Annotated in this window: 83 protein-coding genes; 71 read left to right on the top strand and 12 right to left on the bottom strand. The window is 58.5% G+C overall.

Translation table 11 applies throughout. From position 1 onward, the window contains the following. Positions 1–141 precede the first annotated feature (141 nt). The 4 genes from PHQ58_RS14315 to PHQ58_RS14300 are packed head-to-tail and all read right to left on the bottom strand — an operon-like array spanning position 142 to position 3,648. The gene (locus tag PHQ58_RS14315) at positions 142–915 is read right to left on the bottom strand and encodes a hypothetical protein (RefSeq protein WP_300112032.1); all 774 of its coding nucleotides are present in this window, start codon (positions 913–915) and stop codon (positions 142–144) included. A 23-nt stretch (positions 916–938) separates the two neighbouring features. Next, positions 939–1,601, bottom strand: coding sequence for a TetR/AcrR family transcriptional regulator (locus PHQ58_RS14310; protein ID WP_300112030.1), 663 nt, complete (start codon positions 1,599–1,601; stop codon positions 939–941). After that, positions 1,595–2,860 carry a patatin-like phospholipase family protein gene (locus PHQ58_RS14305; RefSeq protein ID WP_300112028.1) on the bottom strand — a complete coding sequence of 422 codons (1,266 nt, stop codon included), beginning with the start codon at positions 2,858–2,860 and terminating at the stop codon, positions 1,595–1,597. Before PHQ58_RS14305 ends, PHQ58_RS14310 begins: the two co-directional genes overlap by 7 nt. A 32-nt stretch (positions 2,861–2,892) precedes the next feature. Continuing rightward, positions 2,893–3,648 (bottom strand): phasin family protein, encoded by a 756-nt coding sequence (locus PHQ58_RS14300; RefSeq protein WP_300112026.1) that lies wholly within the window; start codon positions 3,646–3,648, stop codon positions 2,893–2,895. Positions 3,649–3,892: 244 nt separating this feature from the next. Here PHQ58_RS14300 and PHQ58_RS14295 point away from each other — a divergent pair, with 244 nt between their 5' ends. The 24 genes from PHQ58_RS14295 to PHQ58_RS14180 all read left to right on the top strand — a co-directional run bounded on the left by PHQ58_RS14295 (position 3,893) and on the right by PHQ58_RS14180 (position 29,714). After that, positions 3,893–5,890 (top strand): SDR family oxidoreductase, encoded by a 1,998-nt coding sequence (locus PHQ58_RS14295; RefSeq protein WP_300112024.1) that lies wholly within the window; start codon positions 3,893–3,895, stop codon positions 5,888–5,890. Positions 5,891–5,955: 65 nt separating this feature from the next. Next, a complete protein-coding gene (locus tag PHQ58_RS14290) occupies positions 5,956–6,312 on the top strand; it encodes a MarR family EPS-associated transcriptional regulator (protein WP_300112022.1) in 357 nt (118 codons plus the stop codon). Between the two features lie 100 nt (positions 6,313–6,412). Beyond that, complete coding sequence (gene rfbF / locus PHQ58_RS14285) at positions 6,413–7,186, top strand: glucose-1-phosphate cytidylyltransferase (protein ID WP_300112020.1); 774 nt, start codon at positions 6,413–6,415, stop codon at positions 7,184–7,186. After that, entirely contained in the window at positions 7,183–8,256 is a 1,074-nt protein-coding gene (rfbG, locus tag PHQ58_RS14280) for a CDP-glucose 4,6-dehydratase (protein WP_300112018.1), read from the top strand. Before rfbF ends, rfbG begins: the two co-directional genes overlap by 4 nt. 20 nt (positions 8,257–8,276) lie before the next feature. Beyond that, a complete protein-coding gene (gene rfbH / locus PHQ58_RS14275) occupies positions 8,277–9,596 on the top strand; it encodes a lipopolysaccharide biosynthesis protein RfbH (RefSeq protein WP_300112015.1) in 1,320 nt (439 codons plus the stop codon). Positions 9,597–9,703: 107 nt separating this feature from the next. Continuing rightward, a complete protein-coding gene (locus PHQ58_RS14270; protein ID WP_300112013.1) occupies positions 9,704–10,585 on the top strand; it encodes an NAD(P)-dependent oxidoreductase in 882 nt (293 codons plus the stop codon). After that, positions 10,582–11,601 (top strand): GDP-mannose 4,6-dehydratase, encoded by a 1,020-nt coding sequence (locus PHQ58_RS14265; protein ID WP_300112011.1) that lies wholly within the window; start codon positions 10,582–10,584, stop codon positions 11,599–11,601. Before PHQ58_RS14270 ends, PHQ58_RS14265 begins: the two co-directional genes overlap by 4 nt. Beyond that, complete coding sequence (locus PHQ58_RS14260) at positions 11,601–12,944, top strand: oligosaccharide flippase family protein (protein ID WP_300112009.1); 1,344 nt, start codon at positions 11,601–11,603, stop codon at positions 12,942–12,944. The genes PHQ58_RS14265 and PHQ58_RS14260 overlap by 1 nt, the downstream gene beginning before the upstream one ends. Further along, positions 12,944–13,906, top strand: coding sequence for a glycosyltransferase family 2 protein (locus PHQ58_RS14255; protein ID WP_300112007.1), 963 nt, complete (start codon positions 12,944–12,946; stop codon positions 13,904–13,906). The genes PHQ58_RS14260 and PHQ58_RS14255 overlap by 1 nt, the downstream gene beginning before the upstream one ends. Before the next feature lie 67 nt (positions 13,907–13,973). Next, complete coding sequence (locus tag PHQ58_RS14250) at positions 13,974–14,789, top strand: glycosyltransferase family 2 protein (protein ID WP_300112005.1); 816 nt, start codon at positions 13,974–13,976, stop codon at positions 14,787–14,789. Then, positions 14,789–15,607, top strand: coding sequence for a glycosyltransferase family 2 protein (locus PHQ58_RS14245; RefSeq protein WP_300112003.1), 819 nt, complete (start codon positions 14,789–14,791; stop codon positions 15,605–15,607). Before PHQ58_RS14250 ends, PHQ58_RS14245 begins: the two co-directional genes overlap by 1 nt. After that, the gene (locus tag PHQ58_RS14240; RefSeq protein WP_367187327.1) at positions 15,595–16,371 is read left to right on the top strand and encodes a glycosyltransferase; all 777 of its coding nucleotides are present in this window, start codon (positions 15,595–15,597) and stop codon (positions 16,369–16,371) included. Before PHQ58_RS14245 ends, PHQ58_RS14240 begins: the two co-directional genes overlap by 13 nt. Next, positions 16,368–17,315: an SDR family oxidoreductase gene (locus PHQ58_RS14235; protein WP_300112002.1), complete on the top strand. Its 948-nt coding sequence runs from the start codon at positions 16,368–16,370 to the stop codon at positions 17,313–17,315. Before PHQ58_RS14240 ends, PHQ58_RS14235 begins: the two co-directional genes overlap by 4 nt. Then, on the top strand, positions 17,312–17,872 hold the full coding sequence (locus PHQ58_RS14230) for a sugar transferase (RefSeq protein WP_300112000.1): 561 nt from the start codon (positions 17,312–17,314) through the stop codon (positions 17,870–17,872). Before PHQ58_RS14235 ends, PHQ58_RS14230 begins: the two co-directional genes overlap by 4 nt. A 56-nt stretch (positions 17,873–17,928) precedes the next feature. Then, the gene (locus PHQ58_RS14225; RefSeq protein WP_300111998.1) at positions 17,929–18,240 is read left to right on the top strand and encodes an H-NS histone family protein; all 312 of its coding nucleotides are present in this window, start codon (positions 17,929–17,931) and stop codon (positions 18,238–18,240) included. 64 nt (positions 18,241–18,304) lie between these two features. Then, entirely contained in the window at positions 18,305–20,173 is a 1,869-nt protein-coding gene (locus tag PHQ58_RS14220; protein ID WP_300111996.1) for a nucleoside-diphosphate sugar epimerase/dehydratase, read from the top strand. Positions 20,174–20,336: 163 nt separating this feature from the next. Further along, positions 20,337–21,227, top strand: a complete 891-nt coding sequence (gene argB / locus PHQ58_RS14215) for an acetylglutamate kinase (protein WP_300111995.1) — start codon at positions 20,337–20,339, stop codon at positions 21,225–21,227. A gap of 97 nt (positions 21,228–21,324) precedes the next feature. Further along, positions 21,325–21,987, top strand: a complete 663-nt coding sequence (gene slmA / locus PHQ58_RS14210; protein ID WP_300111993.1) for a nucleoid occlusion factor SlmA — start codon at positions 21,325–21,327, stop codon at positions 21,985–21,987. 105 nt (positions 21,988–22,092) lie between these two features. Then, positions 22,093–22,788, top strand: a complete 696-nt coding sequence (locus PHQ58_RS14205; RefSeq protein WP_300111991.1) for a TetR/AcrR family transcriptional regulator — start codon at positions 22,093–22,095, stop codon at positions 22,786–22,788. Between the two features lie 33 nt (positions 22,789–22,821). Further along, positions 22,822–24,618 (top strand): acyl-CoA dehydrogenase C-terminal domain-containing protein, encoded by a 1,797-nt coding sequence (locus PHQ58_RS14200; protein WP_300111989.1) that lies wholly within the window; start codon positions 22,822–22,824, stop codon positions 24,616–24,618. A 196-nt stretch (positions 24,619–24,814) separates the two neighbouring features. Further along, positions 24,815–25,189: a DUF2147 domain-containing protein gene (locus PHQ58_RS14195; RefSeq protein ID WP_300112041.1), complete on the top strand. Its 375-nt coding sequence runs from the start codon at positions 24,815–24,817 to the stop codon at positions 25,187–25,189. Between the two features lie 22 nt (positions 25,190–25,211). After that, positions 25,212–27,632: a 3-hydroxyacyl-CoA dehydrogenase/enoyl-CoA hydratase family protein gene (locus PHQ58_RS14190; RefSeq protein ID WP_300111988.1), complete on the top strand. Its 2,421-nt coding sequence runs from the start codon at positions 25,212–25,214 to the stop codon at positions 27,630–27,632. A 20-nt stretch (positions 27,633–27,652) separates the two neighbouring features. Continuing rightward, positions 27,653–28,849, top strand: coding sequence for an acetyl-CoA C-acyltransferase (locus PHQ58_RS14185; protein ID WP_300111987.1), 1,197 nt, complete (start codon positions 27,653–27,655; stop codon positions 28,847–28,849). Between the two features lie 100 nt (positions 28,850–28,949). After that, the gene (locus tag PHQ58_RS14180; protein ID WP_300111985.1) at positions 28,950–29,714 is read left to right on the top strand and encodes an enoyl-CoA hydratase; all 765 of its coding nucleotides are present in this window, start codon (positions 28,950–28,952) and stop codon (positions 29,712–29,714) included. Between the two features lie 96 nt (positions 29,715–29,810). On the opposite strand, the gene PHQ58_RS14175 is transcribed toward PHQ58_RS14180, so the two are convergent. After that, complete coding sequence (locus PHQ58_RS14175; protein ID WP_300111983.1) at positions 29,811–30,782, bottom strand: cobalamin-dependent protein; 972 nt, start codon at positions 30,780–30,782, stop codon at positions 29,811–29,813. Between the two features lie 115 nt (positions 30,783–30,897). On the opposite strand from PHQ58_RS14175, the gene PHQ58_RS14170 reads away from it, so the two are divergent. Together PHQ58_RS14170 and PHQ58_RS14165 are read left to right on the top strand one after the other, a co-directional pair. Next, entirely contained in the window at positions 30,898–33,846 is a 2,949-nt protein-coding gene (locus tag PHQ58_RS14170) for a chemotaxis protein CheB (RefSeq protein ID WP_300111981.1), read from the top strand. Next, positions 33,843–36,479 carry an EAL domain-containing protein gene (locus PHQ58_RS14165; protein ID WP_300111979.1) on the top strand — a complete coding sequence of 879 codons (2,637 nt, stop codon included), beginning with the start codon at positions 33,843–33,845 and terminating at the stop codon, positions 36,477–36,479. Before PHQ58_RS14170 ends, PHQ58_RS14165 begins: the two co-directional genes overlap by 4 nt. An 18-nt stretch (positions 36,480–36,497) precedes the next feature. Here PHQ58_RS14165 and PHQ58_RS14160 read toward each other — a convergent pair whose 3' ends face one another. Together PHQ58_RS14160 and glnE are read right to left on the bottom strand one after the other, a co-directional pair. Continuing rightward, positions 36,498–36,968, bottom strand: a complete 471-nt coding sequence (locus PHQ58_RS14160; protein WP_300111977.1) for a cytochrome c — start codon at positions 36,966–36,968, stop codon at positions 36,498–36,500. A 28-nt stretch (positions 36,969–36,996) separates the two neighbouring features. Further along, complete coding sequence (gene glnE, locus PHQ58_RS14155; RefSeq protein ID WP_300111975.1) at positions 36,997–39,750, bottom strand: bifunctional [glutamate--ammonia ligase]-adenylyl-L-tyrosine phosphorylase/[glutamate--ammonia-ligase] adenylyltransferase; 2,754 nt, start codon at positions 39,748–39,750, stop codon at positions 36,997–36,999. A 32-nt stretch (positions 39,751–39,782) separates the two neighbouring features. On the opposite strand from glnE, the gene PHQ58_RS14150 reads away from it, so the two are divergent. The 9 genes from PHQ58_RS14150 (at position 39,783) to PHQ58_RS14110 (ending at position 56,574) form a co-directional block, all read left to right on the top strand. Further along, positions 39,783–43,889: a YhdP family protein gene (locus tag PHQ58_RS14150; protein WP_300111973.1), complete on the top strand. Its 4,107-nt coding sequence runs from the start codon at positions 39,783–39,785 to the stop codon at positions 43,887–43,889. Then, complete coding sequence (locus PHQ58_RS14145; RefSeq protein ID WP_300111971.1) at positions 43,886–44,725, top strand: carbon-nitrogen hydrolase family protein; 840 nt, start codon at positions 43,886–43,888, stop codon at positions 44,723–44,725. The genes PHQ58_RS14150 and PHQ58_RS14145 overlap by 4 nt, the downstream gene beginning before the upstream one ends. Positions 44,726–44,841: 116 nt before the next feature. Continuing rightward, the gene (locus PHQ58_RS14140; protein WP_300112040.1) at positions 44,842–45,894 is read left to right on the top strand and encodes an MltA domain-containing protein; all 1,053 of its coding nucleotides are present in this window, start codon (positions 44,842–44,844) and stop codon (positions 45,892–45,894) included. Between the two features lie 53 nt (positions 45,895–45,947). Then, a complete protein-coding gene (locus tag PHQ58_RS14135; RefSeq protein ID WP_300111969.1) occupies positions 45,948–46,916 on the top strand; it encodes a chemotaxis protein in 969 nt (322 codons plus the stop codon). Between the two features lie 180 nt (positions 46,917–47,096). Next, entirely contained in the window at positions 47,097–50,657 is a 3,561-nt protein-coding gene (locus PHQ58_RS14130) for an indolepyruvate ferredoxin oxidoreductase family protein (RefSeq protein ID WP_300111967.1), read from the top strand. 146 nt (positions 50,658–50,803) lie between these two features. After that, the gene (gene yajC / locus PHQ58_RS14125; RefSeq protein ID WP_300111965.1) at positions 50,804–51,136 is read left to right on the top strand and encodes a preprotein translocase subunit YajC; all 333 of its coding nucleotides are present in this window, start codon (positions 50,804–50,806) and stop codon (positions 51,134–51,136) included. Between the two features lie 72 nt (positions 51,137–51,208). Further along, a complete protein-coding gene (gene secD, locus PHQ58_RS14120) occupies positions 51,209–53,092 on the top strand; it encodes a protein translocase subunit SecD (protein ID WP_300111963.1) in 1,884 nt (627 codons plus the stop codon). Positions 53,093–53,161: 69 nt separating this feature from the next. Next, positions 53,162–54,118 carry a protein translocase subunit SecF gene (gene secF / locus PHQ58_RS14115; RefSeq protein ID WP_300111962.1) on the top strand — a complete coding sequence of 319 codons (957 nt, stop codon included), beginning with the start codon at positions 53,162–53,164 and terminating at the stop codon, positions 54,116–54,118. An 11-nt stretch (positions 54,119–54,129) separates the two neighbouring features. Then, positions 54,130–56,574 (top strand): DUF1631 domain-containing protein, encoded by a 2,445-nt coding sequence (locus PHQ58_RS14110; RefSeq protein WP_300111960.1) that lies wholly within the window; start codon positions 54,130–54,132, stop codon positions 56,572–56,574. 13 nt (positions 56,575–56,587) lie between these two features. On the opposite strand, the gene PHQ58_RS14105 is transcribed toward PHQ58_RS14110, so the two are convergent. From PHQ58_RS14105 to PHQ58_RS14095, 3 genes are all read right to left on the bottom strand, one after another. Further along, positions 56,588–57,103: a DUF494 family protein gene (locus PHQ58_RS14105; RefSeq protein ID WP_300111958.1), complete on the bottom strand. Its 516-nt coding sequence runs from the start codon at positions 57,101–57,103 to the stop codon at positions 56,588–56,590. A 102-nt stretch (positions 57,104–57,205) separates the two neighbouring features. Then, complete coding sequence (dprA, locus tag PHQ58_RS14100; RefSeq protein WP_300111956.1) at positions 57,206–58,435, bottom strand: DNA-processing protein DprA; 1,230 nt, start codon at positions 58,433–58,435, stop codon at positions 57,206–57,208. 45 nt (positions 58,436–58,480) lie between these two features. After that, positions 58,481–59,689 carry a LysM peptidoglycan-binding domain-containing protein gene (locus PHQ58_RS14095; RefSeq protein WP_300111954.1) on the bottom strand — a complete coding sequence of 403 codons (1,209 nt, stop codon included), beginning with the start codon at positions 59,687–59,689 and terminating at the stop codon, positions 58,481–58,483. Positions 59,690–59,819: 130 nt separating this feature from the next. Here PHQ58_RS14095 and def point away from each other — a divergent pair, with 130 nt between their 5' ends. From def to PHQ58_RS13960, 26 genes are all read left to right on the top strand, one after another. Further along, on the top strand, positions 59,820–60,329 hold the full coding sequence (def, locus tag PHQ58_RS14090) for a peptide deformylase (RefSeq protein WP_300111952.1): 510 nt from the start codon (positions 59,820–59,822) through the stop codon (positions 60,327–60,329). Beyond that, positions 60,326–61,285, top strand: a complete 960-nt coding sequence (gene fmt / locus PHQ58_RS14085) for a methionyl-tRNA formyltransferase (RefSeq protein WP_300111951.1) — start codon at positions 60,326–60,328, stop codon at positions 61,283–61,285. Before def ends, fmt begins: the two co-directional genes overlap by 4 nt. After that, positions 61,285–62,031 (top strand): AzlC family ABC transporter permease, encoded by a 747-nt coding sequence (locus PHQ58_RS14080; RefSeq protein WP_300111949.1) that lies wholly within the window; start codon positions 61,285–61,287, stop codon positions 62,029–62,031. The genes fmt and PHQ58_RS14080 overlap by 1 nt, the downstream gene beginning before the upstream one ends. Continuing rightward, positions 62,028–62,390 carry an AzlD domain-containing protein gene (locus tag PHQ58_RS14075; RefSeq protein ID WP_300111948.1) on the top strand — a complete coding sequence of 121 codons (363 nt, stop codon included), beginning with the start codon at positions 62,028–62,030 and terminating at the stop codon, positions 62,388–62,390. The genes PHQ58_RS14080 and PHQ58_RS14075 overlap by 4 nt, the downstream gene beginning before the upstream one ends. A gap of 100 nt (positions 62,391–62,490) precedes the next feature. Further along, complete coding sequence (locus tag PHQ58_RS14070) at positions 62,491–62,844, top strand: hypothetical protein (RefSeq protein WP_300111947.1); 354 nt, start codon at positions 62,491–62,493, stop codon at positions 62,842–62,844. Between the two features lie 109 nt (positions 62,845–62,953). Further along, positions 62,954–63,337 (top strand): response regulator, encoded by a 384-nt coding sequence (locus tag PHQ58_RS14065; protein WP_300111945.1) that lies wholly within the window; start codon positions 62,954–62,956, stop codon positions 63,335–63,337. 42 nt (positions 63,338–63,379) lie between these two features. Then, positions 63,380–64,906, top strand: coding sequence for a methyl-accepting chemotaxis protein (locus PHQ58_RS14060; protein WP_300111943.1), 1,527 nt, complete (start codon positions 63,380–63,382; stop codon positions 64,904–64,906). Positions 64,907–64,955: 49 nt separating this feature from the next. Beyond that, positions 64,956–65,627: a hypothetical protein gene (locus PHQ58_RS14055; protein ID WP_300111941.1), complete on the top strand. Its 672-nt coding sequence runs from the start codon at positions 64,956–64,958 to the stop codon at positions 65,625–65,627. Between the two features lie 14 nt (positions 65,628–65,641). After that, on the top strand, positions 65,642–66,010 hold the full coding sequence (locus PHQ58_RS14050; protein ID WP_300111939.1) for a response regulator: 369 nt from the start codon (positions 65,642–65,644) through the stop codon (positions 66,008–66,010). Positions 66,011–66,107: 97 nt separating this feature from the next. Beyond that, positions 66,108–66,395, top strand: a complete 288-nt coding sequence (locus PHQ58_RS14045) for an STAS domain-containing protein (RefSeq protein ID WP_300111938.1) — start codon at positions 66,108–66,110, stop codon at positions 66,393–66,395. A 12-nt stretch (positions 66,396–66,407) separates the two neighbouring features. Further along, positions 66,408–68,630 carry a chemotaxis protein CheA gene (locus PHQ58_RS14040; RefSeq protein ID WP_300111937.1) on the top strand — a complete coding sequence of 741 codons (2,223 nt, stop codon included), beginning with the start codon at positions 66,408–66,410 and terminating at the stop codon, positions 68,628–68,630. Further along, on the top strand, positions 68,627–69,166 hold the full coding sequence (locus PHQ58_RS14035) for a chemotaxis protein CheW (RefSeq protein WP_300111935.1): 540 nt from the start codon (positions 68,627–68,629) through the stop codon (positions 69,164–69,166). The genes PHQ58_RS14040 and PHQ58_RS14035 overlap by 4 nt, the downstream gene beginning before the upstream one ends. A gap of 18 nt (positions 69,167–69,184) precedes the next feature. Beyond that, a complete protein-coding gene (locus PHQ58_RS14030; RefSeq protein ID WP_300111933.1) occupies positions 69,185–71,740 on the top strand; it encodes a methyl-accepting chemotaxis protein in 2,556 nt (851 codons plus the stop codon). A gap of 45 nt (positions 71,741–71,785) precedes the next feature. Continuing rightward, a complete protein-coding gene (locus PHQ58_RS14025; RefSeq protein WP_300111932.1) occupies positions 71,786–72,304 on the top strand; it encodes a PAS domain-containing protein in 519 nt (172 codons plus the stop codon). Beyond that, positions 72,279–74,645 (top strand): methyl-accepting chemotaxis protein, encoded by a 2,367-nt coding sequence (locus PHQ58_RS14020; protein WP_300111930.1) that lies wholly within the window; start codon positions 72,279–72,281, stop codon positions 74,643–74,645. Before PHQ58_RS14025 ends, PHQ58_RS14020 begins: the two co-directional genes overlap by 26 nt. A 56-nt stretch (positions 74,646–74,701) precedes the next feature. Further along, entirely contained in the window at positions 74,702–75,655 is a 954-nt protein-coding gene (locus tag PHQ58_RS14015) for a chemotaxis protein (protein ID WP_300111928.1), read from the top strand. Positions 75,656–75,701: 46 nt separating this feature from the next. Then, entirely contained in the window at positions 75,702–77,954 is a 2,253-nt protein-coding gene (locus PHQ58_RS14010; RefSeq protein ID WP_300111926.1) for a methyl-accepting chemotaxis protein, read from the top strand. Between the two features lie 26 nt (positions 77,955–77,980). Then, on the top strand, positions 77,981–80,944 hold the full coding sequence (locus PHQ58_RS23650) for a methyl-accepting chemotaxis protein (RefSeq protein ID WP_367187325.1): 2,964 nt from the start codon (positions 77,981–77,983) through the stop codon (positions 80,942–80,944). 15 nt (positions 80,945–80,959) lie between these two features. Further along, positions 80,960–81,778: a CheR family methyltransferase gene (locus PHQ58_RS13995; RefSeq protein ID WP_300111924.1), complete on the top strand. Its 819-nt coding sequence runs from the start codon at positions 80,960–80,962 to the stop codon at positions 81,776–81,778. After that, positions 81,779–82,237 (top strand): chemotaxis protein CheD, encoded by a 459-nt coding sequence (locus PHQ58_RS13990; protein ID WP_300111923.1) that lies wholly within the window; start codon positions 81,779–81,781, stop codon positions 82,235–82,237. It begins immediately after the preceding gene. A 9-nt stretch (positions 82,238–82,246) separates the two neighbouring features. Continuing rightward, entirely contained in the window at positions 82,247–83,335 is a 1,089-nt protein-coding gene (locus PHQ58_RS13985) for a chemotaxis response regulator protein-glutamate methylesterase (protein ID WP_300111921.1), read from the top strand. Positions 83,336–83,379: 44 nt separating this feature from the next. Next, positions 83,380–84,510 (top strand): acyl-CoA dehydrogenase family protein, encoded by a 1,131-nt coding sequence (locus PHQ58_RS13980; RefSeq protein WP_300111919.1) that lies wholly within the window; start codon positions 83,380–83,382, stop codon positions 84,508–84,510. Between the two features lie 253 nt (positions 84,511–84,763). After that, a complete protein-coding gene (trkA, locus tag PHQ58_RS13975) occupies positions 84,764–86,152 on the top strand; it encodes a Trk system potassium transporter TrkA (RefSeq protein ID WP_300111917.1) in 1,389 nt (462 codons plus the stop codon). 8 nt (positions 86,153–86,160) lie between these two features. Continuing rightward, positions 86,161–87,621, top strand: a complete 1,461-nt coding sequence (locus PHQ58_RS13970; RefSeq protein WP_300111914.1) for a TrkH family potassium uptake protein — start codon at positions 86,161–86,163, stop codon at positions 87,619–87,621. A gap of 45 nt (positions 87,622–87,666) precedes the next feature. After that, a complete protein-coding gene (locus PHQ58_RS13965) occupies positions 87,667–88,092 on the top strand; it encodes a rhodanese-like domain-containing protein (RefSeq protein WP_300111912.1) in 426 nt (141 codons plus the stop codon). Positions 88,093–88,214: 122 nt separating this feature from the next. Continuing rightward, a complete protein-coding gene (locus tag PHQ58_RS13960; protein WP_300111910.1) occupies positions 88,215–88,874 on the top strand; it encodes an HAD family phosphatase in 660 nt (219 codons plus the stop codon). Here PHQ58_RS13960 and PHQ58_RS13955 read toward each other — a convergent pair. Then, positions 88,831–89,886, bottom strand: a complete 1,056-nt coding sequence (locus PHQ58_RS13955; protein WP_300112038.1) for an AraC family transcriptional regulator — start codon at positions 89,884–89,886, stop codon at positions 88,831–88,833. The two genes, PHQ58_RS13960 and PHQ58_RS13955, sit on opposite strands and share 44 nt — an antisense overlap. Positions 89,887–90,105: 219 nt before the next feature. Between PHQ58_RS13955 and PHQ58_RS13950 the strand changes: the two genes are divergently transcribed. From PHQ58_RS13950 to PHQ58_RS13910, 9 genes are all read left to right on the top strand, one after another. After that, complete coding sequence (locus PHQ58_RS13950; protein ID WP_300111908.1) at positions 90,106–91,728, top strand: carboxyl transferase domain-containing protein; 1,623 nt, start codon at positions 90,106–90,108, stop codon at positions 91,726–91,728. 19 nt (positions 91,729–91,747) lie between these two features. After that, positions 91,748–92,257, top strand: a complete 510-nt coding sequence (locus PHQ58_RS13945) for a DinB family protein (RefSeq protein ID WP_300111906.1) — start codon at positions 91,748–91,750, stop codon at positions 92,255–92,257. Then, the gene (locus PHQ58_RS13940) at positions 92,254–93,033 is read left to right on the top strand and encodes an enoyl-CoA hydratase/isomerase family protein (protein ID WP_300111904.1); all 780 of its coding nucleotides are present in this window, start codon (positions 92,254–92,256) and stop codon (positions 93,031–93,033) included. The genes PHQ58_RS13945 and PHQ58_RS13940 overlap by 4 nt, the downstream gene beginning before the upstream one ends. Before the next feature lie 55 nt (positions 93,034–93,088). Further along, entirely contained in the window at positions 93,089–95,128 is a 2,040-nt protein-coding gene (locus PHQ58_RS13935; protein ID WP_300111902.1) for an acetyl/propionyl/methylcrotonyl-CoA carboxylase subunit alpha, read from the top strand. Positions 95,129–95,197: 69 nt separating this feature from the next. Then, on the top strand, positions 95,198–96,127 hold the full coding sequence (locus PHQ58_RS13930) for a glyoxylate/hydroxypyruvate reductase A (RefSeq protein ID WP_300111900.1): 930 nt from the start codon (positions 95,198–95,200) through the stop codon (positions 96,125–96,127). A gap of 33 nt (positions 96,128–96,160) precedes the next feature. Continuing rightward, the gene (locus PHQ58_RS13925) at positions 96,161–97,069 is read left to right on the top strand and encodes a hydroxymethylglutaryl-CoA lyase (protein WP_300111898.1); all 909 of its coding nucleotides are present in this window, start codon (positions 96,161–96,163) and stop codon (positions 97,067–97,069) included. Next, positions 97,069–97,584, top strand: coding sequence for a YbaK/EbsC family protein (locus tag PHQ58_RS13920; protein WP_300111896.1), 516 nt, complete (start codon positions 97,069–97,071; stop codon positions 97,582–97,584). The genes PHQ58_RS13925 and PHQ58_RS13920 overlap by 1 nt, the downstream gene beginning before the upstream one ends. 2 nt (positions 97,585–97,586) lie before the next feature. After that, entirely contained in the window at positions 97,587–97,862 is a 276-nt protein-coding gene (locus PHQ58_RS13915) for a DUF1289 domain-containing protein (RefSeq protein ID WP_300112036.1), read from the top strand. 13 nt (positions 97,863–97,875) lie between these two features. Beyond that, on the top strand, positions 97,876–98,538 hold the full coding sequence (locus tag PHQ58_RS13910) for a 2-hydroxychromene-2-carboxylate isomerase (RefSeq protein ID WP_300111894.1): 663 nt from the start codon (positions 97,876–97,878) through the stop codon (positions 98,536–98,538). A 12-nt stretch (positions 98,539–98,550) separates the two neighbouring features. Here PHQ58_RS13910 and PHQ58_RS13905 read toward each other — a convergent pair whose 3' ends face one another. Continuing rightward, complete coding sequence (locus tag PHQ58_RS13905) at positions 98,551–99,477, bottom strand: 23S rRNA (adenine(2030)-N(6))-methyltransferase RlmJ (protein WP_300111892.1); 927 nt, start codon at positions 99,475–99,477, stop codon at positions 98,551–98,553. Between the two features lie 212 nt (positions 99,478–99,689). Between PHQ58_RS13905 and PHQ58_RS13900 the strand changes: the two genes are divergently transcribed. Next, a partial coding sequence (locus PHQ58_RS13900; RefSeq protein ID WP_300112034.1) for an uL13 family ribosomal protein occupies positions 99,690–99,841 on the top strand: 152 nt, incomplete at its 3' end.

Below are 99,841 nucleotides of genomic sequence, written 5' to 3'. Positions count from 1 at the left end.
TGATCAGCTCATCCTTTTGTGCATGGCTGAGTTCGGTGAGGTCGGGCAGGGTTGGCATCAAAACTAATTCTCGCTCACTATTTCATAGCGAACTCAAATTAATCTCCGTTGGGAGCTGAGTAGTTACTAAATTTATCTGTTTCAGTCAGTCAGTTCGGTGCGCGCCATTTCCATGTCCAGGTGTTCCATGGCGTCCACCGGTTGGGCGCCCGCTGCCAACTGGTACAGGCGGTTGGCCTCGCTCATCATCTTCTCGCCGTCGAGCATCAGCATTGCATGGGCGTATTCGATCATGCCGGCAGCCGATGCCGCCTGCAGCTTGAGGGCCTGGTCAAACAGGTTCATGCCGGTGTCGCGGTGCGCGCCGTAGGCCATGGCGCCTATCAACGAGCCGACCTTGTCGATCACTTCGGCATGAAAAGCGCCCAGGGCAATGTGCGCATCAACATGGTTGGGCTGGCGCTTGATGACGGTTTCAAGGTTGGTTTTAACCGTGTTGCCAATGCCTTGTGCCAGTGCCTTGGCCACGCTGAGTCCCTGGCTGTAGCGGCCCAAGGCGTAGGCATGCCAGTAATAGGCGTTGACGTTGTCGGGGTCTTGGTTGATTTGCTGCTCGGCGCGTTTGGCCACGTCAAGGAACATCTCCAGCCGGCAGGCCTCGTGTTTCTCAAGGTAATTGGCGTAAACGCAGGTGGCCTTGTTGGCAACGTTCAAACCCGCCAGGCCCAGGTTGAGCCCCTCAACGGTGGCTTTTTGAAATTCGCCGTTGTGAAATTTTGCCCAGGCATTGAGTAATTTGGCGTCTTGCGGCAGCGGCTCCAGGTCGCCGGCATGTAGTCTGGCCCAATGCGTTTTGACGCTTTTTGCATCAAAGTTGTACTCACCCGCATAGGGGAAAGCGGTCCAATGGGCCATGGTTATCTCCTGATCGCTGTTTTTTACTTGACTTCTTTATTGTAGGCATCGGCCAGGTGGACCAAATGGGTGCGCTGGCTTTGCTCCAGGTAGGGCGCCAGCAGGTTGAGTACATGCTGCGCGCCACGCATCAAGGCGGCTTGCGCGTTTTGCTCTTCCAGGGCGTTGCGCGGGTCGCGCACGTATTCAAAGCTGAGCCAATAGGTCAGCACCACCACCATGCTGGTGGCGGTGGCGTCAAGCTCGCGGGCGTCAATTTGCAGGGCGCCACCACGGCGCATGCCTTCAAGCAGCGCTTTCAGCGCACGGGTCTTGTTTTTCAGAATCGACTGAAAGTGGGTTTCCAGGCGCCGGTTTTTGCTCAGCAGGTCATTCAGGTCGCGGTACAAAAAGCGGTATTGCCAGATCAGTTCAAACAGCGTGTGCAGGAAAAACCAGGCGTCCTCGACGTTGCGCACGTCATCGCTGGCGCCCAGCAGGTCATTCAAGGGGTGCTCAAAGCGGTCAAACAGCGCGTTGATCAGCTCATCTTTGGCGGGGTAGTGGTAATACAGGTTGCCCGGGCTGATGTTGAGCTCGGCCGAGATCAAGGTGGTCGACACATTGGGCTCGCCAAAGCGGTTGAAAAGCGTCAGCGTCACTTCAAGAATGCGCTCTGCAGTGCGCCGCGGCGCTTTTTTTACCATGTGGCCACGCCTTCCAGTGAAGCCACGTCAACCACCTGTTGCAGGTTGTCCATGATGTCGTGTAGTCTGGTCAAAGACTGCCCGACGCGGGTCTGGGGGCGTTTTGGTGGGCACAGATGTTTGTGAACATCGTCAAGCGCTGCGTGGTTCAGAGTGATGCCGTGGTAGCCCAGCTTGGCGCCCAGCCCAGTCTGACGCGAGCGCAGCATTTGGCGGGTTTTCTGGTAAGCGTGTTCGGCCAGATGGCGGCGCTGGCTGTAGCTGAAGGTGTTCGCCAAGTACAGCTCAGGGTCGCGGTGGTCAGGCTCAATCAGCACAATGTCGGTGTTGGGGTAGGTGTGCTCATACGCCTTCAGTCCCATCACCAGGCGCGAATGGATGAGTGAGCGAAAAGTTTGGCTCAATACGGCCGGCAAGCCGCCATCCACAATGCGCGGAATGCGCTCGGGCGATGCCCAAGGTGTGAGGCGGTCGGTGATTGCCTGTGGCACCGACGCATCAAATGGCACCAGCGGGTTCAGGCACAGCATCAGGTCCACACCCTCGTCCAGCGCCACCGATGCGTGCATGGTTTTGATGAGTGCGCCGTCGCAGTAATGCTGGCCGTCAATCTCCACCGGCGGAAACAGGCCGGGCAGGGCCGCACTGGCTTGCACGGCCTTTGAGATTGGCACGTGGTCCCAGCCGGCGCGCCCGAACGCCACGGCACTGCAACTGTCCAAGTGGGTGGCCACCAAGGTCAAGCGGCTCTTGAGCTGCCGAAAATCGTTGGTGCGCCCCGCCTTTGCGAACAGGCGGGTCAGCTCGGTGTTGATTTGCTTGCTTGAAAAAATACCCGTGGGCAAGCTCGGGCTCAGGCGTTCCAGCGCGCGCATGAGGGTTTGGCGACCAAAGCTGCCTTGCCAGGCCCCTGCTGCCAAGAGCGTGGGCAGGCGCAGGCTACGCGTGAAAAACTCCGAGAACGCCGGCGTCAAAAGGCAGGCCGGGTCAAACGCTTCGGTTTGCCTTCTGCGGTCTTCAATGAACAGCGAAAACAACTGCTGTGGCGTGATCCCGTTGGCCAGACCCGCCGCAATGAAGCCGCCCGCCGACACGCCCACATAGTGCTGCAACTGGGTGAAGTTGATGCCGATAAGCGAGTCCTGCAAGGCACACAAAGCTCCAATTTCATAGATGGCGCCCAGTGGACCACCGCCTGCCAGCGCCAAGGCAATTCGAGGCGCGGCGGGGTTCACGGCGGTGCGGCTGGCAGGCTTCATGGTTTTGGAGTTTAGTGCTGATCAGGCGCTTGTCAAACAGGGTTTGCCTGGTCTTCAGCGGAAGCTTTGGTCGCAATCGCAGCCTCAACCGCAGCTTCAACCCCAGCTGGCGACTTGCGTGTGGCTGGTTTGCGCGGCGCGGCTTTGGCGATTGGTTTGGCCGCAGCCTTTGCCGCTACTTTTGCCGCGGGTTTGGCAGCCTTGGCGGGCACTTTGGCTGCTGCCTTTGCTGGCGTTTTAGCGGCAAATTGTTTTGCGGCAACTTTGGCCACAGGCTTGGCGACTGTTTCGGTCGCTGGCTTGGCCGCAGCCTTCTTGGGTGTGAGTTTTTGCACGCTGGCGTTGAGTGCGTCAATGCGGGCAATCAGCGCGTCCACGTCTTTGGCCGACGGCACGCCCAGCTTGTTGAGCGCCTTGGCCACGCGGTCTTCAAAAATGCTCTCTAATTTGTCCCATTGGCCGGAGGCTTTGCTGGAGATGTCAGTGGCCATGCTGGTCATTCGTTGGGTGGCTTCAGAGATTTTTTCTTCAGCGGCTGACTGGGTCTTGCGCTGCAAGCTCACGCCTTCTTTCACCAAGGCTTCAAACGCCTTGGTGCCGCCTGCCTGGGCTTTGTTAAAGGCGCCCAGACCGGCCTGCCAGATTTGCTGGGCTGAATCTCTGACCGAGTCCGACAAAACGGAAGATTTCGTGGCCGTTGACTTGGCAGATTTTTTGCGGGTGGCTTTGCCCTCCGACTTGATCGACGATTTGGCAGCGGCGCTGACTTTTTTGAGTTTGGTAACCATGGTGGGCTCCTAGTAGGTCATTGGTAATGGGGTGGCTAAAAAATGTGTGCATCAATTTCATCAACGCATCGAACGAACTTTAAAGACTACTGACGCCAATGTGTAGGGAAAACATCCTAAAACAAAGCTTCTTCATGGCGACGGCATCACTTTGTTCCCCATGGCGACGCAGCGCACGCGGGTTAACGCTAGGGTGGTCTGATCCGGTTCGGGCAAAAATAGAGCCCTTCTTTGGGAGACATCGATGCGTTATTTCGTCACCGGGGCGACCGGGTTCATTGGCAAACGGCTGGTCAAGAAACTGCTGGAGCGCAAAGGCGCGGTGGTGTATTTCTTGGTTCGCAAAGGCAGCGAAGGTAAGATCAAGACGCTGCGTGAATTTTGGGGCGCAAGCGCGGCACGCGTCGTTCCCGTGACAGGTGATCTGACCAGCAAGAACCTGGGTGTCTCAAACGCAGACATCAAGCTGCTCAAAGGGCAGGTCGATCATGTTTACCACCTGGCCGCCATTTACGACCTGGGTGCTGATGCGGTCAGTCAGATCGAGGTGAATGTGGACGGCACCCGCAACACCATCGAGTTGGCCAAAGCCATTGATGCCGGGCACTTTCACCATGTGAGCTCCATTGCGGCGGCGGGTCTTTATGAAGGCGTGTTCCGCGAAGACATGTTCAATGAGGCCGAGAATTACGAACACCCGTATTTCATGACCAAGCATGAAAGCGAAAAAATTGTCCGCCAAGAGTGCAAAGTGCCTTGGTCGGTGTATCGCCCGGCCATGGTGGTGGGCGACAGCAGCACGGGTGAAATGGACAAGATCGACGGGCCGTATTACTTCTTCAAGCTGATCCAGCGCATGCGCCAGTTGCTGCCGCCCTGGCTGCCGTCCATCGGACTGGAAGGCGGACGCATTAACATCGTGCCGGTCGATTTTGTGGTGGACGCCCTGAACGCCATCAGCCATCAAAAAGACATCACCCAAAAATGCTATCACCTGGTCGACCCGGTAGGTTACCGCGTAGGGGATGTGCTGGACATTTTCAGCAAAGCGGCGCACGCGCCCAAGATGAACCTCTTCATCAACGCTGCCTTGCTCGGCTTTATTCCGCGCAGCGTCACCAAAGGCCTGATGGCGTTGGCGCCGGTGCGCCGCGTGCGCAACGCCATCATGCAAGATTTGGGACTGCCCGAAGACATGCTGACCTTCGTCAACTACCCCACGCGTTTTGACTGCCGCGACACCCTGGCCGCGCTCAAAGGGACGGGTGTTGCATGCCCCAACCTGAAAGACTACGCCTGGCGGTTATGGGACTACTGGGAGCGCCACCTGGACCCCGATCTGCACATTGACCGCAGTTTGCGCGGCACGGTGGGCGGCAAGGTGGTGCTGGTCACGGGTGGCTCTTCAGGTATTGGATTGGCCTCCGCCCACAAGTTTGCAGAGGGGGGCGCTATAACTTTAATTTGCGGGCGAGACCAGGACAAGCTCGACGTGGCCTGCGCCGAGGCCGCGGCAAAAGGCTACCAGTTCACAGCCTATGCTGTGGACATTGCCGAGCCGGAGGCCTGTGCCAACTTTGTCAAGCAAATCACGCTGGCGCACGGTGGGGTGGACTTCCTTGTCAACAACGCGGGCAGATCGATTCGCCGCGCCATCGAGTCCAGTTACGACCGCTTCCACGACTACGAGCGCACCATGCAGCTCAACTACTTCGGCAGCTTGCGCGTGACCACCGGTTTTTTGCCCGGCATGGTGGCCAAGCGCCGTGGCCATGTGGTCAACATCAGCAGCATTGGCGTGCTGACCAACGCGCCGCGCTTCAGTGCCTATGTGGCCAGCAAAGCCGCGTTAGATGCCTGGACGCGCTGTGCGTCAAGTGAGTTTGCCGACCAGGGAGTGACGTTCACCACCATCAACATGCCGCTGGTGCGCACCCCCATGATTGCGCCTACTGGCCTGTATAACAACGTGCCCACCCTCAGCCCCGAAGAAGCCGCTGACATGATTGCGCAGGCCTGTATCTTCAAACCGGTGCGCATTGCCACGCGCCTGGGCATCACCGGCCAGGTCCTGCACGCCTTGCTGCCGCGCGTGGCGCAAATTGCCATGAACACCAGCTTCAGGATGTTCCCGGACTCCACTGCGGCCAAGGGGGCGAAGCCGGGCGACAAGCCTGCCAAGTCACATTTGTCTGCTGAGGCGGTGGCGCTGCAGCAGATGATGCGGGGGATTCATTTTTGAGGGTGATATCATTCGTTCAACACATGAACAGATGGGCGCCATAGTCTCTATTGCGCTTCCAACCAATGCCTGAAGAAATATCGATTCACCTGGATACGCATCTCAAGGTTTTGCGCTTGCTGGAAATCAACCCGCAGATGAACCAGCGTGAGTTGGCTGCGGCGTTGGGTGTGAGTTTGGGGAAAACCAACTTCTGTCTCAAAGCCCTGCTCGATAAGGGTTTGTTGAAAGCGCAGAATTTTCAGAGTAGCAAGCGGAAATTGGCTTACGCCTATTTTCTTACGCCGGCGGGCATTGTCGAGAAATCAGCGCTGGCGGGGCGATTTTTGAAACACAAGGTGCACGAGTATGAGCAACTCAGGGTGGAGATTGAATCGCTGCAGCGGGAAGCGGCCAACAGCGACACGCTGGCACCTCGTTAGTGTTCAGGTTAATGCCCATGAAATCTGCCTATAACCCTTTATATGCATGCGCTTAGAGCTATAAAAATAGTAGCAAAACGGTAAACAAAGGTCATAATAAATGAAAGCAGTCATTCTTGCCGGTGGCTTGGGTACCCGAATATCCGAAGAAACCTCGATTCGCCCCAAACCCATGATTGAAATTGGCGGTAAGCCAATTTTGTGGCACATCATGAAAACGTATTCCCACCATGGCATCAACGATTTTGTGATTTGCTGTGGATACAAGGGCTACGTCATCAAAGAATACTTTGCCAACTATTTTTTACACATGTCGGACATTACTTTTGACATGAGCAAAAACACCATGGAGGTGCATCACCGGCATGCCGAGCCTTGGCGGGTTACCTTGGTCGATACGGGCGACGAGACCATGACCGGCGGCCGCCTCAAACGTGTGGCGAAGTACGTCCAGGATGAAGATACTTTTTGCATGACTTATGGCGACGGCGTTGGCGACATTGATATCACCGAACTAATTGCTTTTCACCGAATTCAAAACGTCAAAGCTACTTTGACCGCAACCGTTCCGGCAGGACGTTTTGGAGCGTTGAGCATGACGGGCAGCAAGGTGAACAGTTTCATGGAAAAGCCCAAGGGCGATGGCGCGACGATCAATGGTGGCTTCTTCGTGCTGTCCCCCCAGGTTCTTGAATTCATTGCAGATGACAAGACCGTTTGGGAGCGTGAGCCGCTGGAGTGTTTGGCTAAGGAGGGTAATTTAGCCGCCTATCAGCATCATGGATTTTGGCAACCCATGGATACGCTGCGCGACAAGATACTTCTTGAGGAGCTCTGGCAGTCGGGGCAAGCGCCTTGGAAAGTATGGTCATGAATCCCGCGTTTTGGCGCGGAAAACGCGTTTTTTTAACCGGTCACACCGGGTTCAAAGGCAGTTGGCTCAGTCTGTGGCTGCAAAGCATGGGCGCAGAACTGCATGGCCTGGCGCTCACACCACCCACCACTCCAAACCTGTTTACTGTAGCTGATGTGGCAAGCGGGATGGCAGGCAGCACCATCGGTGATATTCGCGACTTGGCAACTGTACGAAAAGCCATGCAGGCCAGTCAGGCTGACATCGTGATCCACATGGCCGCTCAACCGCTGGTGCGCCTGTCATACGCGGAGCCGGTAGAAACCTATGCGACCAACGTCATGGGCACGGTTCATGTGCTGGAGTCTGCCCGCCACACACCCAGTGTCAAGGCTGTTGTGGTCATCACCACTGACAAATGCTATGAAAACAAAGAGTGGCTCTGGGGTTACCGTGAAAATGAGCCTATGGGTGGCCATGACCCCTACAGCAACAGCAAAGGCTGCGCAGAGTTGGTGACCAGCGCCTATCGCGACTCGTACTTGAGAGCCTGTGGCATTGCATTGGCCTCTGCCCGTGCTGGCAACGTCATCGGCGGTGGCGATTGGGCCGCAGACCGCTTGGTGCCTGACATCTTGCGAGCTTTTGAGCAAGGCCACCCTGTCATCGTTCGCAACCCCAACGCAACTCGCCCCTGGCAGCACGTGCTGGAGCCACTTGGCGGTTATTTGGCGTTAGCGGAGCGGCTTTGCACCGACGGGCAGGCCCTTGCCGAAGGCTGGAACTTTGGACCCAAAGACGATGATGCCCGCCCGGTGCAATGGATTGTTGAGCACATGGTCAACAGCTGGGGCAACGGCGCAAGTTGGCAACAAGACGGCGGTGTACACCCGCATGAAGCCAACTACCTCAAGCTCGACATTTCCAAAGCCAAAGCCCGCCTAGACTGGCAACCGCATTGGTCTTTGGCAACCGCCCTGGCGCACATCACCACATGGCACCAGGCTTGGCTGGCCAATGACGATATGAAAAAACTGTGCCTAGCTCAAATTCAGCAATACTCTCTCGCTATAAATTCAGAAGCAATATGACAGCCGAACCCATTCAATTTATGCCTAAAGCGCCTGACGCCATCCGCCGCGAAATTGCTGCGCTGGTGCAGCAGTACTCAAACATTGTTCATGCGCCCCAAGCTTTTGTGCCCGGTGAAACTGTGGTGCCACCTTCCGGCAAAGTCATTGGCGCCGAAGAGCTGAAATACATGGTTGAAGCATCTCTTGATGGCTGGCTAACCACCGGCCGTTTCAATGCCGAGTTTGAGAAAAAACTCGCCGCATTCATTGGTATCAAGCACCTGATTACCGTGAACTCTGGCTCGTCTGCCAACCTGGTCGCGTTCAGCACCCTTACATCCCCCAAATTGGGCGAGCGTGCCATCAAGAAGGGTGATGAAGTGATTGGCGTGGCCGCAGGCTTCCCCACCACCGTCAACCCTATCCTGCAATTTGGCGCTGTGCCGGTGTTTGTGGACGTGGATCGCCTTACGCATAACATTGATGCCAGTAAGATTGAAGCCGCCATCAGCCCCAAAACCAAAGCCATCATGTTGGCGCACAGCCTAGGCAACCCGTTTAACCTGGATGTGGTCACGGCCCTGTGTAAAAAGTACAACTTGTGGCTGGTAGAAGACTGTTGCGACGCACTGGGCACCACCTATCGAGGTCAGATGGTTGGCACCTTTGGTGACATTGGCACGCTCAGCTTCTACCCGGCGCACCACATCACCATGGGCGAAGGCGGCGCGGTGTTCACCAAGCATGACGAGCTAAAAAGCATTGCTGAGAGCTTTCGTGATTGGGGGCGCGATTGTTATTGTCAGCCGGGCAAAGACAACACTTGCGGAAAACGCTTTTGCCAGCAGTTGGGTGATTTGCCTTATGGCTATGACCACAAATACACCTACAGCCACCTGGGCTACAACCTCAAAATTACCGACATGCAAGCTGCCTGTGGCTTGGCGCAGTTGGAAAAAGCGCCGCAATTCATTCAGGCCCGCAAAGACAACTATGCCTTCCTAAGAGCACGGCTGAAAGACTGCGAAGAATTTGTTAGCCTGCCCGAGCCCACCGAGCACTCCGATCCCTCGTGGTTTGGCTTCCCCATTACGCTCAAAGAAAACTGCCCCGTCACGCGGCTGGACTTGCTCACCTACCTGGACCAGAACAAAGTCGGCACCCGCCTGTTGTTTGCCGGCAACTTGACGCGCCAGCCCTACATGGCTGGGGTCAATTACCGCATCAGCGGTGATTTGACCAATACCGACAACGTGATGAACAACACCTTCTGGATCGGCGTGCAGCCGGCGCTGACACTTGAAATGCTGGAGTTTGCGGCGCAGAAAATCGAGAGCTATCTGGGTGTGAATTTTTAAGTCTGGCTTGGATGCAGAGGAATTTATATGAAATCAGCCTCTAGCCCTTTTTAAGTATGCGTAAGAAGCTATCAATACAATAGCATTTTTAAAGAAGCAACCCTGTCTTGAAAATCCTTCTAACTGGCGCCAGCGGCTTCTTGGGGAGTGCGCTAGCCCGCCATTGGCTCAATGCCGGACACCAAGTAGCCTTGCTGCTACGGCCAACATCAACGCTAGATCGACTGCTCGGTTTAGACGCGTCATTCGATGTTGGCCGCTGCACCACTGATGCCGAAATTGACGGCTATGTCAAAAAAATTCAGCCGGACGCCGTTGTTCACACCGCTTGCGCCTATGGCCGCCAGGGTGAAACCAGTCTCCAAATTTTCGATGCCAATCTGCGTCTTGGACTAGTCATTCTGCAAGCCTTGCAGCACAGCGCACAGCCGGTCAGCTTTATCAACACCGGCAGTGCCTTGGCGCCCGAAGTCAGCTCCTATGCACTGAGCAAACACCAATTTTCGCAGTGGGGGTGCACGTTGGCTTGCCAATCAGGTAATCCATTTAGGTTTGTCAATGTGTTGCTTCAGCACATGTACGGCCCCGGCGACGACGCATCAAAATTCACCACGCACGTACTTCAGGCCTGCCGCCGAAACGACCCCGTGCTGAAACTCACCGCTGGTGAGCAGTCGCGTGACTTTATCTACATCGATGATGTCGTTCGTGCCTATGACACGCTGCTAGCCCAACGTCACCAGTTGGAGTCAGCGGTGAACATTGAAGTCGGCTCCGGCATTGCGCCCACTATTCGACAATTTGTCGAAGCTGCCCACCGTTTGACTGCGTCCCAAACCCAATTGCTTTTTGGCGCATTGCCTTACCGAGCCAACGAAACCATGCATTGCGTGGCCAATATTGACCACATCACCCAACTTGGCTGGCATCCAGCGTTTGATCTGAATGCCGGGCTGAAGAAAACAATAGAACTGGAATTTAATAAATGAAACTACTGATTACCGGTGGCTGCGGATTTCTGGGCAGCAATCTCGCATCAGACGCTTTTGCTCGCGGTGATGAACTGGTCGTGTTTGATAACCTGCACCGCAACGGCTCGCGTGAGAACCTGACCTGGCTGCAATCCCAAGGCAAGTTCACCTTTGAGCATGGTGACATCCGAAACCAAAATGACATTACCCGTGTGATTCAGGCCTTCAAGCCTGACACAGTCTTTCATTTGGCCGGCCAAGTGGCCATGACCACCTCCATTGCCAACCCTCGCATGGATTTTGAGGTCAACGTCATGGGCACGCACAACCTGCTAGAAGCCGTGCGCAACCATGCCCCCGATGCAATCGTGGTGTATTCGTCCACCAATAAAGTCTATGGTGACCTGGAGCAATACACCTACGTTGAAACGGATACCCGTTACCAGTGCATTGAGCAACCCAATGGTTTCAACGAGCAGACCCAGCTCAGCTTCCATTCACCGTATGGCTGCTCCAAAGGCGCGGCCGACCAGTACATGCTGGATTACGCCCGCATCTTCGGCCTCAAGACCGTGGTGTTCCGGCATTCATCCATGTATGGCGGTAGGCAATTTGCGACGTACGACCAGGGTTGGGTAGGGTGGTTTTGTCAGAAAACGGTTGAAGCCAGAACGGGTGTGCTCAAGGAGCCATTCACTATCTCCGGCTCCGGCAAGCAAGTGCGCGACGTGCTACATGCTGACGATATGAAGCGGCTATACATGGCCGCAGTTAACCATATTGACAGCGCCAAAGGCCAGGCTTTCAATGTCGGTGGTGGTATTGAAAACAGTCTGTCGTTGCTGGAACTGTTCGCACTGCTTGAGCAAATAGCAAGCGTGAAGTTGAATTACACGAAGTTGCCGGTGCGCGAAAGCGATCAACGCGTGTTCGTCTCGGACCTGACAAAAGCAACCCAACTGCTCAATTGGCAACCTTTGGTCAGAGCGACAGACGGCGTAGCGCGCATGGTTGAGTGGGTGAGTGCCACGTAATGACTGCGGATGTTTCCAAGGAGCGAAGCCGCAACTATCTGAGCCAAATAAAGGGTGCCGTCGGTTACAAAGCGGTCGCCATGCTGGCATCTTTCCTGGCTATTCCTTTAATGATCCGCTACCTGGGGCAAGAGCAGTTTGGCGTATGGTCAACAATGCTCACCCTCATGTCATGGGTTGTTTTTTTTGACTTGGGCATCGGCAACGGGTTGCGCAACAAGGTTGCTGAAGCCCTGGCAAGAAACGACAAGGTCGAAGCCGCTAATTTCATCGCCTCTGGTTACAGCCTTATTGGCCTGATTGCCGTGGCGCTATGGGTACTGCTGACAGGCATCTCGTTTTTTGTGCCTTGGCAAGCGGTCTTCAATACGCAAGTAATTCAAGAAGCTACCTTGCGGCTGACGGTACAAGTCGCCCTTTTTTTCGTTGTGTTCAACTTCTGGTTAGGCTTGATCAATGCACTTTTGGGGGCCGTGCAAAAAACGGCCATGGCTGCGCTGGGGCAGCTGATCGCCAATGTTCTGGCGTTACTGTTCGTTTTTGTTTTGACCCAAACAACGCAAGCCAGCATAACTTACCTTGCCCTGACCTATGGCATCTCGCTCGTGGCGGCCAATCTCATCCTGAGTTATTGGTTTAATCAACGGTATCGTGAATTGCGACCCAAAGTCTCACTGGACAAAACGCACATTCATCCACTGTTGTCAATCGGGCTGAAATTTTTTACGATCCAGATGGCGGTTCTGGTCATCTTTACGACAGACAAAATGCTGATTACTCAACTCTTTGGCCCGCAGCATGTCGCCCAGTATGAAGTCATCTTCAAGTTGTTTAGCGTGATCACATTTGCTCATGCACTCATTTCTGCACCGCTTTGGTCCGCCTACACCGATGCTTACCACCGTGGTGATATGGGGTGGATTAAGCGGATGCTGCGCAAACAATTGCATATTTTTAGTGGCATCGTGATCGCGGTGTTTGTCATTGGATTATTGGCGCAACCAGTTATTGCCATCTGGATTGGCCCTGAAATGGTCGTTTCGTTGCCTCTGGTCATTACTATAGGTATTTTTGTTCTGGTTTCGGCGTGGAATAACATTTATGCCATGTTTGTAAATGGCATTGGTGATATAAGAATTCAACTTTACACTTCAATTATTGCAATGCTGTTGAATGTTCCTTTGTCCGTACTTTTTGTTAAATATTTCTCACTTGGTTTAAGTGGCATTGTGCTGGCCACGATTGTTAGTCTGTCACTTGCTGCAATAGCTCTTCCGGTTCAGGTAAGCAGCATACTAAATGGTCGAATAATGCGTGGAAATACGAGTGCGAGGCAAACATGATGAATGCGGCAAAAAACCCTCCAAAAGTCAGTATCCTGATTCCTGTTTATAACCGAAAAAATTACATTGCGGAATGCATTCAGTCCGCATTGGATCAAACCTTCTCAGACTTTGAGGTTGTTGTTGTAGATAACGCAAGCGATGACGGTACTTGGGAAATTTGTCAGAATTTTTCAAAAATAGATCAGCGGGTGAGGGTGTTTCGCAATGGATCCAATATCGGACCCGTGCGTAATTGGATTCGATGTGTTCAAGAAGCCAAGGGCGCGTACAGCAAGATTTTATTCAGCGACGATTGCTTGGTGCCAACTTGCTTGAGTGAAATGCTGCCAAAATTGAACGATCCACAGGTTGCGCTTGTGTATTGTGCGGCATATGTTGGGTCGTCAGTTGCTAATGCTGTTATTTTTTATGGAAAAAATGAATCACCAAGATTAAGTCCAGCACAATTTTTCAATCTCATTTTGACTGCGAAGGCCCCGGTTAGTCCTGGTGCCGTATTGCTTCGTACTGATGATTTATTGAAACATCTTCATGTTCAATTCGAAACGGCAACGCCTAGAGAATATGAGAAAAATGGGGCAGGGCCAGACGTGATGATTTTATTATTGACGGCGCATAGTCACGCCTGTGTGGCTTACATTGACACACCACTGGTTTTTTTTCGGATGCATAAAAATTCGTTTTCAATGGCCAATGCAAACAATACGGTGACAGACGGATATCAATCCGTTTTCAGCCTGTTTCTGACAAAAAACTATTCATCGAAAAATTGGCTTCGTTATCTTTCATTCAGTTGGCTTCAAGATATGAAGTTGAGAAAGAAGTGGATACTCCCCGGCGAGCACCTTCGTAAATATGAAGGCACAGGATCTTTTTATGAAATGGTTGGATTAATGAGTTATGCAGTTGCACATGTAGTGGATAAGTTTGTAAAGGGCAGGCTGGATATCATTAAATGAATTGTGTTGTTATGGGTTTCCATGAATAAAATATTATCTAAATTTATAAGATATGCTATTTAGTGTTGTGATCGCCGTCTACAACGGGAAAAGTACCTTGCAGCAATGTTTGACTAGTGTCTTTGACCAGACCTATGAAGATATTGAGTTGATTGTTATCGATGGTGGCTCCAAAGATGGCACGGTCGATTTAATTCAAACCAATAGCCAGCGGATCACTTACTGGATTTCCGAGCCGGATAGTGGCATTTACAACGCATGGAACAAGGCTTTGGTGCAGGCGAAAGGTGACTGGATTTTTTTTCTGGGGGCTGATGATTATTTGTGGGATATGCGGGTGCTTGAGCGTATGGCTGAGCAGTTGAGGTTGGTTTCCTCTGATATTCGCGTGGCCTATGGGCAGATCATGCTACTCAATAATATTGGTGCAGAGCTTTATGCTGTGGGAGATCCATGGGCAACTGTGAAAAATAAATTCAAACAGACGATGTGTGTCCCGCATCCAGCGGCGATGCATAAGCGTAGTCTATTTGTGGAGCACGGAAATTTTGATGAGTCGTTCCGTATTGCAGGAGATTACGAGTTGCTATTGCGTGAACTCAAGACAAAAGATGCTTTCTTTATTGAGGGCCTTGTTGTAACGGCGATGCGACAAGGCGGCGTTAGTACTGATCCGGCAAACACCCTTTTGGGCTTGCGAGAAGTTAGGTTAGCTCAAATAAAAAATGGATTGGGATTGCCTGGTTGGAGGTGGCGAGCGGCGGTTTTGCGCACGTACATTCGGTTGCTGTTGTGGCAATTTTTGGGTGAAAAACAGGCAAGAAGGCTTCTTGATATGGGGCGGCAGTGCATGGGTTTACCTGCCTATTGGACGAAAACCTGATGGGCGTCACTTTGTTGGCAGCTGTCTCGGTCGTCATCCCCTGCTATCGATGCTCTCGCACCATTGAGCGAGCCTTGGCTTCCGTGGCGGCTCAAACACTTCGCCCAGCAGAGGTCATTCTGGTGGACGATGCAAGTGGTGATGACACCCGTGAGGCCATGAAGAAACTCAGCCAGCAATTTGATCCTGGTTGGGTCAAGCTGGTTTTTTTGGACAAAAACATGGGGGCTGGCAGCGCCCGCAATGCAGGGTGGGACGTCGCGAGTCAACCCTATGTGGCCTTTCTGGATGCGGATGATGCCTGGCATTTTCGCAAGATTGAAATCCAGTACGCCTACATGGCCGCGCATCCAGACGTTGTTTTGTGTGGGCATGGGTTTCGCCTGTTAAAACAGGGCGTGCTGCCGTATTGGGATGTTGGTCAAGGAGATGCACAGACCGTGAGCAAATGGGGAATGCTGATGTCCAACCGATTTGTTACCCCTTCTGTAATGATCAAGCGAGACATTCGCCATCGATTCATTGAGCGACAGCGCTACATGGAAGACCACATGCTTTGGCTGCGCGTGGTGTGTTCTGGCGACCGTGTGGTCAAACTGCCTGCGGCCTTGGCTGCAATTTACAAAGACCCATTTGGAGTCACCGGCTTGAGTTCGCGGGTTTGGTTGATGGAGCGTAGCGATTTGGGGAACTACCGCCGCCTGTACAGAGATGGCTGCATCAGCGGTTTTCAGCTTGCTGTATTGGTGGCCTATTCCTTGTTGAAATACGCACGGCGCTTGGTGATTTATGTGGGCTATCTGCGATGGAAAAAATAACAAACTCACCCACGGGGCTCTTGTCAATATCTGTCGTCAGCCATGGGCAAATGGCATTGGTGACTTTGTTGATGGCCGATATCCAAAAACATTGTGGTGATCTGGATATTGAATTGATCCTGACGCTGAATATTCAGGAGCAATTGGAATTTCGCGAGTCAGACTATTTTTATCCCATTAAGGTCGTTAGAAATCAGACCCCAAAGGGTTTTGGCGCCAACCATAACCAAGCCTTTAAACATGCTTCTGGTCAGTACTTTTGTGTCATCAATCCTGACATCCGGTTTGAATCTGAACCCTTTTCAGCATTATTGGTGTATTTGAGAAATCCCGTTGTTGGTGTTGTTGCACCTTTGGTTTTGGGGCCAGATGGTGGCATTGAAAACAGTGTGCGGCGTTTTCCGACGCCATTGACGATTCTTTTCAAGGTGGTCGGAGCAAATCAAAAATCAGACTATTCATTGATCACCCGGGATTTTGAGCCAGATTGGGTTGGGGGTATGTTCATGCTGTTTTCCCATCAGGTGTTTGATGAAGTACATGGGTTTGATGAGCGCTATTTCTTGTATTACGAAGACGTGGATTTGTGTGGCAGATTGCGTTTGGCTGGCTACCAGGTTGCCGTGTGTTCAGACAGCCAGGTGATTCACCATGCCCAGCGCAGCAGCCATCGCAGCTTGAAGTTTCTGCGTTGGCACATTGCCAGCATGTTGCGCTTCTTTTTGTCGCCGGTTTACCGACAACTCAACAGGCAGCAGCCATGACGATACTGGTGACAGGCGCCAGTGGCTTGGTGGGCGGGCGGCTGTGTCAGCGCTTGATGCGCGATGGCTCAAGCGTGCGCGCTGCCGTTCGATCATCCGGTTCGGTTGCCAGTAGGTTGCAGCAAGTGATTGTTGGATCGGTTGACGGCGCCACCCAATGGCAGCATGCCGTGTCAGGTGCTCATCTGGTGGTTCATCTTGCGGCCCGCGTTCACGTCATGCATGACACGGCAATTGACCCGGTGGCTGCGTTCCGTGCGGTCAATGTGGATGGCACGCTGGCTCTGGCTCGTCAGGCTGCAGCCGCTGGGGTGACGCGCTTTGTGTTCATCAGTTCGGTCAAGGTCAATGGCGAGCTCACGTTACCCGGATGTGCTTTTACCGAAGCCGATGCCCCCAACCCGCAAGACGCTTATGGCCTGAGTAAGCGCGAGGCCGAGCAGGGATTGCATCAGATTGCTTCAGACACCGGCATGGAGGTGGTCATCATTCGTCCGCCGTTGGTCTACGGCCCGGGCGTCAAGGCCAACTTTGCTGCGCTCATGCGCGCCGTGCAGCGCGGTTGGCCCTTGCCGCTCGGCGCGGTTCACAACCGACGTAGCCTGGTGGCGCTGGACAACTTGGTGGATTTCATCGTGGTTTGCGTGACCCACCCTCAAGCCGCCAATCAGACCTTTTTGGTGAGCGACGGGCAAGACCTGTCCACTACCCAGCTGGTGCGTGGTATGGCGCAGGCGGCAGACGTGCCCGCACGTTTGCTACAAGTCCCCGTATGGGTTTTGCAAGCAGGGGCAGCGCTGTTGGGCAAGGGCGATGCAGTGCAACGGCTGTGTGGCAACTTGCAGATAGATATTTCGAAGGCCCGCCAAATGCTCGGTTGGGTTCCACCTATTTCAATTGCAGAAGGTTTGCGCAGAGTTGTGCAAGATATCAATCCGTCATGAAACGAGCTTTTGATTTGTCGCTGGCGCTCTTTGCCAGTTTGATTTTTCTGCTTCCAATCTTGGTTGTGGCACTAGCGGTTCGGTTGACTTCAATTGGCCCAATTCTGTATTGGTCAGACCGAGTGGGTCGCAACAACCAAATATTCAAAATGCCCAAGTTCCGCAGCATGCAGATCGGAACGCCCGCAGTGGCAACGCACTTATTAAAAGACCCGGGTGCTTACCTGACGCCAATCGGTTCATTTTTACGGAAAAGCAGTCTGGACGAGCTGCCGCAGTTGTGGAGCATTTTGGTGGGGGATATGAGTTTTGTCGGACCGCGCCCAGCCTTGTTCAATCAGCACGACTTGATTGAATTGCGCACAAAATCGGGTGTGCATGGTTTGTTGCCGGGTTTAACTGGTTGGGCACAAATCAATGGTCGGGATGAGTTACCTATCCCTGAAAAGGTGGCTTTGGATGTTGAGTACTTGCATCGACAATCCCTTTTGTTTGATACAAAAATTATTCTATTGACGGCATGGAAGGTACTTAAACGAGATAATGTGACCCACTAAAAGAGTCACGCTAACGTGCCGACAGGATTTATAACTTCTCATATCTAGGCAACACCATGAATAATTTAATCGACATTCAAAACCAAATCGCCATCCTGCAAAAGCAGGCCGAAGAAATCAAGGCCCAGGAATTTAACAAGACCGTGGACGAGATCAAGGCAAAAATGGCCGCCTTTGGCATCACCGTGGCTGACCTCGAAGGTGGCAAAAGCCGCCCACGCAAAGCCAGCGCCACCAAATCAGTCAACCCCGCACCCGCCAAATACCGCGGCCCCAATGGTGAAACCTGGAGTGGTCGTGGCTTGATGCCGCGCTGGCTGGCCGCGCTGGTGGCCCAGGGTCAAAGCAAAGAAAGCTTTGCCATTTAAAGGGTCACGTAAAATCACCACCAGAAAAGCGCCTTTTAAAGGCGCTTTAAGTTTTTAGGGGGTTATGTTGCAAAGCAGGGTTCTGGAGTGGCCGCGCGCGGTCAAGCGGCTGGTGGTGGTGGCCCTCGACATTGTTCTGGCCTTGCTCGCCACCTGGGTGGCCTACACGCTCCGGCTTGACACGCCCAATTGGCCTAGCGGCGAGCAGTGGTGGGTTTACCTGCTGGCGCCTCTTCTTTCAATCCCCATCTTTGTGCGTTTTGGCCTCTACCGGGCTATTTTTCGGTACACCGGCCAAGCGGCGCTGCAAGCGACGGGCATGGCGGTGCTGCTGTATGGCTGCTTGCTGACGGCAATTTTGTTGTGGAATCATTGGCCAGGGGTGCCGCGCAGCCTGGGTGTGTTACAGCCCCTGATTTTTTTGTTTTTGGTCGGTGCCAGTCGGGCCGTGGCGCGTTTCTGGTTGGCTGGACTTGGCCACGGGCAGGTCAAAGCCGAAGGTCGCTTGCTGATTTACGGTGCAGGTACTGCTGGCGTGCAAACCGCGGCAGCGTTGCGCTTGTCGCAGCAATACGTGCTGCTGGGTTTTGTTGATGATGACGCCTCCAAGGTGGGCCGCAGCCTCAATGGCGTGCCGGTTTATTCACCGGCTGAAGTACCGCAAGTGGTGGACCGCCAGGGCATCACCGACATTTTGCTGGCCCTGCCCAGCGCCACTCGTGACCGCCGCAACGCTATTTTAGACAGCTTGCGGCCCTTGCCCATCCACATTCGCACCTTGCCGGGTTTGTCAGACCTGGCCAGTGGCCGCGTCACGGTGCAGGATTTTCGCGAGCTTGACGTGGAAGATTTGCTGGGCCGCGACCCGGTGCCGCCAGATGCTGCGCTGCTTGCCCGCGACCTGGCCGGGCAAGTGGTGCTGGTCACTGGCGCGGGGGGCAGCATTGGTGGGGAGTTGACGCGCCAGATCATTTTGCAGCGGCCGCGCCAGTTGCTGCTGCTTGATCACAATGAATTTGGCTTGTACAGCATTCACCAGGAGTTGCGGGCCATTTGCGCCAGCAAACACCTCGGCGTTGAATTGATTCCGCTGCTGGGCAGTGTGGCCAATCCGGAACGCCTGGCAGCCATTTGTGCGGCCTACCGTCCGGTCACGGTCTACCACGCCGCGGCCTACAAGCATGTGCCCATGGTTGAAGACAACCCCGGCGAAGGCATCTTGAATAACGTCTTTGGCACGCTGAACATGGCGCAGGCAGCTCAGATGAGTGGTGTCAAGCGCTTTGTGCTGATCTCAACAGACAAAGCCGTGCGCCCCACCAACGTGATGGGCGCCAGCAAACGCATGGCCGAACTGGTGCTGCAGGCCTTGGCGGAGGACTCTGCCACCTGCTTCACCATGGTCCGTTTTGGCAATGTGCTGGACTCCAGTGGCAGTGTGGTGCCGCTGTTTCGCCGCCAGTTGGCTGAAGGCGGGCCATTGACTGTGACGCACCTTGACGTCACCCGTTATTTCATGACCATCCCCGAGGCCGCGCAGTTGGTGCTGCAAGCTGGCGCCATGGCGGTGGGCGGTGATGTGTTTGTGCTCGACATGGGCCAGCCCGTGAAGATCATGGACTTGGCGCAGCGCATGGTGCAGCTCAGCGGCCTGACGGTGCGTGACAGTGCTCACCCGAAAGGCGACATCGAGATCATGGTCACCGGCTTGCGCCCAGGTGAAAAGCTGTATGAAGAATTGCTGATTGGTGACAACCCCGAGCCCACGGCGCACGCGCGCATCATGAAAGCGCATGAAGCTGCCCTGACCTGGCATGACTTGCAGCCGCATTTGCAAGCTTTGCGCGCTGGTGCGCAGCAGGCAGATGTGGCGGCCATCAAGGCGGTGCTTCACACTTGTGTGCACGGCTACCACGCGTCAGCCGAGCAATAGCCGGGCGGCATCGCAAAGCCGTTGTGGGGCGGCTGTCGCGGCGGCTTGAGTCGGCGCCACAGCGAACTGCAATTGGCAACGCACGGCCCGGCATGATTTTTGGCCCACCCGGTGTTCTTCGCAGAAAATACCAGTTTCAAGACCATTCAAGCAGAGCCCCAACATGACCGACGTTTCCCATATTTCACCGCGCGACAAGGCCGAAATTCTGGCCCAAGCGCTGCCCTACATCCGCAAATTCCATGGCAAAACCATGGTCATCAAATACGGGGGCAATGCCATGACAGACCCCGCCCTGCAGGCTGATTTCGCCGAAGACGTGGTGTTGTTGAAGCTGGTTGGCATCAACCCGGTGGTGGTGCATGGTGGCGGCCCGCAGATCGAGGCGGCCTTGAAGCGCCTGGGTAAAAAAGGTGAATTCATCCAGGGCATGCGCGTGACGGACGCCGAAACCATGGAAATTGTGGAATGGGTGCTGGGCGGCGAGGTGCAGCAAGACATTGTGGGTCTGATCAACCAGGCGGGTGGCAAAGCCGTGGGCCTGACCGGGCGTGATGGTGGCCTGATCCGCGCGCAAAAGCTCAAGATGCTTGACAACCTTGACCCCACCAAAGAGCATGATGTGGGCCAGGTTGGCGACGTGATCAGCATCGACCCCAGTGTGGTCAAGGCGCTGCAAGACGATGCCTTCATCCCGGTCATCAGTCCGATTGGTTTTGGTGAAAACAACGAGAGTTACAACATCAACGCCGACGTGGTGGCGGCCAAGCTGGCCACGGTGCTCAAAGCTGAAAAGCTCATGATGCTGACCAACATCAGTGGCGTGCTCGACAAGGAAGGCAAGCTGTTGACCGACCTGACAGCCCGGCGCATCGACGAGTTATTTGCCGATGGCACCATCTCTGGCGGCATGCTGCCCAAGATTGCCGGTGCGCTGGATGCCGCCAAGAGCGGGGTCAACTCGGTGCACATCATTGACGGGCGCGTACCGCATGTGTTGTTGCTTGAGATTTTGACCGATCAAGCCTTTGGTACGATGATTCGCTCACACTAAAGTTGCTATATTAAATATAGCTGCTTGCGCTTTATATAAAGGGGCTAGAAGCCTATTTGTTATAAATGTTTAAACCCCGACACTTGACCGTATGACCATGTCTGATTCAGAAGCCGAGCAAGTGATCAACATCGAAAACGCATCGGCTGCCGCCCCGCGCACCCGCCCAAAACCGGGCGAGCGGCGGGCGCAAATCTTGCAAACTTTGGCCAGCATGTTGGAGCAGCCGGGTGGCGAACGTGTCACCACGGCTGCGCTGGCGGCGCAGTTGCAGGTGAGCGAGGCTGCCCTTTACCGGCATTTCGCCAGCAAAGCGCAAATGTTTGAGGGGCTGATTGACTTCATCGAGCAGTCGGTGTTCACCTTGATCAACCAGATTGAGGCCCAAGCCACAGAAATCGGTCCACGACGGGCCGTGCAAATTGTCACCATGCTCATCAAGTTTGCCGAGAAAAACCCCGGTATGACACGCGTCATGGTGGGGGATGCCTTGCTGCTGGAGCACGAGCGCTTGCAGCAGCGCATGAACCTGTTTTTTGACAAGATTGAAGCGGCGCTCAAGCAATGTCTGCGCAGTGATGTCTGCGCCAATGACAGCACCACACCCACGCTCGATGCCCAGGTGCGTGCGTCTGTGCTGGTGGCGTTTGCCCGCGGCCGCCTGCAGCGGTATGCGCGTTCTGGCTTCAAACGCCTGCCGAGTGAGCAGTTGGCGGCCTGCTTGGCCTTGATGAGTCAAGCGACACATGATTTGGCCTAGGGGTTAACCCGCAAAACCCCTAGAAAGCTCCCCCTAGAACGTTGCGCAGGGGTGCATAGGGCTTGGAAATGCTGCAAAATAGAACGATCGTTCTTTTTGTGCACCATGACCATTTCACATTCCACCGCCAAGACCAGTCGTGCCATTAGCAGCACCAGCAGCCGCTCCAGTGGCGCGCGGGCGCTGCAAAAAGGCCAGCAAACCAAACAGCTCATCGTGGACGCTGCCCTTGGCCTGGCTGAGCAGATCGGCCTGGAAGGCTTGAGCATTGGTGTGCTGGCTGAGATCACCCGCATGAGCAAATCGGGCGTGTTTGCCCACTTTGGCTCACGGGAAGAATTGCAGATGTCGGTCATTCGTGAGTACTACAAGCGCTTTTCTGAAGAGGTGTTTTATCCGGCCATGGACGCGCCGCGCGGGTTGCCGCGGGTGCGCGCGCTGTTTGCCAACTGGATGAAACGCGTGGCCATTGAAATCCAGTCCGGCTGCATTTTCATCAGTGGCGCGGTCGAGTTTGACGACCGTGACGGCCCGGTGCGCGATGCCCTGGCGACCTCGGTGCAAGCCTGGTTGGGTGCCATGCACCGCGCCGTGGTGCAGGCCAAGGAAGAAGGCCATTTGGTGAGTGATGCTGACGAAGCGCAAATGGCCTTCGAGATCCACGGCCTGATCCTGGCGCTGCATTACGAAGCCCGTTTTTTGAAAAATCCCGGCGCCATCGCCCGCGCGAACACCGGGTTTGAGAACATTTTGCTGCGCTACGGCAAGTCCGCTGTGCGCTCCTTTGCCAAATCTGTCTGATTCGATTTAATTAAATAACAAGGAGATCTCACCATGGCCACCTATACCCCCCCGTTGCGCGACATGCAGTTTGTGATGCACGAGTTGCTCAACGTCACGGCCGATCTGCAAGCCATGCCGATGCATGCCGAGATGGATGCTGACACCATCAATGCGGTGCTGGAAGAAGGCGGCAAGTTTGCCGCTGACGTGTTGCTGCCCCTGAACATCAGCGGTGACGCAGAGGGCTGCGCGCTTGACATCACCACCCACGCCGTCACCACGCCCTCTGGTTACAAAGAGGCCTACAAGCAGTACATTGATGGCGGCTGGGCAGCACTTGCCTGTGACACCGAGTTTGGCGGCCAGGGCTTGCCGCTGGTGGTCAACCAATGTTTTTACGAGATGATGAACTCGGCCAACCAGGCCTGGACCATGTACCCCGGCCTGACGCACGGCGCCTACGCTGCCCTGCACACCCACGGCACGCCCGAGCAAAAGGCCACTTATTTGCACAAGATGACCAGCGGTGAATGGACCGGCACCATGTGCCTGACCGAGCCGCATTGCGGTACCGATCTGGGCTTGATGCGCACCAAGGCCGAGCCGCAAGGTGATGGCACCTACAAGATCACCGGCAACAAGATTTTCATCAGCGCGGGCGAGCACGATCTGGCTGACAACATCATTCACTTGGTGTTGGCCCGCCTGCCTGACGCGCCTCCCGGTATCAAGGGCGTGAGCCTGTTCATCGTGCCCAAATTCATGGTCAATGCCAATGGTTCGGTGGGTGCGCGCAACGGCATTTACTGTGGCGGACTGGAGCACAAGATGGGCATCAAGTCCAACGCCACGGCGCAGATCGTGCTTGAAGATGCTGTAGGCACCCTGGTGGGCCAGCCCAACAAGGGCATGCAGGGCATGTTTGTGATGATGAATGCGGCGCGTCTGGGTGTGGGAAACCAGTCGCTGGGACTGACCGAAGTCGCGTTCCAAAACGCGTTGGCCTACGCCAAAGACCGCATCCAGATGCGCTCACTTACTGGCCCCAAGGCGCCAGACAAGGCAGCTGACCCGATCATCGTGCACCCCGATGTGCGCAAGATGCTGCTCACCGCCAAAGCCTATGCTGAAGGCGGCCGCGCCTTGCTGTGTTTTAGCGCCATGCTGCTGGAAAAAGAACACAACCACCCGGACGACAAAGTGCGCAAAGAGTCGGGCGAACTGCTGGCCATGCTGACGCCCATCTGCAAAGCCTTCTTGACCGACAACGGCCACATTTCCACCAATGCCTGCATGCAAGTGTTTGGCGGCCACGGTTTCATCAAGGAATGGGGCATGGAGCAGTTTGTGCGCGACAACCGCATCAACATGATCTATGAGGGCACCAACACCATCCAGAGCCTGGACTTGCTAGGGCGCAAGATTTTGGGCAACAACGGCGCCACTTTAAAGAAATTTGGCAAGCTGATAGGCGCCCTGGTGGCTGAAGAAGGTGTGAACGAAAAGATGGCTGAGTTCATCACCCCGATTGCCATTCTGGGTGAGCAAATGACCAAGTTCACCACCGAACTTGGCTTCAAGGGCTTCCAGAACCCCGATGAGGTGGGCGCTGCTGCGGTGGACTACCTGCGTGTGGCGGGTCACCTGGTGTTTGGTTACTTGTGGGCGCGCATGGCGCAAGTGGCGCTGCGCCAAATTGCGGCCGGCAACACGGACCCGTTTTATGTGGCCAAGCTGCAAACCGCGCGCTTCTACTTTGCCAAGTTGTTCCCCGAAACTGCGACAGCCATGCGCACCGCCCGCGCCGGCAGCAAAGTGTTGATGGACACCGATGCAGCGCTGGCCTAACGGTCGTTGTCATTTTTTAAGACTTTTGGGCTCTAGCCCCTATAAATAGGGCATAAGTAGCTATTTTAAATATAGTGTTTTTAATGAGTCGAATTTTTAACAAGCAAGAGGAGACAAGATGAACCTAGCACTCAAAACCCTTCGTACCTGTGTTGGCGTGTTGGCCACATTGGCCTTTGGCGTCGCGCAAGCCCAGATGACCCCAGTGGGCAACTGGCACAGCTTTGATGAGAAGACGGGTGAACTCAAAAGCTTGATCGTGATCACGGACACCGGTGGTGTTCTGAACGGCCGTATCGACAAGCTGCTGCGCAGGGAGGCTGACCAAAAAGGGGTGTGCAAGGAGTGCACCGACGACCGCAAGGACAAACCCATGCTGGGGCTTGAGATCATTCGCGGCGCCAAGCAGGCGGACGGTAAGGAAGTGTGGGAGGGAGGCAAGATTCTGGACCCCGAAAACGGCAAGGAATACGCCCTGCGCATGACGCCAATTGAAGGCGGCAAAAAACTCGAAGTGCGCGGCTCGATCCTGTTCATCGGCCGCACCCAAACCTGGGCGCGTGCGCAGTAATTGATCTAATTAGGAAAAAAACATGTCTCGTTTTAATGTCAAAAAAGTCGCCGTGCTGGGCGCTGGTGTCATGGGCGCACAAATAGCCGCGCACCTGGTCAATTGCAAAGTCCCTGTGATTCTGTTTGATTTGCCGGCCAAGGAAGGGCCGAAAAACGGCATCGTGACCCGAGCCATTGACGGGCTCAAAAAGCTCAAGCCATCGCCATTGGGCGTGGTCGAAGACGCCGGGCTGATTCAGGCTGCCAACTACGAAGAGCACATGGAACAGCTCCTGGGCTGCGACCTGATCATCGAAGCCATTGCCGAGCGCATGGACTGGAAGCTGGACCTGTACAAAAAGATCGCCCCGTTCATCGCACCGCACGCCATCGTGGCCTCCAACACGTCAGGCCTGTCAATTACCAAACTGAGTGAAGTGTTGCCTGAAGAATTGAAGCCGCGCTTCTGCGGCATCCACTTCTTCAACCCGCCGCGCTACATGCTGCTGGTGGAGTTGATCAACACCCCCACCACCGAGCCACACATCCTGGATAACCTGGAAGCCTTTGTCACCAGCAACCTGGGCAAAGGCGTGGTGCGCGCCAAAGATACGCCCAACTTCATCGCCAATCGGGTCGGCATTGCCGGCATGCTGGCCACCATGAAAGAGGTGGAAAACTTCGGCCTCACTTATGACGTGGTCGATGACCTCACTGGCAAGAAACTTGGCCGCGCCAGCTCGGGCACCTTCCGAACTGCCGACGTGGTGGGCCTGGACACCATGGCCCACGTCATCAAGACCTTGCAAGACACGCTGAGTGGTGACGCCGCTGCTGGTGAGGGCAAGTTTGACCCGTTTTACGGCAGCTTTGCTACGCCAGAGGTGCTGAAGACCCTGCTTGAAATGGGCAACCTGGGTCAAAAGGCCAAGGCCGGTTTCTTCAAGAAGGTCGGACGCGACATCATGCGTTTCGACCTGGCCACCAAAGCCTATGTGCCGGGTGGTGAAAAGGCCGATGAGGTCTACACCCGCATGCTGAAAAAGCCTGCAAGTGAACGCCTGCAACTGCTGCGCAATGCCGAAGGCGCCCAGGGCCAGTTCTTGTGGGCGATTTTGCGCAACGCCTTCCATTACGCCGCCGTGCATTTGGGCACGATTGCCGACAACGTCCGCGATGTCGACTTTTGCATGCGTTGGGGCTTTGGCATGAAGCAAGGCCCGTTTGAGCTCTGGCAAGAAGCCGGTTGGCTGACCGTAGCCAACATGGTCAAGGAAGACATTGACGCCGGCAAAGCGTTGTGCAGCGCACCGCTGCCCGACTGGGTGTTCAACGGCCCGGTGGCCGAGGCCGGTGGTGTGCATACGCCGCAAGGGTCGTGGAATCCGACAGAGGGCAAATTTGTGCCGGTGCGCAGCCTACCGGTGTATGCGCGTCAGCACTTCCCTGAGAGCGTGCTGGGCGCAGCGGCACCGTCAGCTGCCACGGCTGGTACCACCTTGTTTGAAGACGATGCCATTCGTTTGTGGACACTGGATGACACCGTGGTCATTGCCAGCATCAAGACCAAGATGCACGCGATTGGCCCGGACGTGATCGAGGGCCTGTTGCAAGGCCTGGCGCTCGCCGAAGAAAAGTTCAAAGGCATGGTCATCTGGAGCAATGACGAGGTGTTCTCGGCCGGGGCCGACCTACAAGCCATGCTGCCCGCCTTCATGATGGGCGGTGTCAAAGCCATTGAAGCGGCTGAGTTCGAGATGCAGCAAGCCATGCTGAAACTGCGTTACGCCAATGTGCCGGTGGTGTCCGCCGTGCGCGGTCTCGCGCTGGGTGGCGGCTGCGAGTTGGCCGCTTACACCGCCCGCCGCGTGGCGGCGATGGAAAGCTACATTGGCTTGGTCGAGGTCGGTGTCGGCCTGGTACCCGGTGGCGGCGGCCTGGCCTACATTGCGCGGCGTGCGGCTGAAAATGCAGCCAGCTCCACCGGCAAAGACCTGCTGCCCTTCCTCACCGAAGGTTTCACAGCGGCTGCCATGGCCAAAGTGGGCACCAGCGCGCTCGAATCCCGCAAGCTGGGTTACCTGCTGGACAGCGATGTGATCGTGCCGCACAAAGACGAGCTGCTGTTTGTGGCCATCAACGAGGCCCGTGCCATGTTTGATTCAGGCTACCGTGCGCCGCTCAAGCGCCTTTTCCCGGTGGCGGGCCGTAGCGGTTTGGCCACCATCAAGGGCTCTTTGGTCAACATGCGCGACGGCGGCTTTGTCAGCGCCTACGACTTTGAAATTGCCAGCCAGATCGCCTGGGTGGTGTGTGGTGGTGATGTCGATGCCGGCAGCCTGGTCGACGAGGACTATCTGATGACGCTGGAGCGCCAGGCCTTTGGCAAGTTGCTGGGCAACCCCAAAACGCAAGAACGCATCATGGGCATGATGTCCACTGGAAAACCAGTGCGCAACTAACAACTGATCAAGAGACACTTATGAAACAAGTCCAAGAAGCCTACATTGTTGCCGCCACGCGCAGCCCCATCGGCAAATCTCACCGCGGCTATTTCCGCAACACCCGCCCGGACGACCTGCTGGTCAAGGTGCTGCAGTCTGCCTTGGCGCAGGTGCCCGGGCTGGATGTGAACGCCATTGAAGACGTGATCTGCGGCTGCGCCATTCCCGAAGGCCCGCAGGGTCTGAACATTGCCCGCATTGCCACGGTGCTGGCCGGTTTGCCGGTGAGCGTGGGTGGCATCACCGTTAACCGGTTTTGCGCGTCAGGTTTGAGCGCCATCCAGATGGCCGCTGACCGCATTCGCGTCGGTGAGGCTGAAGTGATGATCGCAGCCGGGGTCGAGAGCATGAGCATGGTGCCAATGATGGGCAACACGCCGTCACTGTCGCCTGCCATGTTTGCTAACGACGAGAACATTGGCATTGCCTATGGCATGGGCCTGACCGCTGAAAAGGTCGCCACGCAGTGGAAAGTCAGCCGCGAGGCACAAGACGCGTTTGCCCTTCAGTCGCATCAGCGTGCGCTCGCCGCACAGGCCGCCGGGCATTTTGCCGCCGAGACCACGCCGATTGAGGTAATTGACCGCGCACCGAACCTGGCCACCGGAGAAGTCATTGAGAAAAAACGGACCGTCAGCCTGGACGAAGGCGCCCGCGCCGACACCTCGCTAGAAGGTCTGGCCAAGCTCAAAACACCGTTTGCCGCGCGTGGTTTGGTGACCGCTGGCAACAGCTCGCAAACCTCGGACGGTGCTGGCGCCCTGATTCTGGCCAGCGAGAAGGCCGTCAAGCAATATGGCCTGAAGCCGCTGGCGCGGTTCGTGAGTTTTGCCGCCAAAGGTGTGCCGCCGCACTTGATGGGCATCGGCCCGATCGAGGCCATTCCGGCCGCGCTGCGTTACGCTGGCCTGACGCAAGACCAGTTGGACTGGATTGAGTTAAACGAAGCTTTTGCCGCCCAGTCACTGGCCGTCATCAACACGCTGGGGCTGGATCAGGCCAAGGTCAACCCGATGGGCGGCGCCATTGCGCTGGGCCACCCGCTGGGCGCCACCGGTGCCATTCGGGCCGCCACCCTGATCCACGGGTTGCAACGCACGCAGGGCAAATACGGCATGGTCAGCATGTGCATCGGCATGGGGCAGGGCGCAGCGGGCATTTTTGAGCGCGTCTGATACGCTATTGAACCGATACCGTGGGGTGAGCCTCACGGTGCCTGAATCGCTGAAATCCCGGCTTGCGTCGGGATTTTGTATTTGTACCCAAGGAGATTTGATGACCGATATATTGATCGACACCGCCGGTGGTGTCACCACCCTGACATTGAACCGCGTGGCCAAGAAAAACTCGCTCACGGCGGCCATGTATGCCCGCTTGGCCGACGCGTTCACCCAGGCGCAGACCGATTCGGCAGTGCGTGTGGTGGTGCTGCAAGGCCACGAGACGGTGTTCAGCGCAGGCAACGACATTGCCGACTTTTTGAAAAACCCGCCCACGTCGCCTGATGTGCCGGTGTTCCGGTTTTTGCGTGCCATCAGCGTCTTCACCAAACCCGTTGTGGCGGCGGTGTGCGGCCCTGCCGTGGGCATTGGCACCACGTTGCTGTTCCATTGCGACCTGGTGTATGCGGGTGACAACGCGGCGTTTTCCATGCCGTTTGTCAACCTGGGGGTGTGCCCGGAGGCCGCGTCGAGCTTGTTGGCGCCGCAGCGCATGGGTTATGGCCGTGCTGCCGAGGCTTTGCTGTTGGGCGACCCGTTTCTGGCCGAGGCGGCGCTTGAGATGGGCTTGATCAGCCGCATCGTGCCACCGGCAGAGGCCAGCGCGTTGGCACAGCGGCAGGCGCAGCGGCTGGCGGCTAAGCCTTTGACATCGTTGCTTGAAGCCAAGCGCCTGATGAAGCAGGGCCAGGCGGTCTTGGTGGCGCAGCGCATGGCAGAGGAGGCTGTCATTTTTGGCCGCATGCTGGGTGAGCCCGCCGCCCGCGAGGCCTTTACCGCCTTCATGGAAAAACGCCAGCCAGACTTTGTGGCGCTGTGATCCGACCGTGTGTGTGCGGCGGCGGTGCGCCCATGTGTTTTGTATATTTATAACAAATTTGCCTGTAGCCCTTGTTAATAAAGCGCAAGTAGCTATTTAATTAGTAGCAATTAAAGGCGTCCCACGTTGTGTTTTTGACAGCAGCAACCAGCGTTGCACGGCCTGGGGTGTGTTGCCAAACACCTGGCAGCCCGCCAGATCAGCCGCCGTCAGCGCCGCACAGCCGCTGCCCCCAACCCACAGCTCGCATCCCGCCGGCAAACCTGCCAGCAGACTGCTGACATAGTGGCGGATGTCCGGGGGCGCGAGGCAAGCACTGATAGAAATGCCCACCACGCCAACCTGCAGTTCATGCACGCTTTGCAGCACCTCAGGCCACGGGGTTTGCACGCCCAGATCGATGCAATCGGCGCCTTGCAAGGCCAATTGGGCGTGCAGCGCCAGCAGCCCCAAGCCGTGTAATTCGCCCGGCGGCGTGGTCAACAGCACACGCGGCCGGGTGTGGGCGTGCCCCGGCTCTGGCAGCGCACGCAGTACCACTTGGCGCACGCTGTCGGTGTAGCGGTGCTCGGCGGCAATGCTCAAGCGCTGCAGGAGCCAGGCTTGGCCCACTGCGTCGTTGAAGGCGGGCATCAGGTAGGCCACAAAGGCGGCCAAGCCGTGCTGGGTCAGGCTGCGTTGCAAAAAAAGTGCCACTGAACCCGGGTCGCTGTCCGGCGCCAGGGCCTCGAGCAAGGCTTGTACGGACGCTGACAGCTCCTCACTTGAGGGTTCTGGCGGCAAGGCGTGGCTGCTGCTGCGGGCATCCAGCAGCGCTTGCAGTTGTGCCGCACTCTGGGGCACCAAAGCGCCGGCGCGCAGTCCCTTGTCCAGCAACCGGCTGATGAGTTTGAGTTTGGCCACATCTGCGGCGAGATACTCACGCTGGCCGCGTGCGCCACGTTTGGGCTGCGGAAACTGGTAACGCAGCTCCCACTTGCGCAACACTTCCCGCGACAAGCCCGTGCAGTGTTCGATGTCGGCCAGACTCAAGTGGGCCGCTACGCTTTCAGAATTGACCTGTGTCATGCTTTATTGTTTGTCCAGGACAAAGTACAAAAAAGGGATAATTGAACCACGGCAGCTTGATCCAGACCAACGGTGGAGTCGCTGATTTTGTTGGTTGGTTGTCTGAAAGTTTTGCATGTCTTTTGATCAAGTTGCTGCACCAATGGTTGTGGCACAAGCAGCGGTAAGTACCCCACATATTGTGGCGGTTGGCGCCTCAGCAGGTGGCCTTGAGGCGTTGGAGAGATTTTTTGACGGACTGTCCTGCGACTCCGGGGCCACCTTTGTCATCATTCAACACCTGTCGCCCGATCACAAAAGCATGATGGCCAACTTGCTTTCGCGCCACACCGCCATGCCGGTGGTGATGGTTGAACAAGACATGCCGATTGAGCCCAACCGGGTCTACCTGATTCCCCCGGGCGCCATCATGCACATGGGCGAGGGCAAACTCAACCTGACCCCCAAAAACCCGCGCACACTGACCCTGCCGATTGACGTGTTCTTCAAGTCGGTGGCTGCGCACTATGGCGAGCACTGTGTCGGCGTGGTGCTCTCAGGCACCGGCTCAGACGGTACCCGGGGCGCTGCCGCCATCAACGATGCCGGTGGCTTCTTGATTGCCCAGGAGCCGTTGGATGCCAAGTTTGACGGCATGCCGCGCAGTGTGATTGCCACCGGCTTGGTTGATGCCATTTTGCCGGTGGACCAGATTGGCGCGCGCCTGCTGGCGCACATCACCAACCAGCCGATTGTGCAGGCCGCCGTGGCGCTGGAGGTGCATGCAGACCGCGCCTTGGCCATCAGCCCGGAGGCGGCGCTGAACGGCATCATGCATTTGCTGCTGCAAATTGGCGGCATTGATTTTCAGGAGTACAAATCAGGCACCGTGATGCGGCGCATTGAGCGGCGCATGAACGTGCGCCAGGTGACCTCGCTGGAAACCTACCTTGAACTTCTGGGAGATGACCGCAACGAGGTGCTCACGCTGCGACGTGAGTTGCTGATTCCTGTGACCAGCTTTTTCCGCGATGCCGATGCCTTTGAGATTTTGGCGCGTCAGGTGGTGGAGCCCCTGGTGGCCAAAAAGCAGGCTGGAGAGTCGATCCGGGTCTGGATGGCGGCGGTGTCGACCGGCGAAGAAGCCTATTCGGTGGCGATGCTTTTTTTGGAGGCCTTTGACCAACTCAAGCGCTGGCCCAGCCTGAAGATATTTGCCACCGATGTCGAGCAACAAAATGTGGAGACGGCTGGCTCGGGCACTTACCCCGAATCGATTGCTGCCGAGGTGTCACCGCAGCAGCTGGAGCGCTTTTTTGTCAGACAGGGCAACAACTTTGTGGTGAAAAACGAGCTGCGCCAGTGCATTGTGTTTGCCCGTCACAACCTACTGAACGACCCCCCCTTTACCCGCATGGACCTTGTGGTGTGCCGCAATGCGCTGATTTACTTTCGCTCAGTCGCCCAGGAGCGCGCGCTCAAGCGCCTGCAGTACGCCTTGCTACCGGGGGGCCATTTCTTTCAGGGTTCAAGCGAATCCTTAGGTGATTTGCAAAAAGACTTTAGCCCGGTGAGTGCCCGCCACAAAATCTGGGAAATGGTGCGGCCTATGAGTCATCCGCTGGATGTATCAAAGGGCCCGGTGTCTGGCTACGGTTATGGCGTGGCGTTAACGGCCAGCCAAAAAAGCCGCCCCAACCGCTTGAAACCGACCGCCGTCGATCAGGGTTTTGCCACTTTGCTGAAAGCCTTCACTCCGCCTGCTGCCATTTTGGTCAACGGGCGTCATGAGCTGGTGCACTCATACGGTGAGGTGCATCGCTTCTTGCAGCTGCGCGAGGGCCATGCCAGCCTGGACATGAACCGGATCTTGCCTGATCCGCTGGTGCCGGTGGCTGTGGCGCTGGTCTTCAAGGCCGGGCGTGAAGGTGTGAGTGTCAGCTCTGACCGGCTCAAATTCACCACCCCTGAAGGGGACGTTGAGTACATGCGCCTGAGCGCCTGGCCGGTGGAAGCGGTCGAAGGCGAGCGCCTGACCCTGTTGGCTTTTGAGTCGGTGCAGGCCGGCCAGCCTGCTGACGCGGCCCACACCATTGACCTCGACTCTGAAACCGCCGAGCGCATGGAGGTGCTGGAGCGTGAACTCAGCGCCACCCGCGAAAGCCTGCAAGCCACCGTGGAAGAGCTGGAGACGTCGAACGAAGAGTTGCAGTCCACCAATGAGGAGTTGATGAGCTCCAATGAAGAATTGCAAAGCTCCAACGAAGAATTGCAGTCGGTCAACGAAGAACTCAACACGGTCAACGCCGAGTACCAGGAAAAAATTGACATCCTGAACCGCCTGAACGCTGACCTGGACAACATGGCCCAAGCCGTGTCGGCGGGCACGGTGTTTGTGGACGACCACATGCACCTGACCCGCTTCAGCCCCGATGCCACCCACATCTTCAGGCTGCGCGACTCTGACATTGGTCGCCCGCTGGACGACCTGGCGCACACCCTGCTGTACCCTGAGCTGATTGCCGACTTGGCCCGCACACTCAAAGACGGCAACAAGGTCGAGAAGGAAATACGCGGCATCAACGGCCTGCACTACTTTGTGCGCATGTTGCCTTACAGCGTGCCCTCAAGCAGCGCCAAGGGCGCCGTGATCACCTTCATGGATGTGACGGCCTTGCATGAGGTGTCGCGCCTGCAGCACATCATTGATTCACTGTCCGAGCACATTGCCGTGCTCAACAGTGCTGGCGTCATCACCTTGGTGAACACCGCCTGGCGGCAGTTTGCGCTCGCCAATGGCGACCCGGCCTTGGCGTTTTCTGGCCCCGGAGTGAACTATCTGGAGGTCTGCAAAGACCTGCACGAGGCGCCCGACCCCACGGCCATGAGCGCCCAGCGTGGCGTGCGTGAGGTGCTGGAAGGCCGCCGGCCGCATTTTTCGCTGGAATACCCCTGTCACTCGCCCAACGAGGAGCGCTGGTTTGTCATGCACGTGTCGGCCGTTGGCGGCGAGCAGCCGGGGGCCGTGGTCAGCCACGTCAACATCACCGAGTGGCGCAAGCTCGCCGCCGGGGTTGCGCCATGAATTTTCCTGAAGAACCCGTGCTGCAAAAAACAGAGCGTTTGCAGCTTTTGAAGCAACGCGCGCAGGTGGTTTTGGCGCAAAGTGACAGAGGACCCGGCAACGACCTGGTCGACCCGCTTGAAGCGGTCAAGCTATTGGAAGACCTGCGCATTTACCAGGTCGAGCTGGAGCTGCAAAACGACGAGCTGCGGGCTGCCCAACTGGCGGGCGAGCTGGCTCGCAAACGTTATCAGACACTGTTTGAGCAAATGCCCTTGCCGGCCATGGTGGTGGATGGTCAAGGTTTGGTGGAAGATTGCAATCAGCTTGCTGACGCACAGTTGGGCCGACGCCGGCGCTTTGCGACGTCTGATGCCCGCCTCTGGCAAAACATCAACCGGGACGACAGCACCCGCCTGCACGTTGCGTTGCGCGACCTGGCCCAGGGGGAGACCCTGGTGCTGCACCATGTGATGATGGGTGAGCGTGGTGCGCAAACCCAGGTGTTTGACATGCACTTGATGGGCTTGTCAATCGACTACAAACTCGACCGCCGGGTTCAGATATTGCTGGTCGATCGCACGGCAGAGGTGGCGCGCGAGCAAGACCAGCGCTTCTATTCACTGCTGCTCGATTCCAGTGACAGCTTCATTTACGCCGCAGACACTGAGGGCAAGATGTTGTTGGCCAACCAAACCATGCTGAACTTTTTGGGGTGCCGCCGCGAAGACGTGCAGGGCCAGGCGCGTGTTGCGTTCTTGCCCGTGCATGACGCCATTTTGCACACCGAAGCTGATCAGAAAGTGCTGCAAAGCGGTCAAGCCATCACCTTGGAAGAGCAGTTGCATCTGGCACAACCACGCGGGAAACTTGAATTTTTGACACACAAGTTTCCCCTGCACGATTCGGCTGGGCGGATTTACGGAGTGGGCGGCATCTCGACAGATATCACCGTGCTGAAAGACCAGCAGCGCCAGATGCTGTTAAGCGAAACCGTGTTCATGAGCTCGCAGGAGTCCATCATCATCACCGATGCTCAGACCTGCATCGTGCGGGTCAACCCGGCCTTTGCCCGCCAAACGGGGTTTTCTGCTGAGGTGGTGTTGGGCCGAAAGACCAGCATTCTGAAATCAGGTCGCCAGGACAAGGCGTTTTACGACGCCATGTGGAAGAGCATCAATGAGCTTGGCCACTGGTCGGGTGAGGTTAACAACCGCCGCGCCGATGGCAGTAGCTATACCGTGTGGAGCGCCATCAATGCCGTGCGTGATGAGACTGGCACGGTCATTCATTACATCGCCGTGCAAACCGATGTGACGCAACTGCACAACACCCAGTTGGCATTGGCGCACCAGGCGGCCTACGACGGCCTGACGGGCCTGCCCAATCGCTCGCTGTTTAATGACCGTATTGCCCAGTTGATGGCCTTGTCGCGGCGGCATCAGAAGGCGTTTGCGCTGTTGTTTGTGGACCTGGATCGTTTCAAGGACGTCAATGACACGTTGGGCCACCAGGTGGGTGATGACCTGTTGCGCCAGATTGCCCAGCGCTTGCAGGCGGTGGTGCGCACCGAGGACACGGTGGCGCGTATTGGCGGCGATGAATTCGTGGTGCTGTTGCCAGACACAGATGAGCTTGGCGCACAGGCTGTGGCCAGCAATTTGCTGGATCGGTTGCGCCAGCCCGTGCAGTTGGAGTCGGCCCTGTCTTACCGCCCCATGGCGAGCCTTGGGTTAGCCGTGTTCCCGCGGGATGGTGACACCCCTGATTTGCTGCTGCGCAGTGCAGATCTGGCCATGTACGGTGCCAAGCTGGGCGGGCGTAACCGCATGGCCAGCTACACGCCCGAGATGAGCCAAGTCAATGACCATGCGTTTGCCATCCAAACCGAGCTGGTCGAGGCCATTGAGCAACAGCAGCTGAGGGTGTACTTTCAGCCCAAGTGCCGTTTGAGCGACGGTGCGCTGATGGGCGCTGAGGCCTTGGTGCGCTGGCAGCGTCCCGGCAACGGGCTGGTGTTGCCTGGTGAATTCATCGGTGTGGCGGAAAAATGCGGTCTGCTGGTGGCGTTAGACCACTGGGTGATGAATGAGGCCTTGCGTCAGCTGGGCGATTGGGTGGCGGCTGGCCTGTGGCGCTCTCCGTGGCGCTTGTCGGTGAACCAGAATGTGGCCGACCTGCAGCGCCCCGACATGCTGGCGCAGTTGCAGCAGGTGCTGCAGACGCACCGGGTCAGCGCCAGTGCGCTTGAACTTGAGATCACCGAGGACGCCTTGTTGCAACATACACCGGAGCAGTTGGCGCGCCTTGACGAGTTGCGCGCCATGGGCGTGGAGGTGTCGATCGACGACTTCGGCACAGGTTACTCCAGCCTGGCTTACCTGCGCCAATTGCCGGTGTCGGTGATCAAGATTGACCGGAGTTTTGTCAGCGGCATGCTGGCCAACGAGAACGATGCCGTGTTGGTGCAAACCATTGTGGACATGGCGCACAACCTGGGACACACGCTGGTGGCGGAAGGCATTGAGCAAGAGGCCCAGCGGGCGCATTTGGCAGCGTTGGGGGCTGAGCTGGGGCAAGGCTATTTGTTTGGACGTGCCGTCAGTGCAGATGAGTTTACGGTGCGCTGGCTTGCGCCTGTTGCATCAGATTAGTGCTTGGGCCCGGCCCGCTTAGTTGCTGCTGGCAGTCTCATTGCGAAACTTGTCGTGGCAGCTCTTACAGCTTTTTTGCACGGCATCGACGCTGTCGCGAATGGCCGGCATGTCGGCGTTTCCTGACACGTCCACCAGTTTGTTCACGGCCGCCAGATAGCTGTCCTGAGCCTGTTTAAATTCACCGGCCTTGCTCCAGACTTCGGGCTTGGCGCGGGTGGGCGGGTAATTGCCGTCGGCGGTGAAATAGGCCCAGGGCTGGGTTGAGAGTTCTTGCAGGGCTTGCGCATTGGCCATGAACTCGACCCTGACATAGTCTTGCCGGTCGCGTGCCACCATGCCCATGGGCTCCAGTGCTTTGGTGAATTTCTTGAAGATGGCCAGGCGCTTGGTCAAGACTTGTTGCGGGTGGGTGTCTTTGACGCGGTCGCTGCAGGCCGTGAGTGTCGTAACTGCGGCGATGAGCGTGAGCAGGAAGATTTTATTCATTGAAATAGTGTGCGTGACAGGTCGGGGGTTAAGGTGAAACGGTGTGTGTGTCTGTAACTGGCTGGCCTGGCTGACCTGACTGTTCGCCAAGCGTAAACACAGTGTGCCAGAGCGTCAGGATGGCGTTGCACTCGGCCTGCAGCTGTTCAGGCGCCACATGGATGGGCGCTTCGTCCAGGCGGGCTTTGTGTTGCATTTGGCGCATGATGCGGTAGGCGCTGGCCGCTGCGTGGCCCACGCCGTCAGGCAACAGGCCAAGCGCTTGGGCACGTTCGAGCAGGGCAATGTTGCCAGCGTTGGCCAGCAACTCCGGGTGGCTAGCGGCCTGTGACAGCACCAGAAACTGCATCACAAACTCGGCGTCAATCATGCCGCCCGGGCTGTATTTGATGTCGAATTTGCCAGGTTTTTCCGGATGCGCATGGGCCATGCGTTCGCGCATCGCGGCAATCTCTTGGCGCAGGCTACTTGAGTCGCGTGGCGCGGTGATTACCGCCAGGCGCACGGCGTCAAAGCGCTCGCGCAGGGCAGCATCACCCAGCACGCAGCGTGCCCGTGTCATGGCCTGGTGCTCCCAGGTCCAAGCGGTGTTGGAGCCGCGCTGTTGTTGGTAGTTGGCATAAGAAGCAAAGCTGGTGATCAGCAGGCCGGCGTTGCCATTGGGCCGCAGCGCGGTGTCAATCTCATACAGGTCACCTTCGCCGGTTTTTACCGTGAGCCAGTTGATGAGCTTGCGCACCAGGGCGGCGTAGGCTTCGGGCGCATTTTCATCGTCGTCGTCATAGACGAACACAATGTCCAGGTCGCTGCCGTAGCCGAGCTCTTTGCCACCCAACTTGCCGTAGGCAATGATGCCAAAGCGGGGCTGCTCGCGGTGCGCTTTTTTCAGCAGCGACCAACACCACCGGGTGGTGACGCGCAACACGGCGTCGGCCAGCGCGCTCAGGTCATCGGCCACTTCTTCAACCGTGAGCTTGCCTTCCACATCGCGTGCCAGGGTGCGAAACACCTCGGCGTGGTGGGCACGGCGCAACAGGTTCAGCAGGGCTTCGTCGTCGTCCTCGCCAGTGCCTTTGAGTGCATTGCGGCGGTGGTCCAGGTCGGCTTCAAACTCTTCTGCGTTGAAACGTTCAAAAAAGATGTCGGAAGCAGCCAGTTCGTCAATCACGCCAGGGTGCAGCATCAGGTATTTGGCCGGCCAGCGGGCTGCCCCCAACAGACGCAGAAGGCGTTCATGCACGTTGGGGCGCTCCAGCAGCAACGCCAGGTAGCTTTCGCGGCGCAGCAGGGGCTCGACCCAGTCCACCAGGCGCACGGCGGCAGCTTCGCTCGCGACACCTTCCTTGACCCATTGCGCGGTGCGCGACAGCAGCCGCATCAGGCGCGCACGCGCCTCGTCGCGGAGCGCCAGGATGCGCGGGTTGTCACGCCAGGTGTCCAGGCGTTGGCGTAGCGTGTCACCGAGTTGTGGCAGCAGGTCTTCCATGGTGCCGTTGGCATTGGCGGGCTTGCCGTTCTGGCAGCCTTTGCACTCGGGCTCGGGGCCACCCAGCAGTTTGTCGAATTCTTGCGCCACCAGTTCGCGGTGGGCATCGAGCTGGCTGAGCAGTTGTTGCGAGGTCTCAAAACCCATGGTCTGGGCGATCCAGCTGAGGTCTTGGTCTTGCGTGGGCAGCACATGCGTTTGCTGGTCGTCCAGGTACTGAATGCGGTGTTCAAGCTGGCGCAGGAAGACGTAGGCCTTGGCCAGGCCTTCGGCGGCTGGCGCCTGCATCAGCCCGGCGCGCACCAGGCGCGGCAAGGCGCTCAAGGTGGGGCGCGTGCGCAGTTCGGGAAACTGGCCGCCGCGCACCACTTGCAGCAACTGCACGGTGAACTCGATCTCGCGGATGCCACCGCGCGAGAGCTTCACGTCATTGGCGCGCTCGGGGTGACCGGCACTGCGTCGAGAAGCGTGTTCGCGAATTTGCCGATGCAGCACGCGCAAGGAATCGAACACGCTGTAGTCCAGGTAGCGCCTGAACACAAAGGGCATCACGACTTGGCGCAGGGCCAGAATGGCGCCACTGGTGACGCTCTCGGTGGGCGCCACCACCCGGCTCTTCAGCCAGGCAAAACGCTCCCATTCACGGCCCTGCACATGCAAATACTCTTCCAGTGCGTCAAGCGACACGGCGGCTGGCCCTGAGTTGCCGTTGGGCCGAAGCGCTAGGTCGACCCGGAAAACAAAGCCGTGCTCGGTTGTGTCGCCCACCAGCGCGTAGACGGCACGCACCACTTTGCCAAAGTACTCGTGGTTGGTGATGCGGCCACGCCCAAGCTCGACCCCGGTGGTGTCGCCGTCCTCGTCGTAGACATAAATCAGGTCAATGTCGCTTGATACATTGAGCTCACGTGCGCCGAGTTTGCCCATGCCGACGATCCACAGCTGGGCTCGCTGGCCTGAGGCCGTCAGGGGCGCACCGTGGGTTGCGTCCATTGCGGCCTGGGCTTCGGTCAGGGCTTCATTGAGCGCAAACTCGGCCAGATCGGTCATGGCCTGGGTCACGTCGGCCAACGGAAGTTGTTGTTCGCAGTCCAGCTGCATCAAACGCTCGATCACCAGCTGGCGGGTGATGCGCAGCGCGTTGGCGCTGTTTTGCCCTTGCGCCTTGAGCGTGTCAAAGCTGGCTTTGAGCAGGGTGGGGCCAGGCGTGCCGGGCGGAAGGACGTGCAATTGGCCCTCGTAACGGCGGTGAATACGCTGGGCAAATCGGGAATGGAGTGCGAAGGGGCCGGTCATAATTCTGCTTTAACCACTACGTTTTGATCAATGTGTCGCTCCTTCCCTCCAAACTGCTGAAAACCTGGTCCGGTCTGACCCGCTGGCTGCTGGGTATGGTGGTCTTGGCTTGGCTGCTGTTGGGGCTGGTTTGGGGGGCGCTGCACTGGTGGATTGTGCCGCGAATCGATCAATTTCGCCCACAGCTCGAAGCGCAGGCCTCGCGCGCCCTGGGTGTACCGGTACGCGTGGGGGCCATCGTTGCTCAATCCAACGGCATGGTGCCGTCGTTTGAACTGACCGACGTGACGCTAATGGACGCCCAGGGTCGGGTGGCGTTAAGCCTGCCGCGCGTGCTGGTGGCGATTTCTCCGCGTTCCTTGTGGCGCCTGGGGTTTGAGCAGGTCTACATTGACCAACCTAAACTCGATGTGCGGCGCCTGCCCGATGGCCGCATCACCGTGGCTGGACTGGACGTGACCGACACCGGCGGCGCAGATTTCGCTGCGCTGGACTGGTTTTTTTCACAGATTGAATTTGTGCTGCACGGCGGCGTGGTGCGCTGGACCGACGAGCAACGCGGACTGGAGCCAGTGGTGCTGCAAGACGTGAAGGCGGTGGTGCGCAACCGGGGGCGGCACCATGACATGCGGCTGGACGCCACGCCGCCGCAAGCCTGGGGGGAGCGCTTGAGCGTGCGCGGGCGCTTTATGCAGCCCTTGCTTTCCCGGCAAAACGGACGCTGGCAGACTTGGGAGGGTCAACTCTATGCGGCGTTTGAGCGGGTCGATTTGTCCGAATTGCGCCGGTATGTCAATTTGGGTGTCGATGTCAGCCAGGGTCGGGGTGCCTTGCGGGCTTGGGTTGATGTCAGTCAGGGTGTCGCCACCGGCGCGGTGGCCGACGTGGCGCTGGCGCAGGTGAACGTGACCTTGGCCAAAGATTTGCAGCCCTTGGCGCTGCAGCAAGTGCAGGGGCGTGTCGGCGGGCGTTTGCTGGCCGGGGGTTTTGAGGTGACCACTCAAAACCTGGCGTTTGAAGCCGCGGACGGATTGCGCTGGCCCGGCAGCAACGTGCAGGTGCTGTTCATGCGGGGTGAAGGCCAGATACCGGCGCGGGGCGAGTTGCGCGCAGACAAGCTTGATCTGGCGGCGTTGGCTCAAGTGGTTCAACGCATCCCCGTAGAAGCCGAGGTGCGTGAACTTCTGCTGCGATACGCGCCTAAAGGTGTGGGCGAGCAATTGGCCCTGACCTGGCAGGGACCGCTGAGTGCGCCGAAAAGCTACACCGCCAAGGGTAAGTTCAGCCAGCTTGAATGGGCCGCGGTGGCGCAAGCGCCGGGGGTTCGGGGCTTGAGTGTCGACTTTGATCTGGACCAGAAGTCTGGACGGGCCGGTGTGCGCATTGACCAGGGCGCGGTGGACTTGCCCAGCGTTTTTCAGGACAGCCTGGTGGATGTGGCGCAGCTCACTGCGCAGGCGCGCTGGCAGCTCAAGGATGAGCGCATCGCTGTGCAGCTCTCGGATGTGAGTTTTGTCAACGCCGACGCCCAGGGTCAGGCGCAAATCAAATGGGAAACCTCTGACCCCGCCAAGTCAGCCAGTCGCAGCCGGTTTCCGGGGGTGCTGGACCTGCAGGCCACGCTCAGCCGCGCCAATGGCACTCGGGTGCACCGTTATTTGCCGCTGGTGATCGACCAGGCAGCGCGCGACTATGTCAAGAACGCCATCACAGCAGGCGGCGCCAGCAATGTGCGTTTTGCCATCAGGGGTGACATCGACCAGTTGCCAACGATTGACCCGCGCCAGGGCAGTTTCAGAATCAGCGCCGATGTGAAAGATGCAGCCATGGCCTTTGTGCCGACCGCGCTGCAGGAGCCGCAAGAACTGCCGTGGCCCACCTTGACCGGGCTCAGTGGCGAACTGGTAATTGACCGCATGCAGCTGCATGTGAAAGACGCCCGTGCCAAGCTGGCCGAGGCACCCGCAGTGCAGGTGATCAAAGCCAATGTGACCATCGCCGACTTGAACAAAACCACGGTCGTCGTGGACGCCGACTTCAAGGGGCTGCTGCCCGATGCTTTGCGGGTGATCAATGGCTCACCGATTGGCGGCTTGATTGGCCATGCCCTGGCGCGCACCGTGACCAGCGGTGACGCCGACATCAAGCTCAAACTGGCGCTGCCGATTGCGCAACTGGACAAATCCACGGTGCAGGGCAGCGTGGTGCTGGCGGGCAACGACGTGCACGTCACGCCCGATAGTCCCAAGCTCTTCAACGCCCGTGGGGCCATCAACTTCAGCCAGACCGGCTTCACCCTGACGGGTGTGCAGGCCCGCATGTTGGGCGGCGATGCACGCCTTGAGGGCGGTTTGGTGTTGGCCCCAGGTGGCGACACCACGCGTGCCACGCCCACGTTGATTCGGGCCACCGGCACGGCTAGCGCCGAGGGTCTGCGCCAGGCGACCGAGCTTGGATTTGTTGCCCGTCTTGCGCGCCAGGCCAGTGGCAGCGCTGCCTATAGTGCCACGCTAGGTTTTCGCAAGGGTGTGCCCGAGTTGCTGGTGCAAAGCAACCTGCAAGGCATGGCCTTGACCCTGCCTGACCCGTTGCAAAAAGGCGCTGTCACTGCGCTTTCTCTGCGCCTGCAGACCGAGTTGTTGAATGGATTGGCGCAAGCTGGCGGGCCCGCCATGCCAGTGAGTGACCGCCTGAGCCTGAGCGTGGGCCAGCTCGGCAGTGCGGTGTACGAGCGCGATGTGTCGGGCGAAACGCCACGCGTGTTGCGCGGCGCCATTGGGATCGGGCTGGATGCTCAGGAAGCCGTGCCGCTGTTGGCACAAGGCGTCAGCGCCAGCATCAAGCTGCCCCGTTTCAATGTGGATGCGTGGCAAGACGCGTTGTCACAGGTGGCCGGTGCATCACTTTCACCAGCCGCTGCGTCTGTTCCCGCGAATGTCTCGGCCTCCAGTGACTTCAGTCAGGCGCTGGCGTATTTGCCCGCCACCTTGGCGATACGCGCAGATGCCTTGACGTTTGGCGGGCGCCAATTCAACCAGATGGTGATTGGTGGCAGCCGCGACGGTACCTTGTGGCGCGCCAACTTGAATGCCACCGAACTCAATGGCTACCTGGAGTACCGCCAGGGATCGGACGGCAACACGATCAACGGCGCTGGCCGGGTTTACGCGCGGCTGGCTCGCTTGACGATTGCGCCCTCGGCCGAGTCTGATGTGGAGGCGCTGCTGGATGCCCAGCCAGCCAGTATCCCGGCGCTGGACATTGTGGTGGATGACCTGGAGTTGCGCGGCAAACGTTTTGGCCGCCTTGAGGTGGAGGCCATCAACCGCATGGCCAGCAGCAGCGGGGCGGCGGGTGTGCGTGAATGGCGCTTGAACAAGTTCAACCTGAGTGTGCCAGAAGCGACGCTGGTGGCCAGTGGCAACTGGGCGCGCCTGAATGCGCAAAGTGCAGCCATCAGCAGCCCGGCCTCTGTGGAGCGCCGGCGCACCGTGCTGAATTTCAAGCTGGATATTGTCAACGGCGGCGCGCTGCTGGCGCGTTTTGGCATGAAAGACGTGGTGCGCCGGGCCAGTGGCAATCTGGAAGGTCAGGTGGCCTGGATGGGCTCGCCCCTGAAGCTGGATTACCCGACGCTGGGCGGCGCCTTCTCTGTCAACGTGGCCTCGGGCCAGTTCCTCAAGGCTGACCCGGGCATTGCCAAGCTGTTTGGTGTGTTGAGCCTGCAGTCTTTGCCGCGGCGCCTGACGCTGGATTTTCGCGACGTTTTCAGCGACGGTTTTGCCTTTGACTTTTTGCGCGGCGATGTCACCGTGGACCACGGCATTGCTTACACCAACAACCTGCAGATGAAAGGCGTGAATGCCGCCGTGTTGATGGAAGGCCGGGCCGACATTGCCAATGAAACGCAGGATTTAAAGGTGGTGGTGGTGCCGGAAATCAACGCTGGCACGGCCTCATTGATAGCGACGGTGATCAACCCTGCTGTGGGTTTAGGCACCTTTCTGGCGCAAATGTTTTTGCGCCGTCCGCTGATTGAATCCAACACGCAGGAGTTTCGTGTGGATGGCAGCTGGACCGACCCCCATGTGACCAAAGTGTCACGAACACCCACCCAACCCAAGGAAAAAACGCCATGAAAGTTGCCGTGATTCAGATGGTGTCCGGCTCGGACGTGTCGGTAAACCTGGCGCAGGCCCAGGCCTTGCTTGAGTTGGCGGCGCGCCAAGGCGCCGAGTTGGCCGTGCTGCCCGAGTACTTTTGCCTGATGGGTCAGCGGGATGCTGACAAGCTGGCCATTGGCGAGGCGTATGGCAGCGGTCCGCTGCAGCAATTCTTGGCTGACAGCGCACGCAGTCTGGGCTTGTGGCTGGTGGGAGGCACGCTGCCGTTGATCAGCCCGACCGCCAGTGAGGCTGCGCCCCCGGTCACGGCGCGGGTCAGCAACAGCAGCCTGGTGTTTTCACCACAGGGTGCCTGCGTAGCGCGCTACGACAAAATTCACCTGTTTCGCTTTGACAATGGCCAGGAACGCTACGACGAGTCATTGGTGCTCACGGCAGGTAGCCAGCCGGTGACGTTTGATTTGCCTTCTAAAGACGGTCACATCTGGCGCATTGGCTTGAGCGTGTGTTACGACCTGCGTTTTCCCGAGTTGTACCGGGCTTATGCCAGCGCGGGGGCGCACCTGATGCTGGTGCCCAGTGCCTTTATCTACACCACTGGGCAGGAACATTGGGAGGTGCTGCTGCGCGCCCGCGCCATTGAAAACCTGTCGTTTGTGGCGGCTGCCGCGCAAGGTGGCCTGCACGACAACCAGCGCCGCACCTGGGGCCACGCCATGCTGGTTGACCCGTGGGGAAAGTTGCTCGCACAGCAGGCGCAAGAGGCTGGCGTGGTGCTGGCTGATTTTGACTTTGACGCCCTGATTGCCTGCCGCAGCCGTTTGCCTGCGTTGCAGCACCGCGTGTTATGAGGCGTGTCATGAGCCTTGTTTTAGCAGGGTTGCAGCGCGCCGGACTACTGGCCCTGGCTGCTGTGCTGGTGGCTTGTGGCAGCGCCCCCCGCATCCCGTTGCCCACCCCGGAGCCCATGGTTGTGCCACCTGCGGCTGTTGTCACGCCGCAAGAGGCGAGCGCCCTACCCAGTTTGTTGCGGGGTAACAGCCGTTGGGTGGCGGTGCCTTGGCGCGAGTTGCCTGGCTTTGAGGCTGACACCTTGTTCGAAGCCTGGAACGCCTGGCTGAAAAGTTGCGAGCGCCCCGGCCCCGTGTTTGCGCCGCTGTGCCCTGAAGTGAGGCGCCTGAGCATTGGTGGTGATGAGGCCCAGCGCCAATGGCTTTTGGAGCGTCTGCAGCCCTACCGTGTGGAGCCGTTGCAGGGCAGCGCCAGCGGCTTGTTGACCGCTTACTTTGAGCCCGAGTTAGAGGCTCGGCGCATCCCGGGCGCCGGCTTTGAGGTGCCGCTCTACCAAATGCCGCTAGGGTTGACAGCGTCCAGGCCGTGGTTTACCCGGCAAGAAATTGACACACTGCCTGAGGCGCAGGCGGCGGTGCGGGGGCGAGAAATTGTTTACCTGGCTGACCCAGTGCAAGCCATGGTGCTGCAGATTCAAGGCTCGGGCCGCATGCGTGTCACCGAACCTGATGGGCGCCAACAGCTGGTACGCCTGGCTTACGCCGGTCACAACGGGCAGGCTTACCAAAGCATTGGTCGCTGGTTGCTCGATCAGGGTGAGCTGCGCGATGCCTCCTGGCCCGGCATCAAGGCCTGGATGTTGCAAAACCCGCAGCGTGTGCGCGAGCTGCTGTGGCGAAATCCCCGGGTGGTGTTCTTCAGGGAAGAGCCGCTGGGCAACTTTGACAGTGGCTTTGGCCCGCGTGGTGCACAGGGTGTGCCACTGACCCCGGGTCGCTCGATTGCCGTTGACCCCGAAAGCATTCCCTACGGCACACCAGTCTGGCTGGCGTCCGAGGGGCCGCAGCTTTCACTACAGCGGCTGGTGCTGGCGCAAGACACAGGTAGTGCCATCCGGGGTGCCGTCCGGGCTGATTATTTTGCCGGCTGGGGGGCCGCTGCCGGTGAGTTGGCGGGGCGTCTGAAGCAGCCGTTGCGCCTGTGGGTGCTGTGGCCCAAGCCGCGTTGATGGCGTTACCATAGGCCCCGAAAACAACAGTCTCAGCTTTAACAGGACTCTTCATGAACACAGCAAGCAGCAAATCCTCCATGCGCGACATTGATGAGCGCACCAACCTGGCCGGCAACAGCATGTTTGAGTTGTTGCTGTTTCGATTGGGGGAAGCGCCCGGCACCGACAAACGTGAACTATTTGGCATCAATGTGTTCAAGGTGCGTGAGATTTTGGTGATGCCTGAGATCACAGCCATGGTCAACTCGCCGCCGTCGGTGATGGGCGTGGCCAACATTCGGGGCCAGATGATCACCGTGATCAACCTGCCCCAACTGGTTGGTACCACCCCAAGCAAAGGATTGGGGATTTTGCTGGTGACGGAATTTGCCCGCACCACGCAAGCGTTTGCTGTGGAAGAGGTCAATGAGATCGTTCGCCTGGAATGGAAGCATGTGCTGTCAGCTGAAGGCCGTGGTGGTGGTCTGGTGACCAGCATTGCGCGTCTGGATGGTGCAGCCGAGAACACCCGCTTGGCTCAGGTGCTCGACGTGGAGCAAATCTTGCGCGACGTGTTCCCAGAGCAGCACAAGGTTGACGTTGACGTTTCCAGCAAGCTGCACGTTCCCCCAGGCACGGTGGTGCTGGCCGCAGACGACTCAGCCGTGGCGCGCATGATGATCGAGCAGGGCCTGAAAGCCATGGGTGTGCCGTACATCATGACCAAGTCTGGCCAGGAAGCCTGGGACCGTCTGAAAGCCATGGCCTCTGAGGCCGAGGCCAATGGCCAAACCATCAAGGACAAGGTGGCCTTGGTGCTGACCGACCTTGAAATGCCCGAGATGGACGGTTTTACACTGACACGCAACATCAAGCAAGATGCGCGTTACAGCGGCATTCCGGTGGTCATTCACTCGTCTTTGACGGGTTCCACCAACGAAGACCATGTGAAAAAAGTCGGGGCCGATGCCTATGTGGCCAAGTTTGTCGCCGAAGAGCTGGCCGACACCATCCGCAAGGTGTTAACGCGCCAGGTCTAATAGCTAAGTTGCTATAGTATCAATAGCTGTATACGCTTGTTCCATAAGGTCTACAGGCCTAAATTGCTTATAATTTGACGCCACCCCATGTTCGGTTCATGGGGTGGCGTTTTTGCTGGTTTTTAACTTCTCAATACGATGGTGTTCACGAGACACCTGACGCAAAAACTGGAGTTGCCCATGAACGCCCCCTTGCCCAAGCAGGCCCACGAGGCCTTGCAAACAGCCCGCCTTGACGACAAATACGCCCTGACCGAAGGTCGCGCCTTCATGAGCGGGGTACAAGCGCTGGTGCGCTTGCCCATGCTGCAGCGCCAGCGTGATGCCTTGGCGGGTTTGAACACCGCTGGTTTCATCAGCGGTTACCGTGGCTCGCCACTGGGTGGTTATGACCAGGCGCTGGTAGCGGCGCGCAGCCATCTGGAGGCGCAGCACATCGTATTCCAGCCCGGCGTGAACGAAGAACTGGCGGCCACGGCGGTGTGGGGCACTCAGCAGCTCGACCTGTACCCGCAAAGCAAAAAACACGACGGCGTCTTTGGTATCTGGTACGGCAAGGGGCCAGGTGTGGACCGCAGCGCTGACGTGTTCAAACACGCCAACATGGCCGGCACTGCGCGCCATGGCGGCGTGGTGGCGGTGGCGGGCGACGACCATGTCAGCAAAAGCTCGACCGCCGCGCACCAGAGCGATCACATCTTCAAGGCTTGTGGCTTGCCGGTGTTTTTTCCGTCCGATGTGCAGGGCATTTTGGACATGGGGCTGCACGCCATTGCGTTAAGTCGCTTCTCGGGCGTTTGGGCTGGCATGAAGACGATTCAGGAGGTGGTGGAGTCCAGCAGCTCGGTCGATGTCAGCCTGGGCCGCGTCAAGATTGTCATGCCCGAAGATTTCGCCATACCCGCAGGCGGCCTGCACATCCGCTGGCCCGACCCGGCGCTGGACCAGGAAGCCCGCCTGATGGACTACAAGTGGTACGCCGCGCTGGCCTATGTGCGCGCCAACAAGCTCAACCACAACGTCATAGTCAGCGCGCAAGACCGCTTTGGCATCATTGCCAGCGGCAAGGCGTTCAATGACACACGGCAAGCGCTGGCGGATTTAGGTCTGGATGCGGCCACCTGCCAGCGCATCGGCCTGCGCCTGCACAAGGTCAACGTGGTGTGGCCGCTCGAAGCCAGCATCACCCGCGACTTTGCCCATGGGCTGCAAGAAATTCTGGTGGTAGAAGAAAAACGTCAAGTCATCGAATACCAGCTGAAAGAAGAGTTGTACAACTGGCGCGTGCGCCCCAATGTGGTGGGCAAGTTTGATGACGAGGGTGACGGCAGTGGTGGCGAGTGGAGCCAGCCCAATCCGGGGGCCAGCGCCTTATTGCGCGCCAATGCCGACCTGAACCCGGGCCTGGTCGCCAAAGCCATTGCCAAACGCCTGAAAAAGCTCGGTGTGCCGGACGATGTGGCGGCGCGCATGGACCAGCATCTAGCCCTCCTGGAGGCCAAGGAGCGAGGTGCGCTGGCGCTCAAAACCGACACTGGCGAGCGCACGCCCTGGTTTTGCAGTGGTTGCCCGCACAACACCAGCACCCGCGTGCCTGAAGGCTCACGCGCATTGGCTGGCATCGGCTGCCATTTCATGACGGTCTGGATGGACCGTTCAACCAGCACCTTCAGCCAGATGGGTGGCGAAGGTGTCGCCTGGGTCGGGCAACAACCCTACACCACCGACACCCACGTGTTTGCCAACCTGGGCGACGGCACCTACTTTCATAGCGGCCTGTTGGCCATTCGCCAGAGCATTGCCGCCGGGGTCAACATCACCTACAAAGTGCTTTACAACGATGCCGTGGCCATGACCGGCGGCCAGCGTGTGGGAGAGCGCGCTGAAGGCCACAGCGTGCTGCAAATCATGGCCAGCCTGGTCAGTGAAGGCGTGGCCAAACTGGTGATCGTGACCGACCAGCCTGAAAAATACGCTCATCAGGCGCTGGTGCCTGGGGTGACGGTGCACCACCGCGATGAGCTCGATCGCATCCAACGCGAGTTCCGTGAGCTCAAAGGCACCACGGCGATCATTTATGACCAGATGTGCGCTACCGAAAAACGCCGCAAGCGCAAACGCGGCACGCTTGTTGAGCCCGATGAGCGGGTGGTCATCAACGCGCTGGTGTGCGAAGGCTGCGGCGACTGCGGTGAGCAGTCCAACTGCCTCAGCATTGAGCCGCTTGAAACCGAATTTGGCCGCAAGCGCAGCATCAACCAAAGCAGCTGCAACAAAGACTTCAGCTGTGTCAAAGGCTTTTGCCCGAGTTTTGTCACGGTCAAGGGTGGGCAACTCAAAAAACCCAAAAAGGACCAACAAGGCCGCCTGAGCACCTTGCCGGGTCTGCCAGAACCGGTGCTGCCGAACGTGGATGCGGCCTGGGGCATCGTGGTCGGTGGCGTCGGTGGCACCGGGGTCATCACCCTTGGCCAGCTGCTGGGCATGGCAGCGCATCTGGACGGCAAAGGCGTGGTCACGCAAGATGCCGGTGGCTTGGCGCAAAAAGGCGGGGCCACCTGGAGCTTTGTCCAGATCGCCAACACCGCCGATGCCATTTACACCAGCAAGGTGGACACCGCCAAGGCGGACCTGGTGCTGGGCTGCGATGCCATCGTGGCCGCCAGCAAAGTCACGCTCAATGTGATGCAGCACGGGCGCACTTTTGTGGCACTGAACAGCCACGCCACGCCCACGGCGGCGTTTGTCCATAACCCGCAGTGGCAGTTTCCTGAAGGTGGGTGCGAGGCCGCCATTGCGGCCAATGTGGGCGTGCAAGCTTTGGGTGTGTTTGATGCGGAGCAGGTGGCCATCCAAGCGTTGGGCGACGCGATCTACACCAACCCCCTCTTGCTCGGTTATGCCTGGCAAAAGGGCCGGGTGCCACTGAGCCGCGCCGCCTTGCTGCAGGCCATGGCACTTAATGGCGTGCAGGTGGCCAACAATCAGGCCGCGTTTGAGTGGGGCCGTCACTGCGCGCATGACTTGACGGCGGTGCAGGCGCTGCTTCAGGTCGGCCAAGTGATCGAATTTGTCAAAAAGCCCGCGCTGGCCGAGGTCATTGCCAAACGCGTGGCGTTTTTAACCGCTTATCAGAACACCGCCTACGCCGCCCGCTACCAACAAGCCATGGCTGACGTGCAACGGGTGGATGTGTTGCTGGGCAAAACGGCGCTGAGTGAGGCCGTGGCGCGCAACCTGTTCAAGTTGATGGCTTACAAGGACGAGTACGAGGTGGCGCGGCTTTATACCGAGGGCAGTTTCAGGTCCACGGTTGCGCAGCAATTTGAAGGTGACTACCAATTGCACTTTCATCTGGCACCGCCTCTGCTGGCTAAAACCAATGACAGGGGCGAGTTGGTCAAGCAACGCTTTGGCCCATGGGTCATGGTTGCCTTCAAAGGGCTGGCGCGACTCAAAGGCTTGCGTGGCACTGCGCTGGATGTGTTTGGCCGCTCTGACGAGCGGCGTCAGGAACGCGCCTGGATCGAGCGGTATGAGGCTGTGTTGCTGGAAATATGTGACAAATTGACCTCTAGCCACCGTGAAATAAGCGCAGGTAGCTATCAAATTGCGGTTTCCCTGGCGACTATTCCGCAAGACATTCGAGGTTTTGGCCATGTCAAGGTGCGGGCCATGACCGCCGCTATGAAAAAATGGTCCGGGTTGTTGGGTCGTTTTCGGACCGGCAACCCGGCCTGACAAGGCTGTGGGGGGCGTCATCAAAGGCCATCAGTGGCCGTGGAAACTGCCCGCATACAATGGCAAGTTGCCTGATTTTTGTGCGAATGCGCACATTGGTTGGGCGGTTTGCCTTTTTTTATTGATTCAAATCATTGGAGTTTGCCGTGTTTATTTCTTCTGCCATTGCTCAAACCGCCCCCGCAGCAGCCGCTGGCGGTGACCTGCAGTCTTCCCTGATGGGCATGCTGCCGTTGGTGCTGATGTTTGTGGTGCTCTACTTCGTGATGATTCGCCCGCAAATGAAAAAGGCCAAAGAGCACAAATCCATGGTCGAATCTTTGGCCAAGGGTGATGAAGTCGCCACAGCCGGCGGCATCCTGGGCAAGGTCACCAAATTGGGTGACAGTTTCATCAACATTGAAGTGGCCAATGGAGTTGAAGTCCAGTTGCAACGCAGCGCCGTGGTGCAAGTCTTGCCCAAGGGCAGCATCAAATAAGTTTCGCCGGCGCTGGTCTGTGCCAGTTGGGTTTGTGTCAGTTTTCTCCAGTTTGATGTCAGAAGGGCGATCATGAATCGTTACCCGGTTTGGAAATACGTGGTCATCCTGATCGCGCTGGTGGTGGGCTTTGTGTATGCCCTGCCGAATTTTTTTGGCGAGTCGCCAGCGGTGCAGGTGTCTGCGGCCAAGCCCTTGGTCAAGGTCGACACGGGCACGCTGGCTCAGGTGGAGGCGGCGCTGAAGGCCGCTGGCGTTGCTGCTGATGTGGTGACGCTCGAAGGCGCGTCGATCAAGGTGCGTCTGGCCAACACCGACGCCCAGCTCAAGGCCAAAGACGCCATCCAGAAAGCGTTGGTGCCTGATGCTGGCAACACCGGTTATGTGGTGGCGCTGAATCTGTTGTCGCGCTCGCCGGCCTGGTTGTCTGGTTTGCATGCCTCGCCCATGTACCTGGGGCTGGATTTGCGCGGTGGTGTGCACTTCATGCTGCAGGTGGACATGCAGGCGGCGCTGACCAAACGCGCCGAGTCGCTCACGGGCGACGTGCGCACCAGCCTGCGCGAGAAGAACATTCGCCACAGTGGCATCAGCCGCAACGCACAAACCATTGAGGTGCGTTTTCGCGATGTCGCCACGTTGGACGCCGCCAAAGCGGTGTTCCAGGACCAATTTACTGATTTGCAAACGGTAGACGCTGCCGACGGGGCCGAGTTCAAGCTCACTGCCGCCATCAAGCCGGAGGCGGCGCGCCGCATTCAGGACCAGGCGCTCAAGCAGAACATCACCACCTTGCATAACCGCATCAACGAACTTGGCGTGGCCGAGCCGGTGATTCAGCAGCAGGGCCTGGACCGCATCGTGGTGCAGTTGCCTGGCGTGCAAGATACCGCCAAGGCCAAGGACATTTTGGGTCGCACCGCCACACTTGAAGTGCGCATGGTTGACGAAAGTGCCGAAGCCCGTGGGGCCGAGGCCGGTACCGGTGTGGTGCCCTTTGGCTCAGAGCGTTATCTGGAGCGCAATGGCCAGCCCGTGATCGTCAAAAAGCAAGTGATCTTGACCGGCGAAAACCTGACCGATGCACAGCCCGGCTTTGACAGCCAGACGCAGGAACCCACCGTCAACTTGAACCTGGACGCCAAGGGCACCCGCATCTTCCGCGATGTGACGCGTGAAAACATTGGCAAACGCATGGCCATCTTGCTGTTTGAAAAAGGCAAGGGCGAAGTGGTGACCGCGCCGGTGATTCGCTCTGAAATCGGCGGCGGCCGGGTGCAAATCTCGGGCCGCATGACCACCATGGAAGCCAATGACACGGCGCTGCTGTTGCGTGCTGGGTCGCTTGCGGCGCCGATGGAAATCATTGAAGAAACCACCATTGGCCCAAGCCTGGGTGCTGAAAACATTGCCAAGGGCTTTGACAGCGTCACCTGGGGGTTTGTGGCGGTGGCCATTTTCATGTGCGCCTATTACATGCTGTTTGGCGTGTTTTCCAGTATTTCGCTGGCATTCAACCTGCTGCTGTTGGTGGCCGTTTTGTCCATGCTGCAAGCCACCTTGACGCTGCCCGGCATGGCCGCCATGGCGCTGGTGTTGGGTATGGCGATTGACTCGAATGTGTTGATTAACGAGCGCATTCGTGAAGAATTGCGTGGCGGGGCCTCAGCGCAAGCGGCCATCCACACCGGTTATGACCGCGCCTGGGCCACCATTTTTGACTCCAACATCACCACCATGATTGCCGGCTTGGCTCTGCTGGCCTTTGGCTCGGGACCGGTGCGTGGTTTTGCCGTGGTGCACGTGCTGGGCATCATGACCAGCATGTTCTCTGGCGTGTTTTTCTCGCGTGGCTTGGTTAACCTTTGGTATGGCCGCAAAAACCGCCTGAAAACCGTGTCCATTGGCACCATCTGGCGCCCTGATACGGGTACGGCACTCAAGACTGAATCGTAAAACCTTGCGGGACAGACCGCAGCTACACAAAGTGAGCCAGCTCTGTCCCCAACTGATTAGAAAGAGACCATGGAATTTTTTAGGATCAAGCGGGACATCCCGTTCATGCGCCATGCCCTGGTGTTCAACCTCATCTCGGGCCTGACGTTTCTGGCGGCGGTGTTTTTCCTGTTTTCACGCGGGTTGCATTTGTCGGTGGAGTTCACCGGCGGCACCTTGCTTGAGGTGACTTATTCTCAACCGGCTGACCTAGGCATGGTGCGCAACACCGTGGCCAAGCTCGGGTTTGCCGATGTGCAGGTGCAAAACTTTGGCACCGCGCGTGACGTGCTGATTCGCCTTCCGGCCCAGAAAGGCGTCAGTTCGGCTCAGCAAAGCACGCAGGTGATGGCGGCTTTGAAAGTGGCTGATGCCTCAGCCACCATGCGTCGCACCGAATTTGTTGGCCCCCAGGTCGGCGACGAGCTGGCCGCAGACGGGCTCAAGGCGCTGGCTTTTGTGGTAATCGGCATCATGATTTACCTGGCCGTGCGGTTTGAATGGAAGTTTGCCGTGGCGGCCATCATTGCCAACATGCATGACGTGATCATCATTCTGGGCTTTTTTGCCTATTTTCAGTGGGAGTTTTCCCTGCCGGTGCTGGCTGCGGTGCTGGCGGTCCTAGGCTATTCGGTGAACGAGTCGGTGGTGATTTTTGACCGGATTCGTGAAAACTTTCGTCGTTATCGGAAAATGACCACGGTTGAGATCATCAACAACGCCATCACCTCCACCATCAGTCGTACCATCATCACCCATGGGTCGACACAGATGATGGTGCTGTCGATGTTGTTGTTTGGCGGCGCCACCTTGCACTACTTTGCACTGGCGCTCACCATTGGCATTTTGTTTGGCATTTACTCTTCGGTATTTGTCGCTGCTGCCATTGCCATGTGGCTGGGCATTGCGCGTGAAGACCTGGTCAAAGGGGGAGCGGCCAAACAAGACATTGACCCGAACGACCCCAACGCAGGAGCAACGGTCTAAAATTTCCAGCTATGGTCACATCGATTCCACCTCGGGCTGGGTCTGCACTGGCGTTCAGGGTCCGTAAGGAACTGATGGCCCATGCCAGCGTGGCCATGGCCTCGCTGCTGAATGTGGTTCAGGAGCGGTTGCTGACCCTGATGGACGAAGCTGCCCCGTCGCGTGAGAAGCAGCTTCGGCGTGACGCCTGGATGGCCTACCAAAAGCAGAGAAATCACTGGCACGACGGCGTCGTGAAAGCCTGGCAAACTGCCTTGATGGCCCCGCCTGCCGTGCGAACCCCTTCGCTGGCGCTGGACGGTGGCTTTGAACTCATTGGCACCGAGGTGGTAGAGAACAAGATCGTCGCCTCTCGTCTGGCGCTGGGCCTGATGGAAATTGCCGCCACCGAAGTCAATGACTTGCGCACTCGACTCAAGGCAATCAACGGCGGGCGCGACCTCACCTCACAAGACATCGTTCACCCGGAAACCCTGTTTTTGGCAGTGGTTGAGCAATGGACTGACTCTGGGATGCCGCGTGAGGCCTGGCCCCTGGTCAGTGACGTGGTGCAACGGCACCTGTTTGAACCTTTCAAGGTCGCTTACGCCCAAGGTAACGCGCTGCTGATTGAGCAAGGTGTGCTGCCCGTGATTGAGTTCAACAAAGGCGTCAAACCGTCAGGGTTTGCGCCATCCGGTTTTTCTGATCAAGCGGCGAGCGCTTCGGGGGCGGGGGCTTTCACGCCCGGTCCGGGCAGTCAGGTGGGGCAGCCCGCGACAAGAGGCCATGGGCCGGGCATGCGCGGTGGCGCTGGGCAAACGCCGGGCGGGCAGGGGCTTGCGTCCGGTTTGGGTGCTTATTGGCGTGGTTCGCGCGCACAAGGCTTGATGGACCAGATCAGCCGGTTTCTCGTCGGCACTGCACCCCAAACCGCTGTGATGCCGTTGTCGGGCGGTACAAGCCCAGCCGGTGGTGCTGTTTTCATGTCTGGCGCACCGATGGGCGCCATGCCCATGGGGGGCGGGTCGGCTGGGGGAATGCCGGTCGGTGGGGCCTTTGAGATGCCGTCTGGTGGGCCGTCGGCGCCCTTGATGACGGTGTTGGCCCAGTTGCCACGGCTGGGCGATGCTTATTACAGCAGTCAGCCCGGCGCGGTCTACCAAGTGGCGGCGCCCATTCTGCTGCAACGCGTGGCAGATGAAATGCGCCAGCAGTCTGCCGAGATCAAAAGCAAGGCCGGCACCGATGCTGAAAAAGCCATCGTGGAACTGGTGGCGTTGATGTTTCAGTCGATTCTGGAAGAAGACCGCATTCCGCCTGGCATTCGGGTTTGGTTTGCCCGTTTGCAGATGCCTGTGTTGCGCATGGCCTTGGCCGAGCCCGACTTTTTCACCAAGCTGGATCACCCCGCGCGCCAGCTGATTGACCACATGGGCTCCTGCGTGCTGGGTTTTGACGCCAGTGGCATCAGCAGTGCAGCACTGGAGGTCGAGGTCAAGCGGATTGTTCAGGTGATCGAGCAGTACCCAGAGACCGGCGTGCGCGTTTACCAGCGGGTGTATGAGGAATTCCAGGTGTTTCTGAAAAAGCACTTGACGACAAAACCGAACACACAAAAAGTGGTGGGTGTGGCCGAGCGGGTCGAACAAAAGGAAACGCTCACCATTCAGTACACCATTGAGTTGCGCAACCAGATCAAGGACATGCCGGTGCGCGACGAGATCCGCGAGTTCTTGTACAAGGTGTGGGCCGAGGTGTTGGCGATTTCTGCTGTGCGCCAAGGCCCGCAGCACGAAGAAACGCTGCTGCTCAAGAAGACCGCATCTGACCTGATCTGGGCGGCCAGTGCCAAACCTAACCGTGCCGACCGGGCCCGCGTCATCAACGACCTGCCCGACCTCTTGCAGTGCCTGCGCAGCGGCTTGGCCCTCATGAACATGGTTCAGTCGGCGCAAGAGGCGCACGTCAAGATCATCAGCGCCGTTCTGGTGGAGGCGTTCATGTCCAAAACCGAGGCCATCGCCGATGAGCAGATTCAGGCGCTGGCCAAACGATTGGCTAATTTGGAGGACTACGTTACCGACGATGGCACCGAAGAGCTGCCGCTGGATGTCGACAGCATCGAGGAGTTGCTGGGCATTGACGCCTCCGGGCTGGAAGTGATCACACAAGGCGGAGGTGCCGCCACCCCGGTCATGCTGGAATGGGCCCACGGCCTGGATCTTGGCGCCTGGTTTGTATTGAACTTCAACGCCCAGGAAATCCAGGTGCAGTACGTCTGGCGCAGCCCGCTTGGGCACCTGCATTTGTTTGCATCAAATCTGGGGCGCAGTTATTTGATTCAGACGGTTCGTTTGGCGGCCTATTTGCAGGCCGGGCTGCTTGAGCCGCAAGAGCGCGAGCCACTCACGCTGCGCGCCACCCGCAACGCACTGGGAAAGATCGAGGCGAATCCGGAACGTTTGCTCGGCTGAAGACAAGTGCCAGTCAATGGCCCACGCGGGTCTCGCGGTTGTCGCACAGCTCGTCGAGCACCAAGGCATCGGGCTCTTCTCCCAAGCTCCAGAAGACCATCAGTACGATGAGCTTGAGGTCATCTACCGTGAGTTCGTCAGCTGGTGTCGCCATGGCCCGGTCCATCACCAGCTCAAACCTTTGCCAGGGCAGCACCTCGGCAGACACTAAAAACGCCATCAAGCCCCAACCCTCGCGGCCCAGGCGGGCCTGCTCGGCTGGGGTCAAGACGCGCAAGGCGTGCACCGGGGCCGGGGTGGGCAGGTTGCTCAGGGCGGCTACTTCTGTGGTGAGCGCGCTCGCGTTGACGCCCGGTTTGGGCGGCGCACTGCGCGTGGCATTTTTCAACTCTTCCAGCCAGACCAGGGCATCTTGAATCTCGTCGTCGTCAAAACCGACGGCGTTGAGTTTGCGCTGCAGGGCAGGCCGTGCTGGGCAGGCATCGCCGCACCAGTAGTTCTCAAATACAAAGGCAAGGACTTCAAACATGCAGCCACTGTACTGTGAAGAGCGTGTGTCAAACGGGTGAATTGGGCGACTAATTCGACCTGGGTGAAAGGTCCCGCCAAAAGTCCGTCAATAGTGTCGCGATCAGACCCGCGCCAGGCGTTGAAACAGCCCGCCGGGCAACCGCGCCACGTCGCCGTCAAGTTCCAGTCCCATCAGTTGTGCTTGCAGGTCAGACGTATCGAGACCGCATCGCGCCTGCAGGGCATCCAGCCCCACGGGGTCAAAGCCGAGTGCGGCCAGGAGCGCTGAGTTTTCATCAAAAAGACCTGTAGTCGTTTCGTCATATGCACTACCCGCTATTGATGTTGTAGCGATTGACATGCCCATCGGCCATTTTAGTTCTTCCAGAATGTCTTGTGCCGACTCCACCAGCTTGGCCCCTTGCTTGATCAGCGCATGGCAGCCACGCGACTGCGCCGCGTGAATCGAGCCGGGGATGGCAAACACATCCTTGCCTTGCTCGGAGGTTAGCCGGGCGGTGATCAGCGACCCTGATTTCAGTGCTGCTTCGACCACCAGCGTGCCATTGGAGAGGCCGGCAATCAGACGGTTCCGCTTGGGAAAATTGGCGGTCAGGGGCGGTGTGCCCAGCGGGTATTCGCTCACCAGCAAGCCGTGCGCAGCAATCCGGTGTGCCAGGTCGCGGTGCGCCCTGGGGTAGACGCGGTCGAGCCCGGTGCCAACCACGGCGACCGTCGCTCCTACCCCGGCTGTGGCGGACACGCCTTCCAAAGCGCCTTCATGGGCGGCGCCGTCCACGCCCAGTGCCAGGCCGCTGACCACGGTCAGCCCGGCTTGCGCTATGGCCTTGGCAAACAGCCGGGCGTTGGCCAGCCCCTGTGGGGTCGGGTTGCGGCTGCCCACCACAGCCAGGCTAAGGGCCGGGTCAATGGCGCACTTAATTGCTATATTATATATAGCTACTTGCGCATTATTTATAAGGGCTACAGGGCTAATTTCCTTAAATTTTCCGACGCCCAGCAGGTACAGCATCAGCGGTGGGTCGTCCAGGCTGAGGAGCGTTTGTGGGTAGCCGCTGTCACCCAGCGCGACGATTTGGTGGCGAATGCCTGCGGGAGCGTCTTGCTGCAGCCAGGCCCAAGTGGTGTTGACGAGTGCATCCAGTTCAGGCGGTGTGCTGCGCAGGGCTGCCACCTGTGCGCTGCTGGCGACTTGTCCTAACGCGCTGGTGGGCTGCTCAAAAATAGCTTGCGGCAGGCCAAAGGCACCCAGCAGCTTGCGCGCCGTGGCATTGCCAACGCCGGGTGTCAGAGTCAAGCGCAGCCAGGCGGCCAGTTCTTCACGTTCCACTTGAGCAGTCGTTGGGCGGGTCAGTGCGTCGTCGGTGCGGCTGGGTCAGTTGGGGTTGACCAGATGGTCGCCCACTTTGACACCGCTGGTGATGTCGAGCACCAGCGCATAAGACAGCCGCTCAAAGGGGCGAAACACCATCAGTAAGCCGTTGCGCTCATCGGGCAGTTTGATTTGCGGCAGGGTGGCGTCGGTTTTATCGACCATGCGGGCGCCGGCTTTCATGATGGCCAACACGTGGCCGCTCTCCACGCCGTCACGCGTGCCGCGGTTGATCACCACCACCTGGTTTTGTGCCGCGTTGGCCACGGCACTGCCGTACACCGACACAACACGCGCGTCGATGGGGTTTTGTGGTGCATGCGGCACATAACTTTGCAGCGTGCGTGGTGGCTCGGGCAGCAGGCGGTCACCCACGCGCATCTCTTCCTTGGCATCGGTGATGTCGATGGTGGCGGGAATGATGTCGGTGCGGCTCTTGCCCTCGGCGTCCAGGCTGGTCTGGGTGCTTTCGCTTTGGGCCAGCAAGGCTTTGCCAACGTACTGCGCCTCATAACCCAGCACTTCACCGGTCAAAGGGTCTTTCAAAGGGGTGGCGTTGCGGAACACGCGATAGGCTTTTTGCTTTTGCTTGGGGTCGTCCAGCAGCTCGGCACCGGCATTTCCGCGGGCATAGGCGCGGTCACCGCGGGTCAGCAGCACCCGGCTGTCTTGCGCCGCCACGATGCGTGGTGCTGCGCTCAGGCCCAACTCGTCCACGATCACCGGCTCGGCCAAGAAGGGCTCGATCAGCTGGCTCTTGAGGGTGGGTAAGGCGTTGGCTGCAAGACTTTCGCTGCGCGTGCGCGGCGACAAGCGCACAGTGGGTAGGTCATTGCCCGTGCCGGCGCCCATGCGCAGGCGGGCGCGGCCGTTGCTGGTGTCTAAAAACAGCGTTTGCCCGGGGTAGATCAGGTGCGGGTTTTTGATGTCGGCCAGGTTCATGCCCCACAGTTCTGGCCAGCGCCATGCGCTTTTCAGGAACAGGCCAGAAATGGCCCACAACGTGTCGCCAGGCTTCACCGTGTAGCTTTGCGGCGCATTGGGGTTGAGCTCGCTCATAGCCACACCACTTTGGGCAACCTGGGTTGCGGTGGCGCGTTGTTGCGCGGTGATGGGGTAGTTTTGCGCCAGCGCCGGGGCGCCCAACAGGCCAAGGCCCGCCGCAAGCGCCGCAAGCCTGAAAGAAACTTTGGTCAAGCCGAGTTTTGCCATGGTGTCGTGCATCCTGTTAAATCGCGTGAGATTTTGCGCCCAAGCCCTTGATTGAACGACGATTGTCACCCGACAGCCGGACGTATTGGCGCAAAAATGGCGAAAATACCACCTTCTTTGAAGCGACACCATGGCTCTACTCCCAATTCTTTGTTATCCCGACCCCAAGCTGCACACCGTGGCCCAGCCCGTGCACGCCGTTGACGCGCGCATCAAGACCCTGATTGCCGACATGTTTGACACCATGTATGAGGCCAAAGGCATCGGCCTGGCCGCCAGCCAGGTTGATGTGCATGAGCGTGTGATTGTGATTGACACCTCCGAGGGGCGTGATACGCCGCTGGTGCTGATCAACCCCAAAACGCTTTGGGCCAGCCCTGAAATGCACATGAACGAAGAGGGCTGCCTGTCGGTGCCCGGCATTTACGATGGCGTGCAGCGCCACGACCTGATCAAGGTGGAAGCGCTTGACGCCGATGGCCAGTTGCGTCTGATTGAGGCCGACGGCCTGCTGTCGGTGTGCATTCAGCATGAAATGGACCACTTGCTGGGCAAGGTGTTTGTCGAGTATTTGTCGCCCTTGAAACGCAACCGCATCAAAACTAAAATGATCAAGGCCCAGCGCGAGGCCCGCGATTGAAGGTGATTTTTGCTGGTACGCCCGAGTTTGCTGCCGTTGCCTTAGGTGCCTTGCACGCGGCCGGCCACGAGGTGGTGTTGGTGCTGAGCCAACCAGACCGTCCGGCCGGGCGTGGCATGAAGCTGCACGCCTCGCCGGTGAAGCAGTTTGCGCTTGACCACGGCATGGCGGTGGCACAGCCGCGCAGCCTGCGTCTTGACGGTAAATACCCCGAAGACGCGCAAGCCGCCCGCCAAGCCATCGAGGCTGCGCAGGCCGACGCCATGGTGGTGGCAGCTTATGGCCTGATCCTGCCGCAGTGGGTGCTGGATGTGCCGCGTTTGGGCTGCTTCAATATCCATGCCTCCTTGTTGCCGCGCTGGCGCGGTGCGGCGCCAATCCACCGCGCCATTGAAGCAGGTGATGTGCAAACTGGCGTCACCATCATGCAAATGGATGCGGGACTAGACACCGGCGACATGCTGCTGACCCAGGCGCTGCCCATCCTGCCCACCGACACCACCGGCGTGCTGCACGACCGCCTGGCCGATTTGGGCGGCCAGCTGATGGTGCAAGCGCTTGAACTGGCCATCCAGGGCAAGCTGCAGCCGGTGCCCCAGCCGCTTGAGGGCATCAGCTATGCGCACAAAATTGACAAGGCCGAGGCCACCATCGACTGGGCCCTGCCCGCGCTCACCATCACCCGACGCGTACGCGCGTTCAACCCATTTCCTGGCGCCAGCACCTTGTTACATGGTGAGGTGCTCAAGGTTTGGGCGGCAGAGCTTGGCGAAGGTGTGCCCCCGCCCACCCAGATTTATGGGCAAATAGTGGCTCTAGCCCCCGTAGGTATTGCGGTGGCAGCTATGAACTCAATAGTGCTCATTGCCGAGCTTCAGCGCCCTGGTGGCAAGCGTCTGGCGGCCGCCGAATTTCTGCGCGGTAACCCCTTGCAAGTCGGACAGGGTTTGGGTTGATGCGCCGGTGGCACGCCAAGGCGCGCGGCTGGTGGCAACACCCGGCCTTTGCTCGTGGCCTGCGTGAAATGGCTGCGGTGTCGCCAGGCCTGGCCGCTTGGGGCTTGATGACTGGTGTGGCCATGGTCAAGTCGGGCATGAGCACGTTTGAGGCGGTGGCCATGAGTTTGCTGGTGTTTGCCGGCAGCTCACAACTGGCGGCCATGCCCTTGATCGCAGCGGGGGCGCCGGTGTGGGTGATCTTGTCGACCAGCTTTTGTGTGAATTTGCGTTTTGTGGTGTTCAGTGCCCACATGCGTCCTTATTTGATGCACCTGCCGCTGCGTTGGCGGCTGTTTCACGGCTACCTCACGGCTGACCTGAGTTATGTGTTGTTCACCCGGCACTTCCGCCACCCGCCTGCTGGCGACACCGAGCAGCGTGAGCAGTTGGCCTACCTGAGTGGCGGCAGTCTGTTCAATTGGCTCAGTTGGCAAAGTGCCAGTTTGCTCGGCATTGCATTGGCCAATGTGATTCCGACGCATTGGGGTCTGGGTTTTGCCGGCATTTTGGCGCTGCTCGGGGTGGGCTGCTCCTTGGCGTCCAGCCATTTGCGGCGTGTCTCGGCCGGGGTGGCCGGTATGGCGGCGGTGGTGGCCTATGCCTTGCCGCTCAAGCTGAACATTGTGGTGGCCATCGCGAGTGCGGTGGCGCTGTGTCTGATCATCGAAGAAACCTGGCCCAAAGCGCCGGTTGTGCCGTCATGATGGGCCCCAATTCGAACGGCTCCGACCTCTGGACGCTGGCGGTGATCATCGGTCTTGCCCTGATCACCGTGCTCACCCGCTGCTTCTTTTTCATGAGCAACCAGCCTTGGCACTTGCCGCATTGGGCGCAACGCGGCTTGCAATACGCGCCCATTGCGGCGCTGGCCGCCGTGGTGGCCCCTGAGGTATTCATGACCCAGGGCCAACTCATCACCACGTGGCAAGATGCCCGCATTTACGCTGCGTTGGCCGGTGCCGCCTATTTTTTCTGGCGCAAGGGCCAAGGCCAGGCTGTGCTTGGCACTATTGTGTCGGGCATGGCGGTGTACTTGCCGCTGCATCTGGGGTTTGGGTGGTAGCGGCTGATGGTCGGGTTTGGTCCGATATCGACTTAAGCTAAAGTGTTGACCCATGAGAGCAGGCCCCTAAAATAAAACTTTTTCACTTTGGAATTAACCCATGAGCGCTCACCAATTTTCTGATCTGGATGTGCCGCGGGGCGTGTCCATGATGGGTTCTGAAGCCTCGTTGCGCAAAATTCTGCACACGGTACAAGAGAGCATGGCTGGCAATTTGCCAGAGATTGCGGTGATGCTGGCCGGCGGCGACGTCGTCGGTGCCAACCGGCTGTTACACGCCATCAAGGGTTATTTGCCCATTTTTGCGTCCGACGCGCTGATAGAGCGGGTCACAGAGGTTGAAAAGATTAGTAAAGCAGAGATCGCCACCACAGTGGCCCCGTTGTACGCCGAACTGGCGCCTCGCCTGGAAGGTTTGCTCGGTGAAATCCGGGATTTTCTGGCACAAAGTTAAATTTGAAACGTCGGTTATCGCCTCCCATAAATGCTGCTAAGCTCATTGTGGAACAGCAGTTGTTGGAAGCGATCAGGCTGCCAGGGTTTACCCTAAAACAAAATCAATCATGAATTTCAATCTCGCACGAATTTTGGTGGTCGATGACGACGCTGTCATGCGCACCTTTGTGGTCAACAGCTTGCGACGTCTGGGCTTGCAACAAGTCGAGACCGCCACCGATGGCGAAAGTGCACTGCGCGCCATCGTGACATTCAAGCCCGACCTGGTGTTGACCGATATCCACATGCAGCCCATGGATGGTCTGGATTTTGTGCGCCAGCTTCGCGCGCATAGCAACCCACTGGTGAAGAATATGAAGGTGATTTTTATGAGTGCCGATGCCAGCACCGCCACACTGGAAGACGCCATGCCATTGGGCACACACGCATACATCGTCAAGCCGCCAAGCCTGACCACACTGAAAGCCAAAATTGAGCAGGCACTGAAATGACAGGCGTGGCATTACTTAACTTCCCCAACTCTTAAGCTGACCATGAACCTGCTTGCGCCTGGCGTTGCCCTGTTGAGGCCTTTGAAAGGCACCACGCGGTTCTGGATTTTGCCCTTGCCGCTTTTGCTGGCTCTGGCCATTGGGGTGGCTTTTCGATGGGTGGGCAGTGACGTTGTGTTCAGCAACCGAATAGCGGCTGTGGTGGCTGTCGTTTTGGCGGTGTTGTTGTGGATCTACATGCAACTTGCCTTTTTTTGCATCACCAGGGTGGAGCGTGACCGCACCGAGGCCGTGATGAAGGGCGCGGCCATGGGCGATTTGACGGGGAAGTCGTTTGGTGGCACCCGAACCTTGGGTAACTTTGGCAAACACCTGGAAACCATGATCACCCACATGTCAAGCATGGTGGCCAACATTCGCACCGCTGCTGTGATGCTGGGCGACACCGGCAAAAAACTCGTCGATGACACCCGCTCGCTGTCCGAGCGGGCGGCAGCGCAAGGTCAGCACCTGGAGCAAACCTCTCTGCACGTCAAACACGTAAGCGAAACCGTGGCGCGCAATGCGCAGGCCGCACAAGAGGTCAGCATGATGACCGCCAGCCTGCACCAGGAAGCTGACAACGCCGGCAAGATGATGCACCAAGCGATGAAAAGCATGGGTCCGTTGGAGGTCACATCCAAGCGCATGTCCGAAATCATCGGGGTAATTGACGGCATTGCGTTTCAGACCAACCTGCTGGCGCTCAACGCGGCGGTAGAAGCGGCACGCGCAGGTGAACAGGGCCGTGGCTTTGCTGTGGTGGCCGCCGAGGTGCGCAACCTGGCCAAGCGTAGCCAGGGCGCGGCGGCTGAAATTCGTGGCCTGATTGCCGAGTCGTCCACCCGGGTGGGGGAAACCGTGGGCAACATCAAACAGATCAACGAGACCATGGAAAGCCTGATTTCCGGTATCGGCGAGATCGCCATGAATGTCAATGTCATGGCTGAAGGCAGTGCCTCGCAGAGTGCCGCGCTTGAAGAAGTGGTGAATGCCGTGGGTGACCTGGATGTGCTCACCCATGAAAACGCCGAACTGGTCAATCGTGCCAGTTTTAACTCAGACCGCATGATTGCCCAGGCCTCGACGCTGGAAATTTCGGTGGGTGACATGCAGCTGCGCCAAGGCACGGCTGATCAGGCGCGTCAGCTGGCGTTTGATGCCATGGTGCACATTCGCTCAGCCGGTTATGAGCAGGCCGTGCGTGACTTTCATGACCCAAAGGGCCACTTCATTGACCGCGACCTGTATGTGTTCGTCCTTGACCGCTCTGGCCATTACCGGGTTCATGGAGCCATGCCTGAAAAAGACGGCACCGACTTGCACACCATCGTCGGTCTGGACGCCGACAAGTTGGTGGCCGATGCCTGGGAAGTTTGCGACAACGAGCAGGGTGGCTGGGTCAACTACACCATCACCAACCCGGTCACGCATGAAGTTCAGGCCAAGACCTCGTATGTGATTCCACTGGACGATAACCGTCTGGTGGGCTGCGGTTGCTACCTGAGTGCCCAGTGGCTGGACATCTAAATGCCCGGCATAGTCTGGCATATTTTTTTACCGCCTTACCGGACGAAACATGAGTCAAGCCCCTCTCTCTCCAACTGACAAGCTCAGCGCTCATGAGGTTAGCGGTGCTTCTACAGACCAAGCCCAAGCCCTGGTGGCCTTGAGTTCTCAGGTGTTGCCCGTTTGGGCGCGCCAGCTGGCCACCTCGCGCAGCCAATCCGAAACTGCGGTGGCAGAAATGCTCTCTGCTTTTGCCGAGATTGGCCCGCACCTGGACATGGCGTCGCGCCAATCCAAACAGATTTCAGCGGCGCTTGCGCAGGAGCAAGGCGGCATTACCCAACTGGCGCAAGCCTGTGATCTGGCGCTGCAACCGGTACTGGGGGGCTGCACGCCTGAAGCGCAAGCCGCCATTGCAAAAGTCATGGCCATGATCCACACCACGGTGGATGCCATCGAAGAAATTGCAAAACCCTTTGAGCACGAAACCCAGATGGTCAGCCAGCAGGTTGAACGCATGTACAAGGGCTTTCAGTACCAGGACCGCATCAGCCAGATGATGACCCTGCTGCATGAAGACATTGAACGCCTGCAAAGTGCCCTGCAAACGCCAGCAGACAGTTTCAGTGCCGCAGATTGGCTTGCCCGACTTGAATCGCAGTACGTGATGACCGACCAGCGGCAACAGCACACCGATGGCGCCGCAGCGGCTGCCGCAGACGACGAAACCACTTTTTTTTGATGAGGTGAATTGAAATGGCACAAACCATATTGGTAATTGATGATTCCGCCAGCTTGCGCCAGGTGGTGTGTATGGCCTTGCAAGGCGCTGGCTACGAGGTGCTGCAGGCAGGTGATGGCCAGGCGGCATTGGCGCTGCTTGATGGCCGCAAGATTCACATGGCCGTGTGTGATGTGAACATGCCGCGCATGAACGGCATTGAATTTGTCAAAGCTGCCAAGGCCTTGCCCAACTACCGCTTTTTGCCGATTCTGATGCTTACCACCGAAAGCCAGGAGTCCAAAAAAGAAGAAGGCAAGGCAGCCGGTGCCCGTGCCTGGATGGTCAAGCCGTTCTCCCCAGCCTCCTTGCTCAATGCCGTATCCAAGCTCTGCCTGCCTTAGCAGACGCTGAAATTCGGCGCAGCCACGCGCACCTGGATTGCCACGTTGCGCGTGCCCCGATGCCGCTGCATTTTTTCTTCGCCACCAGGAAACCGCCATGAGCAAGCCATTTGAGCTCCCCGAAGAGATGACCATTTACAGCGCCCTTGAAACGCGCGACGCACTGTTGGCCTGGGTGACAGAGCAAAGCGCCAAGTCGGTCAAAGTGGTGGAAATTTCAGCAGCACTAGTCAGCGAAATAGATGGCTCGGGCTTGCAGTTGCTGGCCTCACTGGCGCACATGGACCAACCCTGGCGGCTGGTGGATCCAAGCGACGCACTGCTTGACGCTGGTAAAACCTTGGGCTTGGGCGATTGGCTCAACGAACAAATCGCCATTGCTTGAAAGGGCCGCGCCATGAAAAACGTATCTGACGCCGACCGCGACTTCATCGCCGCCGCCATGCCCGCCTTCATCAGCGAGGCGGGCGAGCAAACCGAAGCCATCGAGACCCTGCTGCTTGAGCTTGAAGAGCAGCCCGATGACCGCGAGTTGCTTGACTCCCTGTTTCGTTGCGCCCACACGGTCAAGGGTTCGGCTGGCATTTTTGGCCTGAACAAGGTGGTGGAGTTCACCCACCACGTGGAAACCTTGTTGGACCAAATGCGTGAGGGCAAGCTCACCCTCAGCCCTGAGCTGAGCACTTTGCTGTTGCAGTGCAACGATCAGATTAAATTTTTGGTCGACGCCGCCAGCGACGAGGCTGCCGACACGCCCGACCAGAAAGACCTGCGGGCTGATCTGGTGATCCAATTGCGCGCCTACACCGAAGGCGTCGCTGTGAAGGCTGCGCCGGCGACCGCCGCAGCGTCGGGTGCCTTTGAAGCGCAGTCTGCCGGCACGCCAGGTCTGCAGCTGTGGCAAATCTCGGCCCGCTTTGGCCCTGAAACGTTTCGCAACGGCATGGACCCTTTATCGATTGCCCGCTACCTCACGGGTTTGGGGCAGGTCAAATCCATGGTGTGCGGCACAGACAGCGTGCCGACGCTGGTCAACCTCAATCCCGAAACCTGCTACCTGAGTTTTGTCATGGAACTTGAGTCTGCTGCCTCGCGCGATGAGATTGAGGGTGCCTTCAGCTTTGTGGCCGATGACTGCGAGCTTGACATCAAGTCCCCTGAAAGCGCTGAGCAAAAGCTGGTGCGTGCCATTGAAGACATGTCGGCCACGCCGCGATTGGGCGACATGCTGGTTTCAGTGGGTGCCGTCAGTCAGGATAAATTGACTGAGGTACTCTTAAATCAAGAGCGGTCTACGCAATCTGTATCAGGGTTAAAGGCCAAAATAGGTGATTTATTAGAGTCTGGGGCCGGCGTTGCCCCCGAGGTGGTCGAAGCGGCTTTGAGCAAGCAGCAAAAAACCAGAGAGTCCAGCGGTGGCGAAGAAAACCGTTTCATTCGGGTGCAAGCTGACCGGCTCGATGAAGTGATCAACCTGCTGGGTGAGTTGGTGATTGCCGGTGCCGGCGCCAACCTGCTGGCGCGCGAAACCCGCAATGTGGCGTTGATTGAAGCCAACCTGCACATGAACAGCCTGATCGAAGAAATTCGCAATGGCACGCTTGGCTTGCGCATGGTGCCGGTGGGTGAAACCTTCAGCCGCTTCCGCAGAGTGGTGCGTGACACCGCCAGCAGCCTGGGCAAAGAGGTCAATTTCGAGATTGTGGGTGGCGAGGCTGAACTTGACAAATCCATGGTGGAGAAAATTGCCGACCCGTTGATGCACCTGGTGCGCAACTCGCTGGACCATGGTCTGGAGCCTCCGCAAGAGCGCATCGCGTCAGGCAAGCCACCAGCTGGCAAACTGACGCTGAGCGCCAAGCACGAAACCGGCGCGATTCTGATTCGCATCGAAGACGATGGCCGCGGCATCAATCGCGAGCGTGTGCTGCAACGCGCCTGGAACAAGGGGCTGATCGAGCAAGGCGTGGTGCCCTCCGATGACGTCATCAACATGATGATTTTTGAGCCCGGGTTTTCCACGGCCGAGCAAGTCACCAACCTGTCTGGGCGGGGTGTGGGCATGGACGTGGTCAAGCGCAATATTGAGGCACTACGCGGCAACCTCAAGCTCAACAGCAGCCCTGGCAAGGGCTTGCAGGTGGACATTCGCTTGCCGCTCACACTTGCCATCATCGACGGTTTTTTAGTCGGCGTTGGCAAGGCCAAGTTTGTGCTGCCACTGGGCTCGGTGGTGGAGGTGATCGAGGCCGGCGGGCAGCATCTGCGGGTCGACAAAACCGGCCGCCACGTGGTGGAGCTGCGCGGCAATGTGTTGCCTGTGGTGCGGTTGCGCACACTCTACAGTGTTGAATCAACATTGCCCGAGCGCACCAGCGTGGTAGTGGTGGCCTCGTCCAAGGGGCACTACGGCATTGAGGTTGAAGTGCTCATGGGTCAGCAACAAACCGTGATCAAGCCCTTGGGTCGTTTGTTCAAAGCACTGCGCGGCATTTCAGGCTCCAGCATTTTGGGCAGCGGCGAGGTAGCGCTGATTCTGGATGTTGGCTCACTGGGCGACCTGGTCACTTCAGACTTGCACACTGCTGCCCATACGAGTCGAACGGAGGTCACCCCATGACGCATCACCACGCGCTAACTGCGGCATCCGGCTCGCTGCCCGGTGGCCACAAGCCCCCCCATGACATCACGTTGCAGTACCTCACCTTTAGCCTGGGTGACGAGGTATTCGCCATGGACATTCGCAGTGTGCGAGAAATCATCCAGCACGGGGCCATGACGGTGGTGCCGCTGATGCCCGAGTTTGTGCGCGGCATCATCAATTTGCGCGGCGCCGTGGTGCCGGTGATTGACCTGCAATCACGCTTTGGACGGGCCCGGGCCAAAGTGGGCAAAAAAACCTGCGTGATCATTTTTGACGTGGGGCCAGATGGCGACCGGGTGGAGTTGGGTTTGCTGGTGGACGCCGTCAGTGAGGTGATTGACATCGCCGCAGCGCAAATCGAGCCGCCGCCCCAGTTTGGCACCAGCATTGCGCGGGAGTTCATTCGTGGCTTGGGCAAAGTGGGCTCAGAGTTCATTGTGATTCTGGAGCCAGAGCGTGCACTCAATATTGACGACATGGTGGCATTGGCCGAACAAGGCCATGCGGCTTGACTTTTTTCTGAGGACCCTATGAGCATCAGCCAAATCTCCATCAAAACGCGCATTCTGCTGGGCTTTGCCTTGCCGATTGCGTTGTTCCTCGGTTTTACCTTTTGGTTTTCCGGTCAGCTTGCGCAGGTCAGGCACAGCCTGACCCAAGTGTCTGAGCAAAGTGTGCAATACGCCTTGCTGGCCACGGCGGTGGACAAAAACGTGGTGCAGATCCAGCAGTTTTTGTCAGATGTATCTGCCACTCAGGGCAAGGACGGGCTCGACGATGGGTTCAAAAATGCCCAGGCCAACTTTGATGAACTGAACGCGGGCCTGGCCAAATTCGAAAAGTATTTCACAGGCCGCGACGACGCAGCCTCAGTCAAGTTGGTTCAAACCCTCAAAACCGACGCCGCCAGCTACTTTGCCATTGGCAATACCATGGCCCAAGCCTTCGTGGCGGGTGGCCCAGCCACAGGTAACAAGCAGATGGCAGGCTTTGACGCGGCCAGTGAAACACTGCAAAAGGCACTGGCGCCTTTTGTGAACGCACAAGTTGCGCAAATGACCAGTGATTTGGCGGAAGCCTCCGCCAAGGCAGACCAAGTGTCGCAAATTGGTATTCTGATCGTCGTGGTGGCTGTGGCATTGGCTGCTCTGGTGGCCTGGCTGGTCACCGCCAGTATTACCCGTCCGCTGGCGCGCGCGCTGGGTGTGGCCGGTGAAGTGGCTGCGGGCAACCTGAACGCCTCGATTGCAGTCGATGACAGTGAAATTGGCCAGTTGATGGCGCCGCTTGCCAAGATGCAAGGCACGTTGAAAGAATTTGAAGCAGCACAAACCGAAATGGCGCGCCAGCATGAGGCTGGCATGCTGAACTTCACCATGCCGGTGAACCAGCTGGAAGGGGCTTACCGTGGCATGGCGCAGTCCATCAATACCCTGGTGCAATCTCACATTGCTGTAAAGCTGCAGGTGGTGGAAGTTGTCAGTGCTTACACCTCGGGCAATCTTGACGTGCAAATGGACCGCCTGCCGGGCCAAAAAGCCCGCATCACCGAAGCCATTGACCAAGTGCAAGCAGCCATGAAAAACGCAGCGGCAGCGGCAGCCTTTAATGAACGCATCCGTCTCAGCCTGGACAGCCTGCCGGTCTGTGTCACCGTTTCCAACGCCCAAGCCTTGCTGGTGCACGCCACACCACCGGCCAAGGAATTGCTCAAAATCTTTGGCGGCAGCACTTTTGATGCCGACAAGTTCTACGGCAACAAACTCTCAAGCCTGTTCAAGAATTCGGACGACGCCAGCAAATTTGACCAAGCCGTGCGCTCCGGCGACACCGTCGACATGGCCATCCAGGGCCGCCAACTGCGCCTGTTGGCGCGCCCCGTGCACAACAGCGCTGGTGAGCCCATCGGCCGTATCACTCAATGGCTGGACCGCACTGACGAAATCGCCTCGGAAAACGAAGTATCCGAAATCGTCAACGCTGCAGCCAATGGCGACCTCAGTCGCCGCGTTAATCTGGATGGAAAAACCGGCTTCTTTGGTGTACTTGCTACCGCCATGAACCAACTCATTGACACCAGCGAAGGCGTTATCACCGACACCGCCCAAGCCCTTGATGCCCTCTCCCACGGCGACCTGACACACCGCATCACCCGGGACTACAACGGCATTTTTGGCCAAGTTAAAGACAACGCCAACAGCACCGCGGAAAAACTCACCGCCATTGTTGAAGAAATCCATGCCGCCGCAGATGCCCTGACCGGAGCCGCCAACCAAGTGAGCGCTACCGCGCAGTCCTTGAGCCAAGCCTCCAGCGAACAAGCCGCCAGCGTCGAAGAAACCACCGCCAGCATCGACGTGATGAGCGCCTCCATCAACCAAAACAGCGACAACGCCAAAGTGACCGACGGCATGGCCACCAAAACAACCAAAGAGGCGGTTGACGGCGGCCAAGCGGTGAGCCAAACCGTCAAGGCGATGAAACAAATCGCCGCCAAGATCGGTATCGTGGACGACATTGCCTACCAAACCAATTTGCTGGCCCTGAACGCCGCCATTGAAGCCGCGCGAGCTGGCGAACACGGCAAAGGCTTCGCGGTAGTGGCGGCAGAGGTGCGCAAACTCGCCGAGCGCAGCCAGGAAGCGGCGAAAGAAATTGGCGAACTCGCAAGCAACAGCGTGACCACAGCAGAGCGCGCCGGCAAACTGCTCGATGAAATCGTGCCCAGCATCCAGAAAACCAGTGAGCTGGTGCAGGAAATTGCCGCCGCCAGCTCAGAGCAAAGCGAATCGGTCACCCAAATTGGCGGCGCCATGGGGCAGTTGAGCAAAGCCACGCAACAAAACGCCAGTGCCAGTGAAGAGCTGGCGGCCACCAGCGAAGAGCTGTCGGGCCAGGCCGAACAACTGCAGCAAAGCATTGCATTCTTTAACACCGGCGCAGGCCATGCCCCGGTGCGTGACCGCCATGCATTGGCTGCGCCCGAGCGCCGGACCAGTACAGGCCAAGCCAGGCAGCACGCCCATACCCCATTGATTGCTGCGGCGGTGCGCCGGGGCGATTCTGGCAACTTCAAACCCTATTGAACGCTCTATTGAATCAGGCCTGAGGCTACTTTTGAAGGCGATGCCATGAAATACAAAACCGAGCCCACCCAGCAAGAGCGGGTGATGAGGGACGATGACTTCATCGTCTCCAAAACCGACCTCAAAGGCCGCATCACCTACTGCAACCGGGTCTTCATCGAGTTTTCGGGTTACGCCGAAAGCGACCTGCTGGGTGCCCAGCACAACATCGTGCGACATCCCGATATGCCGCGGGGTGTTTTTAAGTTCTTGTGGGACACGCTGGCAACTGGGAAGGAATGTTTTGCTTATGTGAAAAACATGAGCAAAGACGGTAGTTATTACTGGGTGTTTGCCAACATCACACCAGACCTGGATGAGCAAGGCAACACAGTGGGGTATTTTTCGGTGCGGCGCAAGGCCAAGCCTGCCGCCATTGCGGTCGTCACGGATGTTTACAAGCTGATGCTTGAAGAAGAGCGTTTTGCTGGCCCCAAGGACGCTTGTGAGGCCTCGCTGGTGTTGTTGAACGGCATTCTGAAACAAAAAGGAGTCAGCTATGAACAGCTCATCCTCTCGCTCTGAAGGTGCAAGTTTTGTGTGGGTGATGGGCGCATTGTTGCTCGCAGGGGCAGCGCTGCAAAGCTGGCATGAGGGCTGGAGTGCGTTTGTTTTGATCTGGTTGGTTCCGACTTTGGTGTGTCTGGTGGCCTGGCAGCGCCGCTTGCAGCGCCAACAGCGCTATGTGCGAGAGATTCAGGTCATTGCGCAAGAAGTGGCACATGGCAGGTTCGGGAAGCGCTTGCACAAACTGCCGGTGAGTGGCTTGTTTCATGACGTTTGCTGGGATTTCAACGACATGCTCGACCAACTGGAGGCGTGCTTCAGGGAGCAGGCCACGGCACTGCAATACGCAAGCCAAGGCCAGTATTTCAGGCTGGCGCAAGAAACCGGCTTGCGCGGCACGTTTGCCAAGTCGCTGGCGCAGACCAACGAGTCACTCAAAGCCATGGCCCAAAAGGTGGCGGCAGAGCAACTTGCAGCGGCTGAAAAATTGGCGGCGCAAGAGCAGGAGCGCGTGGTTGCCAATGAAAACCGTCGCATCCGCCTGGCATTGGACAACGTGAGCCTGCCAGTACGCATTGCCGACGACGATGGCATCGTGATCTACATCAACCACGCTTTGCACGCCACCCTGCGGCACAACGTGCAAGGCTTTAAGAAGCAGATTGAGGGGTTTGAGCCAGACAAAGTGGTGGGGCAAAGCGTTGGCATGTTTTACGCTGATCCGACAGCGGCTGTGGCGCGCCTGCGTGCCTTAACCGCAACCGTCCGTAGTCGGCTCATGCTGGGCGGGCGCATGTATGACCTGACCACCACCCCGGTTTTGACCGAAAGCGGCGAGCGCCTGGGCACAGTCGGTCAGTGGCAAGACGTGACTGAGCAGTTGGCGGCTGAAGAGGAAATTGACCACATGGTCCATGCCGCAGCGCAGGGGGACTTAAGCAAGCGTTTGAGTCTGGAGGGTAAAACCGGTTTCTTTGTCAACCTGTCCAATGGCATCAACCAGATGGTTGAAACCAGTGACGGGGTGATGCAGGACACCGCCCTGGCCCTTGACGCCCTGTCGCGAGGCGACCTGACACAACGCATCACCCGCGACTACAAGGGTTTGTTTGGACAGGTCAAAGACAGCGTCAACGCCACGTCAGAAAAACTGACTCAGGTTATTGCTGAAGTCCGCGCTGCCGCCGATGCCCTCACCGGCGCAGCCAACCAAGTGAGCAGCACCGCGCAGTCCCTGAGCCAGGCCGCCAGCGAACAGGCCGCCAACGTGGACCAAACCAGCGCCAGCATCGACGTGATGAGTACCAGCATCAACCAAAACAGCGACAACGCCAAAGTGACCGATGGCATGGCCACCAAAACCACCAAGGAAGCCGTGGATGGCGGCAGCGCGGTGAGTCAAACCGTGACCGCCATGAAGCAGATCGCCGCCAAGATCGGCATCGTTGACGACATTGCCTACCAAACCAATTTGCTGGCCCTGAACGCCGCCATTGAAGCCGCCCGCGCTGGCGAACACGGCAAAGGTTTTGCCGTGGTGGCGGCAGAGGTGCGCAAGCTGGCCGAGCGCAGCCAGGAAGCCGCCAAAGAAATTGGTCAGTTGGCCGGCAACAGCGTCACCACGGCAGAGCGGGCTGGGCGGTTGCTGGATGCCATTGTGCCCAGCATCCAGAAGACGAGTGAACTGGTGCAAGAAATTGCCGCCGCCAGCAGCGAACAAAGCGAATCTGTCACGCAAATTGGCGGGGCCATGGGGCAGCTGAGCAAAGCCACGCAGCAAAATGCCAGTGCCAGTGAAGAGCTAGCTGCCACCAGTGAAGAGCTCTCAGGGCAAGCTGAGCAGCTCCAGCAGACCATAGCGTTTTTCAATATTGGCGACGATGCACCGCCCGTACCAGACCGCCACGCGCGTCAAGGCGCATCGAGAGGTTTCGCCTCGCTCGCCGTCAAGAGGCCTCAGTTAGGGGTATCAGTTGGCGTGCCAATGCGGCACGATGCAGGGTTGAGCCTGGATTTTGACAAGGTGATCACGGCCCATGCCCAGTGGAAGACCAAATTCAGGGCGGCCATCAGCCAGCAGGAGCAGCTCAAAGCCGAGACCATTGCACGAGATGATGCATGTGAACTAGGTAAATGGATTTACTCGGAAGGCAAGGCAGCGCTTGGCCAAAGTAGCGAGTTTGCAAAGCTCGTAGATGAGCACAAGCACTTTCACCACAGCGCGGGTGATGTGGCGCAAGTCATCAACCAGCGCCGCTTTGACGCCGCCACCGACATGATTGGCCCCCGCTCGGCATTCACCACGGCATCCAACCGGGTGATCGCCACATTGGGCAGGATGAAGCGCGGCTCTGTGTGAGTCTTGGCTGACAAATAATGCCTTCCAATTTGCCCTTCTAATGATTGCCCAAGACCATGAATCCACACGACAAAGACATTGAAGAACGCACCCGGTTGGCGGGCACCAACAAGTTTGAGTTGTTGTTGTTTCGATTGGGTGAAGCCCCCAGCACAGGTGAGCGCGAGCTTTTTGGCATCAATGTGTTCAAGGTGCGCGAGGTGCTGGTGATGCCCAAGATCACCGCATTGGCCAATTCGCATCAGCACCTGATTGGTGTAGCCAATATCCGTGGTCAGATCATTCCCGTGATCAACTTGCCTGCGGTGGTGGGGTGCACTCCCAAGATGGGCTTGACCATTTTGATGGTCACCGAATTTGGCCGCACCGTGCAGGCCTTTGCCGTTGAAGATGTGCGTGAGATTGTTCGGCTTGAGTGGGACCAGGTGTTGCCCGCAGAAGGCACACATGCCGGTGCGTTGGTCACAGGGATTGCCCGGCTCGATGGCGCCAACCCCGATACCCGCCTGGCACAGGTGCTGGATGTGGAGCAGGTGTTGCGCGATGTCATGCCCGCCACCAAAGAGGAAATTACCCGTGAAGTGGTCGGACCGGAGCTGGTCTTGCCGCCCGGCTCCAGGGTGTTGGTGGCAGACGATTCCGCCGTGGCTCGCTCGGTGATTGAGTTGGGTTTGAAAGCCATGGGTGTTGAATTTGTCATGACCAAAACGGGCAAGGAAGCCTGGGACTATTTGCAGGCGTTGGCCGATCAAGTCAAACTTGACGGTGGGCGCATCAAAGACAAGATAGCGGTGGTGCTGACCGACCTCGAAATGCCAGAAATGGATGGCTTTACCCTGACGCGTCTCATCAAGCAGGACGCGCGCTTCAAAGGCATTCCGGTGGTCATTCATTCATCCCTGACCGGCACCACCAACGAGAACCACGTCAAGGGCGTGGGCGCCGATGGTTATGTGGGCAAATTTGCGCCGCGTGAGTTGGCTGCCACGTTGCGTCGTGTGCTGGGATGACCACGAACACCGGCATTGCGCTATTTCACGTTAACGAGGACACGCCATGAAGCCCAAGTCTTATTCCCTGATGGATCGCCTGTTCAATGGCGCTGCAATCAACCAGCGCCTGGCCACTTTAGAGGCCGAGCTCAAGGTGCGCACCGACGTCATGAACATGACCTCCATCGTGTCTGAGTCCGACAAAAAGGGCGACATCCTGAGCGTCAATGACAAGTTCATCGAGGTGTCCAAATACAGCAAGAGCGAACTGGTGGGCCACCCGCACAGCACCACGCGCCACCCCGACATGCCCAAGGACACCTTCAAGCAGTTGTGGGCCACCATCGGGCGCGGTGAGATGTTTCGCGGCATCATCAAAAACCGCGCCAAAGACGGTGTGCCGTACTACGTGGATGCCGTCATTGCCCCCATCATGGGCGACAACGGCAAGCCTATGAAGTACCTGGGTGTGCGTTACGACATCACTGAGGCCGAGACCGAGCGACAAAATGCGCGTGGCGTGCTGGCTGCCATTGACGCGACCTACGGCATGGTTGAATTTGACTTGGGTGGACACGTCCTGAAGGCCAATGACACTTTTTTGCAGATCATGGGCTACAGCCGTGTGGAAGCAGTGGGGCAGCACCACCGGTTGTTTGTAGCTCCATCTGATGCTGCCAGCCCTGCTTATTCGCAGTTCTGGGCTGACCTGAAGGCTGGCAAGCCACAAAAATCTACTTACAAGCGGGTGGGCAAAGGGGGCAAAGCGGTCTGGTTGCAGGCCGTCTACAACCCGGTGACCGACGAAATGGGGCGGGTGCTGAAGGTGGTCAAGATTGCCACCGATGTGACGGGGGAGCAGCGCATCAAGTTCGCCATGGAGAATTTGCCAGTGGCGGTGACGGTGTCTGATTTTGGCGGTGAATTGATGCGCGCCACGCCCCAGGCTGTTGGCCTGCTCAAGCTGCTGGCAGGTCCGGGCTTTGATATTGACAAGTTTTATGGCCGCAAGCTCACCAGTTTGTTCAACGACCCGGCAGATGCCGTGCGCATTGACCACGCCGTGCAGTCAGGGGAGGTTGTGGACATGGAAGTCCAAGGCCACAAATTGCGACTGCGGGCCCAGCCCGTGTTGGACAGCTATGGTGAGACTGTTGGACGCATCACGCATTGGCTGGACCGCACTGACGAAGTGGCCGCCGAGCTTGGGGTTGACAACATGGTGGTGGCTGCCACGCAAGGAGACTTCAGCGGCAGGCTCGACCTGGCAAGCAAGACCGGATTTTTGCGCAAAATCTCAGAGGGTATGAACACCCTGCTTGAAACCTGCGAGCAGGGACTGAATGATGTGGCGCGCGTGCTGACTGCGGTGGCTGAGGGCGACCTGACCCAGCGCATGACGCGTGACTACCAAGGCCTGTTTGGCAAGGTCAAGGACAGTGTCAACACCTCCAGTGAAAACCTGACCCAGGTCATTGGTGAGGTGCGCGGTGCTGCCGATGCCCTCACCGGTGCGGCCAACCAGGTGTCTGCCACCGCCCAATCTCTGTCGCAAGCTGCCAGCGAACAAGCTGCCAGCGTCGAAGAAACCACCTCGCAGATTGATGTGATGAGTGCCTCCATCACCCAAAACAGCGACAACGCCCGCGTCACTGACGGCATGGCCACCAAAACCACCAAAGAGGCGGTGGACGGTGGCAGTGCGGTGAGCCAAACGGTGATCGCCATGAAGCAAATCGCGGCCAAGATTGGCATCGTCGACGACATTGCCTACCAGACCAATTTGCTGGCCCTGAACGCCGCCATTGAAGCGGCACGCGCCGGTGAACACGGCAAGGGTTTTGCCGTGGTGGCTGCCGAGGTGCGCAAACTGGCCGAGCGCAGCCAGGAGGCTGCCAAGGAGATTGGTGAATTGGCTGGCAACAGCGTCACCACGGCCGAGCGTGCGGGCAAGCTGCTGGATGCCATCGTGCCCAGCATTCAGAAAACCAGCGAACTGGTGCAGGAGATTGCGGCTGCCAGCAGCGAGCAAAGTGAATCGGTGACACAAATCGGTGGTGCCATGGGCCAGCTGAGCAAAGCCACCCAGCAGAACGCCAGCGCCTCCGAAGAGCTTGCGGCCACCAGCGAAGAGCTCTCGGGTCAAGCCGAGCAGTTGCAGCAATCGGTAGCGTTCTTTAACCTGGGTGGCGAAGCGCCCAGGGTGCAAGACCGCCATGCGGCAACAGCGCCGGAGCGCCGTGGAGCACTGCCGCGCTCTGCAGCACCCAAATTGTCCGCGCCGGGCCGCTCTGGCGGCAATTTCAAACCGTACTGAACGGGTCGTTTTTTAAGGGAGTGTTTATGACAGATCGAGTTAGCCCCATGGCTGAGGCATCGCGTCCATTTGGTCTTTGGGCACCAGGCATGCGCCTGATGGGCAATTTGCAATTTGCAGGCAAGGCTGGGCTCATCTGTCTGATGTTTCTGTTGCCCATTGTGCTGTTTGGCTATTTCTTTGCCAGCGGCCAGCGGGACCAGATGGCCTTTACCGCGCAGGAGCGCGTGGGTGTGGTGGCTTTGCGGCAGTTTGTGCCGGTTTACACGGCAGTGCTTAAAACCCGTAACGCCACGCGCGCCACATTAGGCGGCTTTGACGGGCAGGCTGCTTACCGGGCGGCCCGAGCCGAGACCGATGCGGCATTGTTAGGCTTTGACAAGTTCATTGCCAGTTCCGGGGACGAACTCAGGGTCAAAGCAGAATTTGACAAGCTCAAAACCGCCTGGGAGGCTACGGCCAAGGTGGACAACGGCGCCGACAAAGATGGCAGAACCGTTTTTGGGCCGGTGAGCCAATCGGTCGCGGCACTTCTGGTGCTTTTGGGTGACAACTCCAACCTGGTGCTTGATCCGGATGTGGACAGTTTTTACATGATCAACACCATGGCGCTGACCCTGCCCGGTCTGGCCGAAGACCTGGGCCAGCTCTGGGGGTGGGGCACGTTTGCATTGGCCAAACCCGGTTTGTCTGTGGCTGAGGAAAAACGTTACGCCGTATGGGCGGCCGGTGTGAGCAATGGCATTACCCAGGCCCGCAGTTATCTGCAGCGCTCATTTGCGGCGAATGCATCACTCAAGGATAAGTTGGACATGGCCATCTGGGACGATGTGCAGGCGTTTCAAACACTGGCCAAAGACCCGCAAACCCTACTGAGCCAGAAGGCGTTGACAGCGGCCCAGTTTTTTGACAAGGGACAAGTAGCCGTGGTGCGCTTGCAGTCGTTTTATGACAAGGGGTTGAATGCGCTGGATGCGCTACTTCTTGCCCGTCATGCGGCGATGCAACAGCGCTTGGTGCTGGCTGGCGGTGTCGGTTTGGCGGCGCTGCTGCTGGCCGCCTATTTGTTTTACTGCTTTTTCCGGGTCACCAGCGGTGGCCTGCAACAAGTGAATCGGCACCTGCAAAAAATTGCCGAGGGGGATTTGTCTGACCCGCCTGAACTGCCTGTGGGTCGTGATGAGGCGGCGCAAGTCCTCAGGGCTTTGAGCAACATGCAAGCTGTCCTGGGCCAATTCCAGTCAGCGCAAACAGCGTTGGCGCACCAGCATGAAGCCGGCGCATTGGACTTCAAAATGTCCAGCCAGGGCTTGCCTGGTGCGTATGCTGAGATGGCGCAGTCCATCAACACTTTGGTGCAAGCCCACATAGCTGTGAAGTTGAAGGTGGTGGAAGTGGTTGGTGCTTACACGGCGGGCAACTTGGACGTGCAAATGGACCGCCTGCCGGGCCAAAAAGCCCGCATTACCGAAGCCATTGACCAAGTGCAAGCGGCCATGAAAACCGCCGCAACTGCGGCCGCCTTCAACGAACGCATCCGCCTCAGTCTGGACAGCCTGCCGGTCTGTGTCACCGTTTCCAATGCCCAAGCCCTGCTGGTGCACGCCACGCCACCGGCCAAAGAATTACTCAAAATTTTTGGCGGTAGCACGTTTGATGCCGACCAGTTTTACGGCAACAAACTCTCAAGTCTGTTCAAGAACCCGGCTGACGCCAGCAAATTTGACCAAGCCGTTCGCTCCGGCGACACCGTCGACATGACCATCCAGGGCCGGCAACTGCGCCTGCTGGCGCGCCCCGTACACAACAGCGCCGGTGAGCCCATTGGCCGCATCACCCAATGGCTGGACCGCACTGACGAAATCGCCTCAGAAGATGAGCTCGATGCCATGGTTAATGCCGCCACGCAAGGCGACTTCAGCGGTCGCCTGCGTCTGGACAATAAAACCGGCTTCTTCGCCAAAGTTTCTGCTGGCATGAATCAACTCGTGGAAACAAGTGAGCAGGGCTTGGGTGACGTGGCACGGGTGATGCTGGCGGTAGCCGAAGGCGATCTCACCCCGCGCATCACGCGCGACTACCAGGGTTTGTTCGGCAAGGTCAAAGACAGTGTCAACGCCTCCAGTGACAACCTGACACGTGTGATTGAAGAGGTGCGCGGTGCCGCAGATGCCCTGACCGGCGCAGCCAACCAGGTCTCAGCCACGGCTCAAAGTTTGAGTCAGGCTGCCAGTGAACAAGCCGCCAGCGTGGAAGAAACCACGGCCAGCATTGACGTGATGAGTGCCTCCATCACCCAAAACAGCGATAACGCCCGCGTCACCGACGGCATGGCCACCAAAACAACCAAAGAGGCGGTTGACGGCGGCCAAGCGGTGAGCCAAACCGTCAAGGCCATGAAACAAATCGCCGCCAAGATCGGTATCGTGGACGACATTGCCTACCAAACAAATTTGCTGGCCCTGAATGCCGCCATTGAAGCCGCGCGCGCCGGAGAACACGGCAAAGGCTTTGCCGTGGTAGCAGCAGAGGTGCGCAAACTCGCCGAGCGCAGCCAGGAAGCGGCCAAAGAAATTGGCGAACTCGCAAGCAACAGCGTGACCACAGCAGAGCGTGCTGGCAAACTGCTCGATGAAATCGTGCCCAGCATCCAGAAAACCAGCGAGCTGGTGCAGGAAATTGCCGCCGCCAGCTCAGAGCAAAGCGAATCGGTCACCCAAATTGGCGGCGCCATGGGGCAGTTGAGCAAAGCCACACAGCAAAACGCCAGTGCCAGTGAAGAACTGGCGGCCACCAGCGAAGAGCTCTCGGGCCAGGCCGAGCAACTGCAGCAAAGCATTGCATTCTTTAACACCGGCGCAGGCCATGCCCCGGTGCGAGACCGCCATGCATTGGCTGCGCCCGAGCGCCGTGGCAGCACATTGGCACCTAACGAAGCACCTAAACTGATGCGACCCAGCCGCGCGGGTGGTAATTTCAAACCCTATTAACAACGAAAGCCCTGTGTGGCCACCATCACCTTCAGTGACAAAGAATTCAAGCGCATCAGCGACATCATGTATGCGGCGGCTGGCTTGTCGTTCAACGACTCCAAGAAGTCATTGATCCAGTCGCGCTTGGCGCCGCGCATTCAGCGCATGGGGCTGGAGAGTTTTGGTGACTACATCGCCATTCTGGAAGACGAGTCGCAAGCAGCTGAGTTCCAGATGGCGGTGGACATGTTGACCACCAATGAGACGTATTTTTTTCGCGAGCCCAAGCACTATGAGCTGCTTGAAAAAGAGCTGACCGAGCGGCGCAGCAAAGCGCCGCTGGCCGTCTGGAGTGCGGCCTCAAGCTTTGGTGACGAGGCCTACAGCACCGCCATGTTGTTTACCGACCTGCAAACCCAGGGCCGCATTGGCGCAGACTGGTCGATTTTGGCCACCGACATCAGCCATCGCGTGTTGCTCAGTGCGAAAGAGGCCATTTACCCGGCAGACCGGCTCCGCGCCGTGAGCCCGGAGCGGCTCAAACGCTACTGCTTGCGCGGCGACGGCGAGTCTGAAGGCCAGGTGCTGGTTCAGGACAAGATTCGCCAACGGGTGCAGTTTGGTCAGCTGAATTTGTGCAAGCCAATAGACGGTATCGGCCCGTTTGACGTGATCTTTTTGCGCAACGTGTTGATTTACTTTGACATTCCCACCAAGATTGAAGTGGTGGACCGCGTGCTGGCCACCTTGAAGCCAGGCGGTTTGTTCTTTTTGGGCACCGCAGAGGGCAGGGTGGCCTGTAAAACGCCTTTGCAAACCGTGCAGCCGGGTGCCTTTCGCAAGGTGGCCTAAGTGGCAGTTTTTGAGCTCATGCCGGGCGATGTGGCGCTGGGATATGCCGGAGATCAGCTGAAAACCCTGTTGGGCTCGTGTGTCAGCGTGATCCTGACCGACCCGCGCCGCACCGTAGGTGTCATGTGCCATATTGTTCACGCCGGGCACCCCAATGCAGCCAATCAACACAACACGGCGTTTGGCTCAGTGGCCATGGCAGAGATGACGCGCCGTCTGTTTGCCATAGGCTTTGCGCCGCGCAGCTGCCAAGCCTATGTGGTGGGCGGGGGCAACATGTTTCCGCAATTGGTCACGCACCACCATGTGGGCTTGAATAACATTGACTGGGTGATGGGTTACCTTGAGCATCACAAAATAACTGTGCTCAAGGAGGACTTGGGTGGCACGGGATATCGCAAGCTGGTGTGGACAGTTGGCGCGGGTGAGCCGTTGGTTGAAACCGTATTTTCTGGTTAAGGATAAAAAATGGTCGTTAAAGTGTTTGTGGTGGATGACTCTGCCGTGGTGCGCCAAGCGTTGGCACACATGCTGGCAGGCAACGCCGAGGTGACGCTGGTTGGCAGCGCGCCCAACCCGCTGCTTGCGATGGAGATGATGCGCAAAAATCCGCCAGACGTGCTGCTGCTAGACATTGAAATGCCTGGCATGGACGGCCTGACTTTTCTGCGCCAGATCATGGCCAGCAACCCCATCCCAACGGTGATTTGCTCCACGCTGTCTACCGAAGGCAGCCGTGTGGCGCTGGATGCCCTGAGCGCCGGTGCTGTGGCGGTGCTGGCCAAGCCCAAGCTCGGCTTAAAACAGCATCTGGATGACTCGCGCCACGAGATGATTCAGACGCTAAAAACGGCTGCGCGCTCCAAGCCACGGGCGAGAGGCGCTATTCATTCAATAGCTACTCGCGCAGCATTAACGGGGGCTACAGCCCAAAATACCATACAAAATAGGCCCTCGGTATTGAGTGGCGTACATGCCTTCGCCATGAACAAACCGGTGGTCATTGGCAGCTCTACCGGCGGCACGCAAGCGTTGGAGCTGGTGCTGACCAGTCTGCCGGCTGATGCCCCCGGCATTGCCATCACCCAGCACATGCCGGAGAAATTTACCGCCATGTATGCCCAGCGGCTGGACGGCATTTGCGCCATGAATGTGCGCGAGGCGAAAGACGGCGACCGACTGGAACGCGGTGTGGCCTTGATTGCGCCCGGTGGCCTGCACATGCAGCTCTCCAAGTCCAACGGCCTGTATTACGTGAAGGTGATGGACGGCCCGCCGGTGAATCGACACAAGCCGTCGGTAGACGTGTTGTTCAAGTCGGCCGCTGAATGTGCCGGGCGCGACGCGCTGGCCATCATCATGACCGGCATGGGCGACGATGGCGCACGCGGCATGAAAACCATGCATGACTTAGGCGCACGCTGCATTGCCCAAAACGAAGAAACCTGCGTGGTGTTTGGCATGCCCAAGGAAGCCATCAAGTTGCAAGCGGTAGATGACATCATGCCGCTGGAAGCCATAGCACATGCCATTTTGCAGTTTGACTCGCGGGCCTGAACCCTGTTTGTCGCCTGCCAGCCATTTACCCAAAGGAACGCCACATGTTGTTAACCCAAGACCAGGAAATGGTTCGCGACGCGGTGCGCAGCTTTGCACAAGCCGAAATTTGGCCTCATGCCGCTCAATGGGACAAGTCCCACACCTTTCCCAAAGACGTGCACAAAGGCCTGGCCGCGCTCGGTGCTTATGGCATTTGCGTGCCTGAAGAGCAGGGCGGTGCCGGCCTGGACTACCTCACGCTGGCCCTTGTTTTGGAAGAAATCGCGGCGGGTGATGGCGGCACCAGCACCGTGATCAGCGTCACCAACTGCCCGGTGAACGCCATCTTGATGAAATTTGGCAACGCTGCGCAAAAGAAGCAGTGGCTGGAGCCGTTGGCCCAAGGCCAGATGCTGGGGGCTTTTTGCCTGACCGAGCCGCATGTGGGCAGTGACGCGTCCAGCTTACGAACCACGGCGGTGCGCCAGGGTGACGAGTATGTGATCAACGGCGTCAAGCAGTTCATCACCAGCGGCAAAAATGGCGACGTGACCATCGTCATTGCCGTGACCGACAAGGGCGCGGGCAAGCGTGGCATGAGCGCGTTTTTGGTGCCCACCAAGGCTCCAGGTTATGTGGTGGCGCGCCTGGAAGACAAACTGGGCCAGCACAGCAGCGACACCGCGCAAATCAACTTTGACAATTGCCGCATTCCCGCAGAAAACCTGATCGGCAAAGAGGGTGAAGGTTATGGCATTGCCTTGGGCGGCCTGGAGGGCGGACGCATTGGCATTGCCGCCCAAAGCGTGGGCATGGCGCGCAGCGCATTTGAGGTGGCACTGGCTTATTCAAAAGATCGCCAGAGTTTTGGCACAGCCATCTTCAACCACCAGGCGGTGGGTTTTAGGCTGGCGGAATGTGCGACCAAGCTGGAAGCCGCCCGGCAACTCATCTGGCACGCCGCTTCGCTAAGGGATGCCGGCAGACCGTGCTTGAAGGAAGCCGCCATGGCCAAGCTATTTGCCAGTGAAATGGCCGAAGAAGTGTGCAGCGCCGCCATCCAGACCCTGGGCGGTTATGGTTATGTGAGCGACTTTCCCGTTGAGCGTATTTACCGCGACGTGCGTGTGTGCCAGATTTACGAGGGCACGAGCGACGTACAGAAGATCATCATTCAGCGGGCCTTGGTCTGAGGCGTCGGCAGGCTCTTTTGGCCATCCCTTTTTTCAAACGGGATGGTTGACACTGTTAACGACCAGCAGGCCCAATGGAAAACCTGTGCATCATGAGCAGACCGCATTGATTGCGGCGATTAATCGCATTCAGGCCGTGATTGAGTTTGACCCGGCTGGGCAAGAGTGGCCAAACGGTGTGGCTGCAAGCCCCGTACAACGGTGGGATGCAAAAATACCGCAGCTATGATTCGCCCACTTAAAGGCCTTGTTTATGCGAATCATCATTTTGGGAGCCGGGCGCGTTGGCGAGAGCGTCGCCGAGAGCCTGGTTTCCGAGCAAAACGACATCACCCTGATTGACCCCGACCCCGAGTTGCTGCGTGACCTGGAAGACCGGCTTGACCTGCGGGGTGTGCCGGGCAATGGCATTCAGCCATCGGTGCTGCGGCGTGCCGGCGCTGAAGATGCTGACTTATTTGTGGCTTGCGCCGCACTTGACGAAACCAACCTGACCGCCTGCAAAGTGGCGCATGACGTGTTTGGCATTCAGATTACCGTGGCGCGCCTGCGCTCGCCCGAATTTGTCGAAGGCGGCGAGTTGCTGAGCAAGACTGGCTTTGGGGTCAGTCATGTGATCTGCCCTGAAGAGTCGGTGACGCACTACATCCACCAGCTCATTGAATACCCTGAGGCCTTGCAGGTGCTGGAGTTTTCGCGCCAGCGGGCGCACCTGATCGCCATGCGGGCGTCTGAGGGCAGTGCCCTGGTGAACCACACCATTCGTGAGTTTCGCGACCTGTTCCCCTGGGCCGAGATGCGTGTGGTGGCGGTCTACCGGCAAGAGGCCGAGGTGCCCTTGGCGGCAGACACCCGCGTGTTGCCGGGTGACGAGGTGTTTGTTGTGGCCGACAAGCAAAAAATTCGCGATGTGCTGCGCGCCATACACAACAATGACCAACCTGTGCGTCGCGTGATGATTGCCGGCGGTGGCAAGGTCGGCTTGCGCTTGGCACGAAGCTTGGTGGGGCAGTGCCAGGTGAAGATCATTGAGCGCGATCGCAAGCGTTGCAAATATCTGGCCGGTGAGCTGCCTGCCGAGATGCTGGTGCTCGAAGGCGACTCGGCCGACGAAAAGCTGCTGATGGAAGAGAGTGTGAACAACATGGATTTGTTCATTTCGCTGACCAATGACGATGAGGACAACATTCTGTCGGCCATGCTCGCCAAACGCCTGGGTGCCAAGCGGGTGATAGCCCTGATCAACCGGCGAATCTATGCCGAAATGATGCAAGGCAGCACCATTGACATCACCATCTCACCAGCCCAAACCGTCATTGGTGAGCTGTTGATCCACGTGCGCCGCGGTGCACTGGCGGCAGTGCACAGCCTGCGCCGCGGCGAGGCCGAGGCGCTTGAAGGTGTGGCGCGCGGCGATGCCAAGTCGTCGCAATTGGTGGGGCGGCGTGTGGATCAGATCAAGTTGCCGGATGGCGCGCGTTTTGGCGTGGTGGTGCGCGGTGAGGGTCGCCAATGTGAGGTGTTGATGCCGCACCACAACCTGGTGATTCAGGCGGGCGACCACATTGTTATCTTCATTCCGAACAAACGGCTGCTGAAGGCGGTGGAAAAGCTGTTCCAGGTCAGTGCCAACTTTTTCTGAAAGCGCGCATGTCCAGCATCGCCCCGGTTTTGAATATTCTGGCCCGCATCATGGTGGGCTACTCGTTTTTGTTTTTGGTGCCCATGGGCTGGGCCTGGTCACATGACGGGGCCGCGCATATGGATGTCTGGCTGCACGGCATGGCCCTGACCTCAGGGGTCGGGCTGGTCGTGTGGCTGGCCACCTCGCGTTATCTCCGCGAACTGCTGCCGCGTGATGGGTTCTTGCTGGTCAACTTGGTGTGGACGGTGTTGCCAGCTTTTTCAGCCGTGCCGCTCATGCTGGCCATTGATGGCTTGAGCTTCACCGATGCCTATTTTGAAGCAATGAGCGGCCTCACTGCCACTGGCGCCACGGCGCTTTCTGGCCTGGACGCGCTGCCCGTATCCGTGAATGTGTGGCGCTGTTTTTTGCAGCTGATTGGTGGTCTGGGCGTGATGCTGCTGGTGGTGGCAGTGCTGCCACTGCTGGGTCTGGGCGGCGTACAACTCTACAAGGCAGAGACCCCCGGCCCCATGAAAGATGCCCGACTGACCCCACGCATTGCCGAAACCGCACGTGGGCTGTGGAGCGTCTATTTTGTGTTCTCGGTGGCCTGCATGCTGGCCTACCACTATGCGGGCATGAGCTGGGCCGATGCCTTCATGCACATGTGCAGCACCATGGGCTTGGGCGGTTTTTCGTCGCACGACGCCAGTTTTGGCTTCTGGAATTCGCCTGACTTGGAGCTGGTGGCGATGGTCTTCATGGCGCTTTCTGGCATCAGCTTTGCGCGTTATTTCATTTTGTGGCGCACACGCTCCCCACGGTCTTTGGTGCGCGACGCTGAGGTGCGCGCCTATGTCGTGACCTTGTTTGCCTCATCCATTGGCTTGACGATTGTGCTGCTGGCGCATGGTGCGGTTGAGCAACCGCTGGACGCCCTGCGTATGGCGGCGTTTCATGTGGTGTCGCTGGCCACCACCACCGGTTATGCCTCGGTTGACTACGCCATGTGGCCGGTGTTTGCGCCGGTCTGGTTGATGTTTTTGGGCACCTTTGTGTCCTGCGCGGGGTCGACTGGCGGTGGCATCAAGATGGTGCGCATGGTGTTGCTCATCAAGCAGTCGCGCCGCGAACTGGTGCGGGCCATTCACCCGCGTGTGGTGAACCCGGTCACCATGGGGCGGGCCACCATTCCCGCCACCGTGATTGCCGCGGTGATGGCCTTCATGCTGATCTACGGCGCCAGCACCATCGGGCTGACCATGCTGATGCTGCTCTCGGGCCTGGACATCATCACTGCGTTTTCTGCGGTGGTGGCCACAGTGAACAACATCGGCCCCGGGCTGGGGCTGGTCGGGCCAGCTGGCAATTTTGGGGTGTTGACTGACTTTCAAACCTGGATTTGCACCCTGGCCATGCTGCTGGGTCGTCTTGAGTTGCTGGCGGTGATGGTGCTGTTTGTGCCACAGTTCTGGCGCAAGTGATTTTGGTCAACGAAAAGCAAATCAATTTTTACAAGGAGACATCTCATGGCAATTACCAAAGGTATCAACGTGCTGGTGGCCGAGGCCATGGCCCAAGTCAAGACCTATTCGGTGGACGAGGTCAAGGCGCGCATGGCTGACGCCCAGATGCAGATTGTGGACATTCGCGACGTGCGTGAACTGGAGCGCGAAGGCACGGTGCCGGGCTGCTTTAACGCCCCGCGCGGCATGTTGGAGTTTTGGGTGGACCCCGCCTCGCCCTATTACAAGACGGTCTTTGGCGATGACAGCAAAGAGTTTGTGCTGTTTTGTGGTGCTGGCTGGCGCAGTGCGTTGGCCGCCAAGGCACTGCAAGACATGGGCATGACCAACGTGGCGCACATCGACGGTGGCTTCACGGCCTGGGGCAAACAGGGCGCGCCAGTGGAAACCTACGAGGCGCACAAAGCGCATCGACACCCCAAGGGGTAGTGCACATGAGATTGGTTTTTAATGCCCGCTCGCCCTGAATCGTTCGCATTAGCATTTCAACCAGGTTTAAATTATTTATAACAAATTGGCCTCTAGCCCATATTGAAAAAGCGTAACTAGCTATGAAATTTAAAGCCATTTTGTTTGATTGTGATGGTGTGCTGGTTGACAGTGAGCCGATGACCAACCAGGTGCTGCGTGACATGTTGGACGAGCGCGGCTGGCGCATGACGCTGGCCGAATGCATGACCTCCTTTGTGGGTAAAACCGTGCGCCAGGAGCGCGCTGAAATTGAGAGGCGCACCGGCCAGCCGCTCACCGACGACTGGTTGCAAAGCTTTTACCAGCGGCGCAACGAGGTGTTGATGGCAGATGTGCAAATTATTCCGAGTGCGCATGCCGCCGTGCAGGCCGCTCATTCCCATGCTCAGGGGCGCATCGCCTGCGCCTCTGGTGCGGATCGTTTCAAGGTAGAGATGGTGCTGACGAAGGTCGGGCTGATGGGGTTTTTTGAGGACCGGGTGTTCAGTGGCCACGAAATGCCACGCTCCAAACCCGCGCCTGATGTGTACCTGGCGGCCGCCCGGCATCTGGCTGTGCCGGGAAGTCGGTGTTTGGTGATTGAGGACACCACGGTGGGAGTCACCGCCGGGGTAGCTGCGGGCGCCACGGTGTGGGCCTATTGCCCACGGCCTGAAGCTGGTGCGGCTTTGTTGCAGGCGGGGGCGACACAGCTGTTCAGTCAGATGGCAGATTTTCCGGCGCTACTGGCGACGAGTTGATGAAGCCTTCGCGCCTGAACTCCGCAGGCGACTGCCCCGTCCAGCCCCGAAACGCCCGCATGAAACTCTTCTCATTCTGAAACCCCGCCGCCTCGGCCACCTGCTTGATCGGGCGGTTGGTGCGCAGCAGCAGGTCGATCGCCCTGGCTTGGCGCACCTCGTCTTTCAGCGCTTGCAGCGATGCGCCTTCATCTTTCAGCTGTCGGTGCAGGGTGCGGGCAGACATGTTGAGCAGCGCCGCCAGGTCATCCGCGCTGTGGGTGTCGGCAGGATGGGCTGTCAGCGCCTGACGCACGCGCTGCACCAGCAAGCGGTCGCGCCGGTACTGCAGCACGGTCAGTGGCAGGGCGCGTTTGAGCATCTGGCGCAGGGCTGTCTCGTCGCGACGTAGCGGCAGAGCCAAATAAATTGCATCAAAATCAATAGCTGCTTGCGCTTGTGAGTATTGGGCTGGCGCCGAAAAAAGTACTGAATAAGCGCCATGATGCGCTGGCGCGGCAAACGGAAACCGCGCGCCCGTGAGCGGTATGCGAGAGTCCACCAGCCAGCAGGCGACACCGAGGAAGTTGCGCAGCACCGACACCAGGCAAAACTCACGCAGCGTTTGCAGGTCGCGGTGTTCGGTGATGGCCAGCGTGGCGGTAGAGCCCGACGTGTGGAGTGTCAGCGTGATGTCATCCGCAATCAGACCATGGTGGCGGCACCAGCGCTGGAGCGCCACACCCAAATTGGGCGCGCTGATGCTTGCCCGCGCCAGCATGCCGTAGCTGCCCCAGGGCAGGCGGCGACTGAACCAGCCCAGGGCTTCGTCGTCCAGCTCCTCCATGGCTGCACCAGAGATGCGTTCCATCTGCGCAGCGGTTATGCATGCGGCCGTATCGGCAAGAAGGTCTGGCGCAATTTGTGCCAGCTCAAGGGCGTTGGCCGGATCTTTGCCGTGTTTGGCGTAGGCGCTGACGATGGCATTGACAAACGCGATGGGTGTGACCGCTGCGCTGCCTTCATGCCGCATGGCTGCGCCAGGGGTCGCCAACAACGGGTCTGGCACGGGTGGGGAGGGGCTTTGCGGACGCAGCATGGGGTGGGGTGGTGCTGAAACGCCTGAGTGTGCCTATTCATGGCGCAATTTGCAACCTTGGTGGCCGGTACAAACCAGCTTGTCGTTCTATGCTCAGGCCATTCACAATGGCGCAGACGATTCACGCCACACCCGACACACAGAAAGAACGCCATGCCCGCGCTAGATACAAAACTCAACGCCCGCTCTGCCGATTTTCAGGCCAACGCCGCCGCCATGCGCGCCCTGGTAGATGACCTGAACGCCAAAGTCACGCAGGTAGAAATGGGCGGTGGCGACGCTGCCCGTGCCAAGCACACGGCGCGCGGCAAGCTGTTGCCGCGCGACCGCGTGCAAATGCTGCTCGACCCTGGCACACCTTTTCTGGAGCTCTCGCCCTTGGCGGCGATGGGCATGTACCCGGACCGCGATGGCACCGACAGCGCGCCGGGTGCGGGCATCGTGGCCGGCATTGGCCGCGTGAGCGGCGTGGACTGCATGATTGTCTGCAACGACGCCACCGTCAAAGGCGGCACCTATTACCCGATGACGGTCAAAAAACACTTGCGCGCGCAGGAAGTGGCGCAGCAAAACTGCCTGCCCTGCATCTACCTGGTGGACTCGGGCGGTGCCAACTTGCCGAACCAGGACGAAGTCTTTCCTGATCGCGACCACTTTGGCCGCATCTTTTTCAACCAGGCCACCATGAGCGCGCAGGGCATTGCACAAATTGCCGTGGTCATGGGCAGTTGCACGGCGGGCGGCGCCTACGTGCCGGCCATGAGCGACGAGGCCATCATTGTCAAGAACCAGGGCACGATCTTTTTGGGTGGCCCACCGTTGGTGAAAGCCGCCACTGGCGAGGTCGTCACTGCGGAAGACCTGGGCGGTGGTGACGTGCACACGCGCTTGAGCGGTGTGGCGGACCATCTGGCGCAAAACGACATGCACGCGCTGGCGCTGGCCCGCACGGCGGTCAAGAACTTATATAAAAAAAAGCCTCTAGCCCAGGCGAATCATGCGCCAGCAGCTCCCAAATACGCAGCAGAGGAGCTTTATGGGGTGATTCCGGTCGACACCCGCAAACCGTTTGATGTGCATGAAATCATTGCCCGCATCGTCGATGACTCGGACTTTGACGAGTTCAAATCGCGTTTTGGCACCACGCTGATTTGTGGCTTTGCCCGCATTGAGGGCATGCCAGTGGGCATCATCGCCAACAACGGCATTCTGTTCAGCGAATCGGCGTTAAAGGGCACCCACTTCATCGAGTTGTGCTGCCAGCGCAAGATCCCGCTGGTGTTTTTGCAGAACATCACCGGCTTCATGGTTGGGCGCAAATACGAGAACGAAGGCATTGCCCGCAACGGCGCCAAGATGGTCACAGCGGTAGCGACGGCGGCGGTGCCCAAATTCACCATCATCATTGGCGGCAGCTTTGGCGCGGGTAATTACGGCATGTGTGGGCGCGCGTTCAGTCCGCGTTTCTTGTGGATGTGGCCGAATGCCCGTATTTCGGTGATGGGTGGTGAGCAAGCAGCCAGCGTGTTGGCCACGGTGCGCCGCGACGGCATTGAACTCAAAGGCGGGCAGTGGACCGCAGCGGAAGAAGAAGCCTTTAAAGCCCCGATTCGAAGCCAATACGAAGTGCAAGGCCACCCGTACTTTGCCACCGCCAGGTTGTGGGACGACGGCATCATCGACCCGGCAGACACCCGGCGTGTGCTGGCACTGGGCTTGTCTGCCAGCCGCAATGCGCCCATACCCGAGACGAAATTCGGCCTGTTCCGGATGTAATTGCAGGAACCTTAAACCCATGGATGCACACACCCATTTTTCCTGCTTCGCTCGCTACAACGTCTGGGCCACCAAGTGTCTGCTTAAGGCTGTGGAGGCAGTGCCGGAGGCCGACTACAGACGTGACGTGGGGCTGTTCTTCAAGAGCATCCATGGCACGTTGAACCATTTGCTCGTGGGCGAGCACCTGATCTGGTATGCGCGTTTTGGCAAGGGTCTATCTCCCAAAGTGCCGCTTGATACTGAGGCCGAACCCGATCGCGAGCGATTGGCGCAGGCGCTCAAAGGTGGTGCGGCCAACTGGTTGCCGCTGATTGAGGGCTGGCCCGCCGCGCGTTTTGATGGTGAACTCAGCTACACCACCGTGCGTGGCACGTCGGCCACGCTGCCATTCGCCGCAACACTGGCGCATGTGTTCAACCACGGCACACACCACCGTGGGCAGATTTCGGCTGCGTTGACGGCCCTCGGCCTGCCTTGCCCGGAATTGGATTTGGTCGACTTCCTGCAGGAGGAGGCGGTTTCATGAGTAATCTTCGCATCGAAACCGAAGGCTATTTGGCCCAGATCACCTTAAATCGCCCCGAAGTCCGCAACGCCTTCAACGACGAGGCGATTGCTGAACTCACGCAAGCTTTCACGCAACTGGGCCAGGACAGCCAGGTGCGCGCCATCGTGCTCGCCGCAGAGGGCCCGGCCTTTTGCGCCGGTGCCGATCTGAACTGGATGCGCCGCATGGCGGACTACACGCATGCTGAAAACCTGGCGGATGCGGCGCAGCTGGCCGAGATGCTGCTCGTGATCTACACCTGCCCCAAACCCACGGTTGCGCGCATCCAGGGCGATGTTTACGCCGGTGGCATGGGCCTGGTCGCGGCCTGTGACCTGGCTGTGAGTGTCGACACCGCCAACTACTGCCTGAGCGAAGTCAAGCTGGGCCTGTACCCCGCCACCATCAGCCCATACGTGATCCGCGCCATGGGCGCCCGCGCCGCGCACCGCTACTTTTTGACGGCCGAGCGTTTTGATGCCGCCGAGGCTTTGCGCATTGGTTTTGTGCACGCGGTGGTTAGCGCCGATCAACTTGATGACAAGCTGGCAGAAATCACCAAAGCGCTGGTCAATGCCAGCCCGAACGCCGTGCGCGAATGCAAAACCCTGCTGCTTGACGTGGCCGGCAAAGACATCGACGCCGCCTTGATCGCCCACACGGTGCAAGGCATCGCCAGCATCCGCGCCAGCGATGAGGGCAAGGAAGGCGTGCAGTCGTTCCTCAACAAGCGCAAACCCAACTGGCTTGGCTAGTCGTGGTCAGATTCCCATTTATTGATAGTTTGGCGATGGTGCCATGGAGACACGAATGTTCACAAAAATATTGATCGCCAATCGCGGCGAAATCGCATGCCGCGTGGCCGCAACCGCCCGCCGCATGGGCGTCAAAACCGTCGCGGTTTATTCCGACTCAGATGCGTCTGCCAAACACGTGGCCGCTTGCGACGAGTCCGTGCACATTGGTGGTAGCGCGCCCAAAGACAGCTACTTGCGCTGGGAACGCATCATCGACGCTGCTAAAGCCACCGGCGCACAAGCCGTGCACCCCGGCTACGGCTTCCTGAGCGAAAACGAAGACTTTGCCAAGGCCTGTGTTGCTGCGGGACTGGTCTTTATTGGCCCGCCCGCATCGGCCATCTTGGCGATGGGCCTGAAAGCCGAATCCAAACAGCTGATGGAGAAGGCCGGTGTGCCACTGGTACCTGGCTACCACGGGGCGGACCAAGACCCGGCCTTGCTGCACCTGAAAGCCGACGAAATTGGCTACCCGGTGTTGATCAAGGCCAGCGCCGGCGGCGGCGGCAAGGGCATGCGCGCGGTCGAGCGTTCGCAAGATTTTCTGGACGCGCTGGCCAGCTGCAAGCGCGAAGCCATCAACAGTTTTGGCAGCGATGCGGTGCTGATCGAAAAATACGTGCAGCGCCCGCGTCACATTGAAATTCAGGTGTTTGGCGACACCTTGGGCAACTACGTGTACCTGTTTGAGCGCGATTGCTCGGTGCAGCGCCGCCACCAAAAAGTGCTGGAAGAAGCCCCGGCGCCGGGCATGACCCCCGAGCTGCGCGCCCAAATGGGCGATGCGGCGGTGGCTGCTGCCCGTGTCGTGAATTACGTCGGCGCCGGCACGGTGGAGTTCATCGTGGAGCAACGCGAAGACGGTTCGATGAAATTTTTCTTCATGGAAATGAACACCCGCCTACAGGTGGAGCACCCGGTCACGGAAGCCATTACCGGGCAGGATCTGGTGGAGTGGCAATTGCGCGTGGCCAGCGGTGAGCCGCTGCCGCTGCGCCAGGACCAGCTCAAGATCACTGGCCACGCCATCGAGGCGCGCATCTGTGCCGAAAACCCCGACAACAACTTTTTGCCCGCCACCGGCACCCTGCAGGTTTACGCCAAGCCCGCGCATGTGGCGTTTGCGCCGCCGGTCAATTCTGGGCATGGCGGCCGGGCACGTGACGCGCAACCGGTGCGTTTTGATGACGGCGTGCGCCAGGGTGACACCATCAGCCCGTATTACGACTCGATGGTGGCCAAACTTATCGTGCATGGCGACACGCGTGAGCAGGCGCTGGCCCGGCTGGACACGGCGTTAGCCGCCACCCACATCGTCGGCCTGACCACCAACCTGCAGTTTTTGCGCTACGTGCTGCAGTCGCCGTCATTCGCGCAAGCCAATTTGGACACCGGCCTGATTCCGCGCGAAGCGGCCGTGTTGTTCAACCAGGAGCGTGTCGGCCTTGCGCTGGCCGCAGCGGCCGACGTGGCGCAAACCCTCCTTGACGAGCGCGCCGCGCAGGGCACGGACCCCTTCAGCAAGACCGACGGCTGGCGCAGCCACGGGGTGTTCACGCGCCGCTTTGAATTTGAATTTGGCGGCGCACATGTGCCTGCCAGCCTGACCTATCTGCACGACGGCGCGTTGTCGTTCACAGTAGGCGACACCGCTGGTGTGCTGGCCTTTACCCCCACGCCAGATGGCATTGACCTGCAATATGCCGGCCAGCGGGCACACGTCAATGTGTACAGAAAAGGTGAAGTAGCCCATATCCACGCTGCGCAAGGAGCTACGCAAATCATAGCAATTGACCTGCTATTGCACGCTGGTGAAGCCCCCGCTGAGGGGGGGCGTCTGACCGCGCCCATGCCGGGCAAGGTGGTGTCGTTTGCCGTCAAGGCGGGTGACATGGTCACCAAGGGTCAAACTCTGGCCGTGATGGATGCCATGAAAATGGAGCACACCATTGCCGCGCCCATCGACGGCGTGGTGGCCGAGCTGCTGTATGCACCGGGTGACCAAGTGGTGGAGGGGGCCGAGTTGCTGAAGTTGACTGCTGTCGCAACTTAATTTTATAGATGATTTTGGCCTCTAAGCCTTATAAAACAAGCGTGAGAAGCTATTGAATTGAAAGCATGTATGACGCCGTTTCGCATCAGTTTTTGTTGTTCCAATACCGATCCCGCGCCCTGGCTGGCGGGCTTGCGCGCCGCGTTGCCGCAGGCCAATGTGTCTGTTTGGCAGCCGGGCGATGCACTTGCCGACTACGCCGTGGTGTGGGCGCCGCCGCAACAATTCTTTGACGAGCAGCCGCAGCTCAAAGGCATCTTCAACATCGGCGCCGGGGTCGATGCATTGCTGAAACTGCGCCTGCCGCCTCAGGCCACCTTGGTGCGTCTTGAAGATGCGGGCATGGCGGTGCAGATGGCGGAATACGTCAGCCAGGCCGTGATTCGCCACTTTCGTGACCTTGAGACCTATGCCGAAGATGTGCGCAACGGGCATTGGACGACTTACCCACCGCGCCAGCGCAGCAATTTTCCCGTGGGCGTGATGGGCCTGGGCGCACTGGGCGCACGCGTGGCGCAGGCCCTGGCGCATTTTGAGTTCTCCGTCAATGGCTGGAGCCGCTCCATCAAGGCGCTGGACGGTGTGCGCGGTTTCGCGGGGGCGGCGCAGTTCAATGATTTTCTGGCCAGCAGCCGCGTGCTGGTGAACCTGCTGCCGCTCACGCCCGACACGGCCAACATCCTCAACCGCGACACCTTAAGCCGCCTGCAGCCTGGCGGCTACGTGATCAACGTCGCGCGTGGCGCGCATTTGGTGGACGACGATTTGCTGGCCCTCATCCACAGCGGGCATTTGGCAGGCGCATTGCTTGACGTGTTTCGCACCGAGCCGCTGCCGTCAGCGCACCCATTTTGGCGCGAACCCCAAATCACCATCACACCGCACACCTCGGCGCGCACGCTGCGTGATGACAGCATTGCGCAGATCGTGGGCAAGCTTGACGCGTTGCAGCGTGGTCATTCGGTTGGCGGTATCGTTGACCCCCTGCGCGGTTATTGAACGGCGCCCCATTGAACGATTGAAAAACAGCACATGAACTACCCTTCCCGCGTCAAATTGGTCGATGTCGGCCCGCGCGACGGCCTGCAAAACGAAAAACAAACCGTGCCCGCCGCCGTCAAGATCGAGCTGGTGCACCGCTTGCAAGCCGCTGGCCTGAAAGAAATCGAGGTCACCAGCTTTGTCTCGCCCAAATGGGTGCCGCAGATGGCTGATAACGTGGAGGTGATGGCGGGTGTCACGCGCCAAAGTGGCGTGCGCTACTCAGTGCTTACGCCCAACCTCAAGGGGTTTGAGGCCGCGTTAGCTTGCCAGCCCGATGAAATCGTGGTGTTTGGCGCGGCCAGCGAGGCCTTCAGCCAGAAGAATATCAATTGCTCCATCGCTGAGAGCATCGAGCGTTTTGCCCCGGTGGTGGCGGCCGCCCGTGCCGCCGGCATCAACGTTCGCGGTGCCATGAGCTGCACCGTAGGCTGCCCGTATGAAGGCGACATTGCGCCCGAGCGCGTGGGCATGTTGGCGCGGTTGATGGCGGACATTGGCGTGCAACGGGTCGACGTGGCGGACACGATTGGGGCGGGCACGCCTTTGAGAGTGCAGCGCGCCATCGAGGCGACGCTAGCGCATTTCGATATCGACCACATCAGCGGACACTTTCACGATACCTACGGCCAGGCCCTGAGCAACACCTTGGCGGCGCTGCAAATGGGGGTGTGGAACTTCCAGTCATCCGTGGCTGGCTTGGGCGGCTGCCCGTACGCCAAGGGTGCCACCGGAAACGTCGCCACCGAAGATGTGGTCTACCTGCTGCACGGCATGGGCATCGAGACTGGCATTGACCTGGACAAACTCATTGACGCGGGTCAGTTCATCAGCGATTTTCTCCAGCGGCCAACCAACTCCCGCGTGGGAAAAGCCGTGCTCAACAAGCGGTGCGCCTGATGTGCGGCGCGGAACTCAAGCCCCTGCCAGAAGGCGTGCAACGCGTGGCCCGGGCCTTGCAAGACAAGGGCCACCCGCACGCGCCGGTGATGCTGAGTGATGCGGCCCGAACCGCGCAGCAGGCGGCCGATGCGCTGGGCATCCAGCTTGGCCAGATTGCCAAAAGCATCATCTTCAAGCGCAAGCCAGATGCGATTGCTGTGTTGGTGATTACCTCGGGTGACCGCCGGGTTGATGAAAAGAAGGTGCAGGCGCTGGTGTGTACCGAAGGCCAAAAGCTCGGACGGGCTGATGCGGACTTCGTCAAAGCCAGCACCGGCTTTTCAATTGGCGGTGTCTCGCCCGTAGCGCATGCCACACCCCTCATCACCCTGATTGACCGCGATTTGCTGCGTTTTGATGAGATCTGGGCTGCCGCTGGGCACCCGCACGGTGTCTTCAAGTTGCAGCCGGACGACCTGCGGCATTTGACCGGTGCGCCCATGGTGGATGTTGCCGAGCAGGGGGCGCCATGACATTGAATCAAAAGGCTATGATTTTTCTAGCTGCTAGCGCCCGAGATGTAAGGGCTAGAGCCGAAATTGATGAAGCAGTTGTGCCCTCGCCCTGCATGTCGGTGTGCCAGATGGATGAGGCACTCGGGCTGTGCGAGGGTTGCTTGCGCACCCTCGATGAAATTCGCGCCTGGGGCAATGCCGATGCCGTGTTCAAGCGCCAGGTTTGGGGCGACATTGAAGCGCGGATTGCGCAGCATCTTGACCGGGATGACGCAGTGCTTGCGCCACCTGCTTGAAGTGCACGCCACCATGAAACACATCAACTGTTACCTGGACTTCATCTCGCCCTTTGCGTATCTGGCGTTTGAAAAACTACCCCTTGCGCTGCAAGACCTGAGTTACCGAGTCAGTTACAAGCCGATTTTGTTTGCTGCGCTACTCAAGCACCACGGACAATTGGGCCCGGCAGAGATTCCTGGCAAACGCGAGTGGACCTACCGGCAAGTGCTCTGGCTGGCACGCCAACACCAGGTTGATTTGCAGTTGCCAGCTCAACACCCGTTCAACCCTCTGGGCTTGCTGCGCTTGGCGGTGGCGTGTGGGGGTGACGGTTTGGTGAGCCGATATGTCTGTGAATCAATTTTTCGCCATGTCTGGCAAGGTGGCGCAGATGCAGCAGATGTGACGCGGCTGCAAGCCCTGGCATCACAGCTCGCGCCTCAGCACGATCCCAATGGTGAGACCGTCAAGGCTCAACTCAGAACCAACACCGGCGACGCTATTGAAAAAGGCGTCTTCGGTGTGCCCACGTTTGAGGTGGACGGCAAACTTTTCTGGGGTTTCGATGCACTCCCCATGCTCGCCGCTTATGTGAAGGGCGACGCAAAGCTGGAAGACGAGTGGTACGCCTCAGAGCAGGTTGCCCGTTGGCTCCCTCTTTCGTCCGGCGGGGGGATAGAGAGCGGAAAATGAGTGGGGGGAGCCCTACCCGCCCGACTCCACCTCAAACGCTTTGTTCTTATCCTGCGCCAGAAACTTGGCAGCTTGTCCCAATGCCCCCACCAGTGTGGCCTTGAGTGTGTGCGGCGGGTTAATCACAAACACCCCGCTGGCTGGCAGGCCCGGACGCACCACCTCGCCTTCGTCGTCGGTGGTAAGTTTGCTGGATTTGACGGTGAGCGTGGCATTGAGCCACGGACGCCCTTCACGCACCGCCAGGGTTTTGAGCTTGCGCGGAAGATCATGGGCCTCGGGGCGCGGAATGATCGGGTACCACACCATGTAAGTACCGGTGGCAAAGCGCTTGACGGCGTCGGTCATCATGCCGACGACACGGGCGTAGTCGGTTTTCATCTCGTAGCTGGGGTCGCACAGCACCAGGGCGCGCCGCGACGGTGGCGGCAAAAACTTCTTCAAGGCTTCGAAACTGTCTTCTTGGTCGACGGTGACCAGACGGCCCGCTTCCAGTTGGGCAATATTGGCGCGCAGGGTCTTGGCATCGGTCGGGTGCAACTCGAATAGCTTCAGTCGGTCACGGTCGCGCCCTTGCAGCAAGTTGTGAATGATGAAGGGTGAGCCCGGGTACACCGTGTGGCTGACACCCTTGTTGAAGCTGGCCACCAGATCAAGATAGTCTTGCAGTGCCGGGTGGGTGGGTGGCGCATTTTTGTCTGTGCCGTTTTTGGCCGCATTGGCCAAGGCCTCTACCAGCTTCAGGTAGCCATTAGCCGCCTCACCGCTGGTCTGGGCGTAGTCACCGTCAAGTCGGTACAGGCCAGCCCCCGCGTGGGTGTCAAACACATTGAGGGCGGTGTCTTTTTGCGTCATGTGGCGCAAGACTGCAATCAAGGCGGTGTGCTTGAGAACATCGGCATGGTTGCCGGCATGAAAGGCGTGGCGATAACTGAACATGTGTCGATTTTACCCTGTCGACCCGGATATTTGTATAATGACAGGCTTCGCAGCGCTTTTGTGGCTCCGCGGCGAAGTCTCTCAGTATCGTCTCGGCCTTTGTTGACCGGGCTGTGTGCAGAGTAGAAATCCTACCTAAGAGATTCCCATCAGAGGAACGCCGACCGTAGAAAAGAGCCCGACAAACCCTCCCTTTTTAAAAGAGAAAACTCATGACCAAAACTTTCAGCGCCAAACCCGCTGACGTGGTGCACGAGTGGTTTGTGGTTGACGCGACCGATAAGGTCCTCGGACGAGTAGCCAGCGAAGTTGCTCTCCGTTTGCGCGGCAAACACAAGGCCATTTACACGCCTCACGTCGATAC

This window comes from Rhodoferax sp., assembly GCF_028688795.1.
Lineage (GTDB): Bacteria > Pseudomonadota > Gammaproteobacteria > Burkholderiales > Burkholderiaceae_C > Rhodoferax.
Note: the sequence above shows the minus strand (reverse complement) of the source record. Positions and strands in the feature narration are given on the sequence as shown.

Coding starts and splice junctions, on each gene's coding strand:
- rfbG (WP_300112018.1), top strand. CDS start 7,183: ATGAATCCCGCGTTTTGGCGCGGAAAACGCGTTTTTTTAACCGGTCAC.
- PHQ58_RS14260 (WP_300112009.1), top strand. CDS start 11,601: ATGACTGCGGATGTTTCCAAGGAGCGAAGCCGCAACTATCTGAGCCAA.
- PHQ58_RS14290 (WP_300112022.1), top strand. CDS start 5,956: ATGCCTGAAGAAATATCGATTCACCTGGATACGCATCTCAAGGTTTTG.
- PHQ58_RS13920 (WP_300111896.1), top strand. CDS start 97,069: ATGTGCGGCGCGGAACTCAAGCCCCTGCCAGAAGGCGTGCAACGCGTG.
- PHQ58_RS14205 (WP_300111991.1), top strand. CDS start 22,093: ATGACCATTTCACATTCCACCGCCAAGACCAGTCGTGCCATTAGCAGC.
- PHQ58_RS14095 (WP_300111954.1), bottom strand. CDS start 59,689: ATGGCAAAACTCGGCTTGACCAAAGTTTCTTTCAGGCTTGCGGCGCTT.
- PHQ58_RS14015 (WP_300111928.1), top strand. CDS start 74,702: ATGAATCCACACGACAAAGACATTGAAGAACGCACCCGGTTGGCGGGC.
- PHQ58_RS14315 (WP_300112032.1), bottom strand. CDS start 915: ATGGCCCATTGGACCGCTTTCCCCTATGCGGGTGAGTACAACTTTGAT.
- rfbF (WP_300112020.1), top strand. CDS start 6,413: ATGAAAGCAGTCATTCTTGCCGGTGGCTTGGGTACCCGAATATCCGAA.
- PHQ58_RS13945 (WP_300111906.1), top strand. CDS start 91,748: ATGGATGCACACACCCATTTTTCCTGCTTCGCTCGCTACAACGTCTGG.
- PHQ58_RS14045 (WP_300111938.1), top strand. CDS start 66,108: ATGAGCAAGCCATTTGAGCTCCCCGAAGAGATGACCATTTACAGCGCC.
- PHQ58_RS14020 (WP_300111930.1), top strand. CDS start 72,279: ATGAACAGCTCATCCTCTCGCTCTGAAGGTGCAAGTTTTGTGTGGGTG.
- PHQ58_RS14225 (WP_300111998.1), top strand. CDS start 17,929: ATGAATAATTTAATCGACATTCAAAACCAAATCGCCATCCTGCAAAAG.
- PHQ58_RS14185 (WP_300111987.1), top strand. CDS start 27,653: ATGAAACAAGTCCAAGAAGCCTACATTGTTGCCGCCACGCGCAGCCCC.
- PHQ58_RS14310 (WP_300112030.1), bottom strand. CDS start 1,601: ATGGTAAAAAAAGCGCCGCGGCGCACTGCAGAGCGCATTCTTGAAGTG.
- PHQ58_RS14050 (WP_300111939.1), top strand. CDS start 65,642: ATGGCACAAACCATATTGGTAATTGATGATTCCGCCAGCTTGCGCCAG.
- PHQ58_RS14255 (WP_300112007.1), top strand. CDS start 12,944: ATGAATGCGGCAAAAAACCCTCCAAAAGTCAGTATCCTGATTCCTGTT.
- PHQ58_RS14135 (WP_300111969.1), top strand. CDS start 45,948: ATGAACACAGCAAGCAGCAAATCCTCCATGCGCGACATTGATGAGCGC.
- PHQ58_RS14180 (WP_300111985.1), top strand. CDS start 28,950: ATGACCGATATATTGATCGACACCGCCGGTGGTGTCACCACCCTGACA.
- PHQ58_RS13910 (WP_300111894.1), top strand. CDS start 97,876: ATGAAACACATCAACTGTTACCTGGACTTCATCTCGCCCTTTGCGTAT.
- PHQ58_RS14245 (WP_300112003.1), top strand. CDS start 14,789: ATGGGCGTCACTTTGTTGGCAGCTGTCTCGGTCGTCATCCCCTGCTAT.
- PHQ58_RS14110 (WP_300111960.1), top strand. CDS start 54,130: ATGGTCACATCGATTCCACCTCGGGCTGGGTCTGCACTGGCGTTCAGG.
- PHQ58_RS13970 (WP_300111914.1), top strand. CDS start 86,161: ATGTCCAGCATCGCCCCGGTTTTGAATATTCTGGCCCGCATCATGGTG.
- PHQ58_RS14055 (WP_300111941.1), top strand. CDS start 64,956: ATGAGTCAAGCCCCTCTCTCTCCAACTGACAAGCTCAGCGCTCATGAG.
- PHQ58_RS13905 (WP_300111892.1), bottom strand. CDS start 99,477: ATGTTCAGTTATCGCCACGCCTTTCATGCCGGCAACCATGCCGATGTT.
- PHQ58_RS14165 (WP_300111979.1), top strand. CDS start 33,843: ATGAATTTTCCTGAAGAACCCGTGCTGCAAAAAACAGAGCGTTTGCAG.
- PHQ58_RS13980 (WP_300111919.1), top strand. CDS start 83,380: ATGTTGTTAACCCAAGACCAGGAAATGGTTCGCGACGCGGTGCGCAGC.
- secF (WP_300111962.1), top strand. CDS start 53,162: ATGGAATTTTTTAGGATCAAGCGGGACATCCCGTTCATGCGCCATGCC.
- PHQ58_RS14265 (WP_300112011.1), top strand. CDS start 10,582: ATGAAACTACTGATTACCGGTGGCTGCGGATTTCTGGGCAGCAATCTC.
- PHQ58_RS14220 (WP_300111996.1), top strand. CDS start 18,305: ATGTTGCAAAGCAGGGTTCTGGAGTGGCCGCGCGCGGTCAAGCGGCTG.
- rfbH (WP_300112015.1), top strand. CDS start 8,277: ATGCCTAAAGCGCCTGACGCCATCCGCCGCGAAATTGCTGCGCTGGTG.
- PHQ58_RS13965 (WP_300111912.1), top strand. CDS start 87,667: ATGGCAATTACCAAAGGTATCAACGTGCTGGTGGCCGAGGCCATGGCC.
- PHQ58_RS14010 (WP_300111926.1), top strand. CDS start 75,702: ATGAAGCCCAAGTCTTATTCCCTGATGGATCGCCTGTTCAATGGCGCT.
- PHQ58_RS13925 (WP_300111898.1), top strand. CDS start 96,161: ATGAACTACCCTTCCCGCGTCAAATTGGTCGATGTCGGCCCGCGCGAC.
- PHQ58_RS14175 (WP_300111983.1), bottom strand. CDS start 30,782: ATGACACAGGTCAATTCTGAAAGCGTAGCGGCCCACTTGAGTCTGGCC.
- PHQ58_RS13985 (WP_300111921.1), top strand. CDS start 82,247: ATGGTCGTTAAAGTGTTTGTGGTGGATGACTCTGCCGTGGTGCGCCAA.
- glnE (WP_300111975.1), bottom strand. CDS start 39,750: ATGACCGGCCCCTTCGCACTCCATTCCCGATTTGCCCAGCGTATTCAC.
- PHQ58_RS14105 (WP_300111958.1), bottom strand. CDS start 57,103: ATGTTTGAAGTCCTTGCCTTTGTATTTGAGAACTACTGGTGCGGCGAT.
- PHQ58_RS14065 (WP_300111945.1), top strand. CDS start 62,954: ATGAATTTCAATCTCGCACGAATTTTGGTGGTCGATGACGACGCTGTC.
- PHQ58_RS14130 (WP_300111967.1), top strand. CDS start 47,097: ATGAACGCCCCCTTGCCCAAGCAGGCCCACGAGGCCTTGCAAACAGCC.
- PHQ58_RS14080 (WP_300111949.1), top strand. CDS start 61,285: ATGCGCCGGTGGCACGCCAAGGCGCGCGGCTGGTGGCAACACCCGGCC.
- PHQ58_RS14145 (WP_300111971.1), top strand. CDS start 43,886: ATGAAAGTTGCCGTGATTCAGATGGTGTCCGGCTCGGACGTGTCGGTA.
- PHQ58_RS14170 (WP_300111981.1), top strand. CDS start 30,898: ATGTCTTTTGATCAAGTTGCTGCACCAATGGTTGTGGCACAAGCAGCG.
- PHQ58_RS13940 (WP_300111904.1), top strand. CDS start 92,254: ATGAGTAATCTTCGCATCGAAACCGAAGGCTATTTGGCCCAGATCACC.
- PHQ58_RS14190 (WP_300111988.1), top strand. CDS start 25,212: ATGTCTCGTTTTAATGTCAAAAAAGTCGCCGTGCTGGGCGCTGGTGTC.
- PHQ58_RS13955 (WP_300112038.1), bottom strand. CDS start 89,886: ATGCGGCATGAAGGCAGCGCAGCGGTCACACCCATCGCGTTTGTCAAT.
- PHQ58_RS13935 (WP_300111902.1), top strand. CDS start 93,089: ATGTTCACAAAAATATTGATCGCCAATCGCGGCGAAATCGCATGCCGC.
- PHQ58_RS14300 (WP_300112026.1), bottom strand. CDS start 3,648: ATGGTTACCAAACTCAAAAAAGTCAGCGCCGCTGCCAAATCGTCGATC.
- def (WP_300111952.1), top strand. CDS start 59,820: ATGGCTCTACTCCCAATTCTTTGTTATCCCGACCCCAAGCTGCACACC.
- PHQ58_RS14195 (WP_300112041.1), top strand. CDS start 24,815: ATGACCCCAGTGGGCAACTGGCACAGCTTTGATGAGAAGACGGGTGAA.
- slmA (WP_300111993.1), top strand. CDS start 21,325: ATGTCTGATTCAGAAGCCGAGCAAGTGATCAACATCGAAAACGCATCG.
- PHQ58_RS14235 (WP_300112002.1), top strand. CDS start 16,368: ATGACGATACTGGTGACAGGCGCCAGTGGCTTGGTGGGCGGGCGGCTG.
- PHQ58_RS14160 (WP_300111977.1), bottom strand. CDS start 36,968: ATGAATAAAATCTTCCTGCTCACGCTCATCGCCGCAGTTACGACACTC.
- PHQ58_RS14060 (WP_300111943.1), top strand. CDS start 63,380: ATGAACCTGCTTGCGCCTGGCGTTGCCCTGTTGAGGCCTTTGAAAGGC.
- PHQ58_RS14305 (WP_300112028.1), bottom strand. CDS start 2,860: ATGAAGCCTGCCAGCCGCACCGCCGTGAACCCCGCCGCGCCTCGAATT.
- PHQ58_RS14295 (WP_300112024.1), top strand. CDS start 3,893: ATGCGTTATTTCGTCACCGGGGCGACCGGGTTCATTGGCAAACGGCTG.
- PHQ58_RS14075 (WP_300111948.1), top strand. CDS start 62,028: ATGATGGGCCCCAATTCGAACGGCTCCGACCTCTGGACGCTGGCGGTG.
- PHQ58_RS14040 (WP_300111937.1), top strand. CDS start 66,408: ATGAAAAACGTATCTGACGCCGACCGCGACTTCATCGCCGCCGCCATG.
- PHQ58_RS14230 (WP_300112000.1), top strand. CDS start 17,312: ATGAAACGAGCTTTTGATTTGTCGCTGGCGCTCTTTGCCAGTTTGATT.
- PHQ58_RS13930 (WP_300111900.1), top strand. CDS start 95,198: ATGACGCCGTTTCGCATCAGTTTTTGTTGTTCCAATACCGATCCCGCG.
- PHQ58_RS13950 (WP_300111908.1), top strand. CDS start 90,106: ATGCCCGCGCTAGATACAAAACTCAACGCCCGCTCTGCCGATTTTCAG.
- PHQ58_RS14025 (WP_300111932.1), top strand. CDS start 71,786: ATGAAATACAAAACCGAGCCCACCCAGCAAGAGCGGGTGATGAGGGAC.
- PHQ58_RS14070 (WP_300111947.1), top strand. CDS start 62,491: ATGAGCGCTCACCAATTTTCTGATCTGGATGTGCCGCGGGGCGTGTCC.
- secD (WP_300111963.1), top strand. CDS start 51,209: ATGAATCGTTACCCGGTTTGGAAATACGTGGTCATCCTGATCGCGCTG.
- PHQ58_RS13960 (WP_300111910.1), top strand. CDS start 88,215: ATGAAATTTAAAGCCATTTTGTTTGATTGTGATGGTGTGCTGGTTGAC.
- PHQ58_RS14035 (WP_300111935.1), top strand. CDS start 68,627: ATGACGCATCACCACGCGCTAACTGCGGCATCCGGCTCGCTGCCCGGT.
- PHQ58_RS14240 (WP_367187327.1), top strand. CDS start 15,595: ATGGAAAAAATAACAAACTCACCCACGGGGCTCTTGTCAATATCTGTC.
- PHQ58_RS14030 (WP_300111933.1), top strand. CDS start 69,185: ATGAGCATCAGCCAAATCTCCATCAAAACGCGCATTCTGCTGGGCTTT.
- PHQ58_RS14200 (WP_300111989.1), top strand. CDS start 22,822: ATGGCCACCTATACCCCCCCGTTGCGCGACATGCAGTTTGTGATGCAC.
- PHQ58_RS23650 (WP_367187325.1), top strand. CDS start 77,981: ATGACAGATCGAGTTAGCCCCATGGCTGAGGCATCGCGTCCATTTGGT.
- PHQ58_RS14140 (WP_300112040.1), top strand. CDS start 44,842: ATGGTTGTGCCACCTGCGGCTGTTGTCACGCCGCAAGAGGCGAGCGCC.
- trkA (WP_300111917.1), top strand. CDS start 84,764: ATGCGAATCATCATTTTGGGAGCCGGGCGCGTTGGCGAGAGCGTCGCC.
- argB (WP_300111995.1), top strand. CDS start 20,337: ATGACCGACGTTTCCCATATTTCACCGCGCGACAAGGCCGAAATTCTG.